This is a genomic window from Streptomyces sp. NPDC039462 (genome assembly GCF_055639375.1).
This window is the reverse complement of record NZ_JBVKAO010000003.1, coordinates 783822-895213: the sequence shown is the minus strand read 5'-3', so window position 1 is coordinate 895213 and position 111392 is coordinate 783822. Positions and strand designations below refer to the sequence as shown.

Here is a 111392-nt window from a genome sequence, read left to right as displayed (position 1 = left end):
GCTGAGACGACCGCGCAGGCCGAGAGAAGCGTCGTGGCCGCGAGGCTCCCCCACAGGGCGGCGGGGCCGTGCGGGGCCAGCGTGGTGAGGGCCGCCGGTGAGACGGCGAGGCCGAAGCCGGTGGAGAGCTCGAAACGCGCGAGGGTGCGCCCCAGGGCGTGGGCCGGGGCGACGGCGGTGACCAGCGCGGTGGCGCTGCCGGCGTAGATGATCTCGCCGAGAGTGCAGACCACGGACACCGCGGCGATGGCGGGGACGGCCCAGCCGTGGTCCAGCGAGGCCGCGCCGAGGAAGCCGAGGTACGACACGGTGAGGACCACGCCGGCGAGACCCAGCACGGTTCGCCGGGGGTAGCGGGACAGGAGGACGGTGACCGGCACCTGGAGGGTGACCACCAGGACCGTGTTGGCCACGAAGATGCCCGCCGACCACACCGGGGACGCGTGCAGTTGGGTCGTGAGGATCAACGGCAGCGCGATTTCAGGGACGTTGAGGCAGAAGACGTAGATCACGTTGGCGGCGAGCAGGGCACGCATGCGGGGTGCGGGCTCGTCGTCCTTCTCCTGGGTCGGGCCCATAGCCGGAACAACAGTGGGATCGGCGGCCGGAGCGGCCTCTACCCGTACACGTATCGACCATGTCAGGACCCCCGCGACGAGGTAGCTGACGCCCGTGACGGCCGCCAGCGTCCGCAACGCCGGGGTGCCGCCCGCCAGGCAGGCGGTGGCGATGAGCGCGCCGACGCCCATGCCGGCGTTGCGCAGGGCGCGGCCCGCCGCGAGCGCCGCGTCCCGTTCGCGGCCGTGGGAGACCGTGGCGACCAGGGCGGCGTGGGCGGCCGGCCAGGCCTGGTTGCCGATGCCGAGGACAAGTGCCGCCGCCGTGAACAGCCAGACGTTTCCCGCCGGGGCGGCCAGCAGGAGCGCCGTGCCCGCCACCCGCACCAGCATCGACGCCGCCACGGCCGTGCTGCGCGCGCCCCGGTCCAGCCAGCGGCCGAGCGCGGGCATGAACACGAGGCCCGCGACGACACCCACCGTCATGGCGGTGCCCGTGAGCGGGGCCGACAGGTGCAGCACGGTCACTCCGTACAGCAACAGGAAAGGCCGTAGGAGGCCGGTGCCGAGGGCGTCCACGGCGAGGGCGACGGCGTAGCGAGGGCCGCCGGAGGCGTGGACGAGGGCGCGGGGTCTGATCTTGGTGGTGGTGGGCATGGAGCAACCGTTCGTGCGGCCGCCCTGTGGGGCACGTCAGTTGACGGACACCGTCAACCGACGGTTTCGCCGCCCGTCCGACCAGCGATGATGAGGGGATGACGCTGCGCATCGACATCACCGGACTGCCGTCCGACCGGCTGCGGTTCGCCGCCTCCCCGCTGGCCGAACTCACCGCGATGCTGCATGTGCTGGCCGCCCCCGGGCACCATCCGCAGCTCGCGGGCTGGGCGGCGGAAGTGCGGGCCGGGCTGCCGTCGGAGCTGTCCGAGCGCCTGCGGGAAGCGGAGTTCCTCTGGCGTTCCTCACAGGCGGACTTCCTGCTCCCCGCCCGCCCCCGGCAGTCCCTCGCCGAGGAGTTGGACGACGTCGACCGGATCGACGACGAGACCTATGTGACCGCCGCGCTCGTCACCACGTGCGGCAGCAACCGGGCCCACTCCGCCGCGCCCTCCCCGCTCGCCGACGCGGCCGCGCGCGAGCGGGCCCTGGACCTCGCCCAGGCCCGCGGCGCGCGGCAGGAAGCCTTCGCGGAGCGGCTGCTCACCGACCCGGCCGCCGTGCGGGCGAGGGTGCGCCACACACTCGAACAGTGCGCCGAGGCGTTCTTCGACGCGGCCTGGGCCGATGTCGCCGCGCGGCTCGCCGCGGACCTGCGCCTGAAGAACGACCTGTTGAAGCACCAGGGGATCGGACCGGCACTCGCATCGGTCTCCGCAGCCGTCGCGCTGGCGCCGGACGGCGACTGCATCACCGTGGACAAGCTGCAGGACAAGGCGACCGCCGCCCGCGGCGCCGGTGTCACCTTCATCCCCAGCGTCTACGGCCGCCCGCACCTCGTGGTGGTCCACGCTCCCGGGTGGCAGCCGGTGGTGCAGTACCCGGTGGCCGAGCCGAACCCGCCGGAGCCGGTGTCGCTGGAGACGGTCGGGCTACGCCTGGAAGCGCTCGCCCATCCGGTACGGCTACGCCTCCTGCGCACCCTGGCCCGGGGCCCGCACACCACCGGTGAGCTGGCCCACGCCTGGGAGCTGACGGCCCCGGAGGTCTCCCGCCACCTCGCCGTCCTGCGCCGCGCCGGCCTGCTGACGTCGCGGCGGCGCGGCCGCTACATCCACTACGCCCTCGACCTGCCCGCGCTGACGGCCCTGGGCACGGACCTGCTCTCGGCGGTGCTGCGCTGAGAGGCCGGCCGGTCAACCCGGCCGGAGCAGGTGCTGGTTCGGGGATTTGGCGGCGTCCGCGTATTCGGCGAGTTCGATGACGGTGGTGCCCGCGGACTCGAGGTCTGCGGTCCCGTCCGTGCCAGGTGCGAAGGTGTCGGCCTCGGATGTGCCGGCCTCGAATGTGTCGGGCGCGAATGTGTCGGGTTCCCGCCAGCCGACGACCACGCGGCGGATGCCCGCCTCGCGGATCAGCTGGGCGCAGGACCGCGGCCGGGAGGCGCGCTCGGCGCACGGTTCGAGGGAGCTGTAGAGCGTGGCTCCGGACAGCCGGGGGTCGCCGGGGGCGAGTTGGGCGAGAGCGCCTTCCTCGGCGTGGTCGTGCGCGTCGCGCAGGCGGGAGTGGGCGCGGGCGAGCTCGGTGCCGTCGTCGGCGACGATGACCGCGCCGGCGGAGAACGCCGTGGTCGAGGGCGTGCACTCGGTGGCGAGTTGGCAAGCCACGGCGAGCCAGGCCCGGTCGGCGGTGGTCGGCTCGGTACCGGGCCCCGGCTGTCCGCAGGCTTCGGGAGATTCGGTCACAGGATGCTCGTCTCCTTGGGGGCGTACCGCTAGGGGTACCACGCCACCGGAGTCCGGAACCTGTCTCCGTGCCTCAGGATGCCCGGAAGCGGTGCCTCAGGGGCGCCGCGCGTGGCGTGCTGTGCCGTCCGGGTCCGGGTCGACTCTCTTGATGCGGGCGCGCTCCACGACTCTCGGTCCCACCTCGGCGGCCTTGCGGACCAGCGCGGGCCCGTCCCAGTCCGTGGGCCAGCCCTGCCACAAGCGCAGCTTTCCGTCGACGACGACCGCGGTGATCTGGTCGCGGTCGGCCAGCCGGACCAGTTCCCACGACAGGTCGTAGGACGGGGTGAGTTCGGGCACGCGGAGGTCGACGAGCAAGAAGTCGGCGGCCTTGCCGACGGAGACCTCACCCGTGACCTTGCCGAGCCCGACGGCGTCGGCGCTCAGGGCGGTGGCGTGGGTGAGCCACGTGCGGCCCGCGCCGCACGAGGAGTCGCCGGACTGCAGGCCGTAGGCCAGCCGCTGGGCGCTCTCCGCGGCGTCGACCAGCCGGAAGCCGCCGCCGCGGGTGCCGTCGGTGCCGGTGCCGAAGCGGATGCCCATGGCCCGCCACATCAGGGCGTGCGCGACGGCGTTTCCCTTCCAGGCGCTGGCGACCGGGTTGTAGCTGACGGCGGCGCCGGTGTCGGCGAGCATGCGCATCTCGTCGGGGGTGAGCAGGGTGGCGTGGGCGCCGAGGATGTGCGCGTTGAGGGCGCCGATGTGGTGCAGGTGGGCCACCGGGCGGCGGCCCACGCTCTTGAGCGAGCGTTCGACGGCGGCCAGGTGTTCGTTGACGTGGATCTGGAGGACCGCGTCGGCGTCCGCGCACAGGTCGGCGGTCTGCTTCAGCACCTCCGTGGTGGCGTCCTCGGGGACGGGTATCGCCAGCGAGGGGTGGATCAGCCGGGAGCTCTGGAAGCGCTCCAGGTGTTCCTTGCCGCCCTTTCCTCCGGAGACGACCTTCGACAGTACGCAGCGCAACCCGGCCTCCTCCGCGGCCTCGGCGATGACGCCCACGTCGACGGGCGCGCGGGTACCGGCGTCGGCGGCGGTGGTGAACCCGCCGCGCAGCGCCTCCAACGCCGCGAGCTTCGCCGAGAGATGAGCGGTCTCCTCGTCCAAGGCGCGTTCCAGCGGCTCCCAGACCGTCTTGAAGATCTCGGACGGCTGCCCGAACGCCTGGGCCTTGCCGAAGCTCTGCGTGAGGTGGTGGTGGGCGTCCACGAAGCCCGGCATGAGCAGGTGGCCCTTCAGCCGTACGGTACGGGCGTCCTGGTGCGCGTCGGTGAGCTTGCGGACCGGTCCGACGGCCTTGAAGGTGCCGTCCTGGACGAGCACCGCGCGATCCTTGACCGGCCCTTCCGGCAACAGCACCAGGTCCGGTACGAGCAGCAGTCGCTTGCCTCGGAGGTCCGCGGGGCCGAAGCTCCCGTGACCGTCCTGCGTACCGGAGGCGCCATGGCCGTCGCGGTCGGCGGCGGCCGCCGGTCCCGCCCCGGCGGCGCCGAGCAGGCCGCCGGTCCCGACGAGCCCGGCCCCGACGACGAAGCTGCGCCGTCCCACGCCGCGTGTCGCACCGCCTTCGCAGCCCGCCTCCGGCTGCCCCGCCCGTTCCGTGCCCCCGTCCCGTCGGCCGATGCCCTGCCCCTGCCCGTCACCCTCGCCCGACGACCCGTCCCGCCACGCCTGCTGCACTACCGCACACTCCTTCGTGTCCACACAGGAAAGGCCCGACCGCATGCGGGCAGCCGGGGGCGCCGACCCTAAGCGAGTCCACAGGACGGAACAAGAGTTTCGACACGTGGAACTGGAGGATGAGGTTCGAGCCTCGACGCGGAACGACCCGGCGAGTCGGCGGCGCCGCGGCGACTGGGTGGCACAACAGACCCTCGCTCCCCGCCGCGCTGCACGTCACGGGCGTCGTCGCAGGTCAGGGCAGGTGGCGTAACGCGCAGGAAACCTCCGCGTCCTAGGTTTGGCGGGTGCCGCCGCGGCACGGCCGCCGACTCGACACCGCCGTGCCGATTCGGTCATGCCCCGACGCGCAGCGGAGGTCCCATGAACGCCTCGCCCACCCAGTCCACCGAGCCCCGGACGGCACCGGAGAGTCGGCGGCGGACCCGGGCGGACCGGGCCCGGCAGGTCGCGGAAGTGCTGCGCCGCCAGATCGCCTCCGGGGCGTTCACCTCGGGCCTGCTGCCGGACGAGCGGCTGCTGATCGCCGACTTCGCGGTGTCGCGCAACACCGTCCGCGAGGCGCTGGGCGTACTGCGCGACGAAGGCGTGGTCGAGCGGCGCCAGGGCGTGGGGACGGTGATCGTACGGCGGCCGTACGAGCACACCCTGGAGCGGCTGACCGGCCTCGCCGAAACGCTGGGCACGCACGGTGAGGTGACCAATCACGTGCGGGTCGCGGACCTGGTGCGCCCGCCCGGCGAGGTCGCACGCAAGCTGCACGTCCCCGACGGCGGCCGGGTGGTCTACATCGAACGGCTGCGGCTGCTGGACGGTGTGCCGCTGTCCCTCGACCTGACCTACCTGGCCGCGGACATCGGGGAGCCGCTGCTCGCCGCCGACCTGGCCGGACGTGACCTGTTCGGACTCATCGAGGAGTCCACCGGCGGCCGGCTCGGCTCGGCGAGCGTCACCGTGCACGCGGTGGGCGGCGACCCGCACACGTGCGCGCTCCTGGACATCCCGGCGGGCTCGGCGCTGTTCACCGTGGAACGGCTGACCAGGCTGCCCGACGGGCGCCCGGTGGACCTGGAGTTCCTGCGCATCCGCGGCGACCGGCTCGCGTTCCGCGCCGAACTCGTCCGCGCCGTACCGGAGCCGCACATCGACCCTCCCCCTCGGGACAACGACAACCTGTCACGAGCAGGAGGTGAACGGTGAACCCCGACTCCCCGCCCGCGCGTGCGGACCAGGACACGGGCCGACGCGTTGACCGGGACGCGAGCAGAGGCGTGCACAGGGACGCCGACCGGGACACGGCAGGCCCCGGCCCCCTGACCGTCGCCGTGATGTGTCTGTGCGTCACCTTGGTGGTGGGCATGGTCTCCGCGGTCAACCTCGCCATCCCCGCGCTCTCGCGCAGCGCCCTGCGCCCGTCGGCCGAGTCGGTGATGTGGGTGGTCGACGGCTATGTGGTGTTCTTCGCCTGCCTGCTCATTCCGGGCGGTGCGCTCGCCGACCGGCTCGGCCGCAAGCGGGTGCTGGCCGCGGGCATGGGTCTGTTCACCGCCGGCTGCGTGCTGTGCGCCGTGGCGCCGGGCATCGGCACCGTGATCGCGGGCCGGGTGGTCAGCGGGGTGGGCGCCGCCGCGGTGCTGCCGACGACGCTGGCCCTGATGGTGGGCGGCGCGCCGGCCCACCGTCGGCCTCGGCTGGTGGCGGTGTGGGCGTCGATGACGGGGCTGGCGGCCGTGCTCGGCAACGTCGGCGGCGGCGCGGCGCTGCAACTCGGTTCGTGGCGGGCGCTGTTCTGGTGTGTGGTGCCGTTGTCGTTGGCGGCACTTGTCCTGGTGGTGGCGTTCTCACCGGCGCCGCCGCGGCACGACCGGCCGGTGTCGATGGTGTCCGCGGTGCTGCTGACGGCCGGGTTCCTCGCCCTGCTGTGGGGCATCGTCTCCGGTCCGCAAGCCGGTTGGGGCAGCCCGCGGGTGCTGGGCGGCTTCGGAGCGGCGGCGGTGCTGCTGGCGGCCTGGGCCGGCTGGGACCTGCACCGAGAGCATCCGATGCTGGACCCCCGGCTGTTCACCGTGCCGGTGGTGCGGGCGGGGGCGGTCGGCATGGCGCTGGTGTTCTTCGGGATGTTCGGCCTGTTCTTCGTCAACGGGCAGTATCTGCAGTACGCCAAGGGTTACTCGCCGCTCGGCGCGGGAGTGCGGCTGCTGCCGATGGCCGGTGCCCTGTTGCTCGCGCCGCGCTGCGCGGCGGCCCTGGAGCGGCGCACCGGTCCACGGGTGACGCTGGGATTCGGGCTGGCGGTGCTGGCCGCCGGTCTGGCCACGGTCTCGCTGGTCGGCCCGAGCACTCCGTACTCCCTGTACGCGCTCGGGGCGACGCTCACCGCGGCCGGGTGCGGCCTGGCGACGCCGCTGCTGTCGTACGGCATGATGTCCGCGCTGCCGGCGCACCGGGCCGGGGTCGGCTCCGGACTGCAGAGCCTGGCGCGGGAGTTGGGCAGCGCGCTGGGCGTGGCGGTGAGCGGGAGTGTGGTGACCGGGGTGTTCACCGCGGGCCTCCCGGCGCCGCTGCGCGGGCCCGGCGCGCCGACGACCGTCCCGGCCGCCGAACACCGCCTGGCCGCCGAGGGGTTGACCTCGCCCGGCCTGCGCCACGCCGTCGTCACGGACTTCACCACCTCCCTGGACACCGCGATGCGCGTGCTGGCCGCGCTGGTGGTGACGGTCGGCGCGCTGGTGCTCGTGTGGTACCCGCGCCACAAGCCCCGGGTGGCGGATGGGCTGGAAGGGTGACGGGCACTCACACCTCGGTGAGCCATTCGGCGGCTGCCGGCGATTTGCCGCCGACCGCGTCCCGGTAGGCGTCGCGCAGCGCCTCCGTGACCGGACCGCAGCCCTCCGTGGTGGTGCGGCGGTCGTCGACCGACTCGACCGGCACGATGCCGATGGCGGTCCCGGTCAGGAAGATCTCGTCCGCGGTGTACGCCTCGGCGTGCGAGAGGGGGCGTTCGACGGTGGGGATGCCTGCCACGTCGGCCAGTTCGAGCACGGTGGAGCGGGTGATGCCGGGGAGTATGCCCTGCTCCACGGGAGGGGTGTGCAGTACGCCGGAGCTGACGAGGAAGACGTTGGCGGCGGAGCTCTCGGAGATGTGCCCGGACGCGGTCAGCAGCAGGGCGTCGTCGTAACCTGCCCTGACCGCCGCGATCTTGGCGAGCGAGGAGTTGAGGTACGCGCCCGTGGCCTTGGCCAGCGGAGGAATGGTGTCCTGGTGGTTGCGCCGCCAACTGCTCGTCATGAGCCGCCAGTTACGGGTGGGGTGCTCCTCCCACGCCCAGGCGGCGATGGTCACTCGCACCGCGGACAGGTCGAGGGCGACACCCATGCTGCCGTACCCCAGGTAGACGAGGGGGCGGACATAGCGTGGTCCGGGGCCGCCCGCTCCGATCAGTTCCGTGGTGGCGGCGATCAGTTCGTCGTCGGTGTACGGGATGTCCATCAGGTAGACGCGGGCCGAGCGCCGGAGTCTCGCGATGTGGTCGCGGAGCCGGAACACGGCTTGGCCGGCCGCGGTCTCGTGTGCCCTGATGCCTTCGTAGACCGCCCATCCGTAGTGCAGGGACTGGGTCAGCACATGGACCTGTGCGTCGTCCCAGGGGACGAGTCGGCCGTCCATCCAGATGAATTCGGCCGGGGACAGTGCGGTCACGGTGTCCTCCTGCGGGCGCCCGGAGGCGCGGGGGCTGCGATGTGGTGCCGCTGTGCCAGCGCGTACAGAGCTCGTGCCGTGTCCGGGTCCAGCGGGATGCCGTCCCGGGAGGCGCCGGCCGCCTGGTCGCGCTCCGGGTCTCCCGGGCACAGGACCGGATCGGAGCCCGCGGCCGGTGCCCCGCGCGTGGTGTGTACGAGGTCGTGCAGCCGCCCGTCGAAGGCGCCCCGCCCGCCGAAAGCGGCCGGATCCAGGCACAGCAGGAAGTGCGCCACCTCGCGTCCTTTGCCGGGCGTCGCCTGCTCCATGTGGTCGAGCTCCCAGTCCAGCGGAGCGTCGGCGAGGACCGCGGTCATCAGGGTCACCATCATGCCCAGGCCTTGGCCCTTGTGTCCGGCGCCGAGCGGGGACAGGGCCGCCACCTCGGCCGCGTCGCGGGTGCCGCGACCGTCCGCGTCCGTGGCCCAGCCCTGGTCGAGGGGCATACCGCGGCGCCCCCGTTCCCGTATTTCCCCCAGACACACCTCACTGGTGGCCATGTCGAGGGCGAACTCGGTGTCGCCCTCGCCTGCCGCGACGCTGACCGGATTCGTGCCGAACAGCGGTCCCCGACCGTTGTAGGGGGCCACCCGCGACGAAGCGGACGTCATGGCCCAGCCGACCATTCCGGCCCTGGCCATGGCACGGCTGTAGACCGAAGCGGCCCCGAAGTGGTTGGAGTTGCGCACCACGACGGCCGCGACCCCGTGCTCGGCCGCGCGCCGCACCGCCTCCCTCACCCCCGCGGTCCCGGCGACCACGCCCAGTGCGGCGTCGGCGTCGATGAGTGCTGTCGGGCCGGTCTCCCTGATGGTGCGGATCTTCGGCGTGGCGTTGGCGATGCCCCGTTCGATGTCGTCGAGGTAGCGGGGCAGCAGCCGTAGCCCGTGGGTGCTGATGCCGCGCGTCGACGTCTCCACGAGCGCGTCGGCGACGACAGCGCGGGCCTCGTCGTCGACGCCGTGTGCGGCCAGGGCGGCGACCACGATCCTGCGGGCCGTGCCGGCATCGATGCGGTACGTCCCTGCTGTCTCCTCGGACTTCATAGGGTCAGGCCCTCCTCACAGCACGTAGGGCAGGTCGCCGGTCACCTTGACGCTCGACCAGTCGAAGTCGACCTCGTCGATGACCTCCAGTTCGGTGAGGACCCGGTGCAGCCCGCTGTAGTCGCGCAGCAGCGCGGTGCGTCCGGCTGCCTTGCAGTCCTGGAGCATCCGGGTTCCGTCCGCCACCCCGACGAGCCGCATGATCGCTTCCCAGGCCCGGTAGTCGTTCGCGGAGTACGCCTCCAGCGCCTGGCAGAGCGCACGGACCAGGAACCGCTGCTGCTCGCGGCCCAGTTGGGGGTAGAGCACCTTGAGCAGTTCGCCGCTGATGGAGCCGTGGCAGACCTCGTCGTGCCGGTGCAGCCGGGACAGTCCCACGATCATCGGCTGGACGCCCGACGCCTTGGCGACGAGTTCGAGATAGGCGCCGATGGACAGCTCGGTGGTGATGGCGAACGCCAGCGTGTACAGACTGCGCTGCCACCGCTCCGACGCCTGCCCGCTCAGCGCGCGGTGCGTCTCGGAGACGTACGGCAGCGGCAATTCCTTCGCGCGGAAGTGGCTGCCGCGTTTGGCCCGGGTGACGTCGCTGGCCATGCGGTGCATGAGGATGTGGTACTGCTCGTCCACCATGGCCTGCATCAGCGAGACCTCCAACGCCTCGCCCCACAGACCGGGGAACTCACCGCGCAGGATCAGTCCGAAGGCCGGGTTCACCACATGGGTCTCGGAGTACTCCGTGTTCCGGTTGAGGGCGATCATCGCCCAGGTGAGGATGGCGCCCCGCTGCTCCGGGGGCAGGCCGAGATAGACGGGGTGGTCGGCGAACGGGACGATGTCCTCCGGATAGTCCGGCAGGGAGAGGTCGAACAGGTCGAGCAGTTCGGGGTCGTCCCGCTTGACGGTGGCCCTGCGCCGCCAGTTGGCCGCGAGGCGGTGGATCACGGGGTTGTCGACGGCGCCGAACAGGGCGCTGCCGAGCTCGTCTTCCTCGGGGTTGCTGATGAACCGCTCGTCCATCCTTCATGTTCCTCTCGTGCTGTCGTGGCATCAGGGGGCGCGGCCGGTCCCGGCGGTCGCGTACGCATGGACCGCTGGGCGAGCAGCACTCCGGCGAGGACCGTGGCTACTCCCCCGCACTGCACGGCCGACAGGGTCTCGCCGAGGAGGAGGAACGCCGCTCCCGCCCCGGCCACGACCTCCAGGGTCGCGAACAGGCTCGCTGTGGACGGCGCCAGGAACTGCTGGGCCGCGATTCCACTGAGGTAGGCGATGAGCGTCGCCACGACGCCCGCCCAGACGACCACCGCCCATACGGGGGCGGAGACCGCTCCGTAGTCGACGGTGTCGGCCAGGGCCGCGTAGGGGAAGCCGGTCGGCGGGGACAGGACGTTCAGTGCGACCGCGCCGACGGCTATGCCCAGCGCGGCCACGGCGACCGGATCGCGGTGGCGCAGGGCCCGGCCCGCGAGCAGGAAGCGTACGGACAGGGCGGCCGCCGTGCCCAGGGCGGCCAGCACCCCGATCAGGTCGAGCCGCAGCCGTGCCCACACCTCGCCGACCAGCGGCAGACCGGTAAGCACGACGGCCGTGCCCGCCCAGACCAGGCGCGGCTGCGCGATGCGCCGCACGCAGCGCGACCAGACGACGACGATCACCGGTGACAGGAACTGCAGCACGACGAAGACACCGACCGGGATCCGCGCGACCGCGACGCCGCACAGCGTCTGCAGCGCGGCGAAGGAGAAGAGCCCGAGGACGGCGATGACGGCCCACTCCTGTCGGGTCGCGAGCAGCTGCCGTGGCCGGGTGACGGCGGCGTACGCGAGGAGCAGTACGGCCGCGACGGTCAGCCGGGCCTGGGCGATCTCGGGCGCCGAGAGTCCCGCCGACGCGAGGACCTTGGTGGCGGGGCCGACCGTTCCGAAGGCGCAGGCCGACAGTGCGGCGAGGGCGGCTCCGGCGGCCGCGCCGGTCGGGCGTGCGGCGTTCAGCACGGTTGTCCCTGTACGGCGGCGGACTGCGGGAAGAAGAGCCGGTCGGGCCCGCCGAACGGGACCAGTTCGGACCACCACTGGGCGGCCGGGTCCCACCGCGCGTGGAACGGCCGGCCCACCAGGTCCGGCATCCGGGCCTGCAGGAAGCGCAGCGCGAAGGCCCGCCCGCCCGGCAGTTCGGTTACGCCGTCCACGGTCACCTTTCCCTCGGTCGTCGACATCACCGGCCCGCGGGCGGTACGGCCGAGTCCGGACATGCGCCGCACGGCGTCGCGGTGGATCTCGTACGCGCGCTGGAGCGGCAGGCCGAAGTAGCGTCGCGCGCCGGTGTCGCGCTCCACGAAGAGGTAGTAAGGGTGGATCCCGAGCAGGAGCTGCGCGCGCCACGCGTCCGCCCACACCGCCGGGTCGTCGTTGACGTGGCGTACGACGGGTGCCTGGGAGCGGAGTTGGGCGCCCACTCCGTGCAGGGCGGCGACGGCGAGCCGGGTCAGGTCGGGTTCCAGCTCCCGGGGGTGCGACACATGCACCATGACCGCGAGGTGGCGGCCGGCCCGCACCACGCGTTCGAGCAGGCGGAGCAGGCTGCTCGCGTCCGGTCCCGTGACCAGGCGGGCGGGATGGAAGGAGAGCGCCTTGGTGCCGATGCGGATGGTGGTGATGTGCTCCAGGCCGGGGCTCAGGACGGCGTCGACGTACGGTTCCAGGAGCTCGGTGCGCATGACCAGCGGGTCGCCGCCGGTGAACAGCACATCGCTGATCTCGGGATGGTCCCGCAGATACGCGATGACCTTCCGCGGGTCGTCGTCCGCGATGCGCAGCTCCGGCGTGCCGACGAACTGGGCCCAGCGGAAGCAGTAGGCGCAGTACGCGTGGCAGGTCTGCCCATGCCGGGGGAAGACGAGCGCGGTCTGTGCGTACTTGTGCTGCACTCCGCTGACCGGGATGTTGCGGGTGAGCTGCTCACCGGGGTGCGGGTTGAGACGGCGGCGGACGGCGGCCACGGTGTCCCGCAGCGCGGCGGGGTCGCCCAGCGCGCGCTCGACGGCCCGGAAGTCCCGCGGGTCGAGCATGTCGCGGTGGGGGAAGACCAGCCGGTACAGCGGGTCGTCGGGAACGTTCTCCCAGTCGATCAGCGTGTCGATGACATGAGCGCTGACCTTGAACGGCAGCACGTGGCCGACCACTTCCACGTCGTGAGCCTGCTGGGCGTCCTTGCACCGGTCGCGGACGAGCATGGCCAGCCTGCGTCCTGAGACCGTGCGTGTCGCGGAGGCGGCCTGTTCGGCGATGGTCATCTGAGGGTCGGGCCCTTCTGCTGGGAGGCGCGCTCAGGCGGCGATCCAGTACCTGGTGAGGTGGCGGCCCGTGTCCTCGTACTGTGAACGGGCGTGCAGCATCCGCTGGTTGTCCCAGATGAGCAGCGAGCCGTCGGGGATGAGCACCTGGGTGCGGTACTTGTCGAACAGCTCACTGACCCGGTGGGCCAGGTCGGCCCCGGCCCGGCCGAGCGGAAGGTCTTCCGGCGGCGGTGCCGAGTCCAGGGAGGCGTCGTAGTCCGCCGCCGTCAGCAGGTTGAAACTGAACCGCAGGACGGGGCGGCCGTGGTCGTCGTCGTAGAGCATGGGGGCGAGGACGGGATCGCTGTCGCTCGCGGGGCCGGGGAAGACGAGGCGCGGTCCGGTCAGCAGCGCGTGCTCGGCCGGGCCGAGGAGCTTCTCCAGGACTCTGAGGTCGAGCAGATCGGTGTGGCCGCCCCCGCAGCGGGCCTGCTGGTGGCAGTACAGGGCCAGATGGCGCGGGCTCGGGTCCAGGCCCGGTGCTTCGGTGTGGGCGCGGATGGTGTTGCGGCTCTGGGAGTAGGCGCGGCCGTCGTTGCCCGGACGGTAGACGACCTCGTGCTCCACGGTGCCGGTGTACTGGGGGATGAAGCGGCCGATGTCCTGGAGCAGTTCGATCGCATCCCGCTGGCCTCCCGGCAGGGCCACGACGGCATAGCCGTCGGCGTCGAGTGCGGACCGTACGCTCGACTCGAGTGCGGATCGTGCGCTCGACTCGCATGGCACCGGCATGCCGCGCCCCCCTATACGCTGCTTCTCTTCTCCGAGCAGCCTCGCAAGGGGCACCGCGGCCGTATTGAAGAAAACCGACCTCTCCCCCAGGGTGGCTCAATCGGGCAGTACCAGGCTGGTCGGCTGTCCCTCGACCCGGTCCACGTCCGGGGGCCCTGTGCGGCCGGTGGCGCGTGCTCGCAGGAAGCGCGACATGGTCCAGCCCGTCATGGATTTGAACTCCCGGCTCAGGTGGGACTGGTCGGAGTAGCCGGAGAGGGAGGCGGCGATGGCGCCGGGAAGCCCGTCGGTCACCAACCGGAGGGCGCCGCGCATCCGCAGGATGCGGGAGGCCGTTTTCGGCAGCAGCCCGATCTGGTGCTCGAAGCACCGCTCCAAGTGCCTTTCGCTCCAGCCGCATTCGCGGGCGAGCAGATGGACGGGCACGCCTCCGGACGTCTCGGAGAGCCGGTTCCATGCCCACAGGACGCGTGCGGAGACGGCCGGCGCGTCCTCCAGCCAGTGGGTCAGCACCGTGTCCAGCAGTGCGAAGCGCCCGGGCCAGTCGGGGCAGCTGTCCAGCCGGTCGTCGAGTGCGTGGAACCGGGGGCCGAGCAGATCGGCGGGCTCGGTCAGCGAGTTGGCGAGCTGGTCCATCGGGGTGCCGAAGAAGGTGTACGCCGCCCAGGGGGCGAGGACGATCTCCACGCCGCGCAGCCTGCCGTCGTGCTCACCGAGCCGGGCACGCGACTGCGGCCCCGACACCAGGGAGGTGAACGAACAGGCCGCGGCGGGCTCCTCCCGCGTGACGTCGTGCACGCGCAGCTTCTGCCCGAAGAGGATGACCAACGTCGCCATGCAGTCGGGGAGTTCGAGCCGCCGCCGGGGCGCGGACAGGTCGAAACTGAAGCCGCGGTAGCGCACGACGAGGGAGCGCAGCCGGGCGGCGGGCAGGGCGGTCGCCACCTCCCAGGTTCCGGCCGGATCGCGCTCGTGCCTCACCACCTCGCCATTGTGGGCGGGTGTGTCCCTGCCTCTGGCCATTGGTTCACGCCAGAATCCGGCCCGCGCCGCGCCGGGCACGGGGCAGCCCTGGAGGAACCCGCGGGTGGGGAACCCACCTCATCCGAGCCGGTCGACCGCGTCGAGGACCTGCCGCGCGCCGTCCTCCTCAGCGATGCCTTCGGCGAGGAGACGGGCGCGGCCACGCAGGGCGGAGTCGCGGACCGCGGCGGTGATCGCGTCCGACAGGCGCTCTGCGGTCAGGCGCTGGTAGCGCAGCGGCCGTGGGGACACGCCGAGGCCATGGAGACGGGCGGCCCAGAAGTGCTGGTCCAGCTGCACCGGGACGGGCACGGTGGGTACGCCGGCGCGCAGGCCTGCCGCCGTGGTGCCCGCACCGGCGTGGTGGACGACGGCGGCGGTCCGGGGGAACAGCCAGGCGTGCGGTACTTCCTCCACCGTGATCAGGTCGTCGTTCTCGGCGTGCAGACCGCTCCAGCCCGCCTGGAGGACACCGCGCACCTTCGCCCGGCGCATCGCCTCTGCGACCAGGGTGCTCAGCCTCTCGGCGTCCTCGGCGACGAAGCTGCCGAAACCGGCGAAGACCGGGGGCGGGCCCGAGGAGAGGAAGTCCACGAGCCGCGGCTCGGGCTGCCAGCCGGGCAGGGTCTCGGGCCACCAGTACCCGCAGACCCGGTGCCCTTCGGGCCAGTCCCCCGGACGCGGGACGACCCGTGGGCTGAAGCCGTGCAGGACGCCGCGCCCGCGGGGCAGGCCCCGGGGCCCGGCGAACCTGCCCGGTGGCAGCCCCAGTTCGCGCCGCAGCTCACCGACGGCCGGAGCGAACATCCGATCCGTGGCCGCCCACAGGACATGGGCGCTCAGGCGGTTCCCGTACGAGCCGAACGAGCGGGCCCCGACGACCGGTGCCGCGAAGGCCGCTGTGGGCTGCACCGGCTGCAGATAGACCCCGAGGCTCGGCAGCCGCAGCGCCTCCCCCAGCACCGCGCACATCGGGTCGGTGACCGTGGAGCTCAGCAGCACGTCGGCGCCCTGCCGCACGGCGTCGCGCACGCCCGCCGCAAGCGCCGGCATGAACGCCGTCGCCATCCGCATCAGTCGCGCGAGAGCCACGGGCGCGCTGACCGCCCTGGCCAGCCCCTGCCCGCCCGCCGAGGCCAACTCCGCCCGCGGGTCCACGGGCAGCGCCCGGAACCCGAGCCCGTGAGCGGTCACCGCCACCCGAAACCGCTCATGCGTGGCGACGGCCACCTCATGCCCCGCGGCACTCAGCCGCACCCCCAACCCGGTGTAGGGAGCGACATCGCCCCAGCTCCCCGCCGTCACGATCAGTACGCGCATGGCGTCACTATGTCAGTGCGCGGGGCGGGGGCGCCGTTCCCGGCCTCAGGCGTTGGCCGGCGCGCCCCGGACGGCTCCTACGGTTCCGTTTCCGGGTTACGTTCGCGAGATGCAGCAGCAACCGGAAAACGTTCCCGCGCTCCTCGACGGCCCGGCCGTCGACGTCTCCGACGCCCACGAACTGCTCCTCGGCTACCTGGAGTGGTACCGCAAAGCCTTGATGCGCAAGCTCGCCGGGCTCTCCGACGACCAGCTCCGCACGCCGGTCGAACCGCTCGGCTGGTCACCGCTCGGCCTGGTCCAGCACCTCGGCTGGGTCGAACGCCGGTGGATGCGCTGGGGCTTCGGCGCCGAAGACATCGTCGCCTATCCACCCGGCGGAGACACCGAGGAGTGGACGGTCGCCGCCGACGCCTCGGCCGCACAGGTCATGACCGTCTACGAAGCGGAAGTGGCCGCCGCGAACTCCCTCGCGACGGCCGCCGCATTGAGCGACAGGGCGCACCTCGGGGGCCGCTTCAAAACGCCCGACCAAGCGCCCTCGCTCGGGCGGATCCTGTTCCATCTGCTCCAGGAATACGCCCGCCACGTCGGTCACCTCGACATCGCACGCGAGCTCATCGACGGCGAGACCGGCGAGTGACGCACCCGGCACGGTGTCGCAGTCTCAGAGAAGCCCGCGTCGCGGGCCCTTCGCCTCGGTCATGTCCCAGCTGTCCGTGACCATGGAGACCTTGCCCTTGGCGGGGATGTACGCCGCGCCCTGGTGCAGGTAGTCCACGAGGAACATCATCTCGGACTTCTTGCTGCCGGCGAGGAAGGCGATCTGCGGGGACGGGGTGATACGCGCCGCCGGGTTCGTGGTGTGCATGTACTCCTGGACGTCCGCGTTGAAGAAGGTCAGCGTGCCGCCCTTCTCCGTCCGCAGCGCGTAGACCTTCTTGTGGTCCGTCTTGCCCGCCTTGAACTCGGACTTGCCGTTGGGGCTGAGCATTCTGTTCTGCTCCAGCGGGAACTGGGTCATCCATTTCGAGGTCTCGCTCGCGCCGACCTTCGCGCCCAGCTTCTCGTCACCCGAGTAGAGCGCCACCAGTGCGTCGTCCATCTGGTCCGGGGCGAGGACGCCCTGCCTCTTCGCGGTGTCGGTGACCGGCACCGCGAAGCCGTCGGCGTCCTTGGAGAGGGGCGGCGTCTTGGGGTCCTTCTTGTCGGTCCAGCCGCTCCACACGGCCTTCCAGTCGCCGCCGCCCGCCTCCTTGTCGAAGATGACGGTGGCGCGGCTCGTCTTCGCCGAAGTGCCGTTGTGGTCCTTGGTGTCGGCACGCAGCGCGAACCAGGAGACGCCGCTCTTCGCGGCCGGGATGACGTACTCGCGGTTCACGTAGTCGAAGGGCTTGCGGCGCTCGGCCCTGTCCTTCGCGGACTGCAGCTCGTCCTGCTTGTAGATGTTCGCGCTCGCCTCGAAGAGCCCGCCGGCCTCGACGGTGGAGAGGGTACTGCTGTCGCGCTTCGCGTTGGCCCGGTTGTTGACCTTCACGTAGTGGTCGACGATCTTCTTCGCCTCGGTCGGGGTGACCACGCCCTTGGCGGCGCGGTCGGCGGTCGCCTTCCCGCCGTCGTCCCCGGTGCCGGACGAGCAGGCGCTGGCGGTGAGGGCGAGCACGGTCGTGCCCGCGGCCATGAGGAGGGCGGCGCGGTTCGTGCTGTGCGTGAGCATGTAGTTCCCCGTGGTCATAGCGGAAGATGACGTTCCTAACGGGGTGCCACGTTAGCTTTCGCTCCTTCCCACCCCATGGGCCGGGTCCAGACGCGGACCATATGGGTTTTGACGGTGCCCTCGGTGAGGTGGAGCCGGGCCCCGATGGCCTGGTTCGGCAGGCCCTCGACCGCGAACGCGGCGCCTTCGCTCGAACAGTTCATCCCCTCGGGGTCAGGCGGTCGAGTGGGGCGTCCCGAAAGCGTGACGCTGCCGCGAACGCTTTCCCCGGGCCGGGGTCAGGCAACAGACTCGCCTTCACGACCCTCGTCTGCATGCCGGAGACATCCTGTGCCATCGCCCTGCGACCCCCAGCACGCTCCCGTCGGCGAGGTCGGCGTGGCGCTCATGATGATCGACTCCCGCCTCAAGGGAATCCACGACGGCAAGACCGAGACCGACGCCCAACAGCAGTTGCTGATCCGCCAGTTCGCGCAGTCGCTGGGTCCCGACGGGGCCAACGACGTGCTGGACGGCACGTGCACGCTCATCTACATGTACATGAGCTGGCTGCGGAAGGTGCACGAGCAGCACGAGAAGGACGTCATCGAGTACGTGGTGCCCAACCTCGTGGCCACGATGCGCATGATGCCCAAGAGCTGCCCCACGGAGGTCATCCCCATCATGGCCGGTCTGGTCACCGCCGCGGGCCTCGGCCTGAGCCCCAACCTGTGGCGCGGACAGTACGGGGACTGGACCGACGAGGAGATGACTCCCCTGGAGGCCACCGCCTTCCTTCTCGCGGAGCACATCAACCGCATCGCCGACGACCCGGACTTCGCCACCCGCATGATCACCGAGGCTCTCTCCAGCGCGGAGGAGGACTGACGCGAGGACTGACGCGGGGAGGTACCTCCCGGGACCTCAGACCGCCGCGTCGGCGAGCAGCTTCAGGGCGAGTGCCTCCGTTTCGGCGTCGGCCTTCTCGGGGCTGCCGGTGTCGTACGGCGGGTCGGGGTCGTACTCCACCGCGAGCTGCATGGCCTGCGCCACCTCGACGTCGGAGAGGCGAGCCGCGAGGTGGAGTCCCATGTCGATTCCGGCGGAGACCCCAGCGGCCGTGATGATCTTCCCGGCCTCGACGAAGCGGCCCGGCGTGAACGTCGCGCCGACCTCCGCCAAATACGGTCTGGACGCCCAGAACGTCGTCGCGGGCAGGCCGCGCAGCAGCCCGGCCGCCCCCAGGATCAGCGAGCCCGTGCACACGGACGTCGTCCACACCGACCGGCGGTGGATACGGCGGATCCACTCGTGGACCGCGGTGTCGGCCATCATGGCCGTGGTCCCCCGCTGGCCGCCTCCCGGGATCACCAGGACGTCCGCGTGGCGTACGTCCCGCATGGCGCGCTCCGCCACCAGGCTCAGCTCTCCCGTGTCCGTACGGACCGGGCCCGTCTCGTGGCCGACCATCGTCACCCGCACGCCGGGAACGCGGCACAGCACTTCGTACGGTCCGACGGCGTCCAGCGCCGTGAACCCGTCGTAGAGCAGTACCGCCACACGCAACCGCCCGGCCCCGGGCGACGCCTGCGCCGAACCGCTCGTACCGACGGCGAGGGCGGCCCCTGCCCCCACCGCCCCCGCGCCCCGCAGCACTCCGCGCCGACTCGGTTCCCGTCGGACACCGTTCCTGACCATGGCCACCAACGCCCTTCACCGTCACAGCAGTTGTCGTGCCAGTAGTCGCGCTCGGCGGCGCCGGAGTTCCCCTCGGAGTCGGATTGGGATCGGATCGGGGTCGGTTCGGGGGCGGATTACTTCCGGAGTAATCGACGAAATGATCGCCGCTGGGGGAGAGTTGGCACAGCGCAGCGACACGCGACACCTCGCCACTCAGGAAGGAACCATCCATGCCGTACTTCGAGGGCTCCGACGGGACCAGCCTCTTCTACACCGACTGGGGCCAGGGCAAGCCGGTGGTGTTCGTGGCGGGGGCCTGGCTCAGCAGCAGCTCGTGGGAGTTCCAGATGCTTCCGCTCTCCGAACAAGGCCTGCGCTGCGTCGCGTTCGACCGGCGGGGCCACGGCCGCTCGGACTGGGTCGGTCACGGATTCGACTACGACACCCTCGCCGATGATCTCGCGGCCCTCCTCGACCGTCTCGACCTCCGCGAGGTGACCCTGGTGGCGCACTCGATGGGCGGCGGAGAGGTGATCCGCTACCTCTCCCGGCACGGCTACGACCGGGTGAGCCGGGTGGCGTTGATCGGGAGCACCGCGCCGCTGATGCTGGCGACGCCGGACAACCCGGACGGAATCGGCCAGGAGGTCTTCGACGCCATGGAGGCCGAGCGGACCAAGGACCGCCCGAGGTGGATGGCGCAGAACGCGCAGGCGTTCTTCGCCACGCACCTGGGCAACGCCATCTCCTCCGAACTCATGGAGTGGATGGTCCAGCGGTGCCTCGACTGCTCGGCGAAGGCGGCCGTCGAAGTCGTGCGGACGGCGTGCGGTACTGACGTACGCGAGGAGGCCGGCGCGATACGCGTGCCGACGTTGATCCTGCACGGCGACGCCGACGCCTCCGCTCCCGTCGCCCTCTGCGGGCAGCGCCTGGCGAAGCTGGTGCCGGACAACGTCTACAAGGAGTACGCCTTCGCCGGGCACGGCATCTTCATCACCCACGCCGACGCGGTCAACCGGGACCTGCTCGAGTTCATCGGCGCCGCCTGAGACGTTCCGATGTGGCGTCGCCGATGAGTTCTCGCGAGGCGGACGGTCTTCCTTCATGAGACCGCGAACATCGAGGAGACCTTCATGGCTGAGACAGAGACCCGCACGCTCACCGCGGACGGCGCCACACTGACGTACGACATCCGCGGCGGCGTGACCGGCGGCGACATCCTGTTCCTGGTGGGCTCCCCCATGGACGCCTCCGGGTTCGCCACCCTCGCGTCGCACTTCACGGACCGGACCGTCGTCACCTACGACCCCCGGGGAGTGAGCCGCAGCCCCCGCACGGACGGGGCGGCGGAGACCGCGGTCGAGGAGCACGCCGGCGACCTGCGGCAGGTGATCCAAGCGCTCGGCGCAGGACCGGTCGACGTGTTCGCGAGCAGCGGCGGCGCGGTCAACGCCCTCGCGCTGGTGGAGCGGCACGGGGATCTCGTGCGCACCCTCGTCGCCCACGAGCCGCCGACCGCGCAGGTCGTCCCCGACCGGGAGGTGATGCTCGCGGTGTGCGCCGACATCCACGCGACGTACCTGCGGCACGGCATGGGCCCGGCGATGGCGAAGTTCATCGCGGCGACGAGCCGGAAGGGGCCGTTCCCGGCGACCTGGGCGGACGAGCCTGCGCCCTCGCCCGCCGACTTCGGGCTGCCGGCCGAGGACGACGGCTCGCGCGACGACCCGCTCCTGGGGCAGAACATCCGGGGCTGCACCGGCTACCGGCCCGACATCGCCGCGCTGCGTGCCGCGCCGACCCGCGTCGTCCTCGCGGCCGGGCAGGAGTCCGAGGGCGAGTTCGCCGCGCGCGCGGCGGCCGCCATCGCCGAGCGGCTCGGCACCGAGCTCGTCGTGTTCCCCAGTCATCACGGCGGATTCCTCGGCGGCGAGTTCGGCCAGCACGGCGCCCCCGAGCCCTTCGCGAAGACACTGCGCCACACGCTCGACACCCACCGCTGAGCCCGGGCGGTTCGGGCGAGACCCGCCGTTCCGGTCGACCGGCGGACCGAACCGCGCTAACGTACAACCAAATGGTTGTACATGAAGTGGGCGACCAAGCCGTGGACCAGCTGTTCCACGCGCTGGCCGACACGACGCGAAGGGACATCCTGCGCCGGTGCGTCCGGACCGGGACGTCGGTGTCACAGCTGGCGGAGGCGTACCCGATGAGCTTCGCCGCCGTGCAGAAGCACGTCGCGGTCCTGGCGCGGGCCGGGCTCGTGACCAAGGAGCGACGGGGCCGCGAGCAGCTCGTCCGCACCGACGCCGACGGCCTGCGGCAGGCACGGCAGGCGCTCGACCAACTGGAGACGGCGTGGCGCGGGCGCGTGGACCGGATGTCCCGGCTGCTCGCCGAGGAGCCGACCGCCCCGCCCCGGGCCGCCGAAGAGAACAATCCCGCAAGGAGAGCGGAATCATGAGCGTCACCAGCATCGACAAGGATCTCGACAACCTCACGCTCACGCTGATCGCCGACTTCACCGCCCCCGTCGGGCAGGTGTGGCAGCTGTGGGCCGACCCGCGGCAGCTGGAGCGGTGGTGGGGGCCGCCGAGCCACCCGGCCACCTTCGAGGAGCACGATCTGACCCCCGGCGGCGACGTCACGTACTTCATGACGGGCCCCGAGGGCGAGAAGCACCGCGGATGGTGGCGGGTCACCGCGGTCGAGCCGCCGACGTCCCTGGACTTCACCGACGGGTTCGCCGACCAGGACGGGAAGCCGGCCGCGGACCTGCCGGTCTCGACGGTGCGGATGCGGCTGTCCGAGCACGCCGGCGGCACCCGCATGGAGATGCGCTCGGCCTTCGACTCCCGCGAGCAGATGGAGCAGCTCCTGAACATGGGCGTGGTGGACGGCCTGACCGAGGCCGTCGGTCAGATGGACGCCCTGCTCGCCGGCTGACGCGACGCCGGGCGGGGAGCCCCCTTCCCGCCCGGCCCCTCCCCCTTTCCCGCGCCACCGCCACGCAAGCCCGGACACGGCAAGCCCGGCGAGCCCGGAGAACCCGACCCGCCCGCCGCACCCCGGCAGACCCGCGCGGGTCACCTACACTCGCGCAATGGCCAAGTACTTCGACGTGCATCCCGACAACCCCCAGCGACGCAGCATCAGCAGCGTGGTGGACGGGATCCGCTCCGGCGCGCTCGTCGCGTATCCGACGGACTCCTGCTACGCGCTGGGCTGCCGGCTCGGCAGCCGCGACGGCATGGACCGCATCCGGTCGATCCGTCAGCTCGACGACCGCCACCACTTCACCCTGATGTGCCAGAGCTTCGCGCAGCTGGGGCAGTTCGTTCACCTGGACAACGACGTGTTCCGCGCCATCAAGGCCGCCACGCCCGGCAGTTACACCTTCATCCTGCCGGCCACCAAAGAGGTGCCGCGGCAGATGATGCACCCGAAGAAGAAGACCGTCGGTGTCCGCATCCCCGACCACATCGTCACCCAGGCCCTGCTCGCCGAGCTCGGTGAGCCGCTGCTCTCCAGCACGCTGCTCCTGCCCGACCAGCAGGAGCCGCTGACGCAGGGCTGGGACATCAAGGAGCGCCTCGACCACCTCGTGGACGCGGTCGTCGACTCCGGCGACTGCGGCACGGAGCCCACCACGGTCATCGACTTCTCCGACGGCGAGGCGGAGATCGTCCGGCGGGGAGCGGGTGACGTCACGCGCTTCGAGTAGGCCCCGCTCGGCCGACCGCGGGGGCGAAGGTCCCGGTCAGGTCTCCGGTGTGCAGCATCCGTCCCGGCGCATCAGACGGCCGACCTTCAGCCAGTACGCCTCGTCCACCCGCTGTCGGTCGAACGCGGACGTCAGCTCCTCGGTCGTGTACGGGGTGCCGCCCCGGAGCACCGACACCGTGCGCACCATCGTGTCGAAGTCCGTGAACGGGTCGCCGTCCACCACGGTGACGTCGGCGACCTTCCCGGCCTCGACGGTGCCCAGGTCCCGGTCCAGACCGAACACCCGGGCCGGCAGGACGGTCGCGGTGCGCAGCGCCTCCACGGGGGACAGGCCGCCGAGGTGCAGGGCGCGCAGACCCAGATGCAGGGCGAGGCCGACCGGGACGATGGGCTGGTCCGTGCCGAGGGCGACAAGGCCGCCGGCGGCGAGGATGCGCCGGTAGATGTCGGTCTCCCTGCGCAGGGTGGCCAGTTGGTCCTCGCTCGGCGGTACGGCCGCGCCGGCCCGCACCGCCGCGGCGTCCCACGGCGGCATCACCGCGGTGACGCGCGGGTCGTCCGCGAGGCCGGGGTCCGCTCCGAGCAGGGGCGCCGACGTGAACGGCGTGGCGATCAGCGAGAAGTCCGCGCCGCGTGCGCTGTAGATCTCGACGACGTCGTCGTAGGTGCGGCCGGTCGCCGTCACGGCGTGCCCGAACTCCGCCCGCTGGGTGGCCTGCAGATGGGTCGTCAGGTCCTGGCCGAGCTGGATGCCGGGCGACAGCAGATGGCCTCCCGTGCGTACGCCGAGCCGTTCGTGGGCGAAGCGCGCCGCCTCCTCCATCACCCAGCCCGGCGCCCGCACATAGGTCTTGACGAAGTCCCAGTCGAGCGCCTCGCCGCGCTCCAGGGAGCGCCGCAGGGCCGCCCTGCTCCGGTGGGCGCGGCCCATGCTGTACGCGACGCGGGAGCCGTCAAGGAGTTCGCCCGTCGTGAGGAGGCGGGGGCCCGCCAGCTCGCCCGCGAACACCGCCTCACGGACGCGGGCCTGTTCATAGGCGAAGCCGCCCAGCGACACCGCCGTGGTGATCCCGTACGTCAGCTGGCCCGCCGTCTGGCGTCCGCCGTACGTCGTCTGCCACGGGTGGGTGTGGGTGTCCCACAGCCCGGGGACGACCGTGTGCCGCGAGGCGTCGACGCGGCGGGCAGTGGGGACGCGGCCGACCGCCCTGTGCGGCCGCACGGAGGCGATCCGGCCACCGCGGACGACGATGTCGACGTCCTCCCGCACCTCGTCGCCGGTGCCGTCCCACAGCCGGCCCGCGTGCACGACGACATCGGCGGGCGCGGGCCTGCGCCCGTCCAGCGGGGCCCGGACGGTGCGCGGGCGGCCTCCGTCGACGCCGATGAGGCGCAGTCGGCCGCTCGACAGGTAGAGGAGCGACTTCGAGTCTCCCGACCATGAGGGGTGGTCCGCGGGTTCGGTGGAGAGCACGCGGGGTGCGCCGCGTGGCGTGCCGTCGGGCGCCACGGGCAGCAGGTGCAGCGCCGACTCGACGATCACGGCGAGCCAGCGGCCGTCCGGGGACCAGACGGGACCGGAGTCGTACCGGTCGGAGACCGAGGCGTGTGGGGCCACGGCATACAGCCGGTCCGCTCCGGTGGCGGCGTCGACGATCCGGATGAGGTTGTAGCCCTCGCGGAAGCGGTGGTTGATGCGGTTGCGGTCGCAGAGCGCGAGGTGCCGGCCGTCCGGCGACCAGCTCGGCCGGCCGGGCAGGCCCCCGCCGCCGAGTGGCGTCACCAGCGCGCGTTCGGTGCCCGACGCCAGGTCGCGCACCATGAGACGGCCGGTCATGTCGAGGCAGGCGAGCCGCCGGCCGTCGGGCGAGAGCGCCGGGTGGACCCGGCCGCCGGTCGCCAGTGCGGTCTCCGCGCCGGTGGCGAGGTCGTGCCGGTACACGCCGAGCAGCCCGTCGCGGTCGTCGGCGTACACCAGGGACTTCCCGTCCCGTGCCCAGGCAGGGCCGAGCAGGTAGCCGGTGGGCGCGGCGCGGTGCAGCCTGCGGGGTGGGCGGCCGCCGGACGTGTGCGCCAGCCAGAGCGAGTTGAGGGCGGCGAAGGCGATCCGGCGTCCGTCGGGCGAGAGAGCGGGCAGATGGATGCCGCGGGTCGGCCGCGCGCGCCCAAGGCCCAGGTCGTACTCCTTGACCCGGTATCGCGGGCGGTGCACCGGCAGGGTGGCGTCGAAGGGGATCGCTTCGCGCTTACCGGGTCTGTCGGGGCGTACGAGCGTGAAGCGGCCGTCGAGGGTGAGCAGCAGCTCTCCCTTCGCCGTCCAGCGCGGCGGCACGGGAGCGAGGTCGCCGTCGAGCGCGACTGGCCGGCCGTCGACGACGAGGGTGCAGGAGGCGCGGGGCGCGGACGTGGTCCGCAGGTAGGCGAGCCGGCGCCCGTCGGGGGCCAGGGCGGGCGTCATGACCTGCGCGGTCGCGGTCTCGGTGTGGACGACGGTGACGGGGCCCGCTCCCCCGGTGGGGACGGCTGCCACGGTCCGGGCCTCCAGCGTGGTGCCCTGCCCCGTGGTGACGGACTTCGCCCGGACGAACAGGAGTCGCTCGCCGTCCGGTGACCAGGTGGGATCGAAGTCCTCCCACGGCCCGTCCTGCGAGGGCCCGTCCTGTCCGGGCCGCCCGGTCACGCGGGTGAGTCCGCCGCTCGCGAGGTCCAGGACGTGGATGCGGTACGAACCGCCGCGCACCGGGTCGCCGCCGCGCTCGGACGCGAACGCGATGCGCGATCCGTCGGGCGACCAGGCAGGTCCCCGGTCGTCCCAGGGGCCGTCGGTGCGCTGCCGCAGCCGTGACCCGTCGACGCGCATCGTCCAGATGTGGAACCCGCCGTCCTGGTAGGCGCAGAACGCGACCGACGTGCCGTCCGGGGCGTACACCGGCCGGTTCGGCTCCAGCCCCGGCGGTGTCAGCGGCACCGCCTCGCCGCCGGTGCGGGGCAGGGACCACAGGGTGGCCTGCGCCTCGACGACGAGCCGGTCCGCGGCGTGCGAGAGGGTCGCCGCTCCGTTCGTGACGCGGGTGAACGAGAGGGGAACCGTGGTGCGCGGCCGGGCCGGCGCGGGCGGGGCCCCCAGCGCGGCGACCGCCCCGGAGGCACCCGCGGCCACGAACAGCTGACGGCGGGACAGGGGCAACGCGGTGTTGTGCCGGTCACAGTCCATGACACAGCACACTCGCCCATCGCCACTGCCGTGGACAACACCGCACGACGACAACACGCCGGTGCGTTACGTCTGTTCTGCGTGTGTTCTATGCCTGTCTTACGTCGTCTGCCTTACGTCGTCTGCGATACGTCGTCGTCTGCCTTACGTCGGAAACTCGCCGAGCCAGCCGCGGTTGAGGAGGTGCCTGGGCAGGAACGGCGACTTCTCGTCGACGGGGAAGCCCGCGTCGTACGCCAGGCACGCCATCGCGAGAGGACCGAGTGCGACGCGACGGTACGAGGGGGTGGCGCCGTCGGCCTCCGCGGGCCGGTCCGACCAGTAGCGCTCGTGGTGGGCGAGGGCTTCGGTGAGGGCCTCCGAGAAGGCGTCGGGGTCACCCGCGATCAGGCGGTGGAGGATTGCGGCCGGCTGATAGTCGATCAGGTTGAGGAAATCGCTCGGGGTGCGGGTCGCGACGTGGGGGTGGGAGGTCTCCATGGTGGCGATCAGGTGCTGGACGACGTCGTCCATGGGCCGCCTGAGCCAGAAGGCGCGCAGCGTCTCGATCCAGTGGAAGACGTACGCGTCGAGGGGCGTGGCCCGGCGCAGGTCGTCCAGCGGCACGCCGCAGAGCAGGGTCAGTCTGTCCTGTTCCCGGCAGACGACGGCGAGGTAGAAGGCGTCGAGCCAGGCGCGGGCGTCCGCGCTCGGCACGGGCCCGGTGGCGGGCAGCCGCAGCAGGTGGTCGGCGATGCGGCACTCCACCGTGCCCTGGTGGGACGTGGCCGTGCGGAACAGCGCCGAGCCGGTCTGCATGGCCCACACCCAGGCCTCCCAGGTCTCCAGGCTCGCCCCGTCCGGGTCGGCCGCGCAGCGTGCGTCGCTCAGCTTCTTCGTGACCGTGAAGGCGTGGGTGAGGCCTGCCGGGCTCTGCGCCAGCCGGACGATGTGTTCGGCTGCGGCGGCGGGGTCGAGTCCCGCCAAGTCGTCCCCGGCGACCGCTTCGGTACCAGCTGTGGCGGGGGCGGCGGGCGGCGGAGATCCGGCGCGCAGCTTCCTCATCACCTCCATCAGCTCGGGCGGCGGGACCACGGAGAAGGAGCGGGTCTCGTGGTCGATGACGGTGAGGGAGGTCAGCCGCCCCCGGTGCCACCAGTACAGCCGGGGTGACAGCGCGCCCGGCCCGTCCTCGTGCGCGCCGAGCGCGTACGCGCCCAGGTCGTTGACGGCGTCCACCACCGTGCCGTCCTCGATCGGGTGGAACGCGAGCAGGTTCCTGCTGGGCACGACGACGAGCGCGCCGGCCTCCGGCAGGTCCCTGCCGGAGGTCGCGCGGGCCAGTTCCGGGAGCACGAGCGCCTTGCTCGCCACGAAGTGGGAGTCCCCGTGGACGGACCGCAGCCGCGCACCCTGCGGCCCGGTCACCTCCGTGTGCTCCACCGGTTCGCGGAGCAGGTTCTGCCGGGCCGCCGCCCAGAGCCGCTCAGCGCCGGCGAGCGCCACGTCGTGGTCGGTGAGGATGCGGACGGAGGTGGGGCCGTCGAGGGCCAGCGCGAGAATCAGCCCCTCGGCGACCGGCTGCGCGTAGCGGAAGCTGTTCGCCATCTCGCCGGGGAAGGCGTCGTCGGGCAGGAGGCGGAGGACGGTGCCGTCGAGCAGTTCCTGTACGTTCTCGCCGCCCCGGGACGCCTCAGCGAGGTGGGTGAAGTGCTGTTCGACCAAGGTGGGCCAGTGTTCCTCGGCCACGGCGCGGCACTTGTGTGCCAGGTTCGGGAGGGGGCTGCGGTGCCCGTCGCCCCACAGCACGGCGTCGCCCTCGATCCGAGGACGTATGCCGCGGTGCGTCAGGAAGTACTCGGCGGTCAGACTCCGCAGGCGTTCGGCCTGCGGGAAGGTCAGCATCGGCAAGTGCGGATCGGGTGCGTGGTGTTCGTTCACCCGGTGACTCTACGAAGGGGCTGCGTCCGGGCCACGAGGGGGTGGCGGAGTGCCGCCGCAGCACGGCTCCTGCACGTCATCCCAGGAGCTGACATGCGGTCCACCGGCGTACCCCCAGAGTCTGGCCGCGCGTGCTACCGCAGGCCGACGTGCCCTCAACTATCCCTCACCTACCCTCCTTTGACATGACGACGGCAACCCGAACCACCCTGCTTCGACGCACCTTGGTCACCACCGCTGCCCTCGCTCTCGCCCTGCCTGTCGCGGGCGGAGCGACCGCCTTCGCCGACGGACGCGACAGCACCGGCGGCACAGGCGGCGTCTCGGTGAGAGACACGGCGACAGCACCTCTCCATCTCCCACGCCCCACCGGCCCGTTCGCAGTCGGGCGCGACACCCTGCACCTCGTCGACAAGAGCCGCCCCGACCCCTGGGTGCCCTCGGCGGACGCCCGGGAGCTGATGGTCTCCGTGTACTACCCCGGTCGGCACGGCGGCGGCCGGCCCACCTCCTACACATCGGAGGAAGAGGCCAGGCTGATGCTGGAGTGGTGGAAGCTGGACAAACAGGTCTCCCCCGCCGCGTACAGCGCCACCCGCACCTTCGCGCGCACCGGAACGCACCCCGCACCAGGGCGGTTCCCGCTGATCGTGCTCTCCCCCGGCTTCAGCGCTCCCCGCGCCACCCTGACCCACCTCGCCGAGGACTTGGCCAGCCGCGGCTTCGTCGTGGCCACCGTCGACCACGCCTACGAAACCACCGGCACGGCCTTCCCCGGCGGGCGCATCCTTACCTGCGAGGCCTGCGCGGGCGCAGACAAGCCCGGCCGGGGCAAGGCCGTCACGGCGGGGCGGGCCAAGGACCTGTCGTACGTCATCGACCGGCTGACCGGGCGCAAAGCCGCCTGGCGGCACGCCCGCATGATCGACCCCGAGCGGATCGGCGCGGGCGGGCACTCCATCGGCGGGGCCGCCGCGCTCGCCACAATGACGAGCGACCGCCGGGTGCGGGCGGGCATGAACATGGACGGCAGTTTCCACACCGGGCCCGCCGGGATCGACGGCCGGCCGTTCCTGATGCTGGGCACCGAGGTGCAGCACACACCGGGGGTCGAGGACGGCAAGAACTGGGACGAGACCTGGCAGGGCCTGGACGGCTGGAAGCGCTGGCTCACCGTCGCGGGTTCCGGCCACTTCACCTTCACGGACGCGCCCGTCCTGATGGGGCAGGCCGGCGTGGTGGACCCCGAGGTGCCGCTCTCCGGTGAGCGTTCCGAGCGGATCACGCGGGCGTACATAGGGGCGTTCTACGAACAGCACCTGCGCGGCAGGCCGCAGTCCCTCCTCGACGGGCCGACGCCGGGCAACCCCGAGGTCACCTTCCAGCGACGCTGATCTCACGAAACCCGCTAGCATGTAATGCATGCTAGACATAACTGACCCTTACGAGGTGCGTGAGGGAGTGCCGTCCGTCGAGACTTTCCGCCGTCTGCGCACCGACGCCGGACTCTCCGACAAGACGCCCGAAGCCGTCGCGCTCGCCCTGCCGAACACCTGGCACGGCGTGGTGCTCCACCACGAGGGCGAGCCCGTCGGCATGGGGCGGATCATCGGCGACGGCGGCACGGCGTTCCAGATCGTCGACATCTGCGTACACCCCGCACATCAGGGGCGAGGGCTCGGCAAGCGCATCATGGCCGCACTGACCAAGGAGTTGGAACGCCGCGCGCCGGCGACCGCGTACGTCTCACTGATCGCCGACGGCCCGGCACGCTTCCTGTACGAGAAGTTCGGTTTCGCCGACACCGCCACGCACGACTCGATCGGCATGTACCGCATGATGACGGCACAGCCGGAGGACCGTCCCGCGCCGACTGCTTGAGCCCATCCCTCCTTACCCCGGCGCGGCCGGGGTACCCGGGAATTCGACACGACAGCACCAAGCCCGTCGATCCCGAGGAGGCACCGGCCGTGGACGGCTTAAGGCGCTGGTTCGACCGCAGCCTGTTCGCACAGGCACTGCTGCTCTTCCCGCTGTGTGTGGGGGTCGCCGCCCTGTTCCGGCAGGACGCACATCCGGTCCGATGGCTGATTCAAGGCGCGCTCTACACCGGGGCCGGCCTCACCTGTGTGGCCTTCCAGCGCCGCAGGATCAGCCGCGCCATCGGCTCGCACCCCCGCGCGGTCGCCGATCTCAACCGCAGGATCCGGCACCGCAAGGTGCCGAGCGACCCCGGGGAACGGGCGACGATGCGGCGCCTGGTCGCCGAACACCAGGACCGGCTGGAACGGGCAGAGCGGTGGCTGCCGTACTGGCTGGGCGTCATGGGACTCATCGCGACAGCCGTGCTCGTGCTCGGGGCAGCCACCGGCTCGCTGCTCCCTTGCCTGCTCCTCGCCGGCGGTGTGGGTGCCTTCTGCTACTGGATCCTCTGGATGCGACGCCGCAACAAGGAGCGCTGCGAGTTCATGCGCTCGGCCCTGCGGGAGCAGAAGAACGAACCGGTGGGATGACCGGAGCAGGTTCGTGAACGGCCGACGCTAGCGTGTTCGGTATGGATCGTCATACAGCACGCGTGCAGGGCATTGAGCGGCGGCAGATAGACGACGCCTGGCAGCGCATTGAGTCCTGGCTCGAACGGAACGCTCCAGCGACCTTGGCGAATCTGTTGCCCGGGGCTTCCGAGGCGGAAATCGAGGAATTGCAGGGCTCTTTGGGCGTGCGTCTGCCCGTCGGGCTGCGGGCGTTGTGGAGTCGGCGGGCAGGAGTGCGGCCGGAGCCGATGCCTGGATTCATGCCGGGCGAGAGTCTGCTGATGCCGTTCGATGTCGTCCGCCGCACGTATGAGCTCAAGATGCTGCTGCGACGGAGTGACGAGGAGGCGCAGCGGCGGACGGGCGGCACAGAGGAGATCACGGTGTGGCGTCCCTCCTGGATCCCCTTCGCTTCGATCGGCGCAGATGCTGTGTCCGGCCTGTGTCTGGACGCCGAGACCGGCAGGATCTGGTACTGGTGCGAGTACGCGGAGCGCAGCATCCGGTTCGAGTCGCTGACGGACTACGTGGAGGAGATGGCCGACGTCCTCGAAGTCCCGCTGCTCGCGGAAGAGGCAGGGGTCGGCCTGATGAACGGGTTCTTGGTGTGGGGGGTGCCGCACGATGCGGCCGAGCGAGCCGCGTGGGTTCCGTTGGCCGGGTGAGGCGTGCGCGTGAGGCCATGGCGTTGCGCTTTCCCGCCCGTACCCGGTGACCCAGCCCACTTCCGGGGGCCCGTGGCTGTGAGGCCACTCATAGGGGACACGTCACATGCTAAAGGCGGTAGTAGGCACCCGGGGGCGTCAGGCCGGGACGGGAGGTGCCTGGGGGTGCCCCGCGCGGGGGCCTCTTCGTAAGCGGGTAGTACGTCACATGATTGCGCGCTTCCCCGAGCGTCGCTAACTCTGGCTGAGTCTTCGGGACGCCCCGACCACCCGGCACAGTCGCCCGCTCCGGTCCGGCGCCCCTCACGTCCCCATCCAGGAGTTCACTCCCGCATGTCGATGACCCGTACCGCCCGTACCGCCCGTACCCGCAAGTTCTCCATCGCCGGCCTCGCCACCGCCGGTGCCGCCGCCGCGGCCCTCACGCTGGTCCCCTCCCCCGCCCAGGCCGCCGAGCCCGCCCAGGCGCCCGCCTCCGCGCCGCAGGCCGCGGGCGACAAGAACTACCCCGAGAACCTCGACGGCTGGATCCGCGAGTCCCTGGACATCATGAAGTCCAAGGGCATCCCGGGCACCTACGAGGGTCTGCACCGCAACATCATGCGCGAGTCCGCCGGTGACCCGAACGCGCAGAACGGCTGGGACGTCAACGCCCAGAACGGCACCCCCTCCAAGGGCCTGCTCCAGGTGATCCAGCCCACCTTCGACGCGTACCACGTCGCGGGCACGCCGAACAACCTGACCGACCCGGTCGCCAACATCACCGCGGCCGCCAACTACGCCGCCGACAAGTACGGCTCCATCGACAACGTCGACTCCGCCTACTGAGCCCTCGGACGACCACTCCCCGGTTCAGGCCCACTGAGTCCTCGGTTCGCGAAGAGAGGCAGCGCATGCCGCACGAGAGCGGGAACGACCACCCGGCGCACACGGCCGGCGGCCCCGCGGCGCCCGGCCACGGGCCCGCACGGGTACGCGGCTCGCGGCGCCGGCCCCGGAAGAAGGCCCTGCGGTACACCGCGTGGGGCGCCCTGGGCGCGGTCCTGATCGGCGGCGGGGGCGTGGCCTACGCCTGGCAGCACCTCAACGGCAACATCCAGGGCACCGACGTGAACGCCGCCCTCGGCCACGACAGGCCCGCCGAGCAGCGCGACGGGTCGATGAACATCCTCCTGCTCGGATCCGACTCGCGCGCCGGTACCCACGGCCGGTACGGCAGCGGGGTGAGCGGTGCACGGGCCGACACGGCGATGGTCCTGCACGTCGACAAGACCCACGAGAAGGCCTCGGTCGTCAGCATTCCGCGCGACACCATGGTCGAGCGGCCGCAGTGCGCGCAGCCCCACGGCGGCGGCGCGGCCGGCGCCCAGCAGGCCATGTTCAACTCGTCCTACCAGGTGGGCGGCCCCGCCTGCACGGTGAAGACGGTCGAGAAGATGTCGGGCCTGCGCATGAACCACTACCTCGAAGTCGACTTCAAGGGGTTCCGGAAGCTCATCGACGAGCTCGGCGGTGTCGACATCACCACCCGCAAGGCCATCAAGGACCACAACAGCGGTCTCTCGCTGACCGCAGGCAAGCACACGCTGAAGGGCGAGGAGGCGCTGGCGCTGGTCCGCACCCGGCACGGCGTGGGCGACGGCAGCGACCTGGGCCGCATCCAGCTCCAGCAGGCGTTCGTCAAGGCCCTGATCCACCGCGCCGACACCGTCGACCCGCTCAGCGACCCCGCCAAGTCCTACGACCTGGCGGACACCGCGACGAAGACCATCAGCGCCGACTCCGACCTGGCCTCCGCGGACAAGCTGCTCGGCCTGGCCAAGGAGCTGAAGGGCATCAGCCCCGACCGCACCGACATGGTGACCATGCCCGTGACCTACGACGCCCGGGACGCGGGCCGGGTCCTGCCGCTGGACAAGGCGTCGCACCAGGTCTGGAACGCGCTGCGCCAGGACCGCCCCATCCCGGATTCCGCGACGCGGGAGTCGGTGGCGGACAGGACGGAGTCACCGGTGTCGGCCGGCTCCTGACCCGAGGCACCGGCGCACCAAGGCACCGGGCCTGGCATCGTGACCCCCACCACGAAATCCCACCCGAGTGATTTCTGTTATCGAGGTGGGCGCTGGGCGTCTCCCCTGTGTCGGAGGAGTCAGCCCCCCACACAGAGAGCGGACACAGCGTGAGCAGCGAACGCCAAGTCACGATGATCAGGGCAGCGCGGGACGGGAACCAGCAGGCGCAGGACGCGCTGGTGGCGGAGTATCTGCCGCTGGTCTACAACATCGTCGGGCGGGCCCTGAACGGCCACGCCGACGTGGACGACGTGGTGCAGGAGACCATGCTCCGGGTCCTCGGCGGCCTGGACGGTCTGCGCGACCCGGAGAACTTCCGCAGCTGGCTCGTGGCCATCGCCATGAACCAGATACGCGGCCACTGGCGCGAGCGCGCCTCCGGTGCGATACCCGCCGGCAGTGGCCTCGCGGACGCGTACGACGTCGTGGACCCGGGCGCGGACTTCGTGGATCTCACCATCACCCGGCTCGGACTCTCCGGGCAGCGGCGGGAGACCGCCGAGGCCACCCGCTGGCTGGACGAGGACGACCGTGCCCTGCTGTCGCTGTGGTGGCTGGAGTCCGCGGGCGAGCTCACCCGGGCGGAGGTCGCGGGGGCGCTGGAGCTGTCGCCGCAGCATACGGCGGTACGGGTGCAGCGCATGAAGGCCCAGCTCGAGACGGCCCGCGTCGTCGTCCGCGCCCTGTCGGCCACCCCTCCCTGTGCGGGACTGCGGCAGATCACCGCCGGCTGGGACGGGGTGCCGTCGGCGCTGTGGCGCAAGCGTCTTGCCCGCCATGCCCGCGACTGCTCCGCCTGTGCGGGCCACTGGTCCGACCTCGTGCCCGCGGAGGGCCTGCTGGTGGGGCTCGGCCTCGTCCCGGTGGGCGCCGCGCTCGGGGGCCTGGTCGTGGCGCCGGACCTCGTCGAGGTCGGCTCCGCCTCCGCCGTGGCCGGCCACGACGCGGGCGCCCCGGTCTCCGCCCGGACGCGGGCCCGCCGTGACCGTGCCAGACGACGGCGTCGTACGACGGGCATGGCCGCCGCCGCGGTCGTCGCGCTCGGCATCGGCGGCACCGCGGTGCACCTGCTCACCGGACCGGAAACGGACGAGAGCGCACCGGCCACCGCCGCCGCCCCCGCCTCACCCACCGCTCCCTCGGCCTCGGCCTCGAAGAGCGCGTCCCCCTCGGCCTCCCCCAAGCGGTCGGCGTCCCCCAGCGCCAAGCCGTCCCCGAGTAAGACGAAGAAGAAAAAGAAGGCCGAGCCCACCCCGAGCCGCACCGCGGCCAAGCCGAAGCCCACGCCCAAGCCCGAGGCGCCGGACCCGGCGCCGCCGAAGCCGAGCGGCACCGCCGAGCAGGTCGTCGCCCTCGTGAACACGGAGCGGGCCAAGGCGGGCTGCGGCCCGGTCCGGTCCAACGGCAAGCTCGCCACGGCGGCGGCCAAGCACTCGGCCGACATGGCGGCCCGCGACTACTTCGACCACCAGAGCCCCGACGGCACGGACCCCGGCGACCGCATCAGCGCGGCCGGCTACCGCTGGAGCACGTACGGCGAGAACATCGCCCGCGGGCAGCGGACCCCGGCATCGGTCATGGACTCGTGGATGAACAGCCCCGGCCACCGCGCCAACATCCTCAACTGCGACTTCAAGGAGCTGGGCGTGGGCATCCACAACGCGTCCGGCGGCCCGTGGTGGACGCAGGCGTTCGGCACGGCACGCTGAGGCCGAGGGGCTCCGAGCCGTCCGGGCAGGCCGGCCGACATGCAGTCGGCCGGCGTGCGGTCAGCCGACCTGCTGCGTGTGGAACTGCTCAAGCCGCCGTTGCGCGAGCTGCAGCGTGCCGCGCTGGCGGCCGGGCACCCGGCGGCGCAGGGCGACCAGGCCGGGGCCCAGCGCGCGGACGGCCTCGGGGTCCCGTACACGGTCCCAGAGGTGGTGGGCGCGGTCTGCCGCCGCCTCCACCTCGGGGGAGTCCGCGGCCTGCCCCGCCGCGAGGCGGGCCGACGCCACCGCGAGCCAGGTCTCGCAGCTGCGCGCCGGGTCCCCGGCGAACCGCGCCAGGTCCGCCCGTACCTCCATCCAGTGGATGGTCTCCTTCGAGCCCGGCCCGTGCATGCGCAGCGCGCTCTGTTCCCAGGACGCCGCCAGGGCCGCCGCCTCGCCGTGCCGGCCCGCCTGGACGGCCGCGGTGATCGCCGCGTGCGGGTCCATCGAGGTGTCGGCGGGCGTCGGAGGCGGTGGCGCGGGTGAGGCGGGGGGCGGCGTGCCGGGGTCGTGGACCGGCAGCAGGTCCGGGGCGTTCTCACCGAGGCTCAGGGCGGCCTGCTGGTGCAGCTGGTACAGCGGGGGACGGTGGCCGCTGCGGAGGACCGTCGCGAGGGCCTTCATGTACGCGGGGGTCGCGGGCGTGCGGCGTTTGGCGGGCGGCGCGACGCGGCCGTAGAACGCGACGCCTGGTCCCGCGTCGAGGGGCTGCTCGGTGAGGGCCTGCCAGCTCTCCGGGTCGGTGTGCAGGTCGGCGAGGACGGTGGTGCTGCCCACCGGACGCAGCCGCAGCTCCTGGGCGATCCAGTGCCAGGGGAACCCGGTGTAGCGGACCGTCGCCGTGGTGGTCCTGGCGAGCGCGAGGTGCAACTGCCGCTGGCGCCGGTCGAGATGGACCTGCCCGATGAGGCAGACCGTCAGCGGTCCCGGCGCCATGGCGGCCGCCCGCAGCCGGGTCAGTACCGTCTGCGGGTCCAGCGGGTCCGCCAGTTCCACGATGCTCGCGGTCGGCGTACCTGCGAGGATCTCCGGGGGCACCGCCGCGAGGACGGGAAGTACGGAGGCCGCGTCCACCAGGCGCCCCTTGCCCACCGGGGCAGCCGCGACGAGCAACACGGTTCCGGGCATGGGCCCCTCCCTCTCGATCATCACGTCAGCACCGTATCCGCATCTCCCGCCCGCCGCGCCCTTCGGGCTTCACCTGCTGTGGCACAGGGGGGTGCGGTTCGGGCGGTCGCTCCCAATTCGGGCCGAAGCGCGCGAAGTCGGATGATGCCGACACGGGGCCCGGGGGGACTCGCGCAGCGCTTCGATGAAATCATCGGGGGATGTCTGACTTGATCATTGCCGCCTGCGACGGAGCGGCGAAGAAGAATCCCGGGCCCGCCGCCTGGGCCTGGGTGGTCGCCGACGCCGAGGGCCGCCCGCAGCGCTGGGAGGCGGGGCCGCTCGGCCACGCCACGAACAACGTGGCCGAGCTGACCGCACTGGCCGAGCTGTTGGAGGCCACCGACCCGGCACGGCCGCTCGAAGTGCGGATGGACAGTCAGTACGCGATGAACGCGGTCACCAAGTGGATCGCGTCCTGGAAGCGCAACGGATGGCAGACCGCGGCGAAGAAGCCGGTCGCCAACAAGGACCTCGTCGTCCGCATCGACGCGCTGCTGCAGGGCCGCGCGGTGACGTTCCGGCACGTGGCCGCCCACCAGGTGGGCGGTGACCACCTCAACGCGATCGCCGACGTCGCGGCCAGCGACGCCGCGACGACCCAGCAGCCCGCCGGCACCGCCCACGGCACCCGCGAGATCCCCGAACCGCGCCCCGACCGCATGACCGCCGCCCCCGCGGACCGCACGCCGAAGAAGACCGCCACCCGCGCGAAGAAGTCGGCATCGAGCGCCGTCATCAAGGCCAAGTACCCCGGGCGCTGCCACTGCCAGAAGCCGTACGCCGCCGGAGAGAAGATCGCCAAGAACGCGCACGGCTGGGGCCATGTGGAGTGCCGGGACACCGCCGACGCCTGACCCCGTCCAGACACCGCCGACGCCTGACACCGCCTACCAGTCGAACGTCCGGGTGTCGAGCATGTTGAAGCCCAGCGTCGACTTGCCCACGTACTCCAGGCACGCCTCGGGCCCGGCGGGCAGCACCGAGCAGAAGGTCGCTTCGCGCAGCAGCCGCTCCATGGGCCCCGGGCCGGCCAGCGCATCGGCACCGCAGATCCGGACGGCGCCCAGGGCGAGCCGGGGAGCGAGTTCGGTCATGCAGTACTTCGCCGCGTGCACCGCCGTGTGGGCCTCCGGGCTGCCCTTCTCCTCGTCGACCAGCCGGGCGGCGGAGTAGACCAGCGCCCGGGCGGCCTCGAGGTCGACGGCGAGCCGGCCGACGTCCGCCTGGAGGGTGGGCGAGGAGCGGCGGTGCTCCTGGGCCGGAGGAAACGGACGGTGAGCCTGAGGATGGACTCCGCGATGCCCAGATACGCGCCCAGGCAGCCGGACACCGTCCAGTGCGGTTCCCTGACCAGCCTGAAGAGGGAGAGCCCTTCCTCGCCGAGGAACAACCGCTGCCTGCGGACGGCCACTTCGCTCATCGTCAGGGTCGCGGTCCGCGTGCCGCGCGGTGCGGCGGCGTTTCCGGTGGCGTCCCCGGCGGTGGTGAAGGAGACGCCGGGATCGTCTTTGGACACCACGAAATGCGACACCTCATCGGCTATCGCGGCGCCTTCTTCGCGGGCCGCGACCACGTAATGGTCGGCGATACCGGCGAGGGGCACACAGGACTTGGTGCCTTTCAGGATGTAGCCGTCACCCGTGTCGCGGTAGGTGGCGCGGATGTGGTGGAGTCCGGCGCCGGTTCCCGTCTCCGTCGTGGCGGAGGCGAACATCCGGCCGTGCTCGACGACTTCGGCGAAGAGCCAGGTGCGGAAGCGGTCGGCTGCGGCGGGGAGCGGGGACCCGCCCGTATCGCACAGCGAGCCGATGGCCACATTGTGCGCGTTGAAGCCGAGGGCGACCGCCCCGTCACCGGTGGCCAGCGTCTCCAGGACCTTGGTGTAGTCCAGGAACGACAGTCCCTCGCCGCCGAACTCCCGGGGGACGAGGAGCGTCAGAAGGCCGGCCTCCCGGATCAGCCGGTAGCCGCGGTGCGGGGCGAGCAGGCCGCGGTCGACCTCGGCCGAGCCGCGGGAGAGCACTTCGGCTGTCCCGCGCGCCCGGTCGAGTATCGCCGTGGTGTCCGCCGCGTCCATGGAGTGCATCCGATCCTTTCCGCGGCCGCCCGCGAAGTGCCCCCGTCAGGAAGGCCCCGGGGCCGACGACGGCGCTCTGCCCCATGTCCCGGGCGCCGCGCTGCCGTTCACCGAGGCGTTCCACCCCGATTCCAGCAAGTGCCTTGCCGGTGGCGTGGACTGTGTTGACGTCGTCATGCGAAGCACAACCCCCTTGATGCGCGCTGAAATTGTCGTACCGGTGTTCGGAGGGCGTCCAATATCTGTTCGTACTGACCACCAGTCCGGTCGGTTATGGGGGTTTCCCCCGGATGGCGCAGCCGACGTGCGCTCTCCCGCCACGGACGGTCTCCTTTCTGCAATGGGTTACGACATAGACAGCCCGCGTGAAGCGGGCACCACACGACGTGACGCACTGGGCATGGCCGCGGTGCTGTTGGCAGGCGGCGCCCTCTCCGCGGGGGCGGCCGCGCCACGGGCCGGACTGGAGCCCGACGGCTCCTGCCCGGCCACCTACGACGCCGAGTTCGAGGAGGCCCTCGCCGCGGCCGACGCGGAGTTCCCGGAGGACGACGAACGAGGTCTCGCCGAGGCCGGTCCCCGCCGCCGGTTCACCCTCCCGCTGCGCCGCCGCTACCGGGTCACCACCCGGTACGGGAAGCGTGGCAACTGGCTCGCCGGTCACCACACCGGGGTCGACCTCGCGGTGCCGCGGGGCACCCCCGTGTACGCGGTGGGCGCCGGGGTGGTGGTGCTGGCCCGCTGGTCGGGGTCGTACGGCAACGCCGTCACCGTCCGGATGCCGGACGGGCACTACGCGCTGTACGCCCACCTCTCCCGCATCCGGGTGCGCAAGGGTGCCCGGGTCCGCGCCGGTACACGGCTCGGGAGCAGCGGCAGCACGGGCCGTGCCACGGGACCCCACCTCCACCTGGAGATCCGGGCCCGGCGCCACTACGGCTCGGACATCAGCCCCTACCGCTACCTGGCCCGACGGGGCGCCCGCCTCTGGTGAAGGCGGCGGGGGCGCCCCAGCGGTGAGCGCGGTGTTCACGGCCTCAGGGACTTGAACGCCCGCGTCTGCTCGACGACGGCCCGCTCCGTGGGCAGCCGTTCGATCGACGAGGCACCGAAGAAGCCGACGATGCCGGTGGTGTGCTCGAGGACGTACCGCGCGTCCTCGGGCTCGGCGATGGGGCCGCCGTGGCAGAGCACGAGGGCGTCGGGGTTCACGCGCTTGGCGGCGTCGTGCATCTCCTGGACGGCGGCGGCCGCCTGGTCGAGCGTCATCGCGGTGCCCGCGCCGATGGAGCCCTTCGTGGTCAGGCCGACGTGCGGGACGAGGACGTCGGCGCCCGCCCTCGCCATCTCCGCGGCCTGCTCCGGGTCGAAGACGTAGGGCGCGGTGAGCAGGTCGCGCTCGTGGGCGGCGCGGACCATGTCGATCTCCAGGCCGTATCCCATGCCGGTCTCTTCGAGGTTGACGCGGAACGTGCCGTCGTACAGGCCGACCGTGGGGAAGTTCTGCACGCCGGTGAAGCCCATGGCCTTGAGCTGGTCGAGGAAGAGGTCCATGCGGCGGAAGGGGTCCGTGCCGCACACGCCCGCGAGGACCGGGGTGTCCCGGACGACGGGCAGGACCTCGCGCGCCATGTCGACGACGATCTCGTTCGCGTCGCCGTACGGCAGGAGCCCGGCCAGGGAGCCGCGGCCCGCCATCCGGTAGCGGCCGGAGTTGTAGATGATGAGCAGGTCGACGCCGCCCTCCTCCGCGCACTTGGCGGACAGGCCGGTGCCGGCGCCCGCTCCGATGACGGGCCGGCCGTCGGCGATCTGCGCGTGCAGGCGGGCCAGTGCTTCCTTGCGGTTCATGGGGTGCTCCTGGAAAGGGTGAGGTCAGCGGCCGGCCGGTACGGCGGCGCGTGCGCCGATCAGCTGGTGCAGGCGGTCGGCCATCGCGACCGCGAAGGACGCGTCGTTGATGTGGGCGTCGACCTCGTGCAGGCGTACACCGCTGCCGCACACGGTGGCGCGCAGGGCGTCGAGGCCCGTCATGTCGGCCACCGGGTCGGCGAAGGGGGCGTCCGTCATGTCCACGGCCGAGAGTCCGCGCAGGGGCCAGAAGACTTCGGCGGGCCCGCGGGCCGCGGCGAGCTTGTGGCCGAGCATGGCACCCAGGGCGGCCATCTCCCGGGCGGTCGTCCGCATCAGCGTGACCGTCGGGTTGTGGACAAGGAACCGCCGTCCGGCGAAGCGTTCCGGGATGCTCGCCTCGGGGCCGAAGTTGACCATGTCGAGGGCGCCGGGCGCGACGACCTGGGGGATGGCCGCGGCGCCCGCCGCGGTGAGCCGGTCGGGGCCCGCGCTGAGCACTCCCCCGACGAGTTCGTCGGCGAGTTCGGTGGTGGTCAGGTCGAGCACGCCGTCCAGCAGGCCGTCGGCCGCGAGCTTCTCCACCGCGCGGCCGCCCGCGCCCGTGGCGTGGAACACCAGGACCTCGTAGCCGAGTTCGGCGAGCCGGGCGCGGGCCGCGTCGACGGCGGGTGTCGTCACGCCGAACATGGTGGCGGCGACGACCTTGCGCCGGGGGCCCGCCAGCTCCTCCAGGTTGCGCTCCTGCCGGCGCGCCATGCCGGCCGCGGCGGCCGCCGCGTTGCCGAGGACGTGGCGCGAGACGGAGTTGATGCCGGAGACGTCGACGACGCTGTACATCATCGTGAGGTCGCTGCTGTCGACGTACGGTGCCACGTCACCGCCCGCCATGGTGCTGACCAGTACCTTCGGCACGCCGATGGGCAGGGCCCGCATGGCCTGCGCGGCGATGGCCGAGCCGCCGCTGCCACCCGCCGCGAGCACCGCGTGGAGCCTGCCCTGCCGGTACAGGTCCAGGACGACCCGGGTCAGTCCTTCGGCCATGGCGGCGACCGCCGCACCGCGGTCGCCCGCGCTCCGCAGCCCGGCGAGTTCGTGCCCGGCGGCGCGCGCCACCGTCTCGGCCGCTATGTCGGGCGTGGGTGTCTGGGCGGGCGGCGGGAGTACGCCGACGTCGACCAGCAGGACGTCGCTGCCGTACTCGCGGAGCCGTTCGCGCATCCACGCGTACTCCTCGCCCTTGGTGTCCAGCGTGCCGACGAGGACCACGGTCGCCATGTCCTTCACTCTCCTTCATGTGCCCAGTGGTGCTGATCCTGTGGCCGGTCCTGGTCGGTGACAACGGCCAGTGGGGCCGGATTGGCCTGCGGGTAGGCGAAGATGAGGACATGGCGAAGATCCCGACGGCCCGATTGTCACGGCTGCTCACCGGTTGGTCGTCCGAGGGGGCGGGGCCGCTGCCGCGGCGACTCGCGGACGCCCTGCGGGAGTTGGCCGAACGGGCGGACGTGGCGCCCGGCACGACTCTGCCGTCCCAGCGTGAACTGGCCGGTGTTCTGGGGGTGAGCCGCTCCACGGTGACCGCCGCGTACAGCCTCCTGGAGGACGCCGGCTGGCTGGAGAGCCGGCGCGGCAGCGGTTCGCGGCTGCGCGGCTCGGGTTCGCTGGCGCGGCACGCGGGTGAAGGACGGCTCGCGAGCTTCGACGCGCGGACGAGCGGGGCCGATCTCTCCAGCGGCGCGCTGGACGGGCTCGGCGCGGTGGGCGACGCGGTCGGTGCGCTGTCGGCCGCGGACCTCGCCCCGATGCTGCAGGGCGACGGCTATCTGCCGCACGGTCTGCCGGAGCTGCGCGAGGGCATCGCGGCGTACTACCGCGAAGCGGGAGTGCCCACGGAACCGGAGCAGATCCTCGTCACCTCGGGTTCGCAGCAGGCCGTGTGGCTGGTCGCGCAGGCCCTCGTCGACCCGGGCGACACCGTCGTGGTGGAGAACCCCACCTACCGCGGGGCTCTGGAGGCACTGCGGTCGCGCGGCGCGCGGCTCGTCCCGGTCGGCGGCGACCGTCCCGGGGCGGGCGGTGACGGCTCCGACGCCGCGGCGCTGCGGCGGCTTGGTGCGACGGTGCGGCCGCGGCTCGTCTATCTCCAGCCGGCCGTGCACAATCCGACGGGCCGCAGCCTGGACGACGCGGCGCTGCGGGAGTGGGCGTCGGCGCTCGGCGCGCGTGACCTGTTCACGGTCGAGGACACCGCGTGCGCGGAACTCGGCCTGGCGGGCGACGGGGCTCCCGTGCCGCTTGCGGCCCGGCTCCCGATGGCGTCCACGATCACGGTGGGGACGCTGTCGAAGCTGTTCTGGGGCGGGGTGCGGGTGGGCTGGGTGCGGTCGTCGCCGCACATCGTGGCGCGGCTCGCGAAGATCAAGACATCGGTGGACCTGTCGTGTTCGGTGGTGGACCAGCTGGTGGCGGTGCGGCTGCTGGCGGGGCTGCCGCTGGCGCGGGCGACGCGTCGCGCGGTGCTGCGCGACCGGCTCGCGGGTGCGGAGAAGCTGTTGCGCGCCCGTGCCCCGCACTGGGAGTGGGACCGGCCGGCCGGCGGCCCCGCCCTGTGGGTGCGGGTGCCTGGTGTCGACACGGAGGCGCTCGCGCAGCTGGCGCGGCGCCGGGGCGTGGCCGTCGTGCCGGGTTCGGCGTTTTCCGCCGTGGACGGTTTCCGGGACCGGCTGCGGCTGCCGTACGCGCACGGTGTCGACCTGCTGGAGCGGGCGCTTCCGACGCTGCTCGACTGCGCGGAGCGCAGTCGCGACAAGAGCGCGACGTCTGTTGTCAGACCCTCCTGACAGCATGAAGGCATGGGATTCTTCGACGACTTGGTGCTGCCCGCCGAACCGGCCGAGCCGAAGGGCGAGGTGGTCAGGCTGGGCCCTCCGGGGGAGGACGCGGCCCGGGACCGCCCGCCGCTCGACTGGTTCGAGCCGGCGTCGGTGCCGCAGCTCGCGGTGGCCGGTGAGGGGCCGGAGGCCAAGGTGATGGTGACCGGCTGGTCCGTGTGGCCGGATTCGGTCACCTTGCACCTCGCCGTGCACCGGCCGGTCCACCGGTCCGGCGGCGGGGGCCACCGGCAGTCCGGGCTGCGGGTGGGGCTGCTGCTGGCCGACGGCAGGCGGGTGACCTCGCTCGACGCGACGACCCAGCAGACCGTGCCTGTGGTCGGCCCGTCGGAGCTGCGGGCGTACGCGTCGCGGAGCGTGCCGACCGGGCTGATCCCGCTGGACCCCGGTGGCCTGGGCGACTCCTTGTTCAGGACCTGCGTCGACCTGTATCTGCCGGAGCTGCCCCCGCCCGGCGAGACTCGGCTGGTGGTGGAGTGGCCGGACGAGCACATTCCGGAGACGGGCACGCCGGTCGACGCCGCCGCCCTGCGCGCCGCGGCCGCGCACGCCGTCGAGGTGTGGCCCGGCCTGCCGACGCCGTCGGCCAAGGGTCCCGAGTCCTTCATGGTCGTCCGGATGGGCGGGCCGCCCGACTTCCTCGCCAGGCCGATGTCCGCGCACGAGCGCCGAGAGCTGCGCGAGCGGGAGGAGGCGGAGCAGCGGTATGTGCCGCGCGGCGACTGGGACCGCATGGGCTACGAGGACTGGGACGACGCCGCGCTGATCCGGGCCCGCCTTGAGGGCGGCGCGTCGGCCGACGCGGTCGTCTGGTCGGGTGCCACTCCCCTGCACCTGGCGGCGGAGCGGGGCGGCGCGGAGTCCGTGGCCGCGCTGCTGCCGCACGTCGAGCGGATCGACGCACCCGACGACGAGGGGCACACCGCGCTGTGGCACGCCGCCTGCACCGGCGACGAGGACAGTGTCCGGGCGCTGATCCGGGCCGGCGCGGATGTCTGGACCCCGCAGACCGGCCCCTGGTCGCCGGGCCGGCTGCTGTTGACGACGCCGCTCGCCCCGCTCGTCGCCGCCCTGCCGGGTGCGGTGGCCCTGCCGCCCGACGAGCTGGCCGCCTTCCGCGCCGCGGACGCGCTCATCGAGGCCTTCGACGATCCGCAGCTGTATACGGAAGGGCTCGGTATCGCCTTCGTCCGCGATCTGGACGCCGCGGAGGTCGTCCGACGGCTGGGCGCCGACCCGGCGCGCTGCCCGGAAGTCCCCCTGGAGCACGCCCCGTTCGACGAGGACGACTACGACACCTCCCTCCGCTTCGTCGGAGTGACCGATCTGCCCGGCAACCCCGGCGGCTGTGTCCTCACGCAGGAGGGGTACATGCCGAGCGACGACGGCGTGCTGCGCGCGATATCGGCGGGGACGACCGCCTATGGTCTGTACTTCAACCCCAAGGGCGGCACCTACGGCACGCTGGCCAGGGACGGCCGTCTCGTGGAGCACGAGGAGATCGGTCTGCCCCCGGACGAGACGGAGCCGGCCGCGCACTGGCACTTCCGGTTCTGGCGGTCGGGCCGCGGTGTCCCGTACGCCGCGCACGATCTCGCCTACGCCTGCGCGGCAGCCGGGCTCCGCGTCGCCGACGCCCGGCCCGCCGTGGACGACACCCTGCCCAGGCGCTGGGTGGAGCTGCCCCCGGATCTCGTGCGCTGACCGCGGGACTTCGCAGGCGATTCGCAGGCAGGAAGAAGGAGATCCGGGAGTGCTGGAGCGGCTCAACGAAGCCATGGAGTACGTCGAGCGCCACCTCGGCGAGACCGTCGACGTGGCGGAGGCGGCCCGTATCGCGGCCACTTCGGAGTACCACCTGCGCCGGATGTTCTCCGCGCTTGCGGGCATGCCGTTGGCGGAGTACATCCGGCGTCGGCGGCTCACCCTCGCGGGCGCCGAGGTGCTCGCGGGGCGGGACACGCTGCTGGAGATCGCGGTGCGGTACGGCTATGGCTCGGGCGAGGCGTTCGCCCGGGCGTTCCGCGCCATGCACGGCATCGGGCCCGGCGAGGCCCGGCGCACGGGAGCCACGCTCAGCTCCCAGTCCCGGATGACCTTCCGCCTCACCATCGAAGGAGGCGGCGACATCCGCTATCGCGTGGCGGACAAGCCGGCCTTCACCGTCGTCGGCCCGAAGACCCGCGTGCCGCTGGTGCACTCGGGTCCCAACCAGGCGATCATCGACTTCGTCCGCGGGATCGCGGCGGCGGACGTGGAGCGCCTGGAGAAGCTGTCGGACGGCGAGCCGCCGGGCGTCCTCGCCGTCTGCGACGACCTGGACCCGAGCCGCGCCGAGGGCACCGAACTCGACTACTACCACGGGGTGATCAGTTCCGCGGCCGCTCCCGAGGGCGCGTCCGTACTGCCTGTCCGGGCCGGGACGTGGGCGGTGTTCTCGGTGTCGGGTCCCGCCCCGGAGGCCATCCAGCACCTGTGGCGGGACGTGTTCATGGAGTGGTTTCCGTCGAACCCGTACCGCAGCCGCCCCGGCCCGGAGATCCTGCGCACCCGGCTGTCGCCCGACAAGTCCGTGGCGGACGCCGAGCTGTGGCTACCGGTGGAGCGGGACCGCGGCCTCGCCGACCCGGGCTACCCCTCCGGGTAGAAGACGAAGAGGGTGCAGCCGGTGGTCGTCTGCGGTATGTGCGAGGAGCCGGCGGGTGCGTGGATGAACGAGCCCGCCGGGTAGTCGCGTTCGCCGTCGTTGAAGACCCCGGAGACCACGAAGACCTCCTCGGGCCCCGGCTCGTGCACGTCGACGCCCTCCCAGCGGGAGTGCGGGTCCATCTCCAACACCTGGGCGCTCGCGCCGTTGTCGCCCTTCCACAGGGGGCGCAGACGGATGCCGGGGAAGAGTTCGCGGGTGGGGGCGTCGTGCACCGCCGACCAGACGTAGCCGGGCGCGGTGTGCTGTTCTGTCGTCATGGCCCCAGCCTTCCCGGCCGTCGCCGTCCCGCCGAGAGTCTGAAAAGTCATGGCGAGGTATTTTTCTGCCATGCATCATGTCGTCGCGCTCGTGCACGCTCCTCAGTCGACGTTCGAACTCGCCTGTGCGGCCGAGGTGTTCGGCATCGAGCGGCGCGGGATCGCGAAGCGGTACTCGTTCGGGGTGTGCGCCGAGCACCCCGGCCCGGTGGCCACGCGCGCCGGGTACGACATGCTCGTGACCGAAGGCCTGGACGCGCTCGAACGGGCCGACACCGTGGTCGTCCCCGGCTGGCAGCCCACCGCCGAGGCCCCCTCCCCCGCCGTGCTGCGCGCGCTGCGAGACGCGCACGACCGCGGGGCGCGGGTGGTCAGCATCTGCTCGGGCGCCTTCGCGCTGGCACACGCGGGGCTCCTCGACGGCCGGCGCGCGACCACACACTGGGCCCTCGCGGACGAACTGGCCGCGCGTTTCCCGGCCGTCCGGCTCAACCCCGACGTGCTCTACGTGGATCACGGGGACGTGGCCACCAGCGCGGGGGCCGGCGCGGGCATCGACCTGTGTCTGCACCTGGTCCGCACCGACCAGGGCGCCCGGTACGCCGCGCACGTCGCGCGGAACATGGTGATGCCGCCCCATCGCGAGGGCGGGCAGCTGCAGTACGCGGCGCCCCCGCACCCCGCGCAGTTCGACGGTTCGCTGGCGCCGCTCCTCGCGTGGGCCTCGGAGCGCCTGGCCGAGCCGGTCGGCGTCGAGGAGCTGGCCGCGCACGCGGGCGTCTCGGTGCGCACGCTGGCCCGCCGCTTCGCCGACCAGCTGGGCGTCAGCCCCGGTCAGTGGCTGCTCAGCCAGCGCGTCGGCGCCGCGCGGGAGTTGCTGGAGTCCACCGATCTCCCGCTCGACGCGGTGGCCCGGCGCGCCGGACTCTCCTCGGCGACCAATCTCCGCAGGCGTTTCCTGCGGGCCCTTGGGACGACACCGGGCGGCTACCGCCGGGCCTTCCGTGCGGCTCCTTAAGCGAGCCGACCATCACGACTACTCTGCGTAATCAACGAATTGACGCTCCATCAGTTTCCTCTGCCCGCTAATCCTATCGTCCTATGAGGGTAAGAACGGCTCTGAGCGGGAACGATTGACTCGTGACCTCGGTGCCGCCCAGGACTCGGTGGCGTCCGGCGCCGGTCATCGCACCCCACGCCATCGCCGGTACGACTACTCTCCGTGAAGGGAAAGAGACACTGCTGGACTGGGATACGGGCACCGCCGACTTCACCTTCGGCCTGCGTCACCGCGTGGTGAACGGCACTGATGTCCTTGCGTTTTGGGGCGAGCTGGACGCCTGGGCCGACCAGGAGCTCTCTCCCCGCGTCACGGCACTCCTCGACCGGGCCGGCCCGCGGGTCGTCGCGGACCTTCGGGGAGTGACGTTCATGGACGCCGGCGGCCTGCGGCTGCTGGTGCGCATCCGGAACCAAGTGATCCTCGACCGTGGCACCTTGTGGCTCGTGCCCGGCAGCCCGCGCAACCGGCGGCTGCTGCGCATCACCTCCCTCGACCGGGTCTTCACCATCCCGGCCGGGGCGCCGGTCCCCTGCACGCGGGCCGGCGCCCGCAGCGGGTTCCGCTGATGCGGTCCGAGGCATGAGGCGGGGCTCTGCGGGCATTCGGACGGCATGCATCTTCCCTCCATTCGCCTCCCTGACATGCGCCTCCCGTCGGCCGCGAGACGCGGCAAGAGCAAGGCACGGCGGGCGGCCAAGGGGCGCGGCGTAGCAGCGGTGGCACGTGCCGGGTTCATCGGGCGCGGCGTGCTGTACCTCCTCGTCGGTGCGCTGGCCCTGCGCATCGCCTTCTCCGACGGCGGCGGCGGCCGCCAGGCCGACCGCGGCGGCGCCCTGGCGGAGCTCGCGGAGAAGCCGTTCGGGAACGTACTCCTGTGGCTGCTCGGCATCGCCCTGGCGGGCATGGCTCTGTGGCGGCTCTCCGAGGTCTTCTTCGGCCAGGCGGGGCCGGACGGCGACACCGCGCGCAAGCGGGCGCTGGCCGGCGCGCGTTTCCTCTTCTACACCTTCGTCGCGTACTCCATCCTCGCCTACGCCGCGGGCGACAAGGGCAGCGGCAGCGGCTCCAGCGACCGGCAGACGCAAGACGCGACGGCGAAGGTGCTCGACTGGCCGGGCGGGAAGTGGATCGTCGCCGCCGCGGGCGCGGGCGTCATCGTGGCGGGGCTCTGGATCGCCGGACGGGCCCTGCTGCGGAAATTCCACGACAAGCTGCGCTTGGGCGAGATGTCCCCGCAGGTGCGGCGGGGCGTCGACCTCGTCGGCATCGCGGGCGGCACGACGCGAGGTGTGGTGTTCGCCGTCGCGGGCGGCTTCGCCATCGCGGCCGCGCTGCGCCACAAACCGGGCGAGGCCAAGGGCATCGACAACACCCTGCGCTCCTTCGCCGACACCGCCGCCGGACCCTGGCTGCTCGCGCTGATCGCCGTCGGCCTCGCCGCCTTCGGCCTCTTCTCGTGGGCGAACGCGCGCTGGCGCAAGCTCTGACGACACACGGCACACGGCACACGGCACACGGGCTCGCAGGACGGCGCCGCCATGCCGCATCCCCCACCGAAGTGGCATGGGATGCCATGGCGGCGCCTGAGCGCCATAGAGGGCATTCGGACGCCCGACATGTACGATGACGTGGTGACTTCCCACCCTCCCCTGAGCCTGGCCGAGCGCAAGCGTCGGCTCGTCTCGGACGAACTGACCGAGTCCGCGCTGCAGTTGCTGGCACGGAAGGGGTACGACGCGGTCACCATCGACGAGATCGTGACCACCGCGGGCGTGTCCCGGCGCACGTTCTTCCGGTACTTCGCGTCCAAGGAGGACGTGGTCGTCCAGTTCCTCGCCGACATGGGCGCCGGCATGCGCGTGGAGCTGGCGGAGCGCCCCGGCGGGGAGCGCCCCTCGGTGGCGTTGCTGCACGCCGTCAAGGTTCCTCTCGCCGCCTGCTCCGATCACTCCGAGCGCGCGCTGAGCGTGGTGCAGCTGATCCTGCGGACGCCCGCCCTGCTGGCCCGCTTCCTGGAGCGGCAGGCGCAGTGGCGCGACGATCTGACGGAGGAGATGGGGCGCCGCAGCGGGCGCGACCCCGAGACCGACCTGTATCCGCGGCTGGCCGCGGGGATGGCCCTGACGGCGTTCGACGCCGTGCTGCAGCGGTGGAGCGGCAGCGACGGCGCCGAGGACCCGGCCGAGCTGCTCGACCGGGCCTTCGAGGTGCTCGCCCCGGCGCTGGACGCGGCCGAGGCGGCGTAACCCCTTCGGCTCGGCGTCAAGCCCTTCGGCTCAGCGGGCCCCGGCCGCCGCCACCCACTGCTCGGTCAGAGGCCGAACTCCTGCGGAGACACGCCGAGCGCCGCGCACGCCTCCCGCAGGACCTGCTCCTCGGCCGGGGCGATGTACCCGTCGGCGCCGGCGACGACGAAGCCCGTCTGCACGACCGCCTTGGCCTCCATCGGCTTCTTGGCGGCCTTGGCGATCTCCTGCATGGCCTCGGTCTTGCCCTGCTGGAAATTGACCGACAGCTGGTCCACGTGCTTGTTGAACCGCTGGCGCAGCTGGTCCGGCGGGAAGTTCTGCAGAACGTCGTTCTGCACGATCAGTGACTCGACGTGCTGGCGCTCGGCCGGGTCGACCGACCCGTCAGCGGCCGCGACCAGGGCGCACATGGCCATGCTGGCGTCGCGATAGGCACCGCTCTTGAGCTCCGTCTTGAGCGAGGCGAGCTGGGTCTTGAGCACACCCACGAGCTGAGCCTTCGATCCCCCGCCGGATCCAGAACCCGGCCGTCCGTGGCCGCCGGAGCTCCGTGTCCCCTGCGACTGCTGCAGACCCTTGGCCTGGTCCTTGATCCGGTCCCACATCGCCATCCGTGCCACCTCGACTGCTGTTCGCTGGTCGGCGCGCGGCCGCGCGCCACTTTGCCAACGCCTTACCAGCCCACGAAGTTCCACACGTGGCACCCGTTCAGTTGTTCAGCCCCGTGTTCGGGCATTCAGTCCTTGTCGACGTGCTCCCGGAGGATCTTGCGGTCGGTCGCGTCGACGTCGAAGGTCGTCTTGTTCCAGTCGTCGGTGGTCACGACGTCGACGGACCACAGCACCGTGCGGCCCTTGTCGGAGTCGTCGAGCTCGACGGAGGTGACGGTGCCCTTCTTCTTGTTCGTGGCGGTCTCCACGGCCTGTTGCGGCGTCACGGTCGCCTTCTTCAGCCAGTCCGCCAGCTCGCGCTTGTCGTCGGCGTCCTGGTCCGTGTCGGCCTTGGGCTTGTCGGCCTTGCCGGTGACCGCGTCGACGCGTACGGAGTGCGGGGTGCCGTCCTCGGTCGCCACCTCGGCCTCCCAACGCGGGGCGTCGGGTGTGCCCTTGAGCTCGATGGAGACCGGCTTCGAGTTGTCCACCGTCGCCAGCGCGCTCTGCAGCGCGTCCTCGTAGCCGACCTTGGCCTTGGGGACCAGGGCCTTCCGCTCGGCCTGGTCGTCCGTGAGGGTGCCGCCGTCGGCCGACATGGTGGGCGACGCCGCCCGACCGGCCTCGGAAGCGTCGGTCTCCGCGGCGTCGCCGTCGTCGTTGCCGCAGCCGGTGAGCAGGGCTCCCGCCGCGACCGCGGCACACACGAGAGTCGCACCGCGCGAGGCCGACAGGCGGCTACGCCTTACAGATCCATTCCTTTTTGTGACCATATGGCCACATTAAGCCACTTCTCGTCACCTCACCCGGAGAGACACGATCGGCTACACGACCGCCCCCGTTCCGCGTTCCCTCCGCCGCCGCGCCTCCAACGGGCTGTACCCGTCCGGCACCTCTCCCGGGCCGCCGGGACCGCCCGGACCGCCCGGCCGGCGCGTTCGCACGGACGGCCGCGCCGGGTTGCGACGTTCGAGTGCGAGGGCGATCGGCACGGCCGTGAAGACGGTGGAGGCCATGCCGATCACGACCCCGGCGATCAGCGCCAGCGAGAAGTCCGCGAGCGAGTCGCCGCCGAGCACCGCGAGGGCGGTGAGGATGAACAGCGCGCCCATGCCGGTGTTGACGGTGCGCGGCAGCGTCTGCACGACGGCCCGGTTGGCGAGCACCGCCAGATCACCGCGCGGATCGCGGCGGCGCGCCTCGCGCACGCGGTCGAAGACGACCACCGTGTCGTTGACCGAGTAGCCGATGACGGTGAGCAGAGCGGCGAGGAAGACGCTGTCGACGGGCTTGCCGAGCCAGGCGAAGAGGCCCACCACCAACAGCACGTCGTGGACCATCGCCGACACGGCCGCCGCCGCGAGGGTCCAGCGGAAACGCACGCTCAGGTAGATCAGCTGGGCGGCCACGGCGATGCCCAGCGCGATCAGCGCCTTCTGGCGCAGCTCGCTGCCGAGGCTCGGGCCGATCATCTCGTCACGCTCGACGGTGACCGTGCCGCCCGGCCCTGCCAGGGCCTCCTTGACGCGCTGCTGTTCGGCGTCGGTCAGCTGCTCGGTCCGGACGGTGATGTCGCCCTCGCCGGACTCCTGCACCACCGCGCGCGGGAAGCCCGCGTCGGACACGGCGGCGCGGGCGGTGTCGGCGTCGACGGGCCTGCTGGTGCTGTACTCGACGAGACGGCCGCCGGTGAACTCGACGCCGAACTCCAGGCCGCGCAGCACGATCCCCGCGACGGCCACGACGACCAGCAGGGCGCTCACGCCGAGCCAGCGGCGCCGGTGGCGCACCAGGTTCGGGTTCCTGCGGGCGAGCCAGGTGCGGACGCGGCCCGTGGAGGCGATGCCCGTCAGGGCGGGCCGCTTGCGCACGAAGCCCCGGCCGACGGCGAAGTCGGCGAGGACCCGGGTGATGACGAGCGCGGTGACCATCGATGCGAGGACGCCGATGCACAGGGTGACCCCGAAGCCCTTGACCGGTCCGGTGGCGAAGAAGAACAGCAGCCCGGCGGCGAGCAGCGTCGTCACGTTCGAGTCGACGACCGCGCTCCACGCCTTCTGGAAGCCCGTGCGGACCGGTTTGCCCAGGTCGGTCGAGCGGACGGCGAGGTAGTCCTCCCTGGCGCGTTCGAAGACGAGCACGTTGGCGTCGACGGCCATGCCGATGGCGAGGACGAATCCGGCGAGCCCGGGCAGGGTGAGCGTCGCGCCGAGCGCCACCAGGGCGGCGTACGAGATGAGGCCGTACAGCGCGAGGGCGACGGCGGCGAGGGCGCCGAGGAGCCGGTAGACGACGGTGATGAACAGTGCCGTCAGGGCGATGCCGATGAGGGCGGCCCAGGTGCTGGCCTCGATGGCGTCGGCGCCGAGCGTCGGGCCGACCGTGCGCTGCTCGATGATGTCCACGGGCACGGGCAGGGCGCCGCCCTTGACGAGTGCGGCGAGGTCGCGGGCCTCGGACCGGTCGAAGCCGCCGGTGATCTGCGTGGTCCCGCCGGTGATGCCGGTCTTGCAGGCCACGCCCTCGTTGACGCCGGGCGCGGAGATGATCTTGCCGTCGAGGGTGATGGCGACGCGCCGCTCGGGGGCGCCCTGCGGCGCGCAGGCCGCCTCGCCGGTGATCCGCGCCCAGGTGTCGCCCGCTTCCTTGCGGAAGTCGAGTGTGACCAGCCACCCGGAGAGCGTCTGCTGGTCGAGGGTCGCCTCGGCGTCCTTGACGCCCTCGCCGGTCAGCGCGGTCGGGCCGAGCCGGAGGTGGTTGCCGGTCCGGTCGGGGTCGGGGAGGGTGCGCGAGCCGTCGGCGGCGGGCTTCGCCGTGCCCTTGTCTGCGGACTCCCCCGTGACCGGGTGGACCGTGAGCTGGGCGGTGCGGCCGATGACGTCGGCCGCCTTCCGCGGATCCTGTACGCCGGGCAGCTCGACGATGATGCGTTTCTCGCCGGAGCGTGCGATGCCGGGTTCGGAGACGCCGAGGGCGTCGACGCGCTGCCTGAGGACCTCCAGGGCGCGGTCGGTGGACGCGGCGTCCGCCTTGACGGTCGGTGAGTCCTTGGTCTCCAGGACGATCTGGGTGCCGCCCCGCAGATCGAGGCCGAGGCGAGCGGTTTGGGTGAGGGCGATGTACAGGGACAGGGCGACGACCGCGAGCGCGACGATCGCCCGCCACAAGGATGGGCGGGACATGGGTTCTCCACGATGAGGGCAGGACGGAAGGGCGCGTGACCGGGCGTCGCGGATGCGGGGTGCCGGGTCAGGCGCCGGGGACGGTCTGCGTGCTCATCGGTGGGGCGGGCCCCGCGGGGCGGTGGCGGCGACGGGCCGCCGCGGTGGTGCGGGCGCGGAGACGGAGCGGGTCTCGGGCCCGCCCAGGGCGCGGTGCGGCGCCGTGTCGACGGCCGTGTGCGCGGGGCCGGCCGGCTGTGGGCCCGGGATGTGGGCGTCCGGCCGGTGGGCGACGACGTGGAGTGCCGGGACGTCGTGCGGTCCGGTCGGCTCGCCGGCGTGGGCCACCACGGTGTGCCGGGCGAGCGGCGCGTCGGCCGGTGCCCCGTGCGCCGCGGCGGAGGGGACGAAGAGGGCGAGCACCGTGACGACGAGGGACAGCGCGGACGCGGCCAGGCGCGCGGAACGGCTCTGCTGCGCCACGCGTGCCCCCGTCCCGTCGGCTCTCACCGGATGTCCCTTCGGGTGCGCACGGTGTGGCACCGCCCTGCTCAACGTACGGCCCACCCGGAACCGTTCCGCCCTACGGCATCAAGTTCCGTACTCCACGAGGCTGGTGGGCACCACGATCTGGCGCGGTGGTCCCGCGGCCGTGGTGTGCAGTCGGTCGGCGAGGAGGCGGCCCGCCGCGCGGCCGACTTCGTCGCTGTCGTACGCGACGAGCGTCAGGGGCAGCCCGAGCGCGTCGGCCAGTTCGAAGTCGTCGAACCCCGCGAGGGCGACGTGCGCGCCGTCGCGGGACCGCACGTCGGTGGCCCGCAGGGCGCGGAACGCCCCTATCGTGTTGCGGTTGTTGGAGCAGAACAGTGCGGTCGGCGGGTCGCGGAGCGCGAGGAGGTGGGCGGCGGCGCGCGTCGCCTCGTGGGGTTCCGTCTGGCCCTGGCGTACGAGGCGTGGGTCGAGGGTGAGGCCCGCCGCCGCGAGGGCCGCCGCGTAGCCGCGGAGCCGTTCGGTGCCGGTGTGGACGGCGGGCGGGGAGCCGAGGAAGCCGATGCGGCGGTGGCCGCGCTCCAAGAGGCGGGCGGTGGCGTCGCGGGCGCCGCCGAAGTCGTCGACCAGGACGCAGTCCGCCGCGAACCCCTCGGGCGGACGGCTGGCGAGGACCACCGGCACGCCGTCGGCCACCGCCGCGGCGAGGTGGCGCTGGTCGGCGCCCGCGGGCACGGCGATGATGCCGTCGACGCGGCGGGCCAGCAGATCGGCGACCAGGCCCCGTTCGACATCGGCGTCCTGGCCCGTGTTGCCGATGACCGTCTTCAGGCCGTGCTCGGCGACCACGGAGTCGACGCCGAGCGCGAGGCGTGAGTAGAAGGGGTTGGCGAGGTTGGTGACGACGAGCCCGACCAGGCCGGTGCCGCGGCCGAGCCTGAGGCTGCGGGCGACCTCGTTGGGCCGGTAGCCGAGGGCTTCGGCGGCCGCCCGTACCCGCTCGCGGGTGGCGGGCAGCACCTGCGGGTCGTCCCGCAGGACTCGGGACGCGGTCATCGCACTGACTCCGGCGCGTTCGGCGACGTCCCGCAGGGTCGGCTGACCGCTCTTGAGGTCGCGCGGCGGCCGGCCGCTGTGCGGGTCGTGCGGTCCGGGCATGGTGCGGACGTCCTTCCGTTCCGTTCAGCGGGCGCTGCCTGAACGCGGTGGCCAACGGCGGTTCAGTGCGCGGCGGCCGCGTGGGCCGCCGCGCCGACGAGCGCCGCCTCCGTACCGAGCCCCGCGGGCCGCAGCGTGACGGGAGTATCCCCCAGCCCGCGGCGCAGCGCGGGACGCAGCAGGTCCCAGGATCCGGCCATGGCGCCGCCGACGACGAGCACGCTCGCGTCGAAGTCGCGCAGGCGCGGGGCGAGGACGGTGCCGAGGGTCGTGAAGGCCTCGTCGAGCACGCGCCGGGCACGCCGCTCCCCGGCCCGCGCCCGCGCCGCGATCTCGCGCACGTCTAGGTCCGGGGGCACGTCGTCGCCGTCCCGGCGGTCCGCGTCCTCGTGTGCGTAGTGCGCCAGGATCGCGCGTAGGGACACCGAGTCCTCCAGCGGTCTGCCGCCGGCCTCGACGAGGTCGATGCGGCCCTGCGGCGGTACGCCCGGCCCTTCGTGCCGCAGGCCGCCGGCGTCGAGGAAGGCGGAGCCCACACCGGTGCCGAGGGTGATGCCCAGGCAGCGCCGGTGGCCGCGCGCGGCGCCCGCCAGCCACTCGCCGAGGAGGAAGGCGTGCGCGTCGTTGAGGAAGACCGTTTCGGCGGGGCGCGGCCACACCCCGTCGAGGAGGACCGCGCGTACGTCGATGCCGTACAGGTCGTCGAACTTGCCGACGCCCGCGAAGCGCGCGATGCCCTTGTCGTAGTCGAAGGGGCCGGGGACGGCGACACCCCACACCTCTCCGGCCGGGGCGTCCAGTTCCCCGGCGCAGCGGACGAGCCCGCCGAGTATGTGCTCCGCGGTCCCCCGGGTCTGGACGGGTCGGCGCACGCGCCGGGTCACGGTCGCCGTGTCGGGGTCCACGAGGGCGGCGGCCACGTGGGTGCCGCCGAGTTCGAGGACGGGTCTGCCGCGCGGCGGCCTCACGGGCGCACCAGCGCCTTGACGACCTTGACGGGGGTTTCGCCGATCGCCGCCAGCCGGTAGGGCCCGACCGCCGCGGGCACCGTCAGTGTCTCCGCCCAGGAGAGGGTGTGCCGCTCCCCCGCCGCCGTGGTCAGCAGGACGCCCTCGCCCTCGACCACGTTCAGGACGTGGAAGCGGTCCGCGGTGTCGTCGTCGGCCTCGGCGCCCGCGTCGAATACGTGACGCCGCACTTCGTAGAACATCTCGTCCAGGGCGCCCAGGAGTTCCTCGCGCCAGCCGCTCCCGGTGCGCAGGGTGCGCGGTTCCTGCACGAGGTCGTGTGCGACGGCGTCGCCGCGGCGTCCGGACTCCAGGTTGGCGAGGCCGTGTTCGTAAGGGAGGGGGCGCGGCCGGCCGTCGGCGTCGGGCCGCAGCCAGTCGTAGAAGCGGAGGGAGTAGAGGTAGGGGGTGGCGCTGATCTCCAGGACGACGTTCCCGGCGCCGCTCGCGTGCGGGGTGCCGGCGGGGATCATGAAGAGGCGGCCCTGTTCGGCGGGGAAGGTCATGACGTGGTCCTCGGGGGCCATGGGGACCCCGTCGTGGGCGGCCTCTTCGATCTCCTTGCGGAAGAGGTCCAGGTCGGCGTCCTCGCGCAGGCCGAGGAAGACGCGGGTGTCCGGGCTGCCGAGGGTCATGTAGTACGTCTCGTGCTGCGTGTAGGACCAGCCGAACCGCTCCCTCATGTACCGCTCCTTGGGGTGGCAGTGCACGGAGAGGTTGCCGCCGTCGACGGTGTCGAGGTAGTCGAAGCGGATCGGGAAGGAGGTGCCGAAGCGGGCCGTGACGGGCGGGCCGAGCATCGCCGCGGGGTGCAGCACGCACAGCAGCTGGAAGGGGATCTCGGCTTGCAGGCCGGGGTGGGTGCCGATGAGGACGCCCGCCTCGGGGGCGATGAGTTCGTAGCCGAGGGCGGTGTTGCGGGCCGTGGGGTCGAAGCCGAGTCGGCGCTGGGCCCAGTGACCGCCCCAGGGCGTGGAGTTGAAGTAGGGGCGGGTGCGTACGGGGCGGCGGGCGAGGCTCGTGAGGGTGGCGCGCAGGCCGGTGCCGTCGATGTACGTGGGCCGTTGCGGGTCCTGTGTGTCGAGCCAGGCGTCGAGGCGGGGCGCGAGGGTGTCCCGGTGGCGGTCGAGGACGGGCCAGTCGATGTAGAAGAGCCGCCTCAGCTCCCCTTTCCGGTGCGGGAGCCCGAGGTTGTGGCCGGTGCCCGCGGCGACGGCCGCCTCGGCGTGCCGCTTGGGCAGGTCGGCGTACCAGAGCAGGTCGTGCGGGAGGAGCGCGGCGCCCGGGCCGTGGACGAGCAGCACTTCGCGGCCGGTGGGGCGTGGCGGCCGCGGGAGGTCGTCGAAGAAGTCGCGGAGGGGGTTCTCGGCGAGCTTGGTGTAGTAGGGGTCCGCGGCGTCCTCGGGGGATTCGGTGCGGTGGCGCACCGCGGTGGGCGGGGCGTGGTGGGCGCGCAGGTCCAGGGCCCGCACGGCGCTGCCGCGGGCGGTCAGCTCCGCCGTGAGTCCGGCGGCGAGTGCGTCCCAGGCGACCGTCGGCGGGCCGTCCACGGCGACGGTGACGGGGCCGGGGGGCAGTTGCGCGGCGGCGGCCTGCCAGCCGGTGGCGAGGACGGCCCCGGGCGCGGGGGCGTAGCGCGGGTCGAGCCGGTACACACGTTCTCCTTCGCGCGGACGTACGGGAACAACGCTCGAGGGCGGATCTCAGAGGCGTACGGAGGGATCGGGAGGCGAGTCGTCGCCGGTCCGTCCGGCGAGGAGGGTGGTCCGCTCGAAGAGCACGGCCGCCGTGCCGAGCGTCGGCAGGTCCAGCGTCACCTCGCCGCCGGTGCACGGCAGTTCACCGGCGGGGGTGCCGAGGTAGTCCGCCCGGTGGGCGGTGGCGACCGGGAAGCGGGCGTGGATCCGGCAGGGCACGGGCTGCTCGGCGAACGACTGGAGGCGCAGCAGGACGTGGCCGGGGCGCGGTGTGGTGGCGCCGACGAGGCGGACGCGCGGGTCGTCGATCTCGACGAAGCGGTGGAGGTCGTGCGGCGCGCCGTCCGAGCTCCCCCTGGCTCGGACGGCGCGCATCGGGCGGCTCCAGGCGGCGGCCGTTCGCGGACCGAGGCCGCCGGCACCGGGGCCGCAGGCGAGGCTGTAGCGGTAGGTGAACTCGAAGCCCTGCTCGCTGGGGAAGTTGGTGTCCCACAGGTTGTTGTGGATCCAGGAGAAGACGGTGGCGGGCTCGTCGTGCTCCATGGTCTTCGGGAAGGGCGCGTAGGGCAGGGCGATGTTGCCGAACTGTACGAGCGGCGCGTCCTGCGTGGACCAGGCCACTGTCAGGCCGTCGTCGCCCAGGGTCACCCAGCGGCGCACGGCCCGCATGTGCAGGGCGGAGCCCGGTACGACCGGCAGTCCGCTGCCCGTGACGCCGCCGGAGGCCTCCATGCGGACGACCGGGTCGTCGAAGGCGAAGGGGAACGCGAAGTAGGCGCTCTCCTTGCCGAGCCGGGCGTCCTTGTCGAGGCGGTTCTCGATGTCGAGGCGGGGCACGCCGTGCGGGAGGGTGAGGGTGGTGCGCAGCCGGTTGGCGCCGGCCGGGCGGGTCTCGTACGTGATGGTCTCGGCGGTGGCCGTGGAGCGGCGGGCGATGAGCGCGGCGGGCGGGGCGACGGCGCGGGCGCCGAGGTGTTCGAGGCGGTCGGATGCCGTGGTGCGGCTCGAGTTGTGGTTGAAGGCGCCGGCGGTGGTGTAGCTGTCGTGGAGGTAGCCGTTGAAGCCGACGACGGCGTCGGCGCGGACGAGTTCGCGGCCGGTCCTCTTGTCGGTGATCGAGGAGACGCAGGCGTGCGCGAGGTCCACGCGGACGGCGAGGTGCTCGTTCTCCAGGAGGGTCGGGTCGGCGTGGGCGAGCGCTTCCGCCGCGGACTCGGCGGGGTCCTCGCGTTCCGTGCCGCCGGTCGGGTTCCAGCCGGTGGCGGCCTTCACCGTCGGCTCCTCCGGCTCCTCGGCGGTCCCGGTGGCGGCGGCGATGTCCAGGCGGACCGACCCGGTGGGCGGCACGTCGTCGACGCGGACGAGGAGGAAACGTCCCGCGTCGCGGTGGTCGTCGTTGGTCTGCCGCTCCTCCTCGTGGGCGAGGTGGCGCCCGTCGCGGGCGTCGCGGACGGTGACAGGGCGCTCCAGCGGCACGGTGCTCTCGGGCAGGAAGACGCGGACGACGTCGGTGCGCGGCCACGAGCAGGTGTTGACGACGTGGTACGTGGCCGCCGCGTCCGGCGAGGCGACGAGCCGCTGTCCGAGGCGGGCGCTCGCGCGGGCGAGGAGGGCGTTGCCGTCGTCGTGGGCGCGCATCGCCTGCCCGTACTTCCAGTGCCACTGGTGTTCTCCGGAGTGACCGCCCTCGTCGCCGTGGGTCCACGGGTCGCCGGCGCCCCAGGTGTGCTCGTCGAAAAGCGACACCGCTTCGTAGACCCCGGCGGCGTCCCTGCTGTCGTCCTCGGCCCCCGTGGCGCCGAGGAGAGCGGCGAACGTGCCGATGGTCTGGGCGTCGGCGACCACGGACTGGGCGGTCCTGACCAGGGACAGCGGGCGCGCCCCCGACCCGACCCCGTCGACCCACCAGTCGGTCCAGTCGCCCTCGAAGGTGCGGATCTCGTCGCCGAGCCTGGCCTCGGCGTCGGTGAAGAAGTCCTCGTTGCGGGAGAGCCGCAGCCTGGGGAAGACCCAGGTGTCGTTCCAGCGGCGGACGGTGTCGGCGATGACGCGACGGGGCGGCGCGTTGTCGCCGAACTTGCCCTGGACGCGCAGGTGGAGCACGTCCCAGGGGTAGGGCTCGCGTTTCACCTCCGTGCGGTCCATGGCCCAGCCGAAGATGCCGCCGCGGTAGGGGTAGGGGTTCGTGGCGAGGGAGGTCAGATAGGCGGGCAGCAGGTCGTCGACGTCCTGGTAGGCCGTGTCGAAGCCGAGGAGCGGGCCTTCCATGTAGGCGAGGCCGTGCGGGGTGTCGGTGACCCACACCAGGACGCTGTTGCCGCTCGGCGCGCGCCAGCGGAAGAGGCGGGGCAGCTTCTCGCCGCCGACCAGGTGGGGGACGGAGCGTCCGGCCCAGTTGTGGGCCACGGAGAGGTACTTGACGCCCGCCGAGGCCAGCGCGTCGACCAGCCCGACGACGGCGCCCGGCACGTCGGTCTGCATGGCGGAGGTGAACTCGACGCCGTGTTCGTCGTGCACGGTGCGGGCCGCGCGCAGGAGTTCGTGCAGTTCGTCCGTGGAGCAGGTCTCGGTGTGCAGGTTGAAGGGGAGCGCGGTCAGCTCGATGCGGCCCTCGCGGACCCTGCGTACGAACTCGTCGACCTGTTCGGCGGGCCGGGCCCTCGCCCACTGCTGGAAGGACCACAGCGACTCGACGCACCACCGGAACCGGGACTCGGCGGGCCAGTCGTCGGTGGCGCGGGTGAGCTCCAGGCAGGAGTCGAGGAAGGACAGGTGCTCGGCGAGGACCGTGCCCTGGGGGTCGGTGTAGCCGATGTCGAGGTGGGAGTGGTGGATGAGGTGCAGGGTCCAGCGGCGCTGCGGGGTGAGCCGTACGTCGATGCCGTCGCGCCCGTCGGGGAGGCCGACGGTGACGCGGGTCGTCGCGTCGACGGCGGGCAGCAGCAGCCGTACGGAGCGGCCGGGCCCGGCGACGCGCTCGCAGCGCAGGGCGGCGCCGGACTCCGTACGTACGCTCAACTCCGCGGGCAATTCCGTGCCGTTGACGGGCTCGACGCGCAGCGACTGGAGCAGCGTGCCGTCGTCCGCGCGGTGCAGGAGGGGTTCCTCGGTGAGCCGCAGGGCGGTGCCGTCCGCGAGTATGCCCTCCGCGCTGATCACGCCGGCGCGCAGGCTGTCGCGGATCCGGTCGTTGTCCCAGTCGGTGGTGCGGACCAGAGCCCGTGTCGTCATGCGGATCTCTCCCGGGAAGGGTGTGTCGGGTCAGCGGGCGGATGCGGTGATGCCGCGCAGGAACAGGCCGCGGAACAGCAGGAAGAGGACGAGGGTCGGCACGGACACGATCAGCGCGCCGGCCAGGATGACGGGCGGGCCCGTCGTGGAGTAGGCCTTGTTGAGGGTGGCCAGGGTGGCCATGACCGGCTGGACCTCGGGGCTCCTGCTGAGGGTGATGCCGAGGAGCAGGTCGTTCCAAACGGCCGTGAACTGGAAGAGGAAGGCCGCGCCGAGGCCCGCCTTCATCAGCGGCAGGTGGATGCGCCAGAAGATCCGCCGGAAGGAGGCGCCGTCGATCAGGGCGGCCTCCGTCAGCTCCGGTGGCATCGTGGCCATCTGGTTGCGGATCAGGAAGAAGGCGAACGGCACCGCCCACGCCGCGTACACCAGCATCAGGCCCAGCCTGGTGTCGTACAGGTCGGCGTCCGCGTACAGGCCGAAGAGCGGCGCGAGGATGATCTGCAGCGGGAAGAGCGTGCCGGAGTAGATCAGCCAGAACCAGAAGGCGGGCTTCGGAATGGGCAGGACGACGACGGCGAACGCCGCCATGGCCGCCACCAGGACCGCCACCAGGCCGCAGACCACGGCGTACAGGAGCGAGGAGCGGAAGCTGTCGCCGATGCCTGCCACCTGCCAGGCCGTCTTGGCGTTGTCGATCAGGTCGAAGCCCTCGAAGCTCCAGCTCGGCTTGCCGCCGTATTCGCCCGTGGGGGTCAGGGCGTTGACGATCAGCAGGTAGAGGGGTGCCAGCCAGAGCACCACGCAGCCGGCGACGAAGACGTTGCGTACCGCACGTCCCATGGGACTCCCCTCCTCAGCTCTGCGCCGTGTGGGCGTCGGGCATCTGGCGGCGCAGGTACAGCCAGGACGAGGCGACGACGATCACGGTGAGGACGAGCGCGATGGCCGAGCCGTAGCCCACGTGGAAGAGCCGGAACGTCTCGCGGTACATGCTCAGCGCGAGGGTCTCGGAGGAGCGGGACGGGCCGCCCTGGGTGAGGATCCAGATCATGTCGAACGCCTTGAAGCTGTTCACGACGGCCATGCCGACCACCACGACGGTCACGGCGCGCAGCCCGGGGAGCGTGATGTGCCGGAACATCCGCCAGCCGCTCGCCCCGTCGAGTGCGGCGGCCTCGACCGTCTCCCGCGGGATGGCGCGCAGGCCGATCGCGAAGAGGACGACGTTCAGACCGGTCGCCTGCCAGGTGCTCGCGACGATCATCGACAGGGTGTTCTGCGGCCACTCCAGGAGCCACGGGCGCGCGAGCCCGTCCAGGCCGATGCCGCGCAGCACCTGATTGACCGCGCCCTCGGAGGTCAGCATGAAGTACCAGACGACGGCGGTGGCGGTGGCGGAGATCGCGTACGGCAGCACGATGATCAGCTGCGCGGCGGCGCCGAACCGCATGCGGTGGGTGGCGACGGCGATGAGGAGCCCGGCGAGGACGGGCAGGAGCAGTGTTCCGCCCACCCACATCAGGGTGTTGAGCACCGAGCGGCCGAAGATCGGGTCGTCGGCGAGGCGCGCGTAGTTGTCCAGCCCGGTGAAGCTGCTCGTGAAGCCGTTGTCCTCGAAGAAGCTGCCGTAGACGCTGCGGAAGAACGGATAGACGAACAGGACGCCGACGAAGGCGAAGGCGGGCAGGGCCCAGGGCAGGGCGGCAAGAGGGCTGCCGAGCCTGCTGCCACCCGCCCGCGCGGCCTGGTGCGGGGTGCGGGTCGGCACCCTGCGGCGCGGCCGCGCACGCTTCGCGGTGCCGTGCGCGGGGGTCGCTGTCCCGGTCATGTCTTCTCCGCCTCCCGCCACACCTGCCAGGCGTCGTCGGCGCGTTCCTGCATGGTGCGCAGCGTCTTGCGGTACGAGGACGGGTTCAGCAGGAAGCCGGCGAGGTCGTCGACGGTCGCCTCGACCAGTTCGGGCGGGCCCTGTTCCCAGAAGCGGTTGAGCAGCCACAGCTTGTCGCCGCGGACCTTCTTCGCTAGGCCGTCGATCACGGGATTGGCCGCCTCCACCTTCGGGTTGGGGCAGCCGTCCTGAAGGGTGTGCGAGAAGGCCTTCATGACCGTGGGGTGCAGCCAGGCGCCGGTGGCCCGCAGCGCCTCCGCGTGATCGGGTCCCTTGACGGTGGCGACGAGGGCGCTGGATTCGAAGATGACGCTGGGGCGGGCTTTCGGGTCTGCCATGGGGAGGACGAAGGCGCCGAGGTTCTTGCCCGGCTTGCCGCCCGCGGCCCCGAGGGTGGAGCCGAGCCAGGTGCCGCAGGGCACCATGCCGAGCTTGCCGTGCAGCATGGCCGCGGCGGCGTCGGGGTGGTTCGTGTCCATGGGCGTGAACCAGTCCTTGTCGAAGAAGGACGCCAGGGTGCGCAGGGCGCGTTCGGCGCGGGGGTCCGTGTACCGCTCGCGGCCGTTCATCAAGTCGTCGTAGAAGCGGGGGTCCTGGCGGCTGAGGATCTCCTGGAACCAGATGAAGGAGGGCCAGCGGTCGCCCGCGGTGCCGTGCAGCGGGGTGATGCCGTTCTTCTTCAGGCGCGCGCAGGCGGTGAGGAAGTCGTCCCAGGTGCGGGGCGCTTCGAGGCGGTGTTCGCGGAAGACCTGGGGGTTGTAGAAGAACACCCAGTACGCGAGGTTCATCGGCAGGCCGTAGACGCGGCGCCGGTAGGCGAACGCACCGCGCAGGGAGGCGTCGACCCAGCCCTTGGCGACGGCGTCGTCCCACTGCCGGGTCAGGTCGACGATGCCGCCGGTGCGGGCGAGGTCCTGGAGGCGGTATCCCGACCAGTACTTGAGCATGTCGGGGGTCTTGCGGGTCCGCAGCGAGGACCGCACGATCTGCTCGAACGACTCCAGGAACGGGATGACCTGGGGCACGAGCCGGGGCGCCGCCACCGACTCCATCGCCGAGCCCGCGGCGGCCATCGGCTTCTCCCACGCCGCGCTGTCGCCGAGGACGGCGACCTTGCCCGGCGGCTGGCCCTCGGCGGAACCGCAGGCCGTGGCGGCCGTGGCGGCGAGCGCGCCGGTCGCGGCGGCCCGGAGCAGGGTGCGGCGTTCGAGGGCGGGGCGCGGCGTGATGGGCGCTCTCGCCACGGGATGACCAGGGTGACGACTGTGACGACGACCTGACATGGATGGCTCCCTCAGGTGTGCCTCAGCCCGTTGTTAGCGTTAACACGGGCGTCTTGGAGCTTCACCTCGGGGGCGGCGGATGTCAATGGGTCGCGAGCCGCTAGTGCACCCAACTCTCTGTTGCGTCAGGGCTGTTCAGATTCGCGGGGCCAGCCGTTCGATCTCCCGGACGACGTACTGGGCGTGCGGCTTCACCTGCGGGAGGAGGTCGTCCCAGCGCTCCTCTTCCTCCCCTAGGTAGACGGCGCGTGCGCGTTCGAGAACGGGCCGGTGCTCGGCGGGCAGGCGGGCCAGGGTCCAGTCGGCCGCGCGGTCCTTGGACGTGATGTCGCCGGTGGCCAGGGTGGTCCAGACGCGGGCGAGGGTCAGCAGGACGTTACGGGTGTCGGTGTCGAGTTCGGCGAGCAGCTCGGGGACGCCGGCAGCCATCGCGCGGGTGACGTCCGCGGCCGGGACCGGGTCGAGGACCCGGCCCGGCTCCGGCCCCATGAGGGGCGTCCGCCCCTGCAGCACCATCGTGATGAGGAGCGCGAGATCGGGGCTCGGCCCGGGCTCCGGCGTCAGACCGCGCAGGTACGCGTCGCGCAGCCACTCCCCGTACTGGAATTCGCACCGGGGCGGATACGTCCAGGGGCGGACGTCGCCCTGGACGGCGACGGTCAGCTCGACGGGGCGCAGGGCCTCGCCGGGGGCGCCGTCGCCGGACAGGGCGAGCAGACCGTCGGTCAGGGCCTGGCGCTGCCCGGCCGTGGTGCGCCGCCGCGCCACGACGAGGATGTCGATGTCGCTGTGCGGGCGCAGTCCGCCGAGGACGGCCGAGCCGTGCGCGTAGACACCGGCGATGTCGCCGGCGGCGAACACGTCGCGAATCAGGCGGACCACGTCGTCGGTCTGCGTCACTCCGCCGCTCCCCTCGTCCGGTGTCGCTCGGCTCGTGCCGTGTCACTCGACTGGTGACGGGCACTCCGTCGTCGCCACGCATCGTAGACACCCGGCGCGCCCGGCCGTCGCAGGGGTCAGAACGGCTTGGTGGGCAGGTACTTGCCGTCCAGAGTGATCACCGCGCGCTCGCCGCCCTCGGGGTCGGCGACCTTCTTCACGTCGAGCTTGAAGTTGATCGCGCTGATGATGCCGTCGCCGAACTGCTCGTGGACCAAGGCCTTCAGAGTGGTGCCGTAGACCTGCAGCATCTCGTAGAAGCGGTAGATCGTCGGGTCGGTCGGTATGCCGCCGGGGATCGAGCCGCGGGTCGGGATCGTCTGCAGCAGGGCCGCCGCGTCGTCGTCCAGGTCGAGCAGTGCGGCGACGGCCTTCGCGGCGGGTTCGGGCAGGGCGTGCTGGCCGAGCACGGCCGCGGTGACGAAGGCGACGGACAGGCCGGCGGCGTCGGCGATCTGCTGCCAGGACAGGTCCTTGCGCGTCTTGGCCTCTACGGCGAGAACGGCGAGGTGCTGGCGGGCGGTGGGGTCGAACTGGGCATGGATCATGAGGGATTGTCCTTTCGGGGGTGAGGCGGTCGGGCGGGTCAGGCTGCCGCGGTGGCGGCCTGGGTGAGGTCGTCGACGGCGCCGGTGGCGATGTCGTAGACCCAGCCGTGCAGCGTCAGCTCGCCGCGGGCGAGGGCGCGTGCCACGGACGGGTAGGTGGCCAGGTGGGTCAGCTGGGCCAGGACGTTCTCGCGCACGAGGGCCGCCACGCGTTCCTCGCCGGTCACGGAGTCGGACGTACGGGCCACGGCGGCGTCCGCGTGGCGCAGCCAGTCGGCGACGGCCGGGGCGCCGGCGAGATCGTGGCCCTCGGCGAGGGCGGTCATGGCGCCGCAGGCCGAGTGGCCGCACACGACGACATCGGTGACGCCGAGGACGGCCACCGCGTACTCCACACCGGCGGCGACCCCGTCGGCCGCGTACGGCGAGTGAGCGGGCACGAGGTTGCCTGCCGTGCGGACGACGAACAGCTCCCCCGGCTCGCGCTGGGTGATCAGTTCGGGCACGACTCGCGCGTCGGAACAGCCGATGAACAGCGTGTCCGGCGCATGGCGGGTGGCCAGGCCCGCGAAGAGCTCGGCCTTGGCCGGGAAGACGTCCCGCTGGAAGCGTCTCACTCCGGCCGTGAGGTCTCGCATGGTCAGTTCCTTTCGCATTCCGGTGGCCCGCCCCGGGGCAGACAGCCCGGGGTCGGCGCAGCCCCTCGGGACGGCAGCCCCGGGGTCGGTAGCCCCTGAGGGGCCGGTGCAAACAACCATGCATGACCTGCACCTATAGCGTCCAAGACGCAGTAGCCATGACTTCGATCGATGCCATCTATAGTTTCCGCATGGCACCCGAACTGCGTCACCTGCGCTATCTGCTCGCCGTCGCCGAGCACGGCAACTTCACTCGCGCGGCCGAGGAGCTGCACATCTCCCAGCCGACGCTGTCCCAGCAGATCCGGCAGCTGGAACGAGCGGTCGGCGTCCCGCTCCTGGACCGCAGCGGCCGCTCGGTGCGGCTCACCGACGCCGGCGCCGCCTACCTTCCGCACGCGCGCCGCGCCCTGCAGGACCTGGCCGCCGCCGAGCGGGCCGTGCACGACGTCACGGACCTGTCCCGCGGCAGTCTGCGGCTGGCCGTGACACCGACGTTCACCGCCTACGTCGTCGGGCCGCTCACCGCACTGCTGCACGCCCGCCACCCCGGCATCACCCTGTTTCTCCGGGAGCTGCCGCAGGACCGCATCGAACCCGGGCTGCTCGCCGACGAGCTCGATCTCGGCATCGCCTTCCACGGCGCCCATCTGCCGGGCCTGGCCGCGACGGACCTGTTCACGGAGCGGCTCAGCCTCGTGGTGGGCGACCTCCATCCGCACGCCGGGCGCACCGATCCCCTGTCCCTCGACGAGCTCGCCGCGACCCGGCTCGCACTGCTCAGCACCGACTTCGCCACACGCGTGCACATCGACGCCCACCTCGCCGGGCACGCAGTACGCCCGGACGTCGCCGTGGAGGCCACGTCGATCATCGCGCTCACCGAGATCGTCCGGCACACCCCGCTGGCCACGGTGCTGCCCGACGCCCTGACGCGCGACCGCCCCGGCCTGCACACCGTCCCGCTCACCCCCGCCCTGCCCACGCGGACGGTCACCCTGCTGCACCGCGAGAGCGGCTACCGGAGCGCCGCCGCACGCGCTTTCACCGGGCTCGCCCGAGAATGGGCCCACACGCAACTTCCGCCGCAGCACTCCGCCGACGGCACAGATAACTTTTGATTTTTGTTTGGCGGCGCTCCGACAGGACACTCGATGTACAGGAGCGGTTGATCATGACGACTCCCTCCGGTATTCAGATTCCGCACTACAGGTATCGACTAAGGGGTCCTGAATGAGCAACGAAATGTGGAGCTACGTTCCGACCGCCGGTCACGGCCCGGACAGTGACCTCACGGGGTACAAGGTCGAAGCCGCCGACGGCCACATCGGCAAGGTCGACAAGCATTCCAACGAGGTCGCCAACCAGTACATCGTCGTGGACACCGGTGTATGGATCTTCGGCAAGGAAGTTCTGCTGCCCGCCAGCACCGTGACGGCCATCGACAACGACGAGCGGCGGATCCTGGTCTCGCTCACCAAGGAGCAGATCAAGAACGCTCCGGAGTTCGACAAGGAAAAGCACCTGGGCGACCCCGCCTATCGCGACCAGCTCGGCGGGTACTACGGCGGTTCGGGCCACTGAGCACGCTCAGAGCCGCGCCGACTCGCCGGTCAGAGCTTTGTCTCACCGGTCAGCGGGCGCTCGACAGGCGTACACTTGAATTGTTCTGAGGGTTGGAGGATCCATGATCGCACTCGGCCTCATCCTGCTCGTCCTCGGTCTGCTGACCGGCGTTTCCATCCTCTGGACCATCGGCGTCGTACTCGTCGTCATCGGTGCGGTCCTGTGGGTTCTCGGGGCAGTGGGACACTCGGTGGGCGGACGGAAGCATTACTGGTAGCGGCAGCCGCTGGAGTCCAATAGCGCACCAGATCCCATAGAGGTACGGGAAGGGGGCCGGAGTGAATACTCCAGCCCCCTTCCCCGTACCCCTTTTTCCTTGTACCCCTCTTTTTTCGAGTTTCCTCAGTTCCTCGGTGGCTCAGAGGCTCAGTGGTGGCCGTGAGCGGTGTCGGAGGCTCCGCCGAAGAGCCGCGCGACCGCGCGGAACGGCAGGGTGACCACCGTGGCGATGGCTCCTCCGATGGCTCGGAGAACGTCTGCAATGGCCTTCAGCATGATCGGGCCTCCAGAGAGCAATAGCTCAATAGCGGTCAATTGCCATGTGTCGCCACACAGCCTTACACCCGTCGGTTGCCCCCAAAGCGCTCACAAAAACTGCTCGGCCCCGCCCGCCTCTCCCTCTCCGCATACTCCCTCTGCGGCCGACGAGAGGCGGATACCCCGCCGGGTGGCCAGGATGAAGCCATGGCCCACAGCACAGCACGTAACGGATCCAGCGGACGTAACGGGACGCGGCGGACCGACGGTCTCGACGCCGTCACCACCCGCTGGACCGCCCGCGACACCTCCTCGGCCCACGGACGGCTGCGCGACGCGTTGCTCTCCTGGCGCACTTCGCTGCCACCCGCGTTCACCGCCCCACCACCCGGGCCGCCCGGCGAGCACGTGCGGCTCGTGGTCGCCCCCGCCGCCCCGGGGGCGCCCGAGGACGCGCTGCTCCTGCACCTCAGCCCCGTCGAGGTGGACCGGCTCATCGCACGGCTCGTCGACGACGGCTGTCACGACGGCAGCTGTCACGACGGCAGCCGTCAGGGGGACACCACCTCCTCCTGAGCGATCGCCGCCACGGGTGAGACCCGCGCACGGGGTACCCGGCTCCCGTAACGGGAGACCCGAGACCGCTCCCCCCAGGAAAGGCAGACCAAATGTCCCCAACGCACGACGTCGTCGAGCTGATCCTCCAGGACCACCGCACGATGGAGGACCTCTTCCGTGACATGCGCAGCGTGGAGGCCGACCGGGCCGCCGCGCTCAGTGAGTTCGCCGACCTGCTGATCGCGCACGCCTTGGCGGAGGAGGCCGAGGTGTACCCGGCGCTGCGCCGGTTCAAGAACATCGACGACGAAGAGGTCGAGCACGGCGAGGAGGAGCACGAGGAGGGCAACAAGGCGCTCCTCGAACTGCTCGAGGTCGAGGACGTCGGTTCGGACGAGTGGGACGAGAAGCTGGAGAATCTCGTCGAGGCCGTGAACCACCACACGGACGAGGAAGAGCGCACGATCCTCAACGGCGCCCGCGAGAACGTGGCCATGGAACGGCGTGAGGAACTCGGCTCGGCGTTCCTCAAGGAGCGCGAGAAGCAACTGTCCGCGCACTGCGGCAGCGTGGACAACATCCGCCGCATCCTGAAGGACTGAATTCCGGACACCGATGCCCATGGGGGCGAGCAGCTGATCCGCTGCTCGCCCCCATCGGTGTGTGCGGGGCCGGCACGGTGGGTGCGGAGGTGGCGGATGCGGGGGTGGGGGGCGCTCCCGGTGGGAGCGGCCGGGATGCGGGGGCCCGCGAAGCCCGCGAAGCCCGCGAAGCCCGCGAAGCCCGCGAAAGAGTTTGTCACCCGAGTGCCAACGCCTCGGGCGCGGATGCGCATGCGTACGCGTAGTGCATCGCAGAATCGTGCTCTACCTTGCACAGGCCTTCCTAAGCCTTCCTGAGCACCCCCTCCCCCTCACGCACTCGCGCCCCGCACCCCCACTCCCCCCTCCCTCAGGAGAACCCCATGCGCATGCCCGCCCCGCGTCGCACAGTGGCGGCCCTGGCCGCCGTCACGGGAATCGCTGCTCTCGGTCTCGGCGCCGGACCCGCGGCCGCCGACACCAAGGCTCCGTTGCGCTACGTCGCCCTCGGCGACAGCTACAGCGCCGGCTCGGGCGTGCTGCCCCTCGATCGGGGGGCACCTCTCATCTGCGCCCGCACGTCGCTGAACTATCCGCATCTGCTCGCCGCATCAACCGGCGCCCAGCTGACCGACGTGACCTGCGGCGGTGCGCAGACCAAGGACTTCACCACATCCCAGTACCCGGGCGTCGCCCCGCAGTTCGACGCGCTGAAGAGCGACACGGAGCTGGTGACGCTCACCATCGGCGGCAACGACAACAACACCTTCATCAACGCGATCCTCGCCTGCGGCAGCGCGGGCGTCCTGTCGGGCGGCAAGGGCAGCCCTTGCAAAGACAACTACGGCGACAAGTTCAAGGACGAGATCGAGTCGAAGACGTACCCGGCGATCAAGGCGTCCCTCAACCAGATCAAGGCCAGGTCACCCGAGGCGAAGGTCGCGATCCTCGGTTACCCGTGGATCACCCCCGCGAAGGCCGTGCCCGGCTGCTTCGCCAAGCTGCCCATCGCCGAAGGTGACGTCCCCTACCTCCGCGACGTGCAGACGCACTTGAACGGCGCGGCGCAGCGGGCCGCCCAGGAGACCGGCACCACGTTCGTCGACCTGGCCGCCGCCTCCGACGCGCACGACGCCTGCCGCCCCGTGGGTCAGCGCTGGATCGAGCCGGTCCTCTTCGGCACGAACTTCGTGCCCGTCCACCCCAACGCCCTCGGCGAGGCCGGGATGGCGAAGGAGGCGGCCAAGGCGCTGAACCTGTCCTGACCGGACGCCCCGCGCACAGGCCGCGGGCAGGGGCTGCGATCCTGTTCGGGTGAACGGGATCAAGTGGCGTACCAGCAGGAACCGCTCCGCACGGAGCGGCGAGGCCCTCTCCGCGCGGCGGCCGGCAGGCGCGCCGGGCGCCCTGCGCGGCAGGGGCGCACGCGTGCGGGCCGGCGTGGGCGGCGCCCTGCTCCTCGCCCTCCTCGCGGGGTGCTCGACCGGCGGATCGGACGGACCCGGCGGACCCGGCGGATCGGGTGACTCCGGCGGATCCGGTGTCTCCGGCCGCGACCGTGTCCGACAGCCGCCCGTCGACGCCGCCTTCGACTACCAGCTCGGTGGCCCGTACGCGCCGCCGTCGAAGGTGCGCGCCGTCTCGCGCGACCGCACCGCCGACCCCGCCCCGGGCCGCTACAACATCTGTTACGTCAACGCCTTCCAGGCCCAGCCGGGCAAGGAGGCGGCACGCTGGTGGCAGCGCGAGCACAGTTCTCTTCTCCTGCGTGACGAGGAGGGGCGCAAGGTCGTCGACGAGGACTGGCAGGAGCCCCTGCTCGACATCTCCACCGAGAAGAAGCGCGCGGCCCTCGCCGAGATCGTCGGCTCGTGGATCGACGGCTGCGCGAAGGCGGGCTTCGACGCGGTGGAGCCCGACAACCTCGACTCCTACGAACGCTCGGACGGCCTGCTCACCACCGACGACGCGGCCGCCTTCGCCCGCCTCCTGGCCCAGCGTGCGCACCGCCAGGGCCTGGCCATCGCCCAGAAGAACACCACCGACCTGCTGGACCACCGTGAGCGGATCGGTTTCGACTTCGCCGTGACCGAGGAGTGCGCGCGTTACAAGGAGTGCCCGGACTTCGCGTCCGCGTACGACGGGAAGGTCTTCGACATCGAGTACGTGGCGAAGGACTTCGACACCGCCTGTCGCACCTGGGGCAAGAAGCTCTCCGTGACGCTGCGCGACCGCGACGTACGCGCCGCAGGCGAGGACGGTTACGTGTACCGCCACTGCTGAGAAGAGCCCCGGTCACGGGCCCCGGCAGCCAGGGCCGCCAACTCCTCCGCCGTACGCGGCGCCTTCCCCGTCTCCGCCGCCAGGCCGCACGTGCGCAGCAGCTCGCCGACGGCGATGCCCCACGGCAGGTGCAGCCCGGCCTCGGCCAGGAGGTCCCGCCGGGCCAGCGTCTCAGCCACCGGCCCCGTCCGCACTCCGGAGGGGGTGAGCAGCGCAGCGTCGTCGGCCCAGCGCAGGGCCAGGTCGACGTCATGGGTCGCCATGACCACGGTCGTCCCGGCGTCCCGCAGCCGTTGCAGGGTGACGAGGAGGCGTTCCTGGCCGTCGGGGTCGAGTCCCGCGGTCGGCTCGTCGAGGATGAGTACGCGGGGGCGCATCGCCACGGCTCCGGCGATGGCGGTCCGCTTCCGCTGGCCGTAGGAGAGCAGGTGGGTGGGCCGGTCGGCGAGCGCTGTGATGTCGAGGGCGGCGAGCGCCTCGGCGACGCGGGCCCGGACCTCGGCATCGGGCAGGCCGAGGTTCAAGGGGCCGAAGGAGACGTCCTGTTCGACCGACGCGGCGAACAGCTGGTCGTCCGGGTCCTGCACCACCAGCTGCACGGTCGTGCGCAGCCGGGTCAGGCCCTTGCGGTGGTACGTCACGGGGACACCCTCGACCGTCAACTCGCCGGAGGCGGGCCGCAGTCCGCCGCTGAGCAGCCGCATGAGGGTGGTCTTGCCGCTGCCGTTGCGTCCGAGCAGCGCGAGGGCACGGCCCTCGACGACGTCGAAGTCGAGGCCGCTGAGCACGGTGGGCCCGTCCTCGTACGCGTAGGACACCGCGCGGAGAGCGACCACGGGCTGACTCATGGCGCTCGCGCCGCCCCCGGCGCTCGTCGCACTCGTGGCGCTCATGGCAGGAACCTTTCCAGTACGAGGGTCAGGGCCACCAGGCCCACGAGCAGTGCCGCGCCGGCGGCGAGGAAGGGCCGTGATATCCGGGCCTCGGGCACGAGGACGCGCAGGGTGCCGTCGTAGCCACGCCCGGCGAGCCCGGCCTGCAGCCGGCTCGCCCGGTCGAAGGCGCGCACGAACGCGGTGGCGCCGAGACCGGCGAGGGAACGCCAGGTGGCGGCGCGGGTGGTGTGGCCGAGCCGGGCGGCCTGCGCCTGCCGGATCCGGCTCATGGAGTCCAGGAGCAGGAAGCTCATCCGGTACGTGACCAGCGCCACGTCCACGACCGGCGCGGGCACCCCCGCCTTCACCAGGCGGGGCAGCAGGTCCGACATGGGCGTGGTGAAGGCGAACAGGAGCACGCCGAGCGAGGCCGCGGAGGTCCGCAGGAGCAGACCGCCCGCCCGCGCCGGGCCGCCGTCCGCGAACGCCACGAACCCGCCGGGACCGCCGACCTGAATGAGCAGGGTCAGGGCGCCGGTCACGCAGAAGCCGAGCGGCACGCGGTAGGCGCGCCACAGTTTGCCCGGCGGCACGCCCGCCGGGCCCAGCAGCAGGGCGAGTGCGGCGACCAGCACCAGGACGGCGCCCGGCCAGGGCGGCAGCGAGATGGCCAGGACGGTGAGGCCGAGACCGAGCACGGCCTTGTCCACGGGATGCCGGCGGCGCCAGCGACTGCTGTGCGCCGCCGCGTCGATGGGCAGCACGCCGGGTCAGACCCGCTCGGTCCCGGACCGGGGGCCGCCCGCGTCGACCGGCTCGTCGGAGCCGTCCGACGCCTCCGGCCGCGCCGCTTCGGGCCGTGCCGCTTCCGCCCGGGCCTGTTCCGCGCCCTGGCGGCGGCCCTTGCGCAGCCCGAAGTAGTAGGCGAGGACGCCCGCGCCGATGGCCGCCTGTAGAGCGAACAGCGCCGACTCGACTTCCCCGGACGGGGGTTCGTACAGCGGCGAGAACCATGGATCATAGTCCGGGTCGATCTCGGTGATCGCCGTCTCGGCCTGGGCGTCGGCGCCTGCGAACGGCTCTTCCTCGTCGTCGCCGAGACCGAGCGCCAGGGGAAGCACCGCGAGCGCGGCGACGATGAGGAGCAGCAGTGTGTTGATCTTCGCGTTCCGGCTCATCAGGCGCTGGCCCCCGTCTCGGTCTTCTTCGTCGTGTCCGCCTTCTTCGTGGTGTCCGCCTGCTTGCGCTGCAGCAGTACGCCGAGGCGGGTGAGCTCGCCCTTGCTGGACTGCACGAGCAGGCGCATCACCAGGACGGTGAGCAGGCCTTCGCTGACCGCCAGGGGGATCTGGGTGACGGCGAAGATGCCGCCGAACTTGCCCAGGGCGCCCAGGAAACCGCTGCCGGGGTCGGGGAACGCCAGGGCCAGCTGGACACTGGTGACGCAGTACGTGGTCAGGTCGGCGACGAACGCCCCGAAGAACACGGTGACCATGAGCGGCACGTCGTACCGCCTCAGGAGCCGGTAGACCGCGTAACCCGCCCAGGGGCCGATGATCGCCATGGAGAACACGTTGGCGCCCAGGGTGGTGAGTCCGCCGTGGGCGAGCAGCAGTGCCTGGAAGAGCAGGGTGATGGTGCCGAGCACCGTCATGATCGGTGGCCGGAACAGGATCGCCCCGAGCCCGGTCCCCGTCGGATGCGAGCAACTGCCCGTCACCGAGGGGATTTTCAACGCGGAAAGGACAAACGTGAAGGCCCCGGAGGCTCCGAGGAGCAGCGTGCTCTCCGGATGTTCCTTGACTTCACGGGTCAGGGAGCGGACTCCGTGGACGACGAACGGCGCGGACGCTACGCCCCAGGCGATCGCGTGCGCCGGCGGGAGGAAACCCTCGGCTATGTGCATGGCTCAGCAGACCCTCTCCAGCACCTCGTGGATGGACAACGTGCCTTGGCCGGTCTCCTGGCTGACGGGTCGTACCGACCGGACTCCGCCTTCCCGGGTACGCGTGTACCCAGTGGCTGCCGCGAGGGCTGGAGCCGGACTTCCCGATCACAGTGGCGAGGGCCGCACCGGCATCACACCGGATTTCCCGAGCACCAAGGCGTGGTGACACTAGTGCGCAAAAATCGCCCTGACAACTTGCACGGCGGTCGCGCCGGTGTCACACCCGAGCGCACACCACCACCGCGTACGCCCCTGCTCAGAGGCCATGCGTAGGTCTGGCGGCCCCGAACGTCCAGGGCCCCCACCCTCGGGGTGGGGGCCCTGGACGCTCAATGGCCGGTCGTTCTCAACTCCTCAGCGCCTCAGCGCCTCAGCGCCTCAGCGCCTTCGACAGTCGATCAGGACTCGTCGTTCACCCACAGCTGCCACTTGCCGCTGCTGGGGTTCTTCTTGCAGTCCCACTCGGAGTAGATGGAGTTCCGGCCGTCGGCCTCGCACGCGGACAGGGTGCGGTAGGTGCCCACATAGATCCACGACATCGCGCCGAACTCGTCCGCGGACCTGTCGGCCGCCTCGCTCGCGGCGGAGGACGCGGTGGCCTTCGGAGCGCTGCTCCCGTGCGTGTCGGCCACCGCGGGCGTGGCAGCGAGCGCGGTGGTCAGAGCCGTCGCGGACACGAGCAGGGCGGCCTTCTTCATGTGACGCACAGATTTTCCTTCCGTCGGAGTGGAGCGGTGGGAGAACGGGGGCGGGCACCGGCGCCGCGGGCAGCGAGGTGCCGCGCGGCGCCGTCCTCCCCCCCTGGCCGGGACGGTGCTGCGTTCTCCCGGCCCCGCCAGTGTTGGCCGCCGGCCGCCACTGATCGACTCGTTTCGGGCTGGCCCGAATCGAAGGCCGCGAGGAGGATCGCCCGGGTGACGTTGCGTATCCACCTCACCGCCGAAGACCTGGCCCGCACCCGACTGGCCGCGGCGCCACGGCCCTTGCTCGAACTGGAGATCGCCGTCCGATTGCTCCAGGAGCGCTCCCACCCGGTCCGGTTCGACGCCTGGCGCAGCCGGGCGGCCCGGCATCTGCCGCCCCGGATAGGGACGTTGTGCGAGCTGATCCCCGCCACCGGCGCGGCGGTGGACTTCCTGGACCTGAGCGGCGAGGGCCACCCGGACGACCTGGTCGACCGGCTGCGCGGCACACCTGCCGACCGCGTCCGGAAGGATCTGCGGCAGTGGGCGCCCGGCCGCACCCGGGGCCTCTCGCCGGCCGTCCGCTCACTCGGCCGGGACCCTTCCCTGGTGGGAGAGTTGGCGGACACGGTCGCCCATGCCCACCAGCACTTCATCGCGCCGTACTGGTCACGCATCGACAGGCTCGCCCAGGTCGACCGGACCCGCAGGCTCCAGCAACTGGCCGGGCACGGCGTCGAGCGTCTCCTGAGCGGGCTCAACCCCCGCTACATCACCTGGGATCCGCCCGTCCTGCACCTGACCATGGCTTCCGGACGGGACGCCGACGTCCGCCTCGGCGGGCGCGGGCTCCTCCTGATCCCCACCCTGTTCGGGTCGCACTACCCCGCTCTGGACGACACCGCCGAACCCCAGCCCTGGATCACCTATCCCCTGCACGACGACCGGCCGGGCGCCGTGCCCGCCGTGTTCACCGCCGAAGCGCTGACCGGCTCCGACGCTCCGCCCGCCCTGACCGCGCTCCTGGGCCGGACCCGTGCGACCGTGCTGCGTGCCATCGGCGACCACCCCGCCTGCACCACGGGCCAACTCGCCTCACACGCCCGTATCGCCCCCGCGAGCGCCAGCGAACACGCCACCGTCCTGCGCCGCGCCGGACTCGCCGCACAGACCCGCGACGGCAAGAGGGTCCTGCACACGCTCACACCGGCCGGACACGTGCTCCTCGACGCGGGCAGGGGCTGACCGCCGGACCGCCCGCTCCCGGGCGGAGTCAGAAGAATTCGTCGAGCAGCCGGTAGAAGTCCAGCTTCTCCTTGTCGACCGTGACCGCCGTCCGCTCCTCGTACCTCCGCAGGAACCGTTCGGCATACTCGGGTCCGAACCACGGGTCCTCCTCGTACGCCAACTCCCGCAGAATGACGGCGAGATCGGTGTGCCGGTCCGCCCTGCCGAGGCGGACGACGTCGATGATCCCGGTGACGCGGCAGGTGTCGGGGTCGAGCAGGACGTTCTCCGGGGTGAGGTCGCCGTGGGTGACGACCAGGTCCTCCGCCGCCGGGCGGGTGCGGTGCAGCTCGTCGAGGAGGCGCTGCCCGGTCCATCCGGCGCGCTCCTCGTCCAGGTCGTCCAGGTCCAGCTGGCCCTCGGCCAGGTGGCGTGCGGCCTGTTCCATGGTGACCGGCAGGGCGCGGTCGAACGGGCAGTCCTCCGGGGGCAGTCGGTGCAGGGCCACGGCGAGGTCGGCGAGCGACTCGGCCACCGCGAACCGCTGCGCCGGGGGCCACTCGTCGGCGGCCGGCCTGCCGGGCACCGCCTCGGTCACCAGCCACGCCACGCGGTCGTCGGCGCCCCGCTCGACGATGCGCGGCACCGGGATGCCGCGGCCGGCGAGCCAGGCGAGGCGGTCGGCCTCGCCCGACAGGTCGGAGGGTGAGCCGTCGTACGTGACGGGGGCGGTCTTCACGTACAACTCGGGTTCGCCCGTGCCCGCTCCGGTGAGGTGGTGCACCTCGGCGCCCGATGCGCCGTCCGTCGCGGGGGTCCATCGGTACGCGGCGTACCTCCGCCGCAGATCGCTGCTCATGATCGGCATCATGGCAGGCGGCTGCCTGCGGCTCCCACCCGATATTTCGGGGGGTGTTGATCCGTTGCCGGTGCGAACTTCAGCGGTTTGCGGCAAGTTCGACGACCGGGCCGCCCGATGGGTGTGTCATCTGCCCTGGAGCCGGGCGGCGGCTTCTCTGATCGCCGGCATCTCGGCGGTCAGGGACGCTCCGGGGCAGGACGTGGCGTAACCGTCCTTGTGGGCCGCGACCGTGTGGAAGACCGCGCCGGTTCCTGCCGCGAACCGGCTGCGGCTGTTGGTGGAGACCAGCAGCGCCGAACCGCGCGGGTCGACACCCGAGAGGCCGAGCTTCCAGGCGGCGAGCGCCGCGATGGCGTCGGTCATGGCCTCGGGCACCGGGGTTCCCGCCGTGAACGTGCCGATCGCGGCCACGCCCGTCGAACCCCGGTTGAAGCCCTGCGCGTGCGCCCCGACGACGGGCTTGTCGGTGCCGCCCGCACGCCCCTCGTAGAGCGTGCCGCAGCGGTCCACGAGGAAGTTGTAGCCGATGTCGTCCCAGTCCCTGTCCGCCTCCTGTCCGGTGTACAGCGAGCGGATGATGCGCGGGGCGTCGTCGCAGTCGTAACCGTTCGGGGAGTCGGTGTGGTGGACGAAGACGGCCTCGACGCGGTCCGCGTAGCGGGCGGGCGGCGGGGTGGCCGTCCCCGGCGCCAGCCAGGCCGTGCGGGGCAGGATGCGCGGGGGTGCCGCGCGGAACGCCGCGTACGACGAGGGCACCGGGCGCGCGGGCCGAGCGGCGGCGGGCATGACGGAGCGGCGTCCGGGGGCGGTCGCCCGGAGGGAGGTTCCGTCGCCGGCGGGCACCGCGGGATCGATGCCGGCCGCGCACACCAGCAGCAGTCCGACGGCCGTCGCGCCGGGCAGCACCCCCAGCGCACCGCGCAGGGCGTTCGGCAGGCGCGACCCGGACCGCGTGGGGAAGACACGCATGGGGTCAGCTTCCGGCCGACCATCTGGGCGCGCCCTGCCGACTGCGGCAGTCGGCGCAACCGACGCACCCCGTCGGCAGACCTCGTCGGCGAACCCGGGGAAAGAGGGAAAAAGAACCGGGCGGGCCGGCCAGGACGCTCCCCCACTGGTCAGTGGGGGTGTCCCGGCCGGCCCGCCCGTGCGGCGCGGCTGCTGCGGTGTGTCAGCGGCCCACGCGTGCGAGCTCCCGGTCCGTCTCGGCGTCGGGCGAGCCGGTGTCACCGAGGTTCTTGTGGAGCTTCTCGCCCTCCACGTCCACGTTCGGCAGCGCCTTGTCCAGCCAGCGCGGCAGCCACCAGGCGGACTTGCCGAGCAGGGCGAGGACGGCGGGCACGATCGCCATGCGGACGACGAAGGCGTCGAAGAGGACGGCGACGGCCAGGCCGAAGCCCATCATCTTGATCATGTCGTCGTTCTCCATGATGAAGCCGGAGAAGACGCTGATCATGATGACCGCGGCCGCGGCCACGACCCGTCCGCCGTGGGTGAAGCCGGTGACGACCGACTCGCCCGGGCGCGCCCCGTGGACGTACGCCTCACGCATGCGCGTCACGAGGAAGACCTCGTAGTCCATCGCCAGGCCGAAGACCACACCGATCATGAAGATCGGCATCATGCTCATGATCGGGCCCGGCTGGTCGACGCCCACGACGTCCGCGAGCCAGCCCCACTGGAAGACCGCGACGACGGCGCCGAGCGCGGCGGCCACCGAGAGCAGGAAGCCGAGCGCCGCCTTGAGCGGGACGAGGACCGAGCGGAAGACCAGCATCAGGAGCAGGAACGCCAGGCCGACGACGAGGCCGAGGTAGGGCAGGAGCGCGTCGTCCAGGGTCTGCGAGAAGTCGATGGTCATCGCGGTCTGGCCGGTGACCAGGATCTCGGAGCCGGTGTCGGCCCCGATGCCGTCGGCGGTCGAGCGGATCGACTTGACCAGTTCCTCGGTCTCGTGGTCGCTCGGCCCGGTCTCCGGGACGACGTTCATGATCGCGGTGTCCCCGGCCTTGTTGGGCTGGGCGGGCGTCACCGCGGCGACGCCGTCGATCTTGGCGAGCGAGTCGCCGACGGTCTTGGCGGCTCCCGCCACGTCGGCGTCCTTGCTGATGGTGACCATCAGCGGGCCGTTGAAGCCGGCGCCGAAGGACTCCGACAGCATGTCGTAGGCCTTGCGCTGGGTGGTGTCCGGCGCCGAGGAGCCCTCGTCGGGCAGGCCCAGTTCCAGGCTGGCGGCCGGGACGGCGATCGTGCCGAGGCCGACGACGGCGACCAGGAGCACGGCGAGCGGGTGGCGCAGTACGAAGCGCGCCCAGCGGGTGCCGAGCTTCGGCTTGGCGTTCGGGTCCTGGAGCTCGCTCGCGGACTTCTTGCGGTCCTTGCGGCGCAGCACCTTGCGGCCCGCGAAGCCGAGCAGCGCGGGGATCATGGTGAGCGCGATGAGGACGGCGATCACGACGGTGGCCGCCGCGGCCAGGCCCATCTTGGTGAGGATCGGGATGTTGACGATCGCGAGGCCCGAGAGGGCGACGACGACGGTGAGGCCGGCGAACACGACGGCGGAGCCCGCGGTTCCGGTGGCCCGGCCCGCCGCTTCCTCGGGTTCGCGGCCCTCGGCTATCTCCGCCCGGTAGCGGGAGACGATGAAGAGGGCGTAGTCGATGCCGACGGCGAGGCCGATCATCATCGCGAGCGTGGAGGTCGTGGCGGAGAGGTCCAGCGTGCTGCCGAGCGCCGCGATGCCGGAGATGCCGATGCCCACGCCGATGATCGCGGTCAGCAGCGGCATGCCCGCGGCGACCAGCGAGCCGAAGGTGAGGATCAGGACGACCGCGGATATCGCGATGCCGATGAGTTCGGCGCTGCCGCCCATCTCCTGCTCGGCCATGACGGCGTCACCGCCGGTCTCGACCGTCAGGCCCGCGTCGCGGGTCTGGTCGGTGGCCTTGGTCAGCGCGTCCCTGGCCTCGTCGGTGAGCTCGGTGGCGGGCACCTTGTAGGTGACCGACGCGTAGGCGGTGGAGCCGTCCTTGCTGACGGTCTTGGCCTTGAACGGGTCGTCGACAGAGCCGACCTGCGGGCCCTTGCCGATGGCCGCGACCATCTTCTCGACCTCGGCCTTGGGCTTGGCGGAGTCGATCTTCTCGCCCTCGGGGGCGCGGATGACGACACGAGCGCTCGCGCCGTCGGCGCTGGCGTCGGGGAAGCGCTCCTCAAGGCGGTCGAAGGCCTTCTGCGATTCCGTTCCCGGCATCGAGAAGGAGTCTTCGGGTGCGGCAGGTGCGGCCGAGGCGGCGAAGATGGCACCGGCCATCAGCCCCACCCAGAGCAACGCCACATAGCGGCGTCGCCGGAAGGCAAGGCGGCCTAGTTTGTACAGGAACGTAGCCACGGCGAAAGGGACTCCCGTCGAGTTCGGCAGGCGTGGACGACCCTCTGCCGGTGCGGTCGGCGCACGTCAGCGGGTCCAGCAGGATGCCTCTCCATCCTCGATGCCGAATGGGGGCCACAAGTCCGCCTGCGAGCCGGACTATCGGCCCACGGTCGCTGTAGTGCACTGCGCGCGATGTCATCCCATGGGAGGAGAGCGGATCTCCCTTTCTAGGCCACAGGGTGCAGTCACGTGTCAACGGTTGTTTCATCATTGGCGCGGAACTTTCGGTTCCCCTTCTGCCCCGCCCCAGCTCGGCCGGTATGTCTGCACTACACACGCATCGTCGCCGGGAGGCGGTGCACACGGCTGATGGCCGGATTCCGCCTCAGCGCTCGAGGGCCGCCATGCCCTCGGCCGCCTGGTCCGCCGCCGTGGCGCGGGCCGCGGCGGCCTGCGCGCCCTCTCCCAGCGCGTCGGCAAGACGTGCCCGCGCCAGCCAGTTGTACGGGCAGACGGGGCGCAGGTTGGCGCGCTCGCTCAGCAGGGTGCGGGCCAGCTCGTGGCGGCCCGCGCGCAGGGCGGCCTCCAGCAGGGTCTTGTGCACGGCGTCGCGCTGGGCGTGGCTTCCGCCGTACTCGCCCAGGCGGTGCCGGACGGGGAGCAGGAGGTCGACGGCCCGGTCGTAGTGCCGGTTTCCGTAGGCGATCAGCGCGCGGCACACGGGCAGCCCGACGTCGGCGGTCATGGCGTGGTTGGACAGGCGGGGTCCGCTGCCCGCGACGTAGCGCTCGCGGTCGCGCACCAGGCGTTCGGCTTCGGCGGTGCGGCCCGCGCCGGTGTACGCCATCACCGCGTGCACGTCGTTGAAGGCGTAGTACGCGCCGTCGTGGCGGGCGGCCCAGGCGTCGGCGAGCCGCTGCCACCGGTCCCCCGCGTCCTGGCCTGCCAGGTACAGCCGCCACAGGAGCGCCGCCGCGTCCAGGAGTTCCATCGCCGCGCCCGTCGATCCGGCGTGGTGCAGGGCGCTGTCGTAGATCGCCAGTACGCGGGAGACGTCGCCGGCCTCCAGGGCGTAGAGGCAGTAGTGCCACCAGTTGTGCACGTTCAGGTAGTTGCCCGCCGCCCAGTCCGCGGCGCGTGCGTCCAGGTAGCGGATGCCGTCGGCGAACCGGCCCTGCATCTCGTAGGTGTGCACCACGGCGTGGATGGCCCACACGTCGCGCGGCCGCCGGTCGACGGCCGCCAGGCCCGTCTCCCTGGCCTGCTCGTAGTGGCTGGCTTCCTCCAGGCCGAAGGCGTACATGCCGAGGACGGGGCCGTAGTGCGGGTCCGCCGTGTCCCAGGCGGAGAGCGCGCCGCCGATGCGGTCGCGCAGCCGTGGCGCGTTGCCGGTGAAGAAGTCGATCTGGTGGCCGACGGCCAGGGCGAGCACGTCGCGCGGGTACTCCACGGAGATCTCGCCGAGCACCCGGCCCGCCCGGTGGAGGTCGCCCTTGAGCCAGGAGGTGGCGGCGGCGACGTGCATGCGCTCGCGCGGTGTCATCTCGCCGCGGTGGACGTGTTCCTTGAAGCGCTCGAAGGTGGCGCGGGCGCCGGCGGCGTCCTTCTCCTCGGTGCCGAGCAGGCCGAGATGGGCGGCGAGGACGTGGCCCATGACGGAGCGCGGGGCGGCGGACAGCACCTGCCCGGCCGCGTCGGCCACCTCGGCGCGGAAGAACAGCAGATGTTCCAGGGCTTGCTCGTAGTGGTCGACGGCCTCGGTGCTGGTGCGTGACATCGGGTGACCGTGCCGGTCGCCTGCCATGATCGGCTCCTTCCGCGGGGAGGCGCCGAGCGGGCCGGTGTGCGGTTCGCTCGGCGACAGGAAGCCAATCCTGCCCGCCGCGGCGGCTCTTGACGCACCGTGACCCGTGCGGGACCAGTCACGGGAGCGGTCCCAGAGGCGCTCTGGCATCACCGCTGCGGGCGGCCTACCTTGGCAGCGGTGGACGCACCACTCGAACGGCTTGTCATGCACTTGTCCATTTTGTCCCGGCAAGAGGCACGAGGTAAGCCATGTTCCTCCGTCACAGACGCTCCACGCACAGACGCCCCGAGCGCAGACGCTCCAAGCACGGACATCCGGCCCGGCGCACCACCGTCGTCGCCGCCGTCCTCGCCGCCCTGGCGGCCGCCGCCGTCGGCACCGCACAGGCGACGCCCGACGACACCGGCACGGCCGGCGAGGTCCGGCCCTCCCTGGCCCGGCCCATCGACCCGCAGAACTGGCGCAACCCCGACGACATGACCTGGCGCGAGTACCGCTCCGTCCCCGGCACGAACTGGGCCGACCCCGGCCTCGAACCCACCGAGAAGACCTTCAGGGGCGCACTCGTACTCCTCGACTATCCCGACGAGGAGTTCACCGTCAGCAGGCCGCCCGGCTCGACCGTCTTCGGCAATCCCCAGCCCACCGCGGCCAACGTCCCGCGCGGGCAACTGCCCAAGTTCTACGAGGACTTCCTCAACAAACCGGGTGCACTCAACCGCGGCCACACCATCAACGAGTACTGGATGGAGGACTCCGGCGGCCGCGTCGGCGTCGACCTGGAGGCCTTCGGCGTGTACCGCATGCCGTTCAAGTCCTTCCAGTACGGCATTGAGCCCGCCATGAACCCCGGCGCCTGCCCGACCGTCACCACCTGCGGCAAGGACATCCGCGACAACGGCAGGGCCGCCTGGGTCGCCGAGGTCGGCGAGCGGAAGGCCGCCGAGTTCGACTTCGTCTTCTACCTCACCGCCGGCCAGGACGAGTCCTCCACCTGGCAGGAGTTCGGCCAGATGAAGTTCGCCTCCGCGGGAGAGATACCGGCCGCCTGGGGGCCGCCCTCCCCCATCGCCTCCGGCGGCAACTCCGCCGCCACCCGCTATGTGCCGTGGACCTCCTGGCAGGCCGCGGCCCGCATCTGGCCCAACGCCACCGCCGGCTCCTCAACCCAGGCCGAGAGCTCCGGCATGGGGGTGTACGCCCATGAGCTCAGCCACATCCTGGGCATCGGCGACAACTACAACAACCCCTACGGCAAGCCCCTGAGCCGCGCCTACACCGGCATCTGGAGCATGCTCTCGCGCGGCTCGTTCAACGGTCCCGGCGGGCCGCACACCCGCTGGAAGATCCCGGCCACCGAAGGCGGCTCGATGGGCTCCCAGCACATCCTGCGGGACAAGCTCCAGCTCGAGATCGTCGACGAGAAGAACGTGCTGCGCCTGGACCGTGACGCGCTCGACGAGTCCGGCGTGGCCGTCGCCAGGGTCACCGCCCGCTCCGCGCCGCCCGGCAAGAAGGGCCTGGCCGGCGTCAACATCGCCATGTCGCGCGACCTGTCCCCCGCCTGCGACCGCGACACCGACCCGCTGTGCGACGGCGGCGGCTATCAGAACTACACCCTCGAGGTCGTGGACCGCATGGGCATGGACTCCTTCACCCCGGACAACGGAGTGCTGATCACCAAGACCAAGAACGACGACAAGGCCCCGTTCGCCTGGGTGATCGACGCCCACCCCGAGGACATCGACATGGTGGACTTCGTCCGCCCGGACGGCACCCCGCAGAAGATCACCATGGGCGACTACCGCCAGCTCAGCGACGCCCTCTTCCACGCCGGGGCGGACTCCGGCAGTTCCTACGAGTACGTCGACCGCGCCAACCGCCTGCACTTCTACGTCACCGACATCCACCGCACCCGCGCGGGCGTGCTCTCCTACACGATCGCCGTGAAGTCCCTCGACGGCTCGGGCCCGCAGCGCCGCGGCACCGCGCTGGGCCGCGGCGAGGCGGCGGGCGACCCCGTCAAGAGCCGCGCCACCTGCACCTTCCCGCTGACCAACACGGGCCGCGCGTTCGCCGATCCGCCGGGCGACCACCCCGAGGACGTCGCCAGGTACCTCGGCTCCGACGTCTACCGGCTCTCCGCCAAGGCCTCCGGCCGCGGCTGGTCCGCCTGGCTGCCCAACAAGCTGACGACCGCAAGGGCGGGCTCCACGGTCGACGTGGACGTCGCCGTCGCCGCGAAGCCGGACGCCCGCCCGCAGGGCCGCCTCACCCTCACCGCCCGCTCGGTGAGCGACCCGCACAAGACCGCCGAGGCCACCTGCACGCTGACCCGGAAGGGCGGCCGCTGACAGTGCGTTCTTCCGCCCCTCCGGGGTCCTGTCAGGCCGTGGGCCGCAAGGGGCGGAAGAAGGCGCGCAGTTCGCGTGCCACCTGGTCCGGTTCCTCGTGCGCCATGAAGTGGCCCCCGTTGTGCGGGGTGCTCCAGTGGCGCAGGTCCGTGAAGACGCGCTCGGCGAGGCTCTTCGGGTAGTGCGCGAAGGCCGGTTCGTGGCTGAGGGTGACGGCGCCGGGCACCGTGATGGGCGGCACGGGCGTGTTGTGCCGTACGTAGTCGTAGTACTGGCGGAAGGAGGAGCCGATGCTGCCGGTGGCCCAGTAGAGGGTGGCGACGGTCAGCAGGGTGTCCTTGTCCCAGCGCGCCTCCAGGTCGCCGTCGCAGTCGCTCCAGTCGCGGTACTTGTCGATGATCCAGGCGAGCAGGCCGGCCGGGGAGTCCCGCAGCGCGGCGGCGATCGTGTCGGGCCGGGTGCACATGATCTCGCTGTAGCCCTGGTCCTCGGCGTCGTACGCGTCGAGGTGGTCGAGATAGGCCCGCTCCTCGGCGGTCGGCGGTCGCGCGTCGAAGTCGGCGGAGACCACCGCGGAGGTGATGTGCACGCCCACGGCCTCCTCGGGGTACAGGGCGCCGAGCCACTGGGTGACGCCTCCCCCGATGTCCCCGCCGAAGGCGCCGAAGCGGCGGTGGCCGAGGGTCTTCGTCATCAGCTCGTGCCAGATCCCCGCGACGCCCCGGCGGGTGAAGGGGCCGCGCGGCAGCTCGGAGTGGAGGAAGCCGGGCAGGGAGGGCACGACCACGTCGAACGCGTCGGCCGGGTCGCCGCCGTGTCCTGCCGGGTCGGCGAGCCGCCGCGCGAGGGGCAGCATCTCGACGTAGCTGCTCGGCCAGCCGTGACTCAGGATCAGCGGCAGCGGCGCGGGCGCGCCCTCGGGCCGCACGCCGCGCAGGTGCACGAAGTGCACGCGGGAGCCCGCGACGTCGGCGACGCGGTGCGGGAAGTCGTTGAGCGCGGCCTCGGCGGCGCGCCAGTCGAAGCCGTCCGCCCAGTAGGCGACGAGCTCGCTCAGGTAGCCGGGGTCGGTGCCCGCCGCCCAGTAGGTGGGGTCGGAGGCCGCGGTGAAGAGGGTGCGCCGAAGGCGCGTGCGCAGGTCGTCGAGGACGTCGTCCGGGACGGAGACCTGGAAGGGCGTGACGTTCACGGTGGTTCGGTTCCTTCGCTCAGGAGGATGCGACGAGGCTGCGATGTCGAAGTCTCGATCGCTGGGGGGGGGCGCTCCTGGCGGTGGCGTCACGCCTCTGACGGTGAACTTCAGACGAGGCTGGGGACGCGGACTGCGGTCAGGAGGGCCCGGACGGGGCGGGGCGTGCTGTGGCGCGCGGTCATCGGGCTCACCTCCTTGTGTCTCTCGTGGCGCACGGCGCCGGTGGGGCGCGTGCTTCGCCGGTGAGCATACACACGTACCGTCGCGCGGCACCCGCGATTTACTGTCGCCCGATGCCGTTCGGAAGTCGTCGTCCGAGGTCGGTCCGAAGTCCTAGGGCCCACGGACGGTGCGAGGGCCTTCCGAAGGTCATGGCCCCGGCTGTGTCCGCCCGGCGACACTGGAGCCCATGGACACCGAACAGATCGACGCCTACCTGCGGCGCATCGGCATCGAACGCCCCGCCGACCCCACGACGCGAGCCCTCCGCGACCTGCATCTGGCGCATCTGCGCAGCGTGCCCTTCGAGAACCTCTCGATCCACCTCGGTGAGGACATCGAGCTCACCGACCAGGCACTGGTGACGAAGGTGGTGGAGGCGCGCAGGGGCGGCTTCTGCTACGAACTCAACGGCGCCTTCGCCGCCCTCCTGAGAGCCCTCGGCTTCGACGTCACCCTGCTGCAGGCCCGCGTGTACGACGACGCCGGAATGCCCGGCATCCCCTACGACCACCTCGCTCTGCGCGTGCGCACCGAGGACGGCGGGGACTGGCTGGCCGACGTCGGCTTCGGCGCGCACAGCCACCTGCCGCTCGCCTTCGCCGACCGCGGCGGGCAGGCCGACCCCGGCGGGGCGTTCCGCATCGCGGAGGCTCCGGAGGGCGACCTCCAGGTCCTCAAGGACGACAAGCCGCAGTACCTGGTCGACCGGCGGCCGCGCGCGCTGGCCGACTTCAAGGTGGGTGCCTGGTACCACCGCACCTCGCCGGACTCCCACTTCACGCGCTCCCTGGTCTGCTCCCGCATCACTGAGAGCGGCGGCCGGATCACCCTCGGCGGACGCACCCTGACCACGACCGTGGACGGCGAGCGGCGGACGACCGAGCTGACCACGGAGGCGGAGGTGCTCGCGGCGTACGACCGGCACTTCGGCATCGTGCTGGAGAGGGAGCCGCAGCTGCGCGAGACCCGGTGACCCGGGGCGGCGCGATCCTGTCGCGGCGCGGCGATGACTTCCGGGCGGTGCGAGAGTCCACATAGGCAGACAGGAAGGGCGGCCAGGACCGCCGCGTACCGACAGGAGAGCACCATGCCCAGGATCACACCCAGCCTCTGGTTCGACCTGCAGAGCGAGGAAGCGGCGAAGTTCTACGTCTCGGTCTTCCCGAACTCGGAGATCAAGAACGTGTCGTACTACGGAGAGGGCGGCCCGCGCCCGGCCGGCACCGTCCTGAGCGTGGAGTTCTCACTCGACGGCCAGCTGTTCACGGCGCTCAACGGCGGCCCGCAGTTCACCTTCGACGAGGCTGTCTCCTTCCAGATCGACTGCGCCGACCAGGCCGAGGTCGACCACTACTGGACGAAGCTCTCCGAGGGCGGCGAAGAGGGCCCCTGCGGGTGGCTCAAGGACAAGTACGGCCTGTCCTGGCAGGTCGTGCCCACCGTGCTCGGCGAGCTCCTCACCGACCCCGACGCCGGGCGTGCGCAGCGCGCCATGCAGGCGATGCTGGGCATGGGGAAGCTGGACGTGGCGGCGCTGCGGGCGGCGGCGGACGGCGAGGCGTAGCGGATCCTCCCGCCCGCGCCTGCTCTCGCGGGTCCGGCGCCGCTAGGCCTTTCTCGCCACCACCAGGCGCCAGCGGGGGCTGCCGTCGGGCCGCCGTCCGAACTCCTCCAGGGGGCGGAGCCGCACGTCGAAGCCCGCGTCGACGAGGTCCTCGCGCACTCCGCCGAGCGGGAAGGTCCGGTAGTACATGACGAACGGCGGGCGCCACAGGAGGTTCCGCACGCGCATCACGCCGTCGAAGCCGAGCAGCGCCCAGTACCAGGGTGAGGTGAAGGGCTGCGGGGCACCGATGGGGAACACGAAGAGGCCCCCGGGGCGCAGCGCCCGGTGGACGCCCGCGAAGAGGGCGGGCCGCTCGGAGGGCAGGAAGTGACCGAACGCCCCGAAGCTGACGGCGAGGTCGAAGCCCCCGGTGAACGGCAGGGCGCGCGCATCGGCCCGGACCCACTCGACGGCGGGCCCGTCGGGACCGGGCCCTTGCACCGTCTGCGCGGCGGTCGCCAGCATGCCCGCGCTGAAGTCCACGCCGGTGACCCGCTCGCGGCACAGCGGGAGCAGCGTCCCGACGCCCGCGCCGGTGCCGCAGCACACGTCGAGGCCCGCGTCGAAGGGGCCGAGGGGGCGCAGCGCGTCGGCTGTCGCCCGCAGGAATCGGCCAGGCGTACGGAAGGGCGTGTGGTCGAATTTGGGGGCGAGCAGGTCGTATCCGTGCTCGGTGGACGAGAACGCCTGAACGGCGAGTTCACGCAGCGTGGGACCCTGGGAGGAGAACATCGGCTCCAGGGTAGCCAGCGGGGCCGGCGCACGGGTCCACGGCGGAGCGGCGCCGTGGCCGGATACCGCCACGAGGTCTACCGGGGGGTGGCAGAGGTCGGGTAGAGGTGCACGTCTGCCCCAGACCCGTTCCCGGAGGTGCCCCATGGCCACAGACCGGCACAGGACAAGGACCGCATCGGGCAAGACCCGGTTCGACGACATCTACGACCAGCCGGACCCGCGTGCCTACTTCCGGACGCTGGCGCCCTACGAGTACGAGATCCCGCAGCACGCCCAGGCGGTCTTCCGCCGCACCCGCGAGCTGCGGGAGCGGCTGTCCGGCGGCGAGGGTCCGGTGACGGTCCTGGACCTGTGCTGCTCGTACGGCATCAACGCGGCGCTGCTCAACCACGATCTGACGCTCGCCGACCTGTACGCCCACTACACGTCGGACGAGGCCGCCGCGCTCACGCCGCACGAACTCGTCGAGCGCGACAAGGCCTTCTACGCCTCGCGGAGGCGCCCCGACGCCACCCCGGTCATCGGGCTCGACCTGGCGGAGAACGCGACCCGCTACGCGCTGGACGCGGGCCTGCTCGACGAGGCGTACGCCGAGAACCTGGAGCGGCACCCGCCCAGCCCGCAGCTGCGCCAGGCGGTCGCCCGCACCGGTCTGATCACGGTCACCGGGGGCATCGGCTACATCTCGCACCGCACGTTCGACGCGCTGCTCGACTGCGCTCGGCTGCCGGTCTGGGTGAGCGCGTTCGTGCTGCGGACGGTGCCCTATGGGCGCATCGCCGAGACGCTGGCCGCGCACGGCCTCGACACCGCGACGGACTTCTCACGGACCTATACGCAGCGGCTCTTCACCAGCCCCGAGGAGCGTCGCGACGCCATCCGCCAAGTGACGCTGGCGGGTGAGGATCCCGCGGGGTACGAGTCGGAGGGCCGCTACCACACGCGGCTGCACGAGTCGCGCCCGCGCGGCGACTGACCCCGGGCGTCCCCCACCGCGGCTCCCGCCCTGCGGGCTTCAGAGCGTCAGTGCGTAGCTGGTCCCCGGGCGGCCGTCGAGCCGGACGTCCCCGACGGGCACGAAGCCGGCGCGGACGAGCACCGCCCGCGAGCCCGGGTTGTCGAGCGTCGTGGCGGCACGCAGCACGGTCAGGCCGTACGCGGTGACGGCGAGGTCGCGGATCTGCCGGACGGCCCGGGTCGCAAGGCCCTGGCCCGCGGCCTTCTCCGCGATGCGGTAGCCCAGTTCGGCACTGCCGTCCGCGACGTCGACGAGGTTGACCCGCCCGAGGATCTCGCCGCCGTCGTCCACCAGGACGTGGAAGAAGCACGCCCCCGTCGCCTGCTCGGCCAGGAGGGCGCGGTGCCGGGCGTCGAAGTCCCGGAAGTAGGCGTCCCCTCGGTCGGGGACGGACGCGGCGAAGTAGGCCCGGTTCGTCTCCTCGAAGGCGAGCAGCGCGGGGGCGTGGTCGGCCCGCAGGAGCTGGAGCTCGGGGGCGGTCGTCGGTGCGGACATGCGAGAACTCTACGCAGGGTCCTCGCCCGGCCGTACCTGCTCGTACATCGCCACCAGCACGCCGTGCACGGGCTGTTCACCCGTGTCCTCCTCGGTCTCGTCGACCAGCCGGGCGAGGGTCTCGGCGAGTTCCCTGGCCTTGTCGGGGCCGAGGCGCACATGCCGCAGGGACAGGGTGGTCTGCGGGGACCGCCCCAGCTCCTGGGCCACGGCGCCGAGCATGGCGGCGGTCCCCTCGGTCCGCGGCTCGGCGACGGCCATGCGTTCGGCCACGCGCTGGTAGTACTGCTCGGTGCCGCCCCTGACCTTGCGGGTCTCGGCGACGCGGACGAGACCGGCGGTGCGCAGCACCTTCAGATGGTGCGCCACGTTCCCCTTGCCGGTGTCCAGGCGGGTCGCCAACTGGCTGGTGGTGGCGGGCTCATGGCCGAGCGAGAAGAGCAGCCGCTGACGCAGGGGGTGCGCCAGCGCGGCGTGCTGCTCCGGTGACTCGATCTCGACGGCCTGGCGCGGCGGGGGCTGTTGGGACGGTGGGCTCTGCTGGGGCTGATCGGACATGAGTCAAGTGTCTAATGTTCTTGACGCTTTCGGAAGAGGGCTGTTCTACTCACCTGCCATGACCACAGTCACCCAGCGGCTCAGCGTCGCCACCGTCGTGGAAGAAACCGCCCAACTCGTAGATCAGCACTATGTGTTCCCCGAGCTCGGCGAACGGCTCGCCGCCCTGCTGCGGCTCCGTCTCGCCGAGGGCGCGTACGACGTCGAGGACGCCGCCGACCTGGCCCGCCTGGTCACCGCGGACCTCCAGTCCCTCAACGGCGACCTTCACCTGCGCCTCAAGCACCACGAACGGCCGGTGCCCGCCGAGCGGGGCGAGGCCGCCATGGCGGCGCTGCGCGAGAAGTTCGACTCCTCGCTGGGCGGCGCGCCCAGGGTGGAGCTCCTGGACGGCCGGGTCGCGCTGCTCGAACTGGCCCCGGCCCTGTTCCCGCTCTCCTGGTCCGCCGGGCCGCTGGGGGCCGCGCTCACCCTGGTCGCCGCCGCAGACGCCCTGATCCTCGATCTGCGCGCGAACACGGGAGGGGATCCGGACACGGTCGCGTTCGTCTGCGCGCATCTGCTGGACCGGCGCACCCACCTCAACTCCATGTACTGGCGCAAGGGTGAGCGTCTCGAACAGTCCTGGAGCCCCGTGCACGTGCCGGGCGCCCGCTTCGGCGGCAGCAAGCCGCTCTACGTACTGACGAGCGACCGCACCTTCTCCGCTGGCGAGGAACTCGCCTACGACTTGCAGCAGTTGGGCCGGGCGGTCGTCGTCGGCGGGACGACCGCGGGCGGGGCGCATCCGCGCGACGGCTGGACGGTGCATCCGCACCTGGAGGCGACCATCCCGGTGGGCAGGGCGGTCAATCCCGTGTCGGGCACCAACTGGGAGGGCACGGGCGTACGTCCCGACGTGCCCTGCGCCGCCTCCGACGCTCTCGACCGGGCGCACGCCCTGGCGCTGGCGCGGCTCGACACCCAAGGTGCCGAGCCGCGCCCACGGGCGGTCGACCCGGCGGACGCGCCGCTGGACTGACCGCGTTCGTGCGTGCTGCGCGTTGCGCGTTACGAGGCGTCTCGTGGCGCTATGAGGCGTCGCGCACCGTTCCGGTGACCACCGGGCCCGGCTGCGGCTCCCAGTTCTCGTCGTAGACGTGGAGCTGCGCCTTCAGGGATTCTTCCGGTTCGCCCGTCCGGTCCTTGGTGGTGGGCACGCGCACTTCGGCGCTCTTCTCGCCGGCGGGCACGGACAGGTACAGGCCCTGGCCCTGGCCCTCCGCCATCTTGGACAGCGGCCGCTCCGGGCGGGGCCGTGCGCCGAACTGGGCCTCCAGCCAGGCCGGGTCCACATCCAGGGTGGACAGCTCCGTGCCGCTGTCGACGGGCAGGAAGGACAGCTCGGCCATGATGTCCACGTCGACGGGCTCCGAGAGCGTCATCCGCCACTTCAGCGGCTTGCCCTCGGTGACCCGGTCCTTGACGGGTTCGAGCGTGATCTTCGGCATGGGGTCGTCGTTGCGCGCCGTCACCCCGCCGTGGTGGGAGCCCACCACCGCGCCGCGCACCGCCTTGACGAACGCGTCGTGCGCGACGTCGTAGCCGTAGCGGGTGTCGCCGCGCACCTCGACCGGCACATCGACGCTCTCCCCCGGACGCACCGTCAGAGTCCGATGGGTGAAGTCGTCCGTGCCGGGCTTGGGCATGAACAGCCGGACCTTGCCGCTGCCCTGACCCGAGACGCGCACCGGGACGCTGTAGGTGCGCACGCCGGAGTCGCCTTCCTTGACGGTCAGCCTGCCGAGGTCGACGCGCGGCAACTCGGCCGGCCGCACGGCGGGAGTGCCGGGGCGCCAGCCCCAGGCGTCCATCAGCCATGCCTTGCCGGAGCGGCTGCGCGGGGTGAGCTCCAGGGTCTTGACGTGCTTGAGGTCGAGCGTGTCCCGGGCCGCCGCCGACAGCGGTACGCGGACCTCGCGCCCCCAGTACGACGAGGTGCGGCCGCTGCCCGGCAGTCCGTCGACGCCGACCCTGCCGAGTTTCGCCCGGTGGCCCGACGCGTCGACGAGGGAGACGTCGAACCGGGTCCCGGTGGTGTTGGGCGGCACGATCACCCGCAGCGCCACGTCCTTGGCACCGGCGAGGGACACGGGACGTGCGGGGCTCATCCGGACCGGGTCCCCGGCCCGCGACCAGCGCATCGCCACCGCGTCACGGCCGGGTTCCGGTGCGACCTCCCAGTGGGCGAAGTGCGGTGAGCTGCCGGCCGTCCGCGACGGCAGACAGGCGTCGGCGTCCCGGGCTGCCACCTGGGCGCACACGCGTCCGCCGTTGACCTTCGTCGAGGAGCCGGGGAGCAGCGCCTGGGTGCGGTGCCCGCCGACGGCGTGGGTCAGCACCCGCGCGGGGTCGGCGGAGGGAGCCCGTCGGCCGGAGCCGTCGAGGAGGGGCCGCACCCGGTCGTCGCCCGCGACGAACAGCCGGGCCGACGCGGCGATGTAGGTGGCTCCGGCCGCCTGCTGCCGCGTGGCGGTGAGCCTGGTCGCGGTGCCCTTCGAGCAGACCGGGTCGGTGGTGTCGTCGGACGAGAAGTCGTCGTCGGCGGGCGCGGTCGCCTGGCCCGGCGTCCACTCGCTGTTGAAGAAGTTGTGGTTGGCGCCGACCATGTACACGGCGCTGTGCAGGGCGGCGCCGCGGCTGACGCCGCGCGTCCCGTCGACGTAGATCTCGCCCTGGAGGTCGGAGACGTCTCCGTCACAGCCCGGCAGGATCGTCGTGGAGGGCACGTCGGGGACCGGGTTCTGCCCGAAGACGGTGGGGCCTATCAAGACGTTGCCGCGGATCTTCCAGCGGACAGGACCGCGGTAGCCGTCCTGGTCGGCGGGCGGCGGCGAAAGGCTGTCCAGCGCGGCGCGGTTGACGCCCTCGCCGCCCCGGGAGTGTCCGACGAGGAGGACGCGGGACGGGTCGGCCGGCGCGACGGCGCGCACCCCGGCGGGGGCGGTGGACCGCTTCTCGGCCCAGTCCGCCCAGCGGGCGAGGTGCTGCCGCACCAGCGAGGAGCGGGCCTGTGCGCCGCCGTCCTCGGCGGCGTCGTCCTGGCCGTTGATGCCGTTGGCGGCGATGGAGACGGTGACGTACCCCTGGGAGGCCAGGAGCTTCTGGGCGCGGTGATAGCCCTTGTGGCTCGGCACCGGCTTCGTGCCGGACAGGCAGGGCCACCCCATGCCCTGCCTGTCCCCCGCGCCGTAGCAGGTGTAGTGACGGCCGTGCAGGAACAGGACCAGCGGCCGCTTCCCCGGGGCGTCGGTGGGGCCGATCACGTCGGCCTTCATCTCCACCGGTGCGGGAAAGCCGGGCAGCCGTACCGAATCGAGCGTGTACGTGCCGGTGGCGGTGCGGTAGCGGCCCGGCTTTCCGGGGTCGACGGCGTTCGCGGGCGGGGGTGTCGCGGGCCGGACGGAGGGGCCGGGCCGCGGGCCGCGCGACTCGGCGTCGGTCCCGGCCTCGTCCAGGCGGCGCCCGGCCGCAAGGACCTTCAGCTGCTTCGCGGGACCGATGCGCGCGCCGTTCAGCGGGAGCCGGAAGGAGCGCCCGTCCCGCGCCGCCACCGGCCGGCCGAGGAGCTTGTCCCCGGCGTAGAACTCGACCCGTGCGTCCCCCATGGGGACCGGCTCGGGCGAGGCCCACACGAGCTCCTTGCCCGCGCCTTCCCCGGCGAGCCGCCAGCCTTCCGGCAGGCCCTTGCCGTCATCGCCGGCCGCCGCGGGCGCCGGGGGTGGCCCGGAGGCAGGCGGGTCGGCGGACGGCAGGGCCTGTGCGGCACCCGGCGACACCGCCGCGAGGGCGAGCACCGCCAATGCCGCGGTCGCCACTCGTGCGACACGTCTCAACGTGGTTCTCCTCGTCATCACACACGTCGGAGCACGCTTTCGAACTCACGTGCCCCACTTACGCTTTCGATGACGGGAATCAATGGCCACGAGTTGCCTCGCGGTACACACGGGTGGCAAGAGGCGGGCCCCCTGCCCCCGGCCGCGCGCCTGCCTGCCAGGATGCGGTCATGCACATCTACGAAGAGCGGCTGAGCGTTCCCCGCTCCTGGTGGGGACTGGTGGCGCTGGGTGGAGCCGGGCTGGCCGTGGCGGCCATTCCCTTCGGCGTGCTCGCCGCGGTGACGGCGGCGACGGTCGGCGTCGCGGTGTCCGCCGCGCTCGTGTACATGCACGGCAGCGTGCGCATCCTGGTGACGCCCGGCTCCCTCGTGGTCGGCAAGCGGGTCATCCCCATCGAGGCGCTGGGCGCGACGGAGATCCTCGACGAGCGCGAGGCCTTCGAGTGGCGCACGGTCAGAGCGAATCCGTACGCGTTGCTGCTCCTGCGGTCGTACGTCCCCACCGCGCTGCGCATCGAGTTGCGCAACTCCTGGGGAGGCGCGCCCTACGTCTACGTGTCGACGCGTCAGCCGATGAACCTGGCCGCCGTGCTGGCGTTCTCCCGGGGCTGACCTGCCGCGCCGTCAGCCCTCCGAGGTGACGCCATGGCCGCGCAGTGTCGTGGTGGCGGTGTCCGGGAAGTCCCGTACGACACCCGTGCGGTCGCGCCCCGGCACCGCCAGTCAGGTCTCGACGGGCAGCGCGTCGGTCACGCGCAGGTGGACGAGGTCGGCGCGGGAGTACGAGCGCGACGCTGAGCGGTGCGTCCTGCTCCCACCAGCGCAGCGGGAAGACGTCGATCTGGACCTGCGGGTGCCGCCATCACGCGCGGCGACCTCCCGATCGGCGAGGTCCCGACGGACATGTTCACCGAGGTCATGGTCACCAACGCGCTCAGCCCCCTGCGCGTCGTGGAGCGGCTCGGCCCGCTCGTCGCACCCACGGGAACCATCGGCGTCATGTCGTCCGACAGGCCCGCACTCCCGCTTTTCCCACCTCGGGCGCGTCCGCGAATCCTGGGATTCGACACCGGAAAACCATCGATTCGAAAGGTGATGGCGCCGTTCAACGATGATTTCCGGACGATACAGATCGTCCGAGGTGGAACCAATTTTGGATTCCCGCAGGTCAGGCGTTGGTTCTCCGTTATACCAACACCGTTCGTCCACATGCTGGACACACCATACGGAACCGCTCCCACCACCCCTGAGCTGCCCGAACGACCGTACGGTCACCGCTCACCGGAACGGCACATCCGGAAATCGACCATCCGGATGGCACTCACTCTCCGCACCGGCAAGACTCCTCACCGCAGTCACCAACCACAACGATCGAAGGAGAGTCCACCATGCGTCGCACCCTCAAGGCCGTGGGAGCAGCCGCAGCAGCGGCCACCTGCGTCCTCGCCGCGACAGCAGGCACCGCGCACGCCGAGGCCCCGAAGACCAAGAGCCTCTACGCGCCGTCCGCCCTGGTGTTGACGGTCGGCCAGGGCGAGGACGCCGGCTCCGCCGCGGTGGAGCGCGCCGTGACACTCACCTGTGCGCCGCGCCCCGCGGGCAGCCACCCCGCACCTGCGGCCGCGTGCGCCGAACTGGCCGAGGTCAACGGCCGGTTCACCGAACTCGTGGACACCGCTTCCGACGCCATCTGTACCAAGGAGTGGCAGCCGTACACGGTGACGGTCGCTGGCGTCTGGAACGGCAAGCAGGTCAACTGGTCCACCACCTTCGCCAATCGGTGTGAGATGAAGGCTGGTCTCGGGGAGGGCGTCGCACTGTCCTTCTGACGGGATCCCTGAACCACACTCAAGGGAGTCCCGGTGACCTTTCGTGGGGGAAGGCGGCCGGGACGCGGGGCGGCCCCCGGTGTCGGGTGACACCGGGGGCCGTAGTGTTTCCCCGGTCCTTGTGAGCGGGTACGACTGGCCGGCTCGGCGTCTACGACGTGGCGTGCGCGCTCGCCGTCTCCCGGCCCCTGGCAAGCTCGTCCAGCCTCCGCAGGACCCTGGCGCGCAACAGCTCGTACTCCTCGCGGCAGCGGCGGATCTCGGGCGGCCGTGTGACGACCTCACCCGCCGTCACGACCTCCTCCGGAGCGAACTGGTGACGGGTGAGGTCTATCTCCACGCCTGCGCCCAACCGGTTCCACCAGTGGTAGTCCGTGCGCACACCGTCGACGCGCACCTCGCCGCACATGAGCTCACCGCCCAAAAGGTCGTGCAGGACCAGCGCGGTGACGCCGCACTGGCCCCGGGCCGGATTGTCCGGCGGCCAACTGTGCTTCGAATCGGGCGGATACGTGTCCGCACCCCAACTCTCCCGCAGCGCCGCCTCGATGTCGGTGAGTCTCAGTGGTGTCATGCCGGCAACCCTCGCACCCGCCACTGACAATCACGCGTCGTCCCAGGTCGCGGCCGACCGCACCACCCCTCGTCCGACCGCCCCGTCGATCGCCTCGTCGTCGAGTCCACCGGCCGCGAGCACCTCCCGCGTGTCCGCGCCCGCGGCCCGCACCTCCGGCCGGATCCGCGCCGGTGTGCGGGACAGGGAGACGGGCGAGGCGAGGCCGCGGTAGTCGCCGTCCTCGACGACGAGGCCGCGGTGGCGCACCTGGGGTGCGGTCAGCGCCTCTGCGACGTCGTGCACGGGCGAGGCGGGGACGCCCCGTGCCGTGAGGGGCGCGGTGAGGTCCGCGCGGGGGCGGGCGGCGATGGCCTGCTCCAGGGTGGCGCGGAGCTCCTGTTGGTGGCGTACGCGGTCCGGGTTGGTGCGGAAGCGGGGGTCGTCGGTGAGCCCCGGAAGCTCCAGGACGTCGGCGAGCGCGGCGAACTGCCGGTCGTTGCCGACCGCGATGAACAGCGGCCCGTCGGCGGCGGCGAACGAGTCGTAGGGAGCGATGGTGGGGTGCGCGGAGCCGGTGCGGCGCGGGACGGTGCCGTCGGCGAGCCAGGACGCCGAGTGGGGGTGGAGCAGGCTGACGGCGGTGTCCAGGAGGGTGCAGTCGACGAGTTGGCCGAGTCCGGAGCGGTGCCGTTCGTTGAGGGCCAGCAGGATGCCGGAGAAGGCGAGGATGCCGGTGACCTGGTCGACGACGGGGACGCCGACGCGCAGCGGCGGTCCGTCCGCTTCGCCGTTGACGCTCATGAGGCCGCCGTAGGCCTGCAGCACCGCGTCATAGCCGGGTTGTCCGCCGAGGGGTCCGTCGGTGCCGAAGCCGGTGACGCGGCAGTGGACGAGGGCCGGGAAGCGGCGCCGCAACTCCTCGTCCGCGTAACCCCACTTGGCGAGGGTGCCCGCCTTGAAGTTCTCGACGAGGACGTCGGTGTCGCGCAGGAGAGTGTCGAGGATGTCGCGCCCCTCGGGCACGGAGAGGTCGACGACGATGTTCTTCTTGCCGCGGTTGAGGTTCTGGTAGTACGCGGAGGTGTCCGGCGCGACGAACGGCGGGCCCCAGCCCCGGGTCTCGTCACCGGCCGGAGGTTCGACCTTGATCACGTCGGCCCCGTGGTCGGCGAGCAGTTGCGCGCAGTAGGGCCCGGCGAGGACCCGGGACAGGTCGAGCACCTTGAGTCCGGCGAGGGCGCCGTCGTGCGTGCCGGGGGGAAGTGTCATCAGCTGCTCCCAGTTCGGTCGTATGCGTTGGTGCGTGCGCCGTGTCGCGGGCCTGTCGCTGGCAGGGGCGCGGCTTCGCGTCGGAGGCGGCCCGCGGCTTGGTGGACTGGCTGGCGGGGCGGCACGGCGTACGTACGGTCGTCGCGCATGTCCATCCCCGCCACAAGGCGTCCGCGACCGTCGCGCGCCGCGGGCCTCGCCGCCACGGACGAGGTCCAGGACGGCGAGATCCGCTGGGAGTTGGGACTGAGGGCCCGAGGGCCTGAGGCGGCGGCCCGGGTCAGTACGGCCGGTCGCCCGCGATCGCGACGCGCTCCGCGACCCGCCGGTGCGGGGCGTAGTCGTCGACGGCATAGTGCTGCGTGGCGCGGTTGTCCCAGAAGGCGACGTCGCCCGCCTGCCAGTGGAACCGCACCTGGTACTCCGGCACATGGGCCTGCCGCACGAGGTAGCCGAGCAGCCGGTCGCTCTCCTCGCGCTCCATGCCGACGATGTGCGTGGTGAAGGAGGTGTTGACGAAGAGCATCCGCCGCCCGGTCTCCGGGTGGGTGCGCACGACGGGGTGGGTGACGGGCGGGAACTCCTCCTGGAGCGGGGCGAGCTTCTCGGGACCGTAGAAGCGGGCGAAGCCGGGGATGAAGTCGTGCACGGCGTGCGCCCCGTCGATGCGCGCCTTGACGGTCTCGGGAAGGTTGTCGTACGCGGCCGCCATGTCCGCCCACATCGTGTCCCCGCCGAACGGCGGCACCTCGTGCAGCTGCAACACCGCGCCCAGCGCCGGGCGTTCGCGGAAGGTGACGTCGGCGTGCCAGACATTCTCGTACGTGGGTGTGGCGCTGCCGCCCTTGTCGAAGCGGACGACGTCGTCGGCGGAACCGCGCGCGAGCAGTGGATTGGTCTCCAGGTCGCCCCAGTTGAGGGCGAAGGCGCGCTGCTGCTCGGAGGTGATGCGGGCGCCGCGGAAGAACAGCACCTTCCACTCCAGCAGGGCGCGGTTCAACTCCTCGCGCAGGGCGGGTGTCAGCGGCCGCGCGAGGTCGACGCCGCGGATCTCGGCGCCGATGACACGGCCCTGGGGCACGACGTCGAAGAGTTCGTAGGGGCGTTCCTGCCAGTCGTCGGGCAGGCGGCGCAGGGTGCGACGGCCCTCGTACATGCCATCGGCGGGGACGCGTGCTTCACGCAGGGCAGGGGTCACAGGGCTCTGCGGCGCGGCAGCATTCATGGGGTCTGATCCTTCGGGTGCGGTACGGGCAGGCGTGCGTACGGAAAGGACTCCGTGGAGCCGAGGAGCTGACTCCGTGGAGCTGAGGAGCTGACTCCGTGCGGCTGTGGAGCTGACTCCGTGCAGCTAGCGGCCCGATCGCTCGCACCCGCGCCGCCACGGGACGCCGAACGTCCGGGTGGCGGCGGTCAGGTGCTGGATCATGGTGGTCATTGTGGGACGCGGACCCCTTCAGGTCAACCGCCCCGAGTCCGTGAGCACGGCACCCCGCTCAGGAGGGCAGCCGCAGCACTCCCCCGTACTCGTAGATCCCCTTGTTGGTCTCGGTCACGCCGAGGTACGGCACCAGGTCGGGGTCGACCGGTGCGAGGGGCGGCTGGTCGGGGTCCGGGCGCCAGTCGACGAGGTTCACCACGCCGGGCTCGACGGGCTCCAGGCCGTCCAGCAGCACGTCGACCTCGGCGGGCGTGCGGGTCTGCCAGGGCACGCCGCCGCCGGCGATGTGCTCGGTCATCCGCGCGCCGCGCTCGGGGTCGTCGCAGACGACCTGCGAGAAGCTCACGAAGCTGCCGGGAGCCGCCCGGTCGATGATCGTGCGCAGGATCCGCCGCGGGCCGTCGGCGTCGGTGAGGTGGTGTCCGACGGAGAGGAACAGCACGGCGACCGGCTCGTCGAAGTCGATGAGGCGCCGCACGTCGGCGTGTTCCAGGATCGCCTCCTGGTCGCGCATGTCGCCCATGATGACCGTCGTGGAGGAGTCGTCGGCGAGCAGGGCGCGGCCGTGGGCGAGGACGATCGGGTCGCTGTCGACGTAGACGACGCGGGCGTCGGGGGCGAAGCGCTGGGCGACCTGGTGGACGTTGTCGTCGGTGGGCAGTCCGCAGCCCATGTCGATGAACTGGCGGATGCCGGCCTCACGGGTCAGGTACCGCACCACGCGGAAGAGCCATTCGCGGTTCTGCCGGGCGATGTCGACGACCTCGGGGAACGACGGCACGGTGGAGAGGATGAACTTCCGGTCCACCTCGTAGTTGTCCTTGCCGCCCAGCATCCAGCCGTAGCCGCGTGCCGACGTCGGGATGTCGTACGGAATGGACGGGCCGGCCACTGTCCCGGACGGATCGGCCACCGACTCGGACTGGTTGTCACTCGCCACAGCGCGCTCTCCACCTCTCCCGCGGGATTCACAGAACGTGTTCCTTGTCGCGACACTATCCGGAGATCCACGTTCGGGTGAACGAACTCCGGAAACTCCAACAGGCGTGTGCGAACCGGGCTTTGGCAGGGCCTGCGTGCCCCGTCCTCGTACCGGAGTTCCGGTACGGGCTGTGGCGTGTCCCACCCGCCGCCCATCCACGCCTCCACATGGCGGATGATCGGGGCTGAGAGCCATCCGCACCACCGGATCCGTACCACCCAGAGAGGACCTCCCCATGGAAGACCGCTTCGACGTCGTCGTGCTCGGAGCAGGACCCGGCGGCTACGTCGCCGCCATCCGCGCCGCCCAGCTGGGCAAGCGGGTAGCGGTCGTCGAGGAGAAGTACTGGGGCGGTGTCTGCCTCAACGTCGGCTGCATCCCGACGAAGGCCCTGCTGCGCAACGCCGAGCTGGCCCACCTCTTCACGCACGAGCAGAAGACGTACGGCATCAAGGTGGACGGGCAGGTGTCCTTCGACTACGGCGAGGCGTTCAGCCGCAGCCGCACGGTCGCGGACGGCCGGGTCAAGGGCGTCCACTTCCTGATGAAGAAGAACGGCATCACGGAGTTCGACGGCCGGGGCACGTTCCTGGACGCGAACACGCTGCAGGTCGCGAAGTCCGACGGCACGACCACCACGATCGGCTTCGACAACTGCATCATCGCCACCGGCGCCACGCCCCGGCTGCTGCCCGGCACGAGCCGCAGCGAGCGCGTGGTGACGTACGAGGAGCAGATCCTCGCCGACTCGCTGCCGCGGTCCATCGTGATCGCGGGTGCGGGCGCCATCGGCATCGAGTTCGCGTACGTCCTGCACAACTACGGCGTGAAGGTCACGATCGTCGAGTTCCTGGACCGCGTGGCGCCGCTGGAGGACGCGGACGTCTCGAAGGAGCTGGCCAAGCAGTACCGCAAGCTCGGGATCGACGTGCTCACCTCGACGCGCGTCGAGTCGATCGACGAGTCCGGCGAGCAGGTCCGGGTGACGGTCACGGGCAAGGACGGCAAGCAGCAGATCCTGGAGGCCGACAAGGTCCTGCAGGCCATCGGTTTCGCGCCGAACGTCTCCGGATTCGGCCTGGAGGCGACGGGCGTGGCGCTCACCGAGCGCGGTGCGATCGACGTCGACGGCCGCTGCCGCACGAACGTCCCGCACATCTACGCCATCGGTGACGTCACCGCGAAGCTGATGCTGGCGCACACCGCCGAGGCCATGGGCGTCGTGGCGGCGGAGACCCTCGCGGACGCCGAGACGATGGAACTCGACTACCCGATGATTCCGCGTGCCACGTACTCCCAGCCGCAGATCGCCAGCTTCGGCTGGACGGAGGCGCAGGCCAAGGAGAAGGGCTTCGACGTCAAGGTCGCGAAGTTCCCGTTCCAGGCCAACGGCAAGGCGCACGGCCTCGGCGACACCGTCGGCTTCGTGAAGATCATCAGCGATGCGAAGTACGGCGAGATCATCGGCGCCCACCTGATCGGACCCGATGTCACCGAGCTGCTCCCCGAGCTCACCCTGGCCCAGCAGTGGGACCTCACCGTCCACGAGGTCGCGCGCAACGTCCACGCGCACCCGACCCTGGGCGAGGCCGTCAAGGAAGCGGTGCACGGCCTGGCCGGGCACATGATCAACTTCTGACGGGTCCGCCGGTGCCGCCGGGCGCCCCGCCGCGACACGAGTGACCGAAAGTGAGTCGTTCGAGTGGCGGGGCCGCCCGGTCGGGCCGATCCTGGGCGGAACACGACTGTGATGCCTCGGGGGCGAGGAGAGGCAGTAGCCGATGTTCTCTGGCCTGGGCCGATTCGTGGTGCGCCGCCCCTGGTGGATCATCCTGGTGTGGGTGGTGGCGGCAGGCGCCGTGATCTCACTGGCGCCGAAACTGACCTCCAGCAGCGACGAGGCGAGTTTCCTGCCCGATCACTACGAGTCCATTCGCGCCTCGGACGTGCAGGAAAAGGAATTCCCCAAACAGCAGAACATCGGCGCGATCATCGTCTTCCAGCGCTCCGACGGCGAGAAGCTGACGGCCGCCGACTCCGCCGACGTGGAGCGCGTCTCGAAGGACCTGCAGAGCCGGAAGATTCCCGAGGTGCAGGCCGTCGTGCCCGGCGAGGTCTCGCCCAACAAGCAGGTGCAGACGTCCGTCGTCGCGATGCCGAAGATCACCGACCCCGAGGACACCTCGCAGCAGGACGCCGTCAAGGAGCTGCGGGACGGTCTTCAGCCCGAGTTGAAGGGGACGGACCTGTCGGCCGGGATCACCGGCTCGGCGGCGCAGGCGCTCGACGAGAGCGACGCGTCCGAGCGGGCGGGCCTGCTCGTCGGCGTCGGCACGATCGTGATCATCATCGTGCTGCTGCTCGTGATCTTCCGCAGCCCCATCATCGCGCTGCTGCCGGTCGTCCTCATCGGACTGATCTCGCCGATGGCGACCGGTCTGATCGCCTCCGCCAACAAGGCCTTCGACATGAAGGCGGACTCCTCCATCCAGGAGCTCCTGACCGTCGTCCTGTTCGGCGTCGGCACGGACTACATCCTGTTCCTGCTCTTCCGCTACCGGGAGGCGCTGCGCGCGGGCGAGGATCCCAAGAGCGGCATGGTGCACGCCGTCGAGCGGGTCGGTGAGGCCATCACGTCGGCGGCGGGCGCCGTCATCGTCGCCTTCGCCGCGCTGACACTGTCCTCGCTCGGCATGCTGCAGTCGATGGGCCCGGCCCTCGCCATCGCGGTGTTCGTGACGCTGCTCGCCGGACTCACGCTCGTCCCCGCGGTGGTGTCGCTCCTCGGTACGAAGGTGTTCTGGCCCTCGAAGTCCTGGCAGCGGGAGCCGCACGGGACCGGGTTCGCCAAGCTCGGCGCGTCCATCGCCCGCAAGCCCGCCGTGTGGACGCTGGTCTCCGCGCTGTTCATGGGGGCGCTCACGCTCGGCGCGCTCGGCTACAAGGCCAACTTCGACCTGGCCGGCTCCTCGCTCCCCAAGGACAAGGAGTCGATGGTCGCCCTGGACAACCTCCAGAAGGGTTTCCCCGCGGGCACCACCGACCCGACCTCCGTGTACCTCACCTCGACGACCGACAGGCCCGTGCCGAAGGCGCAGGCCGACGCGTTCCGCGAGCGGCTCTCCGGTGTCGGGGGCGTGGGCGAGGTCGGGGCGCCGCGGCTGAGTCCGGACCGTACGACCGCCTCGTACTCCGTGATCCTCTCGGACCCGCCGGCCTCCGACAAGGCGCTGGCGACCGTCAAGGACCGGCTGCGCCCTGCCGCCCACGAGGACGCGCCGGACGGCACGAAGGCGCTCGTGGGCGGCACGACCGCGGTGTACGTCGACATCAACAGGGCGGTGGACCGCGACTATTCGGTGGTCTTCCCCGTGGCGGCGCTCGCCATCATGGTGATCCTCGGCCTGCTGCTGCGCAGCCTGGTCGCGCCCTGGTACCTGATGCTGTCCGTCGCGCTCGGCTTCGGCGCGACCCTCGGCGCGACCTCCCTGCTCTTCCAACAGCTGGGCAGCCAGCCCGGGTTGATGTTCATGCTGCCGGTGATCATGTACTTGTTCGTGGTCGCGCTCGGCACGGACTACAACATCCTCATGGTGTCGCGGCTGCGCGAGGAGGCCCGCGAGGGCCGCGGCCCGCACGACGCCGCGGGCACGGCGGTGCGGCACTCGGGGCCGACGATCGGCTCGGCGGGCGTGATCCTCGCGGGGACGTTCGCGACGCTGATGCTCGCGGGCAACTCGACGCTCTCCCAGATGGGCTTCTCGCTCTCCTTCGGCATCCTCATCGCCGCGTTCGTCATGGCGTTGATCTTCACCCCGGCGCTGACCGCGCTCATCGGGCACGCGGCCTGGTGGCCCGGCCACGGCGACGAGAAGCGCACCGGGCGCAGTGGGTCCGCCCCGCAGGACCCGGACGAGCAGCGCCTCGGAGGCGCGACGCGCAGCCGCTGAGCCCTCGGGCGTCACGCGGACGCCTCGGAGCGCACGATCCCCGTCAGCATCCCGCTCAGTGCCACGCACACCACGCCCGCGCCGATGGCCAGGCACACCCGGGCGACCCCGAATCCGGCCGCCCCCGCGGTGACGGCGGCGGCTCCCAGCGGGCCGAGGGAGTAGTGCGTCGTCCAGAACGCCGCCGTGACCCGCCCGAGGAGGTGACCGGGCGTCACCTCCTGGCGCAGGGACATGGAGCAGATGCCGGCGACGCCGGTGGCGAGCAGCATGCCCGCCGAGAGCGCGCCGATCACCGGCACGCTGTCGGTCAGTCCGAGACACCCGACGGCGACGCCGCCCAACGCGGTGGCGCCGACCCAACTCGGTCCGAAACCGAGGCCCTTGCGCACCCTGGTGACCACGAACGAAGCGAGGAAAGTGCCGACGGTGCCCGCGCTCAGCACATAGCCCACCGTGTCGTCCCCGTACCCGAGGTCCTTCTTGACGCGGAAGATGATGACGTCGGTCATGCCGTGCGTGAGGAAGATGACCAGGGACAGCAGTACGGTCAGCGGGCGCAGGACGGGGTGTGCCCACAGGAAGCGGATACCTGCGAGGAACTCTCCGCGCAGGCCCCCGCCGGCCACCCCCTCTGACGCCTTCTCCTCGTCGCCCTCGGGTGGCAGCGTCGGCCGCAGCCGGACGAGGAGGAGTCCGGCGGCGGACACCGCGAAGGTGGCGGCGTCGATCCCGATGGCGGCCACGGGGCCGAACGCCGCCGCGACGAAGCCCGCGAGAGCGGGTCCGCCGACCGTCGCCACCGCATAGGAGCCGAAGAGGTGGGCGTTGGCCCCGGTGATCTGGTCCGGTTCGACGATGGCGGGCACCACGGCCACGTACGTCACCTGGAAGAGCATCGCGAAGCCGCCGGTGAGCGGAACGACCGTGTAGATCAGCCACATCGGCGTCGCGAAGAGCCAGACCAGCGGGATCAGCGCGTACAACAAGCAGCGCGCCACGTCGGAGAGCATCAGGAGTCGGCGCCGGTCGAACCGGTCGGCGATCACACCGGCGAAGAGTCCCGTGACGATCGACGCGACGCCCGTCGCCCCGGTGACCAGGCCCATCTGGATGACCGAGCCGGTGCTGTGCAGCACGAGCAGCGGTATCGCCACGAAGGAGAACGAGTCGCCGAGGGCGGAGAAGGTCTGGATGAGGAGGAAGACGCGGTAGTTGCGGTTCCGCCACAGGGAGACCGTCGGGGGGCGGTCGGTCACCGCCGCGCACCGGAGCGTTCCGCGGCCAGGGCGGCGGCGACCGCCTCGCGGCCCGCCCGATGGAACACCCGTTCGTTCGCGTCGACCGCGTGCACCCAGGCGCGGTGCACCCGCACGGTCCGCGTCTCCCCCGCGAGCCCTTCGCGCACACCCTCCTCCAAAGATTCGGCGAGTCCGGCGTCGAGCACTTCGGTGCTGATCGGGTTGACGAAGGCGTACGTCCCCGGCTCCCGCTCCACGTCGAGGGTGACCCGCGCCCAGCCGCCGCAGCTGGTCTGGCTCCCTGCGGTGGCGGTTTTGATCGGGGTGGTGACCGCGGCAGCCGTGGCGAGGGTGACCGTCGGGTCCAGCATCGGGACGCGCCCCGTCAGATGGCCGCTCGCCCACACCGACTCGAAGCCGAGTTCCTCCGCCCGGCGCGCGGCCGTGGCGAACTCCCCCGCCTGCCGCCGCCCTTGCCCCTCCGCCGCCAGCGCCGGCAGGAAGACCCCGATGTCAATGGCCACTGCCCCTCCCCTCCGTCGACCCGGACGTGAACGTTAGTGCAAGTTGCCATTTCGCGGAAAGTGTGAGCACAGCCCGAAGGCGTCCACGCACCCTCATTGCTCACAGCTCGAACGAAAATGCAAGTGAAATCGATAAACCCCAGAAAAGTCGGCAGCCTAGGAAATCAAGCGAAAAGTCAAGTCCGTCGCCGCATGCACTTGCATTTCCCTTGCACGCTCTCTACCAGCGTCTTTCAAGTGTTAGGGTTTCCTCTTGTCCCGAGCCGGGCCGCCTTTTCGTCGGCGCACCGCTCGGCTTGCGCAGCAGTGATCCGCCCCTTTGCGGCGGGTCGCCGCAGCCCCTCACACCGGAATGGGAGAAGGCCTTCCACGCCTGATTCCCGTTCCGGCGGAATGTGTCCACGCCTCGTTCTGGAGCTCTTTCATGTCTGCTGACAGCACGGCTGTCACCACTCCCTCACCGGCGGGCACGGCCGGTGGCCCACCCGGCGCCGGCCGGCACCTCGGCCTGGCCTTGTTCGTGATCGCCGCGGCCCAGCTGATGGTGGTGCTCGACGGCACCATCACCAACATCGCGCTGCCCAGCATCCAGACCGCGCTGGAGGTGTCCGACGCGAACCTCGCGTGGATCGTCAACTCCTACGCGCTGGCCTTCGGCGGGTTGCTGCTCCTCGGCGGCCGGGCGGGGGACCTCTTCGGCCGACGGCGGATGTTCCAGGTGGGCATCGCCGTGTTCACCCTGGCATCGCTGCTCGGCGGGCTCGCCCCGAACGAGGGCCTGCTCATCGGCGCACGCATCCTCCAGGGCGTCGGCGCGGCGGTCGCGGCGCCCAGCGCCCTCTCCCTGATCGCCACGACGTTCCCCGAGGGCAAGCCGCGCAACAAGGCGATGGGGGTCTACGCCGCGATGGCCGGCATCGGCGCCACCGTCGGCCTGCTGCTCGGCGGTGTCCTCACCGATGTCCTGGACTGGCGGTGGGTGTTCTTCGTGAACATCCCCATCGGGCTTGCCGTGCTCGCCGGGACCAAGACGCTCGTCGAGGCCGAACGCCACCCGGGCCGCCTCGACCTGCCGGGCACGCTCACCGGCACGGGCGGCCTGATAGCCCTGGTCTACGGCATCACGCGCGGCGGCGAACACGGCTGGACCGACAGCCTGACGCTGTCCTGCTTCGCCGTCGCCGCCGTCCTGCTCAGCGCCTTCCTGCTCATCCAGAGCCGGACCGCGGACCCGATGATGCCGCTGCGGCTCTTCAAGGACCGCAACCGCTCCGGCTCCTTCGCCACGATGCTGTTCATCGGCGCAGGCATGATGGCCACCTTCTACTTCCTCACCCTGTACATGCAGCTGATCCTGGGCTACAGCGCGGTCAAGACCGGCTTCGCCAACCTGCCGTTCAGCCTCGGCATGGGTGTCGCGGCGGCCCTCAGCGCCAAGCTGGTCACCCGCCTCGCTCCCCGCGTGATCGCCGGGCCCGGTCTGCTGGTGGCGGCCGGGGGCATGTTCTGGTTCGCCACGCTCACCCCGGACTCGTCGTACGCGGGGCATCTCATGCCGGCGATGTTCGTGACCGCGCTCGGCCTCGGCATGGGCTTCGTCCCGATGACGCTGGGCGCCGTCAGCGGCGTCGACCACCAGGAGACGGGCATCGCCTCCGCGCTCCTGAACACCGCCCAGCAGATCGGCGGCGCCCTGGGCCTCGCCGTCCTCGCGACCATCTCCACCTCGGCAGCCAACGACCGGCTGCCCGAAGCGGCCGCCTCGTTCTACCGGGGCGTGGCCACGAAGGACCACGGCCTGGTGGCCGAGGCGGCCGACGCGCTGACCCACGGCTACACGCTGGCCTTCGTGGGCGCGGGCGTCATGTTCCTGGCGGGCCTCGCCGTGACCGCGCTCGCCATCAACGCCCGGAAGCAGGAGACGGCCGAGGGCGCGGCGCCCGTCCACATGGGCTGAAACACATGGGCGGAAGCCGCGGCCTGCCGCGGCGGCCGGGCCGGGCCGGGCCCGACCGGCTAGGGCTTCCAGTCGCCGAGCCAGTCGGCGGTCTCCTGGTCCGCGGCCTGGGCGTCCGTGAGGTGCGGGCGGTCTCCGTTGGGGCCGCCCGCGCCGGGGCCGGTGTTCTTGTACTCGGCGAAGCGGTCGTCTTTCCAGGAGAAGCCGCCCATGTCGGTCCAGGGAGCCGTCTTGACGGCCGCGCCGAGCTTGCTGTCTCGGATGGTGGCCTGCGGGTCCAGGCTCGCGTCGCCTCCGGCGTGCCAGGGGCGGCCGAGGTGGAAGCTCCGCGCGGTGACGTCACCGTCGATGGTGGTGCGGGTGATGAGGAAGCCCTTGCGTCCGGCCGGGGTGCTGGGCGCGGTGACGTATCCGGCCGAGGTGCCGTTCCAGCGCTTCTTCAGGGTGAGGATGGACTTGTCGATGACCGCGGTGGCGCGGCCGAAGACGAAGTCGGTGTTGCCGATGACGTAGGAGTTGGTCATGTGGACCCGGCCCGTCCTGTCCTTCGCGGCCGTGTCGAGGAGCAGCGTGTCCTGGTCGCCGCTGACGATGAGGGAGTCGAGGCGGACCCGGTCGGCGGCGGTGCGCAGCGCCACGGCCTGGTGTCCGTCCAGGTTCTGGTTCCGCGCCTCGTCGAAGTCGTTGGAGATGGTGAGGTTGCGGGCCTGGAAGTCGTCGGCCTCCACGGCGACGGTGGCGCTGCCGCCGGTGCCGTACGTACCCCCGCCGGGCTTGGTCATCCCGGAGGCGTGGCCCTCGACGATGACGGTGTCCTTGCGGCTGGTGCCGGTGCCCTCAAAGGTGACGTGGGGCTTGTTCGACGGGACCTTCACCGTCTCGCGGTACGTGCCGGGCGCGATCCGGATCACGACGCGCGAGGAGTTGCCCGCCGGGACGGCGTCGACGGCCTTCTGCACGCTCGTGTACCGGCCGCTGCCGTCCTTGGCGACGGTGAGGGTGCGATCGGCGCGGGCGCCGGCCGTCGTGCCGAGGGAACTCCGGGGGCCCGCGCCGGACTTGAGGAGCGCGGGGACGTCGGCCGCCTTGTCGAGCTTGTACTTGTAGTACGCCTTCGGGTCGAACGCCGTGCCGCCGCTCTCGTTGCGGCCGCTGGTCCTGGAGAAGACGTTGCCGCGCTGGACGAGGGCGGCGGTGGCGTCCTTGATGACCGGGTTGTTGATGCCCTGGAAGTAGCTGTTCTCCAGGACCATCTTCGTCCTGCCGCGCGAGTAGTTGCCGTACGACGAGGTGATGTCGGTGCCCGGGTCGTCCTGGAGGTAGTTGTTGTACAGGTGGGCGTGGGCGACGTTGTCGGTCGACGGGTTGCGCTGCTCGGTCTCGCGGAACCAGTTGTGGTGGATCGTGAGGTCGGCGGTGGCGTTCTCGGTCCAGCCGATGCCGAAGGTCTTGTTGTTGTCGCTCAGCTTGTTCCAGGACACGGTCACGTAGGTGGTGTCCTTGCGGCTGTCGATCAGACCGTCGGCCATGTGCCGCAGATCGTTGTGGTCGATCCACACGTGGTGCGCGCCGTCCATCTGGATGGCGTCCCAGTCGTGCTCCTTGTCGTTCCAGATGCCGTCGTACGAGTCCCGGATCGTGAGGTTCCGGATGATCACGTTGTGGACGCCCCGGCCGAGGAAGAAGCCGCCGCCGACGAGCTGTCCGGAGGTGCCCGCGCCCACGATCGTCTTGTCGGAGGCGACCTTGATCTCCTTGCCCTTGGGGTCCATGGTGATCGTCGCGGCCACGACGATGACGTACGGCTCCGGGGCGGTCGCGTACTTCTCCAGCTCGGCGAGGCTCCGCACGGTGACGGTCTTCCCGTCCCGGCCGCCGTACGTCCCCTTCTGCCCCAGCGCGTGGACCGACGCGAAGCCGTCGGCGGTGTCGTCGGCCCAGGCCGGGGCCGCCGCGGTGGCGGCGGCCGCGCGGGGCTGCGCCTCCTCGCCGAACGCGCCGAAAGCCGTGCCGTACGCCATCGCGCCGGCCGCGGCGACGGCCAGCGGGGCGCCCACCAGAAGGGCCCTCTTCTTTCTGCGGTGTCGCGCCTTGCCATGGAGGTCGGTCATGCGTCGCTTCCCGTCTGTCGTACGTGGGGGGCGCCCGTGTCCGGTGGACCGGGCCGCTGAGCAGTCGCCGCCGAAGGCACAGAAGGTTGCCCGTCGATACAATTTTTTTGCGAGGTGTCGAGAACGCGCCGTCCGCTCCGACGTCTCCTGTGAAAGTCACCCGCGAGGGGTGACGGCGCAGCCGAGGAGCGAAGTCATGAAGTATCTGGTGATGGTGCAGGGCTCGCAGGCCGACTACGAAGCGATGGCGGGCAAGCCGTCCGCGGACAGTCCGGCGTGGAGCGAGAAGGAACTGCAGGCGATGTTCGCGTTCATGAGCGAGGTCACCAACGACCTCGCCGAGTCCGGTGAGCTCATCGACGCGCAAGGGCTCACGGAGCCGGCGCAGACCCGCTTCGTCAGCAGGGACAAGGACGGCCGCCCCGTGATCACGGACGGTCCCTACGGCGAGACGAAGGAGGTGCTCGCCGGGTACTGGCTGCTCGAATGCGCGAGCCTGGAGCGCGTCACCGAGATCGCACAGCGCATCAGCGAGTGCCCCGGACCGGAGGGCGTCGTCGACCCGCCCGTCGTGATCCGTCCCGTGCAGGACTCCTCGGGAGGCGAGTGTTGAGACGTACGGCCCATTCCTCGGGGGACGGGCGTTGAGACGTACGACCGGGGTCGAGGATCTGCTGCGCCGGCACGCGCCGCAGGTCCTCGGCGCGCTCGTACGCCGGTACGGGCACTTCGGCGCCGCCGAGGACGCCGTGCAGGAGGCGCTGCTCGCGGCGGCGCGGCAGTGGCCGGACTCCGGAGTGCCGGACAATCCGCGGGGCTGGCTGATCAAGGTCGCCTCGCGCCGCCTCATGGACCAGCTGCGCGCCGACGAGGCACGGCGGCGGCGCGAGGAGGACGCGGCGCGCCTCACGCCCCGGGACGCGTTCACCGCTCCCCCGCCGGGCGAGAGCCGCGCCCCGGCCGACGACGACACGCTCACGCTGCTGTTCCTGTGCTGTCATCCGCAGCTGACTCCGGCCGCGCAGGTCGCGCTGACCCTGCGCGCCGTCGGCGGTCTGACCACGGCCGAGATCG

At 71.9% G+C, this 111392-nt stretch carries 104 protein-coding genes, 3 pseudogenes and 1 riboswitch (2 of these 108 cut by a window edge); of the genes and pseudogenes, 49 read left to right on the top strand and 58 right to left on the bottom strand.

Annotation, left to right across the window (positions count from 1 at the left end; genetic code table 11):
* A protein-coding gene (locus ACZ7LU_RS21260; protein ID WP_471917596.1) for an MFS transporter crosses the window boundary here: on the bottom strand, positions 1-1214 show its 5' portion. It extends 4 nt beyond the left edge of the window; only the first 1214 of its 1218 coding nucleotides appear in the window; it begins with the start codon at positions 1212-1214; the stop codon falls past the left edge of the window.
* A gap of 98 nt (positions 1215-1312) precedes the next feature.
* On the opposite strand from ACZ7LU_RS21260, the gene ACZ7LU_RS21255 reads away from it, so the two are divergent.
* Positions 1313-2398, top strand: a complete 1086-nt coding sequence (locus tag ACZ7LU_RS21255) for a DUF5937 family protein (RefSeq protein WP_468308431.1) — start codon at positions 1313-1315, stop codon at positions 2396-2398.
* A gap of 12 nt (positions 2399-2410) precedes the next feature.
* On the opposite strand, the pseudogene ACZ7LU_RS21250 reads toward ACZ7LU_RS21255, so the two are convergent.
* Together ACZ7LU_RS21250 and ACZ7LU_RS21245 are read right to left on the bottom strand one after the other, a co-directional pair.
* Positions 2411-2929: pseudogene (locus tag ACZ7LU_RS21250) on the bottom strand (cytidine/deoxycytidylate deaminase family protein); the annotation flags it as partial.
* 126 nt (positions 2930-3055) lie between these two features.
* Positions 3056-4378, bottom strand: coding sequence for an amidohydrolase family protein (locus ACZ7LU_RS21245; RefSeq protein WP_471917779.1), 1323 nt, complete (start codon positions 4376-4378; stop codon positions 3056-3058).
* A 663-nt stretch (positions 4379-5041) separates the two neighbouring features.
* Here ACZ7LU_RS21245 and ACZ7LU_RS21240 point away from each other — a divergent pair.
* Positions 5042-5878: a GntR family transcriptional regulator gene (locus ACZ7LU_RS21240; protein ID WP_471917595.1), complete on the top strand. Its 837-nt coding sequence runs from the start codon at positions 5042-5044 to the stop codon at positions 5876-5878.
* A complete protein-coding gene (locus ACZ7LU_RS21235; RefSeq protein WP_471917594.1) occupies positions 5875-7464 on the top strand; it encodes an MFS transporter in 1590 nt (529 codons plus the stop codon). Before ACZ7LU_RS21240 ends, ACZ7LU_RS21235 begins: the two co-directional genes overlap by 4 nt.
* 7 nt (positions 7465-7471) lie before the next feature.
* On the opposite strand, the gene ACZ7LU_RS21230 is transcribed toward ACZ7LU_RS21235, so the two are convergent.
* The 8 genes from ACZ7LU_RS21230 to ACZ7LU_RS21195 form a co-directional block, all read right to left on the bottom strand.
* Positions 7472-8380, bottom strand: coding sequence for a branched-chain amino acid transaminase (locus ACZ7LU_RS21230; RefSeq protein WP_471917593.1), 909 nt, complete (start codon positions 8378-8380; stop codon positions 7472-7474).
* Entirely contained in the window at positions 8377-9465 is a 1089-nt protein-coding gene (locus tag ACZ7LU_RS21225; protein ID WP_471917592.1) for an Ldh family oxidoreductase, read from the bottom strand. The genes ACZ7LU_RS21230 and ACZ7LU_RS21225 overlap by 4 nt, the downstream gene beginning before the upstream one ends.
* A gap of 15 nt (positions 9466-9480) precedes the next feature.
* Positions 9481-10485: a diiron oxygenase gene (locus ACZ7LU_RS21220; RefSeq protein WP_398306477.1), complete on the bottom strand. Its 1005-nt coding sequence runs from the start codon at positions 10483-10485 to the stop codon at positions 9481-9483.
* Positions 10407-11462, bottom strand: coding sequence for an EamA family transporter (locus ACZ7LU_RS21215; protein ID WP_471917591.1), 1056 nt, complete (start codon positions 11460-11462; stop codon positions 10407-10409). Before ACZ7LU_RS21215 ends, ACZ7LU_RS21220 begins: the two co-directional genes overlap by 79 nt.
* Entirely contained in the window at positions 11456-12760 is a 1305-nt protein-coding gene (locus ACZ7LU_RS21210; protein ID WP_471917590.1) for a KamA family radical SAM protein, read from the bottom strand. Before ACZ7LU_RS21210 ends, ACZ7LU_RS21215 begins: the two co-directional genes overlap by 7 nt.
* A gap of 33 nt (positions 12761-12793) precedes the next feature.
* The gene (locus ACZ7LU_RS21205; protein ID WP_468088653.1) at positions 12794-13534 is read right to left on the bottom strand and encodes a TauD/TfdA family dioxygenase; all 741 of its coding nucleotides are present in this window, start codon (positions 13532-13534) and stop codon (positions 12794-12796) included.
* 96 nt (positions 13535-13630) lie between these two features.
* Positions 13631-14518: a helix-turn-helix domain-containing protein gene (locus tag ACZ7LU_RS21200; protein WP_471145762.1), complete on the bottom strand. Its 888-nt coding sequence runs from the start codon at positions 14516-14518 to the stop codon at positions 13631-13633.
* 117 nt (positions 14519-14635) lie between these two features.
* Positions 14636-15877, bottom strand: a complete 1242-nt coding sequence (locus tag ACZ7LU_RS21195) for a glycosyltransferase (RefSeq protein ID WP_471917589.1) — start codon at positions 15875-15877, stop codon at positions 14636-14638.
* A gap of 109 nt (positions 15878-15986) precedes the next feature.
* Between ACZ7LU_RS21195 and ACZ7LU_RS21190 the strand changes: the two genes are divergently transcribed.
* Complete coding sequence (locus ACZ7LU_RS21190) at positions 15987-16520, top strand: DinB family protein (protein WP_471917588.1); 534 nt, start codon at positions 15987-15989, stop codon at positions 16518-16520.
* Positions 16521-16544: 24 nt separating this feature from the next.
* Here ACZ7LU_RS21190 and ACZ7LU_RS21185 read toward each other — a convergent pair whose 3' ends face one another.
* Positions 16545-17594 (bottom strand): DUF8094 domain-containing protein, encoded by a 1050-nt coding sequence (locus tag ACZ7LU_RS21185; protein WP_471917587.1) that lies wholly within the window; start codon positions 17592-17594, stop codon positions 16545-16547.
* 35 nt (positions 17595-17629) lie between these two features.
* Complete coding sequence (locus ACZ7LU_RS21180; RefSeq protein ID WP_471917586.1) at positions 17630-17797, bottom strand: LuxR C-terminal-related transcriptional regulator; 168 nt, start codon at positions 17795-17797, stop codon at positions 17630-17632.
* A gap of 127 nt (positions 17798-17924) precedes the next feature.
* Between ACZ7LU_RS21180 and ACZ7LU_RS21175 the strand changes: the two genes are divergently transcribed.
* Positions 17925-18461 (top strand): hypothetical protein, encoded by a 537-nt coding sequence (locus ACZ7LU_RS21175; protein WP_398306492.1) that lies wholly within the window; start codon positions 17925-17927, stop codon positions 18459-18461.
* 36 nt (positions 18462-18497) lie between these two features.
* Here ACZ7LU_RS21175 and ACZ7LU_RS21170 read toward each other — a convergent pair whose 3' ends face one another.
* Positions 18498-19271 carry a DJ-1/PfpI family protein gene (locus ACZ7LU_RS21170; RefSeq protein ID WP_398306494.1) on the bottom strand — a complete coding sequence of 258 codons (774 nt, stop codon included), beginning with the start codon at positions 19269-19271 and terminating at the stop codon, positions 18498-18500.
* Between the two features lie 212 nt (positions 19272-19483).
* Between ACZ7LU_RS21170 and ACZ7LU_RS21165 the strand changes: the two genes are divergently transcribed.
* From ACZ7LU_RS21165 to ACZ7LU_RS21145, 5 genes are all read left to right on the top strand, one after another.
* On the top strand, positions 19484-20305 hold the full coding sequence (locus ACZ7LU_RS21165) for an alpha/beta fold hydrolase (protein ID WP_468308354.1): 822 nt from the start codon (positions 19484-19486) through the stop codon (positions 20303-20305).
* 84 nt (positions 20306-20389) lie between these two features.
* Complete coding sequence (locus tag ACZ7LU_RS21160) at positions 20390-21259, top strand: alpha/beta fold hydrolase (protein ID WP_468088667.1); 870 nt, start codon at positions 20390-20392, stop codon at positions 21257-21259.
* 71 nt (positions 21260-21330) lie between these two features.
* On the top strand, positions 21331-21720 hold the full coding sequence (locus tag ACZ7LU_RS21155; protein WP_468558267.1) for an ArsR/SmtB family transcription factor: 390 nt from the start codon (positions 21331-21333) through the stop codon (positions 21718-21720).
* Positions 21717-22202, top strand: a complete 486-nt coding sequence (locus ACZ7LU_RS21150; protein ID WP_468308344.1) for an SRPBCC family protein — start codon at positions 21717-21719, stop codon at positions 22200-22202. Before ACZ7LU_RS21155 ends, ACZ7LU_RS21150 begins: the two co-directional genes overlap by 4 nt.
* A gap of 157 nt (positions 22203-22359) precedes the next feature.
* Positions 22360-22980, top strand: a complete 621-nt coding sequence (locus ACZ7LU_RS21145) for an L-threonylcarbamoyladenylate synthase (protein WP_468088672.1) — start codon at positions 22360-22362, stop codon at positions 22978-22980.
* Between the two features lie 36 nt (positions 22981-23016).
* Here the strand turns inward: ACZ7LU_RS21145 and ACZ7LU_RS21140 are convergent, their stop codons facing one another.
* Together ACZ7LU_RS21140 and ACZ7LU_RS21135 are read right to left on the bottom strand one after the other, a co-directional pair.
* Positions 23017-26196, bottom strand: coding sequence for an amidohydrolase family protein (locus ACZ7LU_RS21140; protein WP_471917585.1), 3180 nt, complete (start codon positions 26194-26196; stop codon positions 23017-23019).
* Positions 26197-26340: 144 nt separating this feature from the next.
* Positions 26341-28116 (bottom strand): immunity 49 family protein, encoded by a 1776-nt coding sequence (locus tag ACZ7LU_RS21135; protein WP_471917584.1) that lies wholly within the window; start codon positions 28114-28116, stop codon positions 26341-26343.
* 185 nt (positions 28117-28301) lie between these two features.
* On the opposite strand from ACZ7LU_RS21135, the gene ACZ7LU_RS21130 reads away from it, so the two are divergent.
* The 7 genes from ACZ7LU_RS21130 (at position 28302) to ACZ7LU_RS21100 (ending at position 35096) form a co-directional block, all read left to right on the top strand.
* Positions 28302-29510, top strand: a complete 1209-nt coding sequence (locus tag ACZ7LU_RS21130; protein ID WP_471917583.1) for an alpha/beta hydrolase family protein — start codon at positions 28302-28304, stop codon at positions 29508-29510.
* A gap of 28 nt (positions 29511-29538) precedes the next feature.
* Entirely contained in the window at positions 29539-29997 is a 459-nt protein-coding gene (locus ACZ7LU_RS21125; protein ID WP_471917582.1) for a GNAT family N-acetyltransferase, read from the top strand.
* Positions 29998-30086: 89 nt separating this feature from the next.
* Positions 30087-30629, top strand: coding sequence for a hypothetical protein (locus tag ACZ7LU_RS21120; RefSeq protein WP_471917581.1), 543 nt, complete (start codon positions 30087-30089; stop codon positions 30627-30629).
* Between the two features lie 41 nt (positions 30630-30670).
* Positions 30671-31315, top strand: coding sequence for an SMI1/KNR4 family protein (locus ACZ7LU_RS21115; protein ID WP_471917580.1), 645 nt, complete (start codon positions 30671-30673; stop codon positions 31313-31315).
* Between the two features lie 333 nt (positions 31316-31648).
* A complete protein-coding gene (locus ACZ7LU_RS21110) occupies positions 31649-32143 on the top strand; it encodes a transglycosylase SLT domain-containing protein (RefSeq protein ID WP_398306517.1) in 495 nt (164 codons plus the stop codon).
* A 65-nt stretch (positions 32144-32208) separates the two neighbouring features.
* Positions 32209-33345 carry an LCP family protein gene (locus tag ACZ7LU_RS21105; RefSeq protein ID WP_471917579.1) on the top strand — a complete coding sequence of 379 codons (1137 nt, stop codon included), beginning with the start codon at positions 32209-32211 and terminating at the stop codon, positions 33343-33345.
* 149 nt (positions 33346-33494) lie between these two features.
* Positions 33495-35096, top strand: a complete 1602-nt coding sequence (locus ACZ7LU_RS21100) for a sigma-70 family RNA polymerase sigma factor (protein ID WP_471917578.1) — start codon at positions 33495-33497, stop codon at positions 35094-35096.
* Between the two features lie 60 nt (positions 35097-35156).
* On the opposite strand, the gene ACZ7LU_RS21095 is transcribed toward ACZ7LU_RS21100, so the two are convergent.
* Entirely contained in the window at positions 35157-36266 is a 1110-nt protein-coding gene (locus ACZ7LU_RS21095; RefSeq protein ID WP_471917577.1) for a hypothetical protein, read from the bottom strand.
* 200 nt (positions 36267-36466) lie between these two features.
* On the opposite strand from ACZ7LU_RS21095, the gene ACZ7LU_RS21090 reads away from it, so the two are divergent.
* Entirely contained in the window at positions 36467-37162 is a 696-nt protein-coding gene (locus tag ACZ7LU_RS21090; RefSeq protein WP_471917576.1) for a ribonuclease H family protein, read from the top strand.
* Positions 37163-37195: 33 nt separating this feature from the next.
* On the opposite strand, the gene ACZ7LU_RS21085 is transcribed toward ACZ7LU_RS21090, so the two are convergent.
* Complete coding sequence (locus tag ACZ7LU_RS21085; RefSeq protein WP_471917778.1) at positions 37196-37630, bottom strand: acyl-CoA dehydrogenase family protein; 435 nt, start codon at positions 37628-37630, stop codon at positions 37196-37198.
* Between the two features lie 185 nt (positions 37631-37815).
* Positions 37816-38385, bottom strand: a pseudogene (locus ACZ7LU_RS21080) (acyl-CoA dehydrogenase family protein); the annotation flags it as partial.
* Positions 38386-38725: 340 nt separating this feature from the next.
* Here ACZ7LU_RS21080 and ACZ7LU_RS21075 point away from each other — a divergent pair.
* Complete coding sequence (locus ACZ7LU_RS21075; RefSeq protein ID WP_471917575.1) at positions 38726-39379, top strand: M23 family metallopeptidase; 654 nt, start codon at positions 38726-38728, stop codon at positions 39377-39379.
* 35 nt (positions 39380-39414) lie between these two features.
* Here the strand turns inward: ACZ7LU_RS21075 and ACZ7LU_RS21070 are convergent, their stop codons facing one another.
* Together ACZ7LU_RS21070 and ACZ7LU_RS21065 are read right to left on the bottom strand one after the other, a co-directional pair.
* Positions 39415-40236: a phosphoenolpyruvate hydrolase family protein gene (locus tag ACZ7LU_RS21070; RefSeq protein ID WP_398306531.1), complete on the bottom strand. Its 822-nt coding sequence runs from the start codon at positions 40234-40236 to the stop codon at positions 39415-39417.
* Positions 40237-40260: 24 nt separating this feature from the next.
* The gene (locus ACZ7LU_RS21065; RefSeq protein ID WP_398306533.1) at positions 40261-41514 is read right to left on the bottom strand and encodes a Tm-1-like ATP-binding domain-containing protein; all 1254 of its coding nucleotides are present in this window, start codon (positions 41512-41514) and stop codon (positions 40261-40263) included.
* A 110-nt stretch (positions 41515-41624) separates the two neighbouring features.
* Here ACZ7LU_RS21065 and ACZ7LU_RS21060 point away from each other — a divergent pair, with 110 nt between their 5' ends.
* From ACZ7LU_RS21060 to ACZ7LU_RS21050, 3 genes are read left to right on the top strand one after another with little or no spacing between them, the layout of a single operon-like run.
* Positions 41625-43079 (top strand): aminotransferase-like domain-containing protein, encoded by a 1455-nt coding sequence (locus tag ACZ7LU_RS21060; protein ID WP_468308286.1) that lies wholly within the window; start codon positions 41625-41627, stop codon positions 43077-43079.
* A gap of 12 nt (positions 43080-43091) precedes the next feature.
* A complete protein-coding gene (locus ACZ7LU_RS21055; RefSeq protein WP_471917574.1) occupies positions 43092-44834 on the top strand; it encodes an ankyrin repeat domain-containing protein in 1743 nt (580 codons plus the stop codon).
* A 49-nt stretch (positions 44835-44883) separates the two neighbouring features.
* Positions 44884-45777, top strand: a complete 894-nt coding sequence (locus ACZ7LU_RS21050) for an AraC family transcriptional regulator (protein WP_471917573.1) — start codon at positions 44884-44886, stop codon at positions 45775-45777.
* Here ACZ7LU_RS21050 and ACZ7LU_RS21045 read toward each other — a convergent pair.
* Entirely contained in the window at positions 45762-46097 is a 336-nt protein-coding gene (locus ACZ7LU_RS21045) for a cupin domain-containing protein (RefSeq protein WP_471917572.1), read from the bottom strand. The genes ACZ7LU_RS21050 and ACZ7LU_RS21045 overlap by 16 nt on opposite strands.
* 70 nt (positions 46098-46167) lie before the next feature.
* Between ACZ7LU_RS21045 and ACZ7LU_RS21040 the strand changes: the two genes are divergently transcribed.
* The 4 genes from ACZ7LU_RS21040 to ACZ7LU_RS21025 all read left to right on the top strand — a co-directional run bounded on the left by ACZ7LU_RS21040 (position 46168) and on the right by ACZ7LU_RS21025 (position 49406).
* Positions 46168-47115, top strand: a complete 948-nt coding sequence (locus tag ACZ7LU_RS21040) for a helix-turn-helix domain-containing protein (RefSeq protein ID WP_471917571.1) — start codon at positions 46168-46170, stop codon at positions 47113-47115.
* Between the two features lie 122 nt (positions 47116-47237).
* Complete coding sequence (locus ACZ7LU_RS21035; RefSeq protein WP_468088705.1) at positions 47238-47726, top strand: STAS domain-containing protein; 489 nt, start codon at positions 47238-47240, stop codon at positions 47724-47726.
* Positions 47727-47801: 75 nt separating this feature from the next.
* On the top strand, positions 47802-48647 hold the full coding sequence (locus ACZ7LU_RS21030) for a DUF1206 domain-containing protein (RefSeq protein WP_468088707.1): 846 nt from the start codon (positions 47802-47804) through the stop codon (positions 48645-48647).
* Between the two features lie 129 nt (positions 48648-48776).
* Complete coding sequence (locus ACZ7LU_RS21025; protein ID WP_468716418.1) at positions 48777-49406, top strand: acyl-CoA-like ligand-binding transcription factor; 630 nt, start codon at positions 48777-48779, stop codon at positions 49404-49406.
* A gap of 65 nt (positions 49407-49471) precedes the next feature.
* Here the strand turns inward: ACZ7LU_RS21025 and ACZ7LU_RS21020 are convergent, their stop codons facing one another.
* The 14 genes from ACZ7LU_RS21020 to ACZ7LU_RS20955 all read right to left on the bottom strand — a co-directional run bounded on the left by ACZ7LU_RS21020 (position 49472) and on the right by ACZ7LU_RS20955 (position 66101).
* Entirely contained in the window at positions 49472-50020 is a 549-nt protein-coding gene (locus tag ACZ7LU_RS21020; protein WP_365357587.1) for a tellurite resistance TerB family protein, read from the bottom strand.
* A gap of 125 nt (positions 50021-50145) precedes the next feature.
* Positions 50146-50766 carry a PepSY domain-containing protein gene (locus tag ACZ7LU_RS21015; RefSeq protein ID WP_471917570.1) on the bottom strand — a complete coding sequence of 207 codons (621 nt, stop codon included), beginning with the start codon at positions 50764-50766 and terminating at the stop codon, positions 50146-50148.
* A 117-nt stretch (positions 50767-50883) separates the two neighbouring features.
* Positions 50884-53241: a protein translocase subunit SecD gene (secD, locus tag ACZ7LU_RS21010; RefSeq protein WP_471917569.1), complete on the bottom strand. Its 2358-nt coding sequence runs from the start codon at positions 53239-53241 to the stop codon at positions 50884-50886.
* A 93-nt stretch (positions 53242-53334) separates the two neighbouring features.
* Complete coding sequence (locus ACZ7LU_RS21005; protein ID WP_471917568.1) at positions 53335-53703, bottom strand: hypothetical protein; 369 nt, start codon at positions 53701-53703, stop codon at positions 53335-53337.
* Between the two features lie 108 nt (positions 53704-53811).
* Positions 53812-54867, bottom strand: coding sequence for a LacI family DNA-binding transcriptional regulator (locus tag ACZ7LU_RS21000; RefSeq protein WP_471917567.1), 1056 nt, complete (start codon positions 54865-54867; stop codon positions 53812-53814).
* 62 nt (positions 54868-54929) lie between these two features.
* Positions 54930-55835, bottom strand: coding sequence for an ROK family protein (locus ACZ7LU_RS20995; protein ID WP_471917566.1), 906 nt, complete (start codon positions 55833-55835; stop codon positions 54930-54932).
* Positions 55832-57529 carry a class I mannose-6-phosphate isomerase gene (locus ACZ7LU_RS20990; RefSeq protein ID WP_471917565.1) on the bottom strand — a complete coding sequence of 566 codons (1698 nt, stop codon included), beginning with the start codon at positions 57527-57529 and terminating at the stop codon, positions 55832-55834. Before ACZ7LU_RS20990 ends, ACZ7LU_RS20995 begins: the two co-directional genes overlap by 4 nt.
* Positions 57530-57577: 48 nt before the next feature.
* Complete coding sequence (locus tag ACZ7LU_RS20985) at positions 57578-60802, bottom strand: glycoside hydrolase family 38 N-terminal domain-containing protein (RefSeq protein WP_471917564.1); 3225 nt, start codon at positions 60800-60802, stop codon at positions 57578-57580.
* Between the two features lie 30 nt (positions 60803-60832).
* Entirely contained in the window at positions 60833-61645 is an 813-nt protein-coding gene (locus ACZ7LU_RS20980) for a carbohydrate ABC transporter permease (protein WP_470980383.1), read from the bottom strand.
* Positions 61646-61658: 13 nt separating this feature from the next.
* Entirely contained in the window at positions 61659-62633 is a 975-nt protein-coding gene (locus tag ACZ7LU_RS20975) for a carbohydrate ABC transporter permease (RefSeq protein WP_471917563.1), read from the bottom strand.
* Positions 62630-63937: an ABC transporter substrate-binding protein gene (locus ACZ7LU_RS20970; protein WP_471917562.1), complete on the bottom strand. Its 1308-nt coding sequence runs from the start codon at positions 63935-63937 to the stop codon at positions 62630-62632. The genes ACZ7LU_RS20975 and ACZ7LU_RS20970 overlap by 4 nt, the downstream gene beginning before the upstream one ends.
* Before the next feature lie 174 nt (positions 63938-64111).
* Complete coding sequence (locus ACZ7LU_RS20965) at positions 64112-64876, bottom strand: aminoglycoside adenylyltransferase family protein (protein ID WP_471917561.1); 765 nt, start codon at positions 64874-64876, stop codon at positions 64112-64114.
* A 116-nt stretch (positions 64877-64992) separates the two neighbouring features.
* A complete protein-coding gene (gene cynS / locus ACZ7LU_RS20960; RefSeq protein WP_468088733.1) occupies positions 64993-65463 on the bottom strand; it encodes a cyanase in 471 nt (156 codons plus the stop codon).
* Positions 65464-65501: 38 nt separating this feature from the next.
* The gene (locus ACZ7LU_RS20955; RefSeq protein ID WP_471917560.1) at positions 65502-66101 is read right to left on the bottom strand and encodes a carbonic anhydrase; all 600 of its coding nucleotides are present in this window, start codon (positions 66099-66101) and stop codon (positions 65502-65504) included.
* A 191-nt stretch (positions 66102-66292) separates the two neighbouring features.
* Between ACZ7LU_RS20955 and cynR the strand changes: the two genes are divergently transcribed.
* The 3 genes from cynR to ACZ7LU_RS20940 all read left to right on the top strand — a co-directional run bounded on the left by cynR (position 66293) and on the right by ACZ7LU_RS20940 (position 67944).
* The gene (gene cynR, locus ACZ7LU_RS20950; RefSeq protein WP_471917559.1) at positions 66293-67222 is read left to right on the top strand and encodes a transcriptional regulator CynR; all 930 of its coding nucleotides are present in this window, start codon (positions 66293-66295) and stop codon (positions 67220-67222) included.
* Positions 67223-67334: 112 nt separating this feature from the next.
* Positions 67335-67685 (top strand): PRC-barrel domain-containing protein, encoded by a 351-nt coding sequence (locus tag ACZ7LU_RS20945; RefSeq protein ID WP_398306568.1) that lies wholly within the window; start codon positions 67335-67337, stop codon positions 67683-67685.
* Between the two features lie 103 nt (positions 67686-67788).
* Positions 67789-67944: a DUF6131 family protein gene (locus ACZ7LU_RS20940; RefSeq protein ID WP_362990556.1), complete on the top strand. Its 156-nt coding sequence runs from the start codon at positions 67789-67791 to the stop codon at positions 67942-67944.
* A 149-nt stretch (positions 67945-68093) separates the two neighbouring features.
* Here the strand turns inward: ACZ7LU_RS20940 and ACZ7LU_RS20935 are convergent, their stop codons facing one another.
* Positions 68094-68222: an LPFR motif small protein gene (locus ACZ7LU_RS20935; protein WP_263398772.1), complete on the bottom strand. Its 129-nt coding sequence runs from the start codon at positions 68220-68222 to the stop codon at positions 68094-68096.
* Positions 68223-68411: 189 nt separating this feature from the next.
* On the opposite strand from ACZ7LU_RS20935, the gene ACZ7LU_RS20930 reads away from it, so the two are divergent.
* From ACZ7LU_RS20930 to ACZ7LU_RS20915, 4 genes are all read left to right on the top strand, one after another.
* Positions 68412-68780, top strand: a complete 369-nt coding sequence (locus ACZ7LU_RS20930) for a hypothetical protein (protein WP_470980363.1) — start codon at positions 68412-68414, stop codon at positions 68778-68780.
* Between the two features lie 92 nt (positions 68781-68872).
* Positions 68873-69364 (top strand): hemerythrin domain-containing protein, encoded by a 492-nt coding sequence (locus tag ACZ7LU_RS20925; RefSeq protein ID WP_398306573.1) that lies wholly within the window; start codon positions 68873-68875, stop codon positions 69362-69364.
* A 362-nt stretch (positions 69365-69726) separates the two neighbouring features.
* Entirely contained in the window at positions 69727-70608 is an 882-nt protein-coding gene (locus ACZ7LU_RS20920; protein ID WP_471917558.1) for an SGNH/GDSL hydrolase family protein, read from the top strand.
* Positions 70609-70750: 142 nt separating this feature from the next.
* Positions 70751-71626 carry an endo alpha-1,4 polygalactosaminidase gene (locus ACZ7LU_RS20915; RefSeq protein ID WP_471917777.1) on the top strand — a complete coding sequence of 292 codons (876 nt, stop codon included), beginning with the start codon at positions 70751-70753 and terminating at the stop codon, positions 71624-71626.
* On the opposite strand, the gene ACZ7LU_RS20910 is transcribed toward ACZ7LU_RS20915, so the two are convergent.
* The 5 genes from ACZ7LU_RS20910 to ACZ7LU_RS20890 form a co-directional block, all read right to left on the bottom strand.
* A complete protein-coding gene (locus tag ACZ7LU_RS20910; protein ID WP_471917776.1) occupies positions 71605-72474 on the bottom strand; it encodes an energy-coupling factor ABC transporter ATP-binding protein in 870 nt (289 codons plus the stop codon). The two genes, ACZ7LU_RS20915 and ACZ7LU_RS20910, sit on opposite strands and share 22 nt — an antisense overlap.
* A 41-nt stretch (positions 72475-72515) precedes the next feature.
* Complete coding sequence (gene cbiQ / locus ACZ7LU_RS20905) at positions 72516-73265, bottom strand: cobalt ECF transporter T component CbiQ (RefSeq protein WP_471917557.1); 750 nt, start codon at positions 73263-73265, stop codon at positions 72516-72518.
* 6 nt (positions 73266-73271) lie between these two features.
* Positions 73272-73679: an energy-coupling factor ABC transporter substrate-binding protein gene (locus ACZ7LU_RS20900; RefSeq protein ID WP_468088749.1), complete on the bottom strand. Its 408-nt coding sequence runs from the start codon at positions 73677-73679 to the stop codon at positions 73272-73274.
* Complete coding sequence (locus ACZ7LU_RS20895; protein WP_398306580.1) at positions 73679-74407, bottom strand: energy-coupling factor ABC transporter permease; 729 nt, start codon at positions 74405-74407, stop codon at positions 73679-73681. Before ACZ7LU_RS20895 ends, ACZ7LU_RS20900 begins: the two co-directional genes overlap by 1 nt.
* Before the next feature lie 30 nt (positions 74408-74437).
* A riboswitch (cobalamin riboswitch) is annotated at positions 74438-74621 on the bottom strand.
* A 226-nt stretch (positions 74622-74847) separates the two neighbouring features.
* On the bottom strand, positions 74848-75156 hold the full coding sequence (locus ACZ7LU_RS20890; protein ID WP_398306582.1) for a hypothetical protein: 309 nt from the start codon (positions 75154-75156) through the stop codon (positions 74848-74850).
* A gap of 207 nt (positions 75157-75363) precedes the next feature.
* On the opposite strand from ACZ7LU_RS20890, the gene ACZ7LU_RS20885 reads away from it, so the two are divergent.
* Positions 75364-76377, top strand: coding sequence for an ArsR/SmtB family transcription factor (locus tag ACZ7LU_RS20885; RefSeq protein ID WP_471917556.1), 1014 nt, complete (start codon positions 75364-75366; stop codon positions 76375-76377).
* Between the two features lie 28 nt (positions 76378-76405).
* Here ACZ7LU_RS20885 and ACZ7LU_RS20880 read toward each other — a convergent pair whose 3' ends face one another.
* The 4 genes from ACZ7LU_RS20880 to ACZ7LU_RS20865 all read right to left on the bottom strand — a co-directional run bounded on the left by ACZ7LU_RS20880 (position 76406) and on the right by ACZ7LU_RS20865 (position 82398).
* The gene (locus tag ACZ7LU_RS20880; protein WP_471917775.1) at positions 76406-77221 is read right to left on the bottom strand and encodes an APH(3') family aminoglycoside O-phosphotransferase; all 816 of its coding nucleotides are present in this window, start codon (positions 77219-77221) and stop codon (positions 76406-76408) included.
* Between the two features lie 123 nt (positions 77222-77344).
* Positions 77345-78190 (bottom strand): peptidoglycan recognition protein family protein, encoded by an 846-nt coding sequence (locus tag ACZ7LU_RS20875; RefSeq protein ID WP_471917555.1) that lies wholly within the window; start codon positions 78188-78190, stop codon positions 77345-77347.
* Positions 78191-78392: 202 nt separating this feature from the next.
* A complete protein-coding gene (locus ACZ7LU_RS20870; protein ID WP_398306588.1) occupies positions 78393-80612 on the bottom strand; it encodes an MMPL family transporter in 2220 nt (739 codons plus the stop codon).
* Between the two features lie 367 nt (positions 80613-80979).
* Positions 80980-82398 (bottom strand): tetratricopeptide repeat protein, encoded by a 1419-nt coding sequence (locus ACZ7LU_RS20865; RefSeq protein ID WP_471917554.1) that lies wholly within the window; start codon positions 82396-82398, stop codon positions 80980-80982.
* A gap of 251 nt (positions 82399-82649) precedes the next feature.
* Between ACZ7LU_RS20865 and ACZ7LU_RS20860 the strand changes: the two genes are divergently transcribed.
* Complete coding sequence (locus tag ACZ7LU_RS20860) at positions 82650-84755, top strand: M6 family metalloprotease domain-containing protein (protein ID WP_471917553.1); 2106 nt, start codon at positions 82650-82652, stop codon at positions 84753-84755.
* 31 nt (positions 84756-84786) lie between these two features.
* Here the strand turns inward: ACZ7LU_RS20860 and ACZ7LU_RS20855 are convergent, their stop codons facing one another.
* Positions 84787-85944 carry an epoxide hydrolase family protein gene (locus ACZ7LU_RS20855; protein ID WP_471917552.1) on the bottom strand — a complete coding sequence of 386 codons (1158 nt, stop codon included), beginning with the start codon at positions 85942-85944 and terminating at the stop codon, positions 84787-84789.
* 412 nt (positions 85945-86356) lie between these two features.
* Here ACZ7LU_RS20855 and ACZ7LU_RS20850 point away from each other — a divergent pair, with 412 nt between their 5' ends.
* Positions 86357-87142, top strand: coding sequence for an arylamine N-acetyltransferase family protein (locus ACZ7LU_RS20850; RefSeq protein WP_471917551.1), 786 nt, complete (start codon positions 86357-86359; stop codon positions 87140-87142).
* A 114-nt stretch (positions 87143-87256) separates the two neighbouring features.
* The gene (locus ACZ7LU_RS20845) at positions 87257-87733 is read left to right on the top strand and encodes a VOC family protein (protein ID WP_398306598.1); all 477 of its coding nucleotides are present in this window, start codon (positions 87257-87259) and stop codon (positions 87731-87733) included.
* 42 nt (positions 87734-87775) lie between these two features.
* On the opposite strand, the gene ACZ7LU_RS20840 is transcribed toward ACZ7LU_RS20845, so the two are convergent.
* Positions 87776-88507 carry a class I SAM-dependent methyltransferase gene (locus ACZ7LU_RS20840; RefSeq protein ID WP_471917550.1) on the bottom strand — a complete coding sequence of 244 codons (732 nt, stop codon included), beginning with the start codon at positions 88505-88507 and terminating at the stop codon, positions 87776-87778.
* A 145-nt stretch (positions 88508-88652) separates the two neighbouring features.
* Between ACZ7LU_RS20840 and ACZ7LU_RS20835 the strand changes: the two genes are divergently transcribed.
* Positions 88653-89486 carry a hypothetical protein gene (locus tag ACZ7LU_RS20835; protein ID WP_471917549.1) on the top strand — a complete coding sequence of 278 codons (834 nt, stop codon included), beginning with the start codon at positions 88653-88655 and terminating at the stop codon, positions 89484-89486.
* Positions 89487-89525: 39 nt separating this feature from the next.
* Here the strand turns inward: ACZ7LU_RS20835 and ACZ7LU_RS20830 are convergent, their stop codons facing one another.
* Together ACZ7LU_RS20830 and ACZ7LU_RS20825 are read right to left on the bottom strand one after the other, a co-directional pair.
* Positions 89526-90023, bottom strand: coding sequence for a GNAT family N-acetyltransferase (locus ACZ7LU_RS20830; protein ID WP_398306604.1), 498 nt, complete (start codon positions 90021-90023; stop codon positions 89526-89528).
* A gap of 9 nt (positions 90024-90032) precedes the next feature.
* Positions 90033-90581: an ArsR/SmtB family transcription factor gene (locus ACZ7LU_RS20825; protein WP_471917548.1), complete on the bottom strand. Its 549-nt coding sequence runs from the start codon at positions 90579-90581 to the stop codon at positions 90033-90035.
* Positions 90582-90639: 58 nt separating this feature from the next.
* On the opposite strand from ACZ7LU_RS20825, the gene ACZ7LU_RS20820 reads away from it, so the two are divergent.
* Positions 90640-91602, top strand: coding sequence for a S41 family peptidase (locus tag ACZ7LU_RS20820; protein ID WP_471917547.1), 963 nt, complete (start codon positions 90640-90642; stop codon positions 91600-91602).
* A gap of 49 nt (positions 91603-91651) precedes the next feature.
* Here ACZ7LU_RS20820 and ACZ7LU_RS20815 read toward each other — a convergent pair whose 3' ends face one another.
* On the bottom strand, positions 91652-94456 hold the full coding sequence (locus tag ACZ7LU_RS20815) for an alpha/beta hydrolase (protein WP_471917546.1): 2805 nt from the start codon (positions 94454-94456) through the stop codon (positions 91652-91654).
* A 170-nt stretch (positions 94457-94626) separates the two neighbouring features.
* On the opposite strand from ACZ7LU_RS20815, the gene ACZ7LU_RS20810 reads away from it, so the two are divergent.
* From ACZ7LU_RS20810 to ACZ7LU_RS20795, 4 genes and pseudogenes are all read left to right on the top strand, one after another.
* Complete coding sequence (locus ACZ7LU_RS20810; protein WP_468308167.1) at positions 94627-95070, top strand: DUF3093 domain-containing protein; 444 nt, start codon at positions 94627-94629, stop codon at positions 95068-95070.
* 33 nt (positions 95071-95103) lie between these two features.
* Entirely contained in the window at positions 95104-95256 is a 153-nt protein-coding gene (locus ACZ7LU_RS20805) for a hypothetical protein (protein ID WP_471917545.1), read from the top strand.
* 57 nt (positions 95257-95313) lie between these two features.
* Positions 95314-95487: pseudogene (locus ACZ7LU_RS20800) on the top strand (3-oxoacyl-ACP reductase); the annotation flags it as partial.
* A gap of 359 nt (positions 95488-95846) precedes the next feature.
* Positions 95847-96287 (top strand): SSI family serine proteinase inhibitor, encoded by a 441-nt coding sequence (locus tag ACZ7LU_RS20795; RefSeq protein ID WP_468088780.1) that lies wholly within the window; start codon positions 95847-95849, stop codon positions 96285-96287.
* 151 nt (positions 96288-96438) lie between these two features.
* Here ACZ7LU_RS20795 and ACZ7LU_RS20790 read toward each other — a convergent pair whose 3' ends face one another.
* Together ACZ7LU_RS20790 and ACZ7LU_RS20785 are read right to left on the bottom strand one after the other, a co-directional pair.
* Complete coding sequence (locus ACZ7LU_RS20790) at positions 96439-96861, bottom strand: YunG family protein (RefSeq protein WP_398306618.1); 423 nt, start codon at positions 96859-96861, stop codon at positions 96439-96441.
* A gap of 30 nt (positions 96862-96891) precedes the next feature.
* Complete coding sequence (locus tag ACZ7LU_RS20785) at positions 96892-98112, bottom strand: CaiB/BaiF CoA transferase family protein (protein ID WP_471917544.1); 1221 nt, start codon at positions 98110-98112, stop codon at positions 96892-96894.
* Here ACZ7LU_RS20785 and ACZ7LU_RS20780 point away from each other — a divergent pair.
* Positions 98106-98378, top strand: a complete 273-nt coding sequence (locus tag ACZ7LU_RS20780) for a GNAT family N-acetyltransferase (protein ID WP_471917543.1) — start codon at positions 98106-98108, stop codon at positions 98376-98378. The two genes, ACZ7LU_RS20785 and ACZ7LU_RS20780, sit on opposite strands and share 7 nt — an antisense overlap.
* Positions 98379-98392: 14 nt before the next feature.
* Here ACZ7LU_RS20780 and ACZ7LU_RS20775 read toward each other — a convergent pair whose 3' ends face one another.
* Positions 98393-99268, bottom strand: a complete 876-nt coding sequence (locus ACZ7LU_RS20775) for a TauD/TfdA dioxygenase family protein (protein ID WP_471917774.1) — start codon at positions 99266-99268, stop codon at positions 98393-98395.
* Between the two features lie 340 nt (positions 99269-99608).
* The gene (locus tag ACZ7LU_RS20770; RefSeq protein WP_468716465.1) at positions 99609-100493 is read right to left on the bottom strand and encodes an SAM-dependent methyltransferase; all 885 of its coding nucleotides are present in this window, start codon (positions 100491-100493) and stop codon (positions 99609-99611) included.
* 277 nt (positions 100494-100770) lie between these two features.
* Between ACZ7LU_RS20770 and lpdA the strand changes: the two genes are divergently transcribed.
* Positions 100771-102174: a dihydrolipoyl dehydrogenase gene (lpdA, locus tag ACZ7LU_RS20765; RefSeq protein ID WP_468558359.1), complete on the top strand. Its 1404-nt coding sequence runs from the start codon at positions 100771-100773 to the stop codon at positions 102172-102174.
* Positions 102175-102316: 142 nt separating this feature from the next.
* Positions 102317-104485 carry an MMPL family transporter gene (locus ACZ7LU_RS20760; RefSeq protein WP_471917542.1) on the top strand — a complete coding sequence of 723 codons (2169 nt, stop codon included), beginning with the start codon at positions 102317-102319 and terminating at the stop codon, positions 104483-104485.
* Positions 104486-104496: 11 nt separating this feature from the next.
* Here ACZ7LU_RS20760 and ACZ7LU_RS20755 read toward each other — a convergent pair whose 3' ends face one another.
* A complete protein-coding gene (locus ACZ7LU_RS20755; protein WP_471917541.1) occupies positions 104497-105744 on the bottom strand; it encodes an MFS transporter in 1248 nt (415 codons plus the stop codon).
* Positions 105741-106250, bottom strand: a complete 510-nt coding sequence (locus ACZ7LU_RS20750; protein ID WP_471917540.1) for an LLM class flavin-dependent oxidoreductase — start codon at positions 106248-106250, stop codon at positions 105741-105743. The genes ACZ7LU_RS20755 and ACZ7LU_RS20750 overlap by 4 nt, the downstream gene beginning before the upstream one ends.
* 424 nt (positions 106251-106674) lie before the next feature.
* Between ACZ7LU_RS20750 and ACZ7LU_RS20745 the strand changes: the two genes are divergently transcribed.
* Positions 106675-108207, top strand: a complete 1533-nt coding sequence (locus ACZ7LU_RS20745) for an MFS transporter (RefSeq protein ID WP_468716475.1) — start codon at positions 106675-106677, stop codon at positions 108205-108207.
* Between the two features lie 59 nt (positions 108208-108266).
* Here the strand turns inward: ACZ7LU_RS20745 and ACZ7LU_RS20740 are convergent, their stop codons facing one another.
* The gene (locus tag ACZ7LU_RS20740) at positions 108267-110318 is read right to left on the bottom strand and encodes a pectinesterase family protein (protein ID WP_471917539.1); all 2052 of its coding nucleotides are present in this window, start codon (positions 110316-110318) and stop codon (positions 108267-108269) included.
* Positions 110319-110514: 196 nt separating this feature from the next.
* On the opposite strand from ACZ7LU_RS20740, the gene ACZ7LU_RS20735 reads away from it, so the two are divergent.
* Together ACZ7LU_RS20735 and ACZ7LU_RS20730 are read left to right on the top strand one after the other, a co-directional pair.
* The gene (locus tag ACZ7LU_RS20735) at positions 110515-110931 is read left to right on the top strand and encodes a YciI family protein (RefSeq protein ID WP_468088800.1); all 417 of its coding nucleotides are present in this window, start codon (positions 110515-110517) and stop codon (positions 110929-110931) included.
* Between the two features lie 31 nt (positions 110932-110962).
* Positions 110963-111392, top strand: partial view of an RNA polymerase sigma factor gene (locus ACZ7LU_RS20730; RefSeq protein WP_471917538.1) — the beginning only. The gene runs 803 nt beyond the window's last position; the window shows 430 of its 1233 coding nt (coding positions 1-430); it begins with the start codon at positions 110963-110965; its stop codon lies beyond the right edge, outside the window.

What these genes read in the sequence shown, in the direction of transcription:
- ACZ7LU_RS21025 (WP_468716418.1), top strand. Translation starts at nt 48,777, where the DNA reads ATGTACGATGACGTGGTGACTTCCCACCCTCCCCTGAGCCTGGCCGAG.
- ACZ7LU_RS20795 (WP_468088780.1), top strand. Translation starts at nt 95,847, where the DNA reads ATGCGTCGCACCCTCAAGGCCGTGGGAGCAGCCGCAGCAGCGGCCACC.
- ACZ7LU_RS20785 (WP_471917544.1), bottom strand. Translation starts at nt 98,112, where the DNA reads ATGACACTTCCCCCCGGCACGCACGACGGCGCCCTCGCCGGACTCAAG.
- cynR (WP_471917559.1), top strand. Translation starts at nt 66,293, where the DNA reads ATGGCACCCGAACTGCGTCACCTGCGCTATCTGCTCGCCGTCGCCGAG.
- ACZ7LU_RS21160 (WP_468088667.1), top strand. Translation starts at nt 20,390, where the DNA reads ATGGCTGAGACAGAGACCCGCACGCTCACCGCGGACGGCGCCACACTG.
- ACZ7LU_RS20865 (WP_471917554.1), bottom strand. Translation starts at nt 82,398, where the DNA reads ATGGCAGGCGACCGGCACGGTCACCCGATGTCACGCACCAGCACCGAG.
- ACZ7LU_RS20900 (WP_468088749.1), bottom strand. Translation starts at nt 73,679, where the DNA reads ATGAGCCGGAACGCGAAGATCAACACACTGCTGCTCCTCATCGTCGCC.
- ACZ7LU_RS21075 (WP_471917575.1), top strand. Translation starts at nt 38,726, where the DNA reads ATGGGTTACGACATAGACAGCCCGCGTGAAGCGGGCACCACACGACGT.
- ACZ7LU_RS20975 (WP_471917563.1), bottom strand. Translation starts at nt 62,633, where the DNA reads ATGACCGGGACAGCGACCCCCGCGCACGGCACCGCGAAGCGTGCGCGG.
- ACZ7LU_RS21060 (WP_468308286.1), top strand. Translation starts at nt 41,625, where the DNA reads ATGGCGAAGATCCCGACGGCCCGATTGTCACGGCTGCTCACCGGTTGG.
- ACZ7LU_RS21020 (WP_365357587.1), bottom strand. Translation starts at nt 50,020, where the DNA reads ATGGCGATGTGGGACCGGATCAAGGACCAGGCCAAGGGTCTGCAGCAG.
- ACZ7LU_RS21140 (WP_471917585.1), bottom strand. Translation starts at nt 26,196, where the DNA reads ATGGACTGTGACCGGCACAACACCGCGTTGCCCCTGTCCCGCCGTCAG.
- ACZ7LU_RS20925 (WP_398306573.1), top strand. Translation starts at nt 68,873, where the DNA reads ATGTCCCCAACGCACGACGTCGTCGAGCTGATCCTCCAGGACCACCGC.
- ACZ7LU_RS21185 (WP_471917587.1), bottom strand. Translation starts at nt 17,594, where the DNA reads ATGCTCACGCACAGCACGAACCGCGCCGCCCTCCTCATGGCCGCGGGC.
- ACZ7LU_RS20835 (WP_471917549.1), top strand. Translation starts at nt 88,653, where the DNA reads ATGGCCACAGACCGGCACAGGACAAGGACCGCATCGGGCAAGACCCGG.
- ACZ7LU_RS20935 (WP_263398772.1), bottom strand. Translation starts at nt 68,222, where the DNA reads ATGCTGAAGGCCATTGCAGACGTTCTCCGAGCCATCGGAGGAGCCATC.
- ACZ7LU_RS20955 (WP_471917560.1), bottom strand. Translation starts at nt 66,101, where the DNA reads ATGCGAGACCTCACGGCCGGAGTGAGACGCTTCCAGCGGGACGTCTTC.
- ACZ7LU_RS20810 (WP_468308167.1), top strand. Translation starts at nt 94,627, where the DNA reads ATGCACATCTACGAAGAGCGGCTGAGCGTTCCCCGCTCCTGGTGGGGA.
- ACZ7LU_RS21090 (WP_471917576.1), top strand. Translation starts at nt 36,467, where the DNA reads ATGTCTGACTTGATCATTGCCGCCTGCGACGGAGCGGCGAAGAAGAAT.
- ACZ7LU_RS20985 (WP_471917564.1), bottom strand. Translation starts at nt 60,802, where the DNA reads ATGACGACACGGGCTCTGGTCCGCACCACCGACTGGGACAACGACCGG.
- cynS (WP_468088733.1), bottom strand. Translation starts at nt 65,463, where the DNA reads ATGATCCATGCCCAGTTCGACCCCACCGCCCGCCAGCACCTCGCCGTT.
- ACZ7LU_RS20745 (WP_468716475.1), top strand. Translation starts at nt 106,675, where the DNA reads ATGTCTGCTGACAGCACGGCTGTCACCACTCCCTCACCGGCGGGCACG.
- ACZ7LU_RS21030 (WP_468088707.1), top strand. Translation starts at nt 47,802, where the DNA reads ATGCGCCTCCCGTCGGCCGCGAGACGCGGCAAGAGCAAGGCACGGCGG.
- ACZ7LU_RS20760 (WP_471917542.1), top strand. Translation starts at nt 102,317, where the DNA reads ATGTTCTCTGGCCTGGGCCGATTCGTGGTGCGCCGCCCCTGGTGGATC.
- ACZ7LU_RS21065 (WP_398306533.1), bottom strand. Translation starts at nt 41,514, where the DNA reads ATGGCGACCGTGGTCCTCGTCGGCACGCTGGACACCAAGGGCGAGGAG.
- ACZ7LU_RS21240 (WP_471917595.1), top strand. Translation starts at nt 5,042, where the DNA reads ATGAACGCCTCGCCCACCCAGTCCACCGAGCCCCGGACGGCACCGGAG.
- ACZ7LU_RS21170 (WP_398306494.1), bottom strand. Translation starts at nt 19,271, where the DNA reads ATGGTCAGGAACGGTGTCCGACGGGAACCGAGTCGGCGCGGAGTGCTG.
- ACZ7LU_RS21070 (WP_398306531.1), bottom strand. Translation starts at nt 40,236, where the DNA reads ATGAACCGCAAGGAAGCACTGGCCCGCCTGCACGCGCAGATCGCCGAC.
- ACZ7LU_RS20940 (WP_362990556.1), top strand. Translation starts at nt 67,789, where the DNA reads ATGATCGCACTCGGCCTCATCCTGCTCGTCCTCGGTCTGCTGACCGGC.
- ACZ7LU_RS21195 (WP_471917589.1), bottom strand. Translation starts at nt 15,877, where the DNA reads ATGCGCGTACTGATCGTGACGGCGGGGAGCTGGGGCGATGTCGCTCCC.
- ACZ7LU_RS21220 (WP_398306477.1), bottom strand. Translation starts at nt 10,485, where the DNA reads ATGGACGAGCGGTTCATCAGCAACCCCGAGGAAGACGAGCTCGGCAGC.
- ACZ7LU_RS21225 (WP_471917592.1), bottom strand. Translation starts at nt 9,465, where the DNA reads ATGAAGTCCGAGGAGACAGCAGGGACGTACCGCATCGATGCCGGCACG.
- secD (WP_471917569.1), bottom strand. Translation starts at nt 53,241, where the DNA reads ATGTCCCGCCCATCCTTGTGGCGGGCGATCGTCGCGCTCGCGGTCGTC.
- ACZ7LU_RS21205 (WP_468088653.1), bottom strand. Translation starts at nt 13,534, where the DNA reads ATGCCGGTGCCATGCGAGTCGAGCGCACGATCCGCACTCGAGTCGAGC.
- ACZ7LU_RS20910 (WP_471917776.1), bottom strand. Translation starts at nt 72,474, where the DNA reads ATGAGTCAGCCCGTGGTCGCTCTCCGCGCGGTGTCCTACGCGTACGAG.
- ACZ7LU_RS21165 (WP_468308354.1), top strand. Translation starts at nt 19,484, where the DNA reads ATGCCGTACTTCGAGGGCTCCGACGGGACCAGCCTCTTCTACACCGAC.
- ACZ7LU_RS21180 (WP_471917586.1), bottom strand. Translation starts at nt 17,797, where the DNA reads ATGAACTGTTCGAGCGAAGGCGCCGCGTTCGCGGTCGAGGGCCTGCCG.
- ACZ7LU_RS21150 (WP_468308344.1), top strand. Translation starts at nt 21,717, where the DNA reads ATGAGCGTCACCAGCATCGACAAGGATCTCGACAACCTCACGCTCACG.
- ACZ7LU_RS20740 (WP_471917539.1), bottom strand. Translation starts at nt 110,318, where the DNA reads ATGACCGACCTCCATGGCAAGGCGCGACACCGCAGAAAGAAGAGGGCC.
- ACZ7LU_RS21000 (WP_471917567.1), bottom strand. Translation starts at nt 54,867, where the DNA reads ATGCCCGGACCGCACGACCCGCACAGCGGCCGGCCGCCGCGCGACCTC.
- ACZ7LU_RS20860 (WP_471917553.1), top strand. Translation starts at nt 82,650, where the DNA reads ATGTTCCTCCGTCACAGACGCTCCACGCACAGACGCCCCGAGCGCAGA.
- ACZ7LU_RS20775 (WP_471917774.1), bottom strand. Translation starts at nt 99,268, where the DNA reads ATGTACGAGGGCCGTCGCACCCTGCGCCGCCTGCCCGACGACTGGCAG.
- ACZ7LU_RS20820 (WP_471917547.1), top strand. Translation starts at nt 90,640, where the DNA reads ATGACCACAGTCACCCAGCGGCTCAGCGTCGCCACCGTCGTGGAAGAA.
- ACZ7LU_RS20840 (WP_471917550.1), bottom strand. Translation starts at nt 88,507, where the DNA reads ATGTTCTCCTCCCAGGGTCCCACGCTGCGTGAACTCGCCGTTCAGGCG.
- ACZ7LU_RS21210 (WP_471917590.1), bottom strand. Translation starts at nt 12,760, where the DNA reads ATGACCATCGCCGAACAGGCCGCCTCCGCGACACGCACGGTCTCAGGA.
- ACZ7LU_RS21125 (WP_471917582.1), top strand. Translation starts at nt 29,539, where the DNA reads ATGCTAGACATAACTGACCCTTACGAGGTGCGTGAGGGAGTGCCGTCC.
- ACZ7LU_RS20805 (WP_471917545.1), top strand. Translation starts at nt 95,104, where the DNA reads ATGGCCGCGCAGTGTCGTGGTGGCGGTGTCCGGGAAGTCCCGTACGAC.
- ACZ7LU_RS21145 (WP_468088672.1), top strand. Translation starts at nt 22,360, where the DNA reads ATGGCCAAGTACTTCGACGTGCATCCCGACAACCCCCAGCGACGCAGC.
- ACZ7LU_RS21115 (WP_471917580.1), top strand. Translation starts at nt 30,671, where the DNA reads ATGGATCGTCATACAGCACGCGTGCAGGGCATTGAGCGGCGGCAGATA.
- ACZ7LU_RS20895 (WP_398306580.1), bottom strand. Translation starts at nt 74,407, where the DNA reads ATGCACATAGCCGAGGGTTTCCTCCCGCCGGCGCACGCGATCGCCTGG.
- ACZ7LU_RS20825 (WP_471917548.1), bottom strand. Translation starts at nt 90,581, where the DNA reads ATGTCCGATCAGCCCCAGCAGAGCCCACCGTCCCAACAGCCCCCGCCG.
- ACZ7LU_RS20875 (WP_471917555.1), bottom strand. Translation starts at nt 78,190, where the DNA reads ATGCGTGTCTTCCCCACGCGGTCCGGGTCGCGCCTGCCGAACGCCCTG.
- ACZ7LU_RS21095 (WP_471917577.1), bottom strand. Translation starts at nt 36,266, where the DNA reads ATGCCCGGAACCGTGTTGCTCGTCGCGGCTGCCCCGGTGGGCAAGGGG.
- ACZ7LU_RS20980 (WP_470980383.1), bottom strand. Translation starts at nt 61,645, where the DNA reads ATGGGACGTGCGGTACGCAACGTCTTCGTCGCCGGCTGCGTGGTGCTC.
- ACZ7LU_RS20920 (WP_471917558.1), top strand. Translation starts at nt 69,727, where the DNA reads ATGCGCATGCCCGCCCCGCGTCGCACAGTGGCGGCCCTGGCCGCCGTC.
- ACZ7LU_RS21040 (WP_471917571.1), top strand. Translation starts at nt 46,168, where the DNA reads ATGCATCATGTCGTCGCGCTCGTGCACGCTCCTCAGTCGACGTTCGAA.
- ACZ7LU_RS21055 (WP_471917574.1), top strand. Translation starts at nt 43,092, where the DNA reads ATGGGATTCTTCGACGACTTGGTGCTGCCCGCCGAACCGGCCGAGCCG.
- ACZ7LU_RS21105 (WP_471917579.1), top strand. Translation starts at nt 32,209, where the DNA reads ATGCCGCACGAGAGCGGGAACGACCACCCGGCGCACACGGCCGGCGGC.
- ACZ7LU_RS21110 (WP_398306517.1), top strand. Translation starts at nt 31,649, where the DNA reads ATGTCGATGACCCGTACCGCCCGTACCGCCCGTACCCGCAAGTTCTCC.
- lpdA (WP_468558359.1), top strand. Translation starts at nt 100,771, where the DNA reads ATGGAAGACCGCTTCGACGTCGTCGTGCTCGGAGCAGGACCCGGCGGC.
- ACZ7LU_RS20850 (WP_471917551.1), top strand. Translation starts at nt 86,357, where the DNA reads ATGGACACCGAACAGATCGACGCCTACCTGCGGCGCATCGGCATCGAA.
- ACZ7LU_RS21155 (WP_468558267.1), top strand. Translation starts at nt 21,331, where the DNA reads ATGGTTGTACATGAAGTGGGCGACCAAGCCGTGGACCAGCTGTTCCAC.
- ACZ7LU_RS20735 (WP_468088800.1), top strand. Translation starts at nt 110,515, where the DNA reads ATGAAGTATCTGGTGATGGTGCAGGGCTCGCAGGCCGACTACGAAGCG.
- ACZ7LU_RS20845 (WP_398306598.1), top strand. Translation starts at nt 87,257, where the DNA reads ATGCCCAGGATCACACCCAGCCTCTGGTTCGACCTGCAGAGCGAGGAA.
- ACZ7LU_RS20790 (WP_398306618.1), bottom strand. Translation starts at nt 96,861, where the DNA reads ATGACACCACTGAGACTCACCGACATCGAGGCGGCGCTGCGGGAGAGT.
- ACZ7LU_RS20945 (WP_398306568.1), top strand. Translation starts at nt 67,335, where the DNA reads ATGAGCAACGAAATGTGGAGCTACGTTCCGACCGCCGGTCACGGCCCG.
- ACZ7LU_RS20830 (WP_398306604.1), bottom strand. Translation starts at nt 90,023, where the DNA reads ATGTCCGCACCGACGACCGCCCCCGAGCTCCAGCTCCTGCGGGCCGAC.
- ACZ7LU_RS21255 (WP_468308431.1), top strand. Translation starts at nt 1,313, where the DNA reads ATGACGCTGCGCATCGACATCACCGGACTGCCGTCCGACCGGCTGCGG.
- ACZ7LU_RS20930 (WP_470980363.1), top strand. Translation starts at nt 68,412, where the DNA reads ATGGCCCACAGCACAGCACGTAACGGATCCAGCGGACGTAACGGGACG.
- ACZ7LU_RS21045 (WP_471917572.1), bottom strand. Translation starts at nt 46,097, where the DNA reads ATGACGACAGAACAGCACACCGCGCCCGGCTACGTCTGGTCGGCGGTG.
- ACZ7LU_RS21130 (WP_471917583.1), top strand. Translation starts at nt 28,302, where the DNA reads ATGACGACGGCAACCCGAACCACCCTGCTTCGACGCACCTTGGTCACC.
- ACZ7LU_RS21190 (WP_471917588.1), top strand. Translation starts at nt 15,987, where the DNA reads ATGCAGCAGCAACCGGAAAACGTTCCCGCGCTCCTCGACGGCCCGGCC.